Origin of the sequence: Streptomyces viridochromogenes DSM 40736 (genome assembly GCF_000158955.1) — a bacterium.
Lineage (GTDB): Bacteria > Actinomycetota > Actinomycetes > Streptomycetales > Streptomycetaceae > Streptomyces > Streptomyces venetus.
In genome coordinates this window covers 4184309-4297851 of sequence record NZ_GG657757.1, presented here as the reverse complement: position 1 = coordinate 4297851, position 113543 = coordinate 4184309, and the positions used below count along the sequence as shown (strand labels likewise).

Annotated in this window: 97 protein-coding genes, 12 tRNA genes, 1 other RNA gene and 3 pseudogenes; 60 read left to right on the top strand and 53 right to left on the bottom strand. The window is 70.9% G+C overall.

Annotated features, from left to right (window positions below):
• Positions 1-161: 161 nt before the first annotated feature.
• The 7 genes from SSQG_RS18870 to SSQG_RS18840 all read left to right on the top strand — a co-directional run bounded on the left by SSQG_RS18870 (position 162) and on the right by SSQG_RS18840 (position 6676).
• Positions 162-488, top strand: coding sequence for a hypothetical protein (locus SSQG_RS18870; RefSeq protein ID WP_003991399.1), 327 nt, complete (start codon positions 162-164; stop codon positions 486-488).
• 167 nt (positions 489-655) lie between these two features.
• The gene (locus tag SSQG_RS18865) at positions 656-1630 is read left to right on the top strand and encodes a bifunctional MaoC family dehydratase N-terminal/OB-fold nucleic acid binding domain-containing protein (protein WP_003991398.1); all 975 of its coding nucleotides are present in this window, start codon (positions 656-658) and stop codon (positions 1628-1630) included.
• Positions 1627-2022: a MaoC/PaaZ C-terminal domain-containing protein gene (locus SSQG_RS18860; RefSeq protein WP_003991397.1), complete on the top strand. Its 396-nt coding sequence runs from the start codon at positions 1627-1629 to the stop codon at positions 2020-2022. Before SSQG_RS18865 ends, SSQG_RS18860 begins: the two co-directional genes overlap by 4 nt.
• Positions 2019-3191 (top strand): lipid-transfer protein, encoded by a 1173-nt coding sequence (locus SSQG_RS18855; protein ID WP_003991396.1) that lies wholly within the window; start codon positions 2019-2021, stop codon positions 3189-3191. Before SSQG_RS18860 ends, SSQG_RS18855 begins: the two co-directional genes overlap by 4 nt.
• 133 nt (positions 3192-3324) lie before the next feature.
• Positions 3325-3885 carry a SigE family RNA polymerase sigma factor gene (locus SSQG_RS18850; protein ID WP_003991395.1) on the top strand — a complete coding sequence of 187 codons (561 nt, stop codon included), beginning with the start codon at positions 3325-3327 and terminating at the stop codon, positions 3883-3885.
• A gap of 159 nt (positions 3886-4044) precedes the next feature.
• Positions 4045-5691: a long-chain fatty acid--CoA ligase gene (locus tag SSQG_RS18845; RefSeq protein WP_039935188.1), complete on the top strand. Its 1647-nt coding sequence runs from the start codon at positions 4045-4047 to the stop codon at positions 5689-5691.
• Positions 5692-5788: 97 nt separating this feature from the next.
• Positions 5789-6676: a hypothetical protein gene (locus tag SSQG_RS18840; RefSeq protein WP_003991393.1), complete on the top strand. Its 888-nt coding sequence runs from the start codon at positions 5789-5791 to the stop codon at positions 6674-6676.
• A gap of 31 nt (positions 6677-6707) precedes the next feature.
• Here SSQG_RS18840 and SSQG_RS18835 read toward each other — a convergent pair whose 3' ends face one another.
• Positions 6708-7907 (bottom strand): MFS transporter, encoded by a 1200-nt coding sequence (locus tag SSQG_RS18835; protein WP_003991392.1) that lies wholly within the window; start codon positions 7905-7907, stop codon positions 6708-6710.
• A gap of 129 nt (positions 7908-8036) precedes the next feature.
• Between SSQG_RS18835 and SSQG_RS18830 the strand changes: the two genes are divergently transcribed.
• Positions 8037-8615 carry a TetR family transcriptional regulator gene (locus SSQG_RS18830; protein ID WP_003991391.1) on the top strand — a complete coding sequence of 193 codons (579 nt, stop codon included), beginning with the start codon at positions 8037-8039 and terminating at the stop codon, positions 8613-8615.
• Positions 8616-8705: 90 nt separating this feature from the next.
• Here SSQG_RS18830 and SSQG_RS18825 read toward each other — a convergent pair.
• Both SSQG_RS18825 and SSQG_RS18820 read right to left on the bottom strand, forming a co-directional pair.
• A pseudogene (locus SSQG_RS18825) lies at positions 8706-13704 on the bottom strand (PAS domain-containing protein).
• A gap of 300 nt (positions 13705-14004) precedes the next feature.
• On the bottom strand, positions 14005-14472 hold the full coding sequence (locus SSQG_RS18820) for an SSI family serine proteinase inhibitor (protein WP_003991389.1): 468 nt from the start codon (positions 14470-14472) through the stop codon (positions 14005-14007).
• A 329-nt stretch (positions 14473-14801) separates the two neighbouring features.
• Here SSQG_RS18820 and SSQG_RS18815 point away from each other — a divergent pair.
• Both SSQG_RS18815 and SSQG_RS18810 read left to right on the top strand, forming a co-directional pair.
• A tRNA-Ser gene (locus SSQG_RS18815) sits at positions 14802-14892 on the top strand.
• A 175-nt stretch (positions 14893-15067) separates the two neighbouring features.
• Positions 15068-15140: transfer RNA gene (locus SSQG_RS18810), tRNA-Arg, on the top strand.
• Between the two features lie 50 nt (positions 15141-15190).
• Here SSQG_RS18810 and SSQG_RS18805 read toward each other — a convergent pair.
• Both SSQG_RS18805 and SSQG_RS18800 read right to left on the bottom strand, forming a co-directional pair.
• The gene (locus SSQG_RS18805; RefSeq protein WP_039933093.1) at positions 15191-16138 is read right to left on the bottom strand and encodes an MIP/aquaporin family protein; all 948 of its coding nucleotides are present in this window, start codon (positions 16136-16138) and stop codon (positions 15191-15193) included.
• Between the two features lie 495 nt (positions 16139-16633).
• On the bottom strand, positions 16634-17110 hold the full coding sequence (locus SSQG_RS18800) for a MarR family winged helix-turn-helix transcriptional regulator (protein ID WP_039933092.1): 477 nt from the start codon (positions 17108-17110) through the stop codon (positions 16634-16636).
• 101 nt (positions 17111-17211) lie between these two features.
• On the opposite strand from SSQG_RS18800, the gene SSQG_RS18795 reads away from it, so the two are divergent.
• The 8 genes from SSQG_RS18795 (at position 17212) to SSQG_RS18760 (ending at position 27249) form a co-directional block, all read left to right on the top strand.
• On the top strand, positions 17212-17649 hold the full coding sequence (locus SSQG_RS18795; RefSeq protein ID WP_039935186.1) for an HGxxPAAW family protein: 438 nt from the start codon (positions 17212-17214) through the stop codon (positions 17647-17649).
• A 79-nt stretch (positions 17650-17728) separates the two neighbouring features.
• Positions 17729-18601, top strand: coding sequence for a DUF2797 domain-containing protein (locus tag SSQG_RS18790; RefSeq protein ID WP_003991385.1), 873 nt, complete (start codon positions 17729-17731; stop codon positions 18599-18601).
• Between the two features lie 104 nt (positions 18602-18705).
• On the top strand, positions 18706-19446 hold the full coding sequence (locus SSQG_RS18785; RefSeq protein WP_039933088.1) for a response regulator transcription factor: 741 nt from the start codon (positions 18706-18708) through the stop codon (positions 19444-19446).
• Positions 19443-21047: a sensor histidine kinase gene (locus SSQG_RS18780; RefSeq protein WP_003991383.1), complete on the top strand. Its 1605-nt coding sequence runs from the start codon at positions 19443-19445 to the stop codon at positions 21045-21047. Before SSQG_RS18785 ends, SSQG_RS18780 begins: the two co-directional genes overlap by 4 nt.
• A gap of 14 nt (positions 21048-21061) precedes the next feature.
• Positions 21062-22441 (top strand): bifunctional glycosyltransferase family 2/GtrA family protein, encoded by a 1380-nt coding sequence (locus tag SSQG_RS18775; RefSeq protein ID WP_039933083.1) that lies wholly within the window; start codon positions 21062-21064, stop codon positions 22439-22441.
• Positions 22438-24714: an ArnT family glycosyltransferase gene (locus SSQG_RS18770; protein WP_003991381.1), complete on the top strand. Its 2277-nt coding sequence runs from the start codon at positions 22438-22440 to the stop codon at positions 24712-24714. Before SSQG_RS18775 ends, SSQG_RS18770 begins: the two co-directional genes overlap by 4 nt.
• Positions 24715-24843: 129 nt before the next feature.
• A complete protein-coding gene (locus tag SSQG_RS18765; RefSeq protein WP_039933081.1) occupies positions 24844-26340 on the top strand; it encodes an MFS transporter in 1497 nt (498 codons plus the stop codon).
• Between the two features lie 150 nt (positions 26341-26490).
• Positions 26491-27249, top strand: coding sequence for a TetR/AcrR family transcriptional regulator (locus SSQG_RS18760; protein WP_003991379.1), 759 nt, complete (start codon positions 26491-26493; stop codon positions 27247-27249).
• Between the two features lie 24 nt (positions 27250-27273).
• On the opposite strand, the gene SSQG_RS18755 is transcribed toward SSQG_RS18760, so the two are convergent.
• Positions 27274-27744, bottom strand: coding sequence for a PPOX class F420-dependent oxidoreductase (locus tag SSQG_RS18755; RefSeq protein WP_003991378.1), 471 nt, complete (start codon positions 27742-27744; stop codon positions 27274-27276).
• 9 nt (positions 27745-27753) lie between these two features.
• Complete coding sequence (locus tag SSQG_RS18750) at positions 27754-28107, bottom strand: STAS domain-containing protein (RefSeq protein ID WP_039933079.1); 354 nt, start codon at positions 28105-28107, stop codon at positions 27754-27756.
• Between the two features lie 213 nt (positions 28108-28320).
• Here SSQG_RS18750 and SSQG_RS18745 point away from each other — a divergent pair, with 213 nt between their 5' ends.
• Both SSQG_RS18745 and SSQG_RS18740 read left to right on the top strand, forming a co-directional pair.
• Complete coding sequence (locus tag SSQG_RS18745; RefSeq protein ID WP_003991376.1) at positions 28321-29043, top strand: ANTAR domain-containing protein; 723 nt, start codon at positions 28321-28323, stop codon at positions 29041-29043.
• A 59-nt stretch (positions 29044-29102) separates the two neighbouring features.
• Complete coding sequence (locus SSQG_RS18740; RefSeq protein ID WP_039933074.1) at positions 29103-29804, top strand: GAF and ANTAR domain-containing protein; 702 nt, start codon at positions 29103-29105, stop codon at positions 29802-29804.
• Here the strand turns inward: SSQG_RS18740 and SSQG_RS18735 are convergent.
• The 3 genes from SSQG_RS18735 to SSQG_RS18725 form a co-directional block, all read right to left on the bottom strand.
• Positions 29787-30608, bottom strand: a complete 822-nt coding sequence (locus tag SSQG_RS18735; protein WP_003991374.1) for a YceI family protein — start codon at positions 30606-30608, stop codon at positions 29787-29789. The two genes, SSQG_RS18740 and SSQG_RS18735, sit on opposite strands and share 18 nt — an antisense overlap.
• A gap of 88 nt (positions 30609-30696) precedes the next feature.
• On the bottom strand, positions 30697-33246 hold the full coding sequence (locus tag SSQG_RS18730; protein WP_086025104.1) for an MFS transporter: 2550 nt from the start codon (positions 33244-33246) through the stop codon (positions 30697-30699).
• A gap of 13 nt (positions 33247-33259) precedes the next feature.
• Complete coding sequence (locus tag SSQG_RS18725) at positions 33260-33748, bottom strand: MarR family winged helix-turn-helix transcriptional regulator (RefSeq protein WP_003991372.1); 489 nt, start codon at positions 33746-33748, stop codon at positions 33260-33262.
• Between the two features lie 215 nt (positions 33749-33963).
• Between SSQG_RS18725 and SSQG_RS18720 the strand changes: the two genes are divergently transcribed.
• Complete coding sequence (locus SSQG_RS18720) at positions 33964-34161, top strand: hypothetical protein (RefSeq protein WP_003991371.1); 198 nt, start codon at positions 33964-33966, stop codon at positions 34159-34161.
• Positions 34162-34480: 319 nt separating this feature from the next.
• Here SSQG_RS18720 and SSQG_RS18715 read toward each other — a convergent pair whose 3' ends face one another.
• The 8 genes from SSQG_RS18715 to SSQG_RS40365 form a co-directional block, all read right to left on the bottom strand.
• Positions 34481-35386, bottom strand: a complete 906-nt coding sequence (locus tag SSQG_RS18715; protein ID WP_003991370.1) for an RNA polymerase sigma factor SigF — start codon at positions 35384-35386, stop codon at positions 34481-34483.
• A gap of 267 nt (positions 35387-35653) precedes the next feature.
• Complete coding sequence (locus SSQG_RS18710) at positions 35654-36586, bottom strand: RNA polymerase sigma factor SigF (protein ID WP_052310304.1); 933 nt, start codon at positions 36584-36586, stop codon at positions 35654-35656.
• A gap of 144 nt (positions 36587-36730) precedes the next feature.
• Positions 36731-37024, bottom strand: a complete 294-nt coding sequence (locus tag SSQG_RS18705; RefSeq protein ID WP_003991368.1) for a Dabb family protein — start codon at positions 37022-37024, stop codon at positions 36731-36733.
• The gene (locus SSQG_RS40370; protein WP_039933072.1) at positions 37024-37200 is read right to left on the bottom strand and encodes a hypothetical protein; all 177 of its coding nucleotides are present in this window, start codon (positions 37198-37200) and stop codon (positions 37024-37026) included. The genes SSQG_RS18705 and SSQG_RS40370 overlap by 1 nt, the downstream gene beginning before the upstream one ends.
• A gap of 116 nt (positions 37201-37316) precedes the next feature.
• Positions 37317-37401 (bottom strand) — tRNA-Ser (locus tag SSQG_RS18695).
• Positions 37402-37446: 45 nt separating this feature from the next.
• Positions 37447-37878 carry a tRNA adenosine(34) deaminase TadA gene (tadA, locus tag SSQG_RS18690; RefSeq protein ID WP_003991366.1) on the bottom strand — a complete coding sequence of 144 codons (432 nt, stop codon included), beginning with the start codon at positions 37876-37878 and terminating at the stop codon, positions 37447-37449.
• Between the two features lie 56 nt (positions 37879-37934).
• Positions 37935-38474: a hypothetical protein gene (locus SSQG_RS18685; RefSeq protein ID WP_003991365.1), complete on the bottom strand. Its 540-nt coding sequence runs from the start codon at positions 38472-38474 to the stop codon at positions 37935-37937.
• A gap of 287 nt (positions 38475-38761) precedes the next feature.
• Positions 38762-38959 (bottom strand): hypothetical protein, encoded by a 198-nt coding sequence (locus tag SSQG_RS40365; RefSeq protein WP_052310462.1) that lies wholly within the window; start codon positions 38957-38959, stop codon positions 38762-38764.
• A gap of 253 nt (positions 38960-39212) precedes the next feature.
• Here SSQG_RS40365 and upp point away from each other — a divergent pair, with 253 nt between their 5' ends.
• Positions 39213-39848, top strand: coding sequence for a uracil phosphoribosyltransferase (upp, locus tag SSQG_RS18675; protein WP_039933070.1), 636 nt, complete (start codon positions 39213-39215; stop codon positions 39846-39848).
• Positions 39849-39890: 42 nt separating this feature from the next.
• Here upp and SSQG_RS18670 read toward each other — a convergent pair whose 3' ends face one another.
• The gene (locus SSQG_RS18670; RefSeq protein WP_003991362.1) at positions 39891-40514 is read right to left on the bottom strand and encodes a LytR C-terminal domain-containing protein; all 624 of its coding nucleotides are present in this window, start codon (positions 40512-40514) and stop codon (positions 39891-39893) included.
• Positions 40515-40635: 121 nt separating this feature from the next.
• Entirely contained in the window at positions 40636-40932 is a 297-nt protein-coding gene (locus SSQG_RS18665; protein ID WP_003991361.1) for a type II toxin-antitoxin system VapB family antitoxin, read from the bottom strand.
• 105 nt (positions 40933-41037) lie between these two features.
• Between SSQG_RS18665 and SSQG_RS18660 the strand changes: the two genes are divergently transcribed.
• Positions 41038-42648 carry a helicase HerA-like domain-containing protein gene (locus SSQG_RS18660; protein WP_003991360.1) on the top strand — a complete coding sequence of 537 codons (1611 nt, stop codon included), beginning with the start codon at positions 41038-41040 and terminating at the stop codon, positions 42646-42648.
• 53 nt (positions 42649-42701) lie between these two features.
• Here the strand turns inward: SSQG_RS18660 and SSQG_RS43475 are convergent, their stop codons facing one another.
• From SSQG_RS43475 to SSQG_RS18650, 3 genes are all read right to left on the bottom strand, one after another.
• Positions 42702-42833 (bottom strand): hypothetical protein, encoded by a 132-nt coding sequence (locus SSQG_RS43475; RefSeq protein WP_276327081.1) that lies wholly within the window; start codon positions 42831-42833, stop codon positions 42702-42704.
• Positions 42834-42888: 55 nt separating this feature from the next.
• Positions 42889-43227: a hypothetical protein gene (locus SSQG_RS18655; protein WP_003991359.1), complete on the bottom strand. Its 339-nt coding sequence runs from the start codon at positions 43225-43227 to the stop codon at positions 42889-42891.
• 408 nt (positions 43228-43635) lie between these two features.
• Positions 43636-44229 (bottom strand): HhH-GPD-type base excision DNA repair protein, encoded by a 594-nt coding sequence (locus tag SSQG_RS18650; protein WP_003991358.1) that lies wholly within the window; start codon positions 44227-44229, stop codon positions 43636-43638.
• Between the two features lie 208 nt (positions 44230-44437).
• Between SSQG_RS18650 and SSQG_RS18645 the strand changes: the two genes are divergently transcribed.
• Both SSQG_RS18645 and SSQG_RS18640 read left to right on the top strand, forming a co-directional pair.
• On the top strand, positions 44438-44917 hold the full coding sequence (locus tag SSQG_RS18645) for a cupin domain-containing protein (protein WP_003991357.1): 480 nt from the start codon (positions 44438-44440) through the stop codon (positions 44915-44917).
• A 220-nt stretch (positions 44918-45137) separates the two neighbouring features.
• A complete protein-coding gene (locus SSQG_RS18640; protein WP_039933068.1) occupies positions 45138-47039 on the top strand; it encodes a copper resistance protein CopC in 1902 nt (633 codons plus the stop codon).
• On the opposite strand, the gene SSQG_RS18635 is transcribed toward SSQG_RS18640, so the two are convergent.
• Entirely contained in the window at positions 46939-47922 is a 984-nt protein-coding gene (locus tag SSQG_RS18635) for a DUF72 domain-containing protein (protein ID WP_003991355.1), read from the bottom strand. The genes SSQG_RS18640 and SSQG_RS18635 overlap by 101 nt on opposite strands.
• A gap of 173 nt (positions 47923-48095) precedes the next feature.
• Between SSQG_RS18635 and SSQG_RS18630 the strand changes: the two genes are divergently transcribed.
• The 4 genes from SSQG_RS18630 to SSQG_RS18615 all read left to right on the top strand — a co-directional run bounded on the left by SSQG_RS18630 (position 48096) and on the right by SSQG_RS18615 (position 55467).
• The gene (locus SSQG_RS18630) at positions 48096-50738 is read left to right on the top strand and encodes a SpoIIE family protein phosphatase (protein WP_003991354.1); all 2643 of its coding nucleotides are present in this window, start codon (positions 48096-48098) and stop codon (positions 50736-50738) included.
• A gap of 15 nt (positions 50739-50753) precedes the next feature.
• Positions 50754-51221: an MSMEG_6728 family protein gene (locus tag SSQG_RS18625; protein WP_003991353.1), complete on the top strand. Its 468-nt coding sequence runs from the start codon at positions 50754-50756 to the stop codon at positions 51219-51221.
• Positions 51222-51598: 377 nt separating this feature from the next.
• A complete protein-coding gene (locus SSQG_RS18620; protein WP_003991352.1) occupies positions 51599-53839 on the top strand; it encodes a hypothetical protein in 2241 nt (746 codons plus the stop codon).
• A gap of 5 nt (positions 53840-53844) precedes the next feature.
• On the top strand, positions 53845-55467 hold the full coding sequence (locus tag SSQG_RS18615) for an ABC transporter substrate-binding protein (protein WP_052310303.1): 1623 nt from the start codon (positions 53845-53847) through the stop codon (positions 55465-55467).
• On the opposite strand, the gene SSQG_RS18610 is transcribed toward SSQG_RS18615, so the two are convergent.
• Together SSQG_RS18610 and SSQG_RS18605 are read right to left on the bottom strand one after the other, a co-directional pair.
• A complete protein-coding gene (locus SSQG_RS18610) occupies positions 55456-55716 on the bottom strand; it encodes a hypothetical protein (protein WP_003991350.1) in 261 nt (86 codons plus the stop codon). The two genes, SSQG_RS18615 and SSQG_RS18610, sit on opposite strands and share 12 nt — an antisense overlap.
• Before the next feature lie 347 nt (positions 55717-56063).
• Positions 56064-56285, bottom strand: coding sequence for a hypothetical protein (locus SSQG_RS18605; protein ID WP_003991349.1), 222 nt, complete (start codon positions 56283-56285; stop codon positions 56064-56066).
• Positions 56286-56602: 317 nt separating this feature from the next.
• Between SSQG_RS18605 and SSQG_RS18600 the strand changes: the two genes are divergently transcribed.
• Positions 56603-57568 (top strand): hypothetical protein, encoded by a 966-nt coding sequence (locus SSQG_RS18600; RefSeq protein ID WP_003991348.1) that lies wholly within the window; start codon positions 56603-56605, stop codon positions 57566-57568.
• Between the two features lie 324 nt (positions 57569-57892).
• On the opposite strand, the gene SSQG_RS18595 is transcribed toward SSQG_RS18600, so the two are convergent.
• Entirely contained in the window at positions 57893-58300 is a 408-nt protein-coding gene (locus SSQG_RS18595; protein ID WP_003991346.1) for a hypothetical protein, read from the bottom strand.
• 547 nt (positions 58301-58847) lie between these two features.
• Here SSQG_RS18595 and SSQG_RS18590 point away from each other — a divergent pair.
• Positions 58848-59933 carry an FUSC family protein gene (locus tag SSQG_RS18590; RefSeq protein WP_052310460.1) on the top strand — a complete coding sequence of 362 codons (1086 nt, stop codon included), beginning with the start codon at positions 58848-58850 and terminating at the stop codon, positions 59931-59933.
• Between the two features lie 531 nt (positions 59934-60464).
• On the opposite strand, the gene SSQG_RS44025 is transcribed toward SSQG_RS18590, so the two are convergent.
• Positions 60465-60773: an Imm53 family immunity protein gene (locus SSQG_RS44025; protein WP_003991343.1), complete on the bottom strand. Its 309-nt coding sequence runs from the start codon at positions 60771-60773 to the stop codon at positions 60465-60467.
• Positions 60774-61241: 468 nt separating this feature from the next.
• Between SSQG_RS44025 and SSQG_RS18585 the strand changes: the two genes are divergently transcribed.
• Entirely contained in the window at positions 61242-61688 is a 447-nt protein-coding gene (locus SSQG_RS18585) for a hypothetical protein (RefSeq protein WP_244299168.1), read from the top strand.
• 25 nt (positions 61689-61713) lie between these two features.
• Positions 61714-64440: an HD domain-containing protein gene (locus SSQG_RS39280; RefSeq protein WP_003991341.1), complete on the top strand. Its 2727-nt coding sequence runs from the start codon at positions 61714-61716 to the stop codon at positions 64438-64440.
• Positions 64441-64848: 408 nt separating this feature from the next.
• On the opposite strand, the gene SSQG_RS18580 is transcribed toward SSQG_RS39280, so the two are convergent.
• Positions 64849-66096, bottom strand: coding sequence for a helix-turn-helix domain-containing protein (locus tag SSQG_RS18580; RefSeq protein ID WP_003991340.1), 1248 nt, complete (start codon positions 66094-66096; stop codon positions 64849-64851).
• Between the two features lie 243 nt (positions 66097-66339).
• On the opposite strand from SSQG_RS18580, the gene SSQG_RS18575 reads away from it, so the two are divergent.
• Both SSQG_RS18575 and SSQG_RS18570 read left to right on the top strand, forming a co-directional pair.
• Positions 66340-66765 carry a hypothetical protein gene (locus SSQG_RS18575; protein WP_003991339.1) on the top strand — a complete coding sequence of 142 codons (426 nt, stop codon included), beginning with the start codon at positions 66340-66342 and terminating at the stop codon, positions 66763-66765.
• Complete coding sequence (locus tag SSQG_RS18570; RefSeq protein WP_003991338.1) at positions 66762-67280, top strand: DUF6415 family natural product biosynthesis protein; 519 nt, start codon at positions 66762-66764, stop codon at positions 67278-67280. Before SSQG_RS18575 ends, SSQG_RS18570 begins: the two co-directional genes overlap by 4 nt.
• Before the next feature lie 118 nt (positions 67281-67398).
• Here SSQG_RS18570 and SSQG_RS18565 read toward each other — a convergent pair.
• Positions 67399-67486 (bottom strand) — tRNA-Ser (locus SSQG_RS18565).
• A gap of 73 nt (positions 67487-67559) precedes the next feature.
• Between SSQG_RS18565 and ffs the strand changes: the two genes are divergently transcribed.
• From ffs to SSQG_RS18535, 6 genes and pseudogenes are all read left to right on the top strand, one after another.
• Positions 67560-67654, top strand: an RNA gene (gene ffs, locus SSQG_RS38530) — signal recognition particle sRNA small type.
• 73 nt (positions 67655-67727) lie between these two features.
• Positions 67728-70161 (top strand): annotated as a pseudogene (locus tag SSQG_RS18560) (DNA polymerase III subunit gamma and tau).
• A gap of 122 nt (positions 70162-70283) precedes the next feature.
• Positions 70284-71534, top strand: coding sequence for a phosphoribosylamine--glycine ligase (gene purD / locus SSQG_RS18550; protein WP_003991335.1), 1251 nt, complete (start codon positions 70284-70286; stop codon positions 71532-71534).
• 390 nt (positions 71535-71924) lie between these two features.
• Positions 71925-73790, top strand: a complete 1866-nt coding sequence (locus SSQG_RS18545; RefSeq protein ID WP_208865716.1) for a hypothetical protein — start codon at positions 71925-71927, stop codon at positions 73788-73790.
• Positions 73791-74107: 317 nt separating this feature from the next.
• Complete coding sequence (locus SSQG_RS18540; RefSeq protein ID WP_003991333.1) at positions 74108-75586, top strand: N,N-dimethylformamidase beta subunit family domain-containing protein; 1479 nt, start codon at positions 74108-74110, stop codon at positions 75584-75586.
• Positions 75587-75684: 98 nt separating this feature from the next.
• Positions 75685-76584: a phosphoribosylaminoimidazolesuccinocarboxamide synthase gene (locus tag SSQG_RS18535; RefSeq protein WP_003991332.1), complete on the top strand. Its 900-nt coding sequence runs from the start codon at positions 75685-75687 to the stop codon at positions 76582-76584.
• Between the two features lie 42 nt (positions 76585-76626).
• Here SSQG_RS18535 and SSQG_RS18530 read toward each other — a convergent pair.
• The 8 genes from SSQG_RS18530 to SSQG_RS18495 form a co-directional block, all read right to left on the bottom strand.
• Positions 76627-76702 (bottom strand) — tRNA-Gly (locus tag SSQG_RS18530).
• Between the two features lie 22 nt (positions 76703-76724).
• The gene (locus tag SSQG_RS18525; protein WP_039933062.1) at positions 76725-77345 is read right to left on the bottom strand and encodes a response regulator transcription factor; all 621 of its coding nucleotides are present in this window, start codon (positions 77343-77345) and stop codon (positions 76725-76727) included.
• Positions 77342-78625, bottom strand: a complete 1284-nt coding sequence (locus tag SSQG_RS18520) for a sensor histidine kinase (RefSeq protein ID WP_003991330.1) — start codon at positions 78623-78625, stop codon at positions 77342-77344. Before SSQG_RS18520 ends, SSQG_RS18525 begins: the two co-directional genes overlap by 4 nt.
• 24 nt (positions 78626-78649) lie before the next feature.
• Positions 78650-79453 (bottom strand): ABC transporter permease, encoded by an 804-nt coding sequence (locus SSQG_RS18515; protein WP_003991329.1) that lies wholly within the window; start codon positions 79451-79453, stop codon positions 78650-78652.
• Positions 79450-80421: an ABC transporter ATP-binding protein gene (locus SSQG_RS18510; protein ID WP_003991328.1), complete on the bottom strand. Its 972-nt coding sequence runs from the start codon at positions 80419-80421 to the stop codon at positions 79450-79452. The genes SSQG_RS18515 and SSQG_RS18510 overlap by 4 nt, the downstream gene beginning before the upstream one ends.
• 182 nt (positions 80422-80603) lie before the next feature.
• A tRNA-Gly gene (locus SSQG_RS18505) sits at positions 80604-80676 on the bottom strand.
• A gap of 82 nt (positions 80677-80758) precedes the next feature.
• Positions 80759-80830, bottom strand: a tRNA-Gly gene (locus tag SSQG_RS18500).
• A gap of 134 nt (positions 80831-80964) precedes the next feature.
• Positions 80965-81282, bottom strand: a complete 318-nt coding sequence (locus tag SSQG_RS18495; RefSeq protein WP_003991327.1) for a histone-like nucleoid-structuring protein Lsr2 — start codon at positions 81280-81282, stop codon at positions 80965-80967.
• A 268-nt stretch (positions 81283-81550) separates the two neighbouring features.
• Here SSQG_RS18495 and purS point away from each other — a divergent pair, with 268 nt between their 5' ends.
• The 7 genes from purS (at position 81551) to purM (ending at position 89220) form a co-directional block, all read left to right on the top strand.
• Positions 81551-81814 carry a phosphoribosylformylglycinamidine synthase subunit PurS gene (gene purS / locus SSQG_RS18490; RefSeq protein ID WP_003991326.1) on the top strand — a complete coding sequence of 88 codons (264 nt, stop codon included), beginning with the start codon at positions 81551-81553 and terminating at the stop codon, positions 81812-81814.
• Positions 81811-82515 carry a phosphoribosylformylglycinamidine synthase subunit PurQ gene (purQ, locus tag SSQG_RS18485; protein WP_003991325.1) on the top strand — a complete coding sequence of 235 codons (705 nt, stop codon included), beginning with the start codon at positions 81811-81813 and terminating at the stop codon, positions 82513-82515. The genes purS and purQ overlap by 4 nt, the downstream gene beginning before the upstream one ends.
• Positions 82512-84770, top strand: a complete 2259-nt coding sequence (gene purL / locus SSQG_RS18480) for a phosphoribosylformylglycinamidine synthase subunit PurL (protein ID WP_003991324.1) — start codon at positions 82512-82514, stop codon at positions 84768-84770. Before purQ ends, purL begins: the two co-directional genes overlap by 4 nt.
• A 125-nt stretch (positions 84771-84895) precedes the next feature.
• Entirely contained in the window at positions 84896-85693 is a 798-nt protein-coding gene (locus tag SSQG_RS18475; protein WP_003991323.1) for a maleylpyruvate isomerase family mycothiol-dependent enzyme, read from the top strand.
• 37 nt (positions 85694-85730) lie between these two features.
• Entirely contained in the window at positions 85731-86504 is a 774-nt protein-coding gene (locus SSQG_RS18470; RefSeq protein WP_039933059.1) for an META domain-containing protein, read from the top strand.
• 62 nt (positions 86505-86566) lie between these two features.
• A complete protein-coding gene (gene purF, locus SSQG_RS18465; RefSeq protein ID WP_039933057.1) occupies positions 86567-88096 on the top strand; it encodes an amidophosphoribosyltransferase in 1530 nt (509 codons plus the stop codon).
• A gap of 44 nt (positions 88097-88140) precedes the next feature.
• On the top strand, positions 88141-89220 hold the full coding sequence (gene purM, locus SSQG_RS18460; protein ID WP_003991320.1) for a phosphoribosylformylglycinamidine cyclo-ligase: 1080 nt from the start codon (positions 88141-88143) through the stop codon (positions 89218-89220).
• 90 nt (positions 89221-89310) lie between these two features.
• On the opposite strand, the gene SSQG_RS18455 is transcribed toward purM, so the two are convergent.
• Both SSQG_RS18455 and SSQG_RS18450 read right to left on the bottom strand, forming a co-directional pair.
• On the bottom strand, positions 89311-89562 hold the full coding sequence (locus SSQG_RS18455) for a DUF3073 domain-containing protein (RefSeq protein WP_003991319.1): 252 nt from the start codon (positions 89560-89562) through the stop codon (positions 89311-89313).
• Positions 89563-89871: 309 nt separating this feature from the next.
• The gene (locus tag SSQG_RS18450) at positions 89872-90978 is read right to left on the bottom strand and encodes a Leu/Phe/Val dehydrogenase (protein ID WP_003991318.1); all 1107 of its coding nucleotides are present in this window, start codon (positions 90976-90978) and stop codon (positions 89872-89874) included.
• A gap of 251 nt (positions 90979-91229) precedes the next feature.
• Here SSQG_RS18450 and SSQG_RS18445 point away from each other — a divergent pair, with 251 nt between their 5' ends.
• Both SSQG_RS18445 and bldC read left to right on the top strand, forming a co-directional pair.
• Positions 91230-92075, top strand: a complete 846-nt coding sequence (locus SSQG_RS18445; protein ID WP_003991317.1) for a hypothetical protein — start codon at positions 91230-91232, stop codon at positions 92073-92075.
• A gap of 596 nt (positions 92076-92671) precedes the next feature.
• Positions 92672-92878: a developmental transcriptional regulator BldC gene (gene bldC, locus SSQG_RS18440; RefSeq protein WP_003949541.1), complete on the top strand. Its 207-nt coding sequence runs from the start codon at positions 92672-92674 to the stop codon at positions 92876-92878.
• A gap of 467 nt (positions 92879-93345) precedes the next feature.
• Here bldC and SSQG_RS18435 read toward each other — a convergent pair whose 3' ends face one another.
• The 7 genes from SSQG_RS18435 to SSQG_RS18405 form a co-directional block, all read right to left on the bottom strand.
• Entirely contained in the window at positions 93346-93537 is a 192-nt protein-coding gene (locus SSQG_RS18435; RefSeq protein WP_003991316.1) for a DUF6274 family protein, read from the bottom strand.
• A 214-nt stretch (positions 93538-93751) separates the two neighbouring features.
• A tRNA-Asp gene (locus SSQG_RS18430) sits at positions 93752-93826 on the bottom strand.
• A gap of 93 nt (positions 93827-93919) precedes the next feature.
• Positions 93920-97900: an ATP-dependent RNA helicase HrpA gene (gene hrpA, locus SSQG_RS18425; protein ID WP_003991315.1), complete on the bottom strand. Its 3981-nt coding sequence runs from the start codon at positions 97898-97900 to the stop codon at positions 93920-93922.
• 236 nt (positions 97901-98136) lie between these two features.
• Positions 98137-98210: transfer RNA gene (locus SSQG_RS18420), tRNA-Phe, on the bottom strand.
• Positions 98211-98234: 24 nt separating this feature from the next.
• Positions 98235-98309 (bottom strand) — tRNA-Asp (locus SSQG_RS18415).
• A 35-nt stretch (positions 98310-98344) separates the two neighbouring features.
• Positions 98345-98417 (bottom strand) — tRNA-Glu (locus tag SSQG_RS18410).
• Between the two features lie 80 nt (positions 98418-98497).
• Complete coding sequence (locus tag SSQG_RS18405) at positions 98498-100102, bottom strand: metallophosphoesterase family protein (protein WP_003991314.1); 1605 nt, start codon at positions 100100-100102, stop codon at positions 98498-98500.
• Positions 100103-100185: 83 nt separating this feature from the next.
• Here SSQG_RS18405 and SSQG_RS18400 point away from each other — a divergent pair, with 83 nt between their 5' ends.
• The 4 genes and pseudogenes from SSQG_RS18400 to SSQG_RS18385 all read left to right on the top strand — a co-directional run bounded on the left by SSQG_RS18400 (position 100186) and on the right by SSQG_RS18385 (position 103591).
• Positions 100186-100536, top strand: coding sequence for a metallopeptidase family protein (locus tag SSQG_RS18400; RefSeq protein WP_039933053.1), 351 nt, complete (start codon positions 100186-100188; stop codon positions 100534-100536).
• Between the two features lie 87 nt (positions 100537-100623).
• Positions 100624-101163 (top strand): hypothetical protein, encoded by a 540-nt coding sequence (locus SSQG_RS18395; protein WP_003991312.1) that lies wholly within the window; start codon positions 100624-100626, stop codon positions 101161-101163.
• A 379-nt stretch (positions 101164-101542) separates the two neighbouring features.
• A pseudogene (locus tag SSQG_RS18390) lies at positions 101543-103401 on the top strand (DEAD/DEAH box helicase).
• Positions 103402-103518: 117 nt separating this feature from the next.
• Positions 103519-103591: transfer RNA gene (locus SSQG_RS18385), tRNA-Lys, on the top strand.
• Between the two features lie 102 nt (positions 103592-103693).
• Here the strand turns inward: SSQG_RS18385 and SSQG_RS44020 are convergent.
• The 3 genes from SSQG_RS44020 to SSQG_RS18370 form a co-directional block, all read right to left on the bottom strand.
• Positions 103694-104185: a hypothetical protein gene (locus SSQG_RS44020; RefSeq protein ID WP_052310301.1), complete on the bottom strand. Its 492-nt coding sequence runs from the start codon at positions 104183-104185 to the stop codon at positions 103694-103696.
• A 291-nt stretch (positions 104186-104476) separates the two neighbouring features.
• Positions 104477-105334, bottom strand: coding sequence for an RNA polymerase sigma factor SigF (locus SSQG_RS18375; RefSeq protein ID WP_003991309.1), 858 nt, complete (start codon positions 105332-105334; stop codon positions 104477-104479).
• 295 nt (positions 105335-105629) lie between these two features.
• Positions 105630-106124: a MarR family transcriptional regulator gene (locus SSQG_RS18370; protein ID WP_003991308.1), complete on the bottom strand. Its 495-nt coding sequence runs from the start codon at positions 106122-106124 to the stop codon at positions 105630-105632.
• A 193-nt stretch (positions 106125-106317) separates the two neighbouring features.
• On the opposite strand from SSQG_RS18370, the gene SSQG_RS18365 reads away from it, so the two are divergent.
• The 5 genes from SSQG_RS18365 (at position 106318) to SSQG_RS18345 (ending at position 110492) form a co-directional block, all read left to right on the top strand.
• The gene (locus tag SSQG_RS18365) at positions 106318-107523 is read left to right on the top strand and encodes a PP2C family protein-serine/threonine phosphatase (protein ID WP_208865656.1); all 1206 of its coding nucleotides are present in this window, start codon (positions 106318-106320) and stop codon (positions 107521-107523) included.
• Positions 107524-107636: 113 nt separating this feature from the next.
• Positions 107637-108536, top strand: a complete 900-nt coding sequence (locus tag SSQG_RS18360) for an STAS domain-containing protein (RefSeq protein ID WP_003991306.1) — start codon at positions 107637-107639, stop codon at positions 108534-108536.
• Between the two features lie 41 nt (positions 108537-108577).
• Positions 108578-108976: an STAS domain-containing protein gene (locus SSQG_RS18355; protein WP_039935175.1), complete on the top strand. Its 399-nt coding sequence runs from the start codon at positions 108578-108580 to the stop codon at positions 108974-108976.
• Positions 108976-109419 carry an anti-sigma regulatory factor gene (locus tag SSQG_RS18350; RefSeq protein ID WP_003991304.1) on the top strand — a complete coding sequence of 148 codons (444 nt, stop codon included), beginning with the start codon at positions 108976-108978 and terminating at the stop codon, positions 109417-109419. Before SSQG_RS18355 ends, SSQG_RS18350 begins: the two co-directional genes overlap by 1 nt.
• Positions 109419-110492 (top strand): ATP-binding SpoIIE family protein phosphatase, encoded by a 1074-nt coding sequence (locus SSQG_RS18345; RefSeq protein WP_003991303.1) that lies wholly within the window; start codon positions 109419-109421, stop codon positions 110490-110492. The genes SSQG_RS18350 and SSQG_RS18345 overlap by 1 nt, the downstream gene beginning before the upstream one ends.
• Positions 110493-110942: 450 nt before the next feature.
• Here SSQG_RS18345 and SSQG_RS18335 read toward each other — a convergent pair whose 3' ends face one another.
• The 3 genes from SSQG_RS18335 to SSQG_RS18325 all read right to left on the bottom strand — a co-directional run bounded on the left by SSQG_RS18335 (position 110943) and on the right by SSQG_RS18325 (position 112864).
• A complete protein-coding gene (locus SSQG_RS18335; RefSeq protein ID WP_208865655.1) occupies positions 110943-111470 on the bottom strand; it encodes a MarR family winged helix-turn-helix transcriptional regulator in 528 nt (175 codons plus the stop codon).
• Between the two features lie 100 nt (positions 111471-111570).
• On the bottom strand, positions 111571-112212 hold the full coding sequence (locus SSQG_RS18330; protein WP_039933047.1) for a GTP cyclohydrolase II: 642 nt from the start codon (positions 112210-112212) through the stop codon (positions 111571-111573).
• Positions 112213-112348: 136 nt separating this feature from the next.
• A complete protein-coding gene (locus SSQG_RS18325; protein WP_003991300.1) occupies positions 112349-112864 on the bottom strand; it encodes a MarR family winged helix-turn-helix transcriptional regulator in 516 nt (171 codons plus the stop codon).
• Between the two features lie 112 nt (positions 112865-112976).
• On the opposite strand from SSQG_RS18325, the gene SSQG_RS18320 reads away from it, so the two are divergent.
• On the top strand, positions 112977-113543 hold a 567-nt coding region (locus SSQG_RS18320), incomplete at its 3' end, for a RibD family protein (RefSeq protein WP_003991299.1).

Here is a 113543-nt window from a genome sequence, read left to right as displayed (position 1 = left end):
TCATCACGCTTGCGTGCGAATAGCGGCTTCCGGTGTGGTTCGCCGCCGGTCCGCCGGGCAACTCTGGACTCGCGACGTCGAGCAACGGACCAGGGCGGCCGGCCAACCTCCCTGGTGGCAGCAGTACTTGATCTTGATCTGCAGTCCTGGAGGGACAACACATGGCAAGCATCCGTACCGCCCGCGTCATCGCGGCCGTCTCCGCCCTTCCGCTCGCAGCCGCCCTCTTCACCGGTGTCGCGACGGCGGACAACGGCGCCATCGCGGACAACGGATCGATCGCGTCCGTCACGGAGGCCGAGTCGGGTGTCCTCGGCAGCGGCGTCGGCGGCGACAACTTCGGCACCGTGGCCACCACCAACCAGCAGGCGGTCGGCGAGGGCGCCTCGAACCAGAGCAACACCGCCCAGGTCAACGGCTCGGAGTTCGCGGCCGTCTACCAGGGCAACGACAACACCGCCGTCAACTTCACCCCGCTGTGGTGGTGAGCTGAGCGGGCCGGTGCACCGGCATCGGCCCGCCGTGCGTGGGGGTGTGCTTCGTGGGGTGACAAGCGTCTGAGCGGCGGTACTCCGGTACCGCCGCACAGGCGTTTTCGCGTCCCCGGGCCACGACGTCTTGACGGACCAGCCGATCTGACGGACAGTCAGAAACCGTGAGTGGTGAGCCGGAGGTCCACGAGGAGTTCGAGGCGCGGCTGAAGACCTACGAGGGCCGGCCCGCCGCCGAGACCGGGGTCGGCCGGGACCCCGTCAACGAGCCGATGATCAGGCACTGGTGCGAGGCCATGGGCGACACCAACCCGGCGTACACCGGACCGGACGCCATCGCTCCGCCCACGATGCTCCAGGCGTGGACGATGGCAGGCCTCACCGGCCGCCCGGAACGCGCCGCGGCCTACGACGAACTGCTGCGCCTGCTCGACGAGTCGGGCCACCACGCCGTCGTCGCCACCGACTGCGAACAGGAGTACCTCCGCCCCCTGCGCCCCGGGGACGCGATCACCTTCGACTCGGTCATCGAGTCGGTGTCGGAGCGGAAGACGACGAAGCTGGGGACGGGATACTTCGTCACCACCCGCACCGACGTCAGGGCGGGCGGCGAACTCGCCGGCACCCACCGCTTCCGCATCCTCAAATACGCGCCCGCACGCCGGCCCCGCCCGGCGCCCGCACGCCGGCCGGGGCAGCCGGGGGAACGCCGGCCCCGCCCGGTCGTCAACCGCGACAACGCCGGCTTCTGGGAGGGCGTGACCCGCCACGAGCTGCTGATCCAGCGCTGCACCGACTGCCACACCCTGCGTTTCCCCTGGCTGCCGGGCTGCAACAGCTGCGGCTCCGCGCAGTGGGACACCGTGGCGGCGAGCGGCGAGGGCACGGTCTGCTCGTACGTCGTCATGCACTACCCGCCCTTCCCCGCCTTCGATCCGCCCTACGCCGTCGGGCTGATCGAGCTCGCGGAGGGCGTGCGGATCGTCAGCAACGTGGTCGGCGTGCCGTACGACAAGGTCCGGATCGGCATGCCCGTGCGGCTGGAGTTCCGGCGGTACGACGAGGAGCTGGTGCTGCCGGTGTTCCGGCGGTACGACGAGGAGCTGGTGCTGCCGGTGTTCGAGGGGGTGCCGGAATGAACGTCGGTGACCGCCTCCCGCCCCTGGAGATCCCCGTCACGCGCACCCTGATCGTCGCCGGGGCGATCGCCTCCCGCGACTACCAGGACGTCCACCACGACCCGGAGCACGCCCGGCACAAGGGCTCCCCCGACATCTTCATGAACATCCTGACCACCAACGGCCTGGTCGGCCGGTACATCACGGACCACTTCGGCCCGCGGGCGGTGCTGCGCCGGGTGGCCATCCGGCTCGGCGCCCCCAACCACCCCGGCGACACGCTGGTACTGACCGGCACGGTCGAGGCGGTCGACGGCGACACGGCGACGGTCCGGGTCGTCGGCGCGAACGGCATCGGCAAGCACGTCACCGGGACGGTGACGGTCACCGTGCCCGCAGGAGGCCCGGTATGAGTCTGCGCCGGCGCGACACCCTCGGCGGCCGGGCGGCCATCGCCGGCATCGGGGCCACCGAGTTCTCCAAGGACTCGGGCCGCAGCGAACTGCGCCTGGCCGTCGAGGCGGTGCGCGCGGCCCTGGACGACGCGGGACTCACCCCCGCCGACGTGGACGGCATGGTCACGTTCACCATGGACACCAGCCCCGAGATCACCGTGGCCCAGGCGGCCGGCATCGGCGAGCTCTCCTTCTTCTCCCGGATCCACTACGGCGGCGGCGCGGCCTGCGCCACCGTCCAGCAGGCGGCCCTGGCGGTCGCCGCGGGCGTCGCGGACGTCGTCGTCTGCTACCGGGCCTTCAACGAGCGCTCGGGCCGCCGCTTCGGCTCAGGGGTGCGGCACCGGGAGCCGTCGGCGGAGGGCGTGGCACTCGGCTGGCCGCTGCCGTTCGGCCTGCTCACCCCGGCCTCGTGGGTGGCGATGGCGGCCCAGCGGTACCTCCACACCTACGGGCTGACGCCGGAGGCCTTCGGGCACGTGGCCGTCGTCGACCGCGGGTACGCGGCGACCAACCCGGCGGCGTACTTCCACGGCAGGCCCATCACCCTGGCCGACCACGCCGCGTCCCGCTGGATCGTTGAGCCGCTGCGGCTGCTGGACTGCTGCCAGGAGACGGACGGCGGCCAGGCGCTCGTCGTCACCTCCGCCGAGCGGGCCCGCGACCTGCCCCACCCGCCCGCCGTGATCGCGGCGGCCGCCCAGGGCGCGGGCCGCGCGCAGGAGCAGATGACCAGCTTCTACCGGGACGACCTGGCCGGCCTGCCCGAGAGCGCGGTCGTGGCCCGGCAGCTGTGGCGGACGTCGGGGCTCGCGCCGGCCGACATCGACGTGGGGATCCTCTACGACCACTTCACCCCGTTCGTGCTGATGCAGCTGGAGGAGTTCGGCTTCTGCGGCCCCGGCGAGGCGGCGGACTTCGTGGCCGAGGGGCGCCTGCCGCTCAACACGCACGGCGGACAGCTGGGGGAGGCGTACCTGCACGGGATGAACGGGGTGGCGGAGGCCGTCCGGCAGATCAGGGGCACGGCGGTGAACCGGATACCGGGGGCGCGACGGGTCCTGGTGACGGCGGGGACCGGCGTACCGACGTCGGGTCTCGTACTGACGGCCGACCCTCAAGGGTGAACCCGCAGTACCCCGGGCCCGCCGCTCCACCTACAGGAGGTGCGGTAAGCCCTACCCCTACAACCTGAGGGGGACCCCGCTTCGGGACCTGCGGCCGATCCGCAGGTGGGGGCGCCGCTCATAGCGTTGAGCCATGACCACACTCGTCTGCACCAGCGCGTCGAGGGCCGCTGCACCAGCGGCGCAGACCCTTCCTTACCCGTCGTTCTCGTCGTACGTCAAGGCCCGTCAGCCGGTGCTGCTGCGTACAGCGCGCTCGCTCACCGGCAACCAGAGCGACGCCGAGGACCTGTTGCAGACCGCACTCACCAAGACGTACGTCGCCTGGGAGCGCATCGAGGACCACCGCGCCCTCGACGGCTATGTGCGCCGGGCGCTGCTGAACACGCGGACCTCGCAGTGGCGCAAGCGCAAGGTCGACGAGTTCGCCTGCGACGAGCTGCCCGAGCCGGAGCCGGTGGTCGGCGCCGACGACCCGGCCGAGCAGCAGGCGCTGCGCGACGCGATGTGGCGGGCGATCATGCGGCTGCCCGCCCGGCAGCGGGCGATGGTGGTCCTCAGGTACTACGAGGACCTCAGCGAGGTCCAGACGGCCGAGGTGCTCGGCGTCTCGGTGGGCACTGTGAAGTCGGCCGTCTCCCGCGCGCTGGGCAAGCTCCGCGAGGACGCTGAGCTGGGACTTGTCCGCACGTGAGCGGATGTGTCGGCTGCCGGTGAGCGATCGCGTCGCCCGACGTGCACTGATCGATCACCCGGTCCTAGTGACATACCGCGCGGTATGTGCGCAGAATCAGCGCAACCCTTACCACCGCGTAGGCAATGTCGCCCCCGGGAGGACGCCGTGCTGAGCACGATGCAGGACGTACCGCTGCTGATCTCGAGGATCCTGACCCACGGGTCCACGATCCACGGGACATCGCAGGTGACCACCTGGACCGGTGAGGACGAACCGCACCGCCGCTCCTTCGCCGAGATCGGCGCCCGCGCGGCCCAGCTGGCACACGCCCTGCGCGAGGACTTCGGGGTCGTAGACGACGACCGGGTCGCCACCCTGATGTGGAACAACGCGGAGCACACGGAGGCCTACTTCGCGATCCCGTCCATGGGCGCGGTCCTGCACACCCTGAACCTCCGCCTCCCACCCGAGCAGCTGGCCTGGATCGTCAACCACGCGGCCGACCGGGTGATCATCGTCAACGGTTCGCTGCTCCCCCTGCTCGCCCCGCTGCTCCCGCACCTGAAGACGGTCGAGCACGTGGTCGTGAGCGGCCCCGGAGACCGCTCCCTGCTCGCGGACGCCACCGCCCAGGTGCACGAGTACGAGGACCTGATCGCCGGGAAGCCGACGTCGTACGACTGGCCGCAGCTGGACGAACGCCGGGCCGCCGCCATGTGCTACACCTCCGGCACCACCGGCGACCCCAAGGGCGTGGTCTACAGCCACCGCTCCATCTACCTGCACTCCATGCAGGTCAACATGGCCCAGTCGATGGGCCTGACCGACCAGGACACCTCGCTGGTCGTCGTCCCCCAGTTCCACGTGAACGCCTGGGGCCTGCCGCACGCGACCTTCATGACCGGTGTGAACCTGCTGATGCCGGACCGGTTCCTCCAGCCGGCGCCCCTCGCCGCGATGATCGAGGGCGAGAAGCCGACCCACGCGGCGGCCGTCCCCACCATCTGGCAGGGCCTGCTCGCGGAGCTGACCGCGCACCCCCGGGACGTCTCGTCCCTCACCCAGGTGACCATCGGCGGCTCGGCCTGTCCGCCCTCCCTCATGGATGCCTTCGACAAGCTGGGCATGCGGGTCTGCCACGCCTGGGGCATGACGGAGACCTCCCCGCTCGGCACGATCGCCCGCCCGCCGGCCCACGTGGTCGGCACGGAGGAGGAGTTCGCCTACCGCCTCACCCAGGGCCGCTTCCCGGCCGGCGTCGAGGCCCGCCTGACCGGACCCGGCGGGGAGCGCCTCCCCTGGGACGGCGAGTCGGCCGGCGAGCTGGAGGTGCGCGGCACGTGGATCGCCGGGGCCTACTACAACGGCCCGGACGGTGAGCCCCTGCGCCCCGCCGACAAGTTCAGCGAGGACGGCTGGCTCAAGACCGGTGACGTCGGCACCATCTCCCCCGACGGCTACCTCACCCTCACCGACCGGGCCAAGGACGTCATCAAGTCCGGCGGCGAGTGGATCTCGTCGGTGGAGCTGGAGAACGCGCTGATGTCCCACCCCGACATCGCCGAGGCGGCCGTCGTCGCCGTCCCCGACGAGAAGTGGGGCGAGCGCCCCCTGGCCACGGTCGTCCTCAAGGAGGGCGCCACCGCCACCTTCGAGTCCCTGCGCGCCTTCCTCGCCGACGAGGGCAAGATCGCCAGGTGGCAGCTCCCGGAGCGCTGGACGATCATCGAGACGGTCCCGAAGACGAGCGTCGGCAAGTTCGACAAAAAGGTGCTGCGCAGGCAGTACGCGGAGGGGGAGCTGGACGTGACGTCCCTGGGCTGATCCGGCGGGGCCGGCGTTCGGACGACTCACCTGCCTCGACCCGTCGCGTCTGGTTGGATTGAGGGACCGGGCGCCGGGCCGGGGACGGGGGACGGTCATGCAGTTGGGTGCGGCTCTTGCCGTGGTGACGGCGGCCGAAGGTGTGCTGTCCGAGTTCCAGCAGAACCTCGTCGTCGCCGTCGTGGGCGTGATCCTCGGCATCCTGGGAACCGTCGCCATCGAGCGCATGAAGCTCCGCCGCGAACCGACCAAGCGGCTCTCCTGGGACGCCGAGGTCCACAACGCCATGGTGTCCACGGACGACACGCTTCGCCGCCTGCTCCGGCTGAGCTACAACGACTACCCCATCGAGGGCCTGAGTTCGGTCGAGTTCCGGGTCGAGAACAGCGGCAACCGGGTCGTCAAGAACGAGCGACTGCGCTTCTGCTTCCCGCGCGGCGCACAGGTCATCGAAGCGGTGCCGACCTCGCAGCCCGAGCGTGAGATGGGGGTGTCCAGGCGCCGGGATCTCGAGCAGGACGCGAGCGAAGCCGTTTTCGTCATCGGCCATCTCGAGCGGGGCCGGTCGGTGACGCTGCGGCTCTCCGTCGCCGCCCGGGACATCACCGGCTGGGAGGTCGTGGATCACAACGAGGAGGGGGACGTCGACTTCCATGAACGCACGGCCGCCCGCAGGAAGGAAGACCGGGAACACGTCCCCACCTTCTTCGCGCTGGCGTTCCTGACGTTCACCGTCCCGCCCCTGGCCGCCCTGCTCGGCTATGTCGGGCAGCTGGCCGCCGTGGTGCTCGGCGTCGCCCTCCTGATCAGCGTCGCCCCGCACATCGCCCCTGTGGGCCGCACCCTGCGGGACTTCCTCACCAGGCCGGAGCCGCCCCAGGCCGGCATCCACATCGGGTCGGTCGACTCGTCCACGTTCGCGATCGGCGAGCGCAGCTCGGCTTCCTCCGAAGTGCCGCGCCAGCTGCCTCCCCAGCCGTCCTGACGCCCGAGCGGCCCCTCCGGTGGCCTGGCCTTCACCGGCGCACGGCGGTCAGCCCCCACCCCAGCACCAGCCACACCCCGGCCACCGCGCACACCCCGCCCCAGCCGTAGTGGCTGTAGGCGAACCCGGCGAGGGCCGAGGCGGTTGCGCCGCCCGCGAAGCCCGCCACCACGTAGGCGGTGTTGGCGGTGGCCGGGGCGGACGTGGCCGTCAGGGCCAGGGTCTGGTTGGCGACGTGGGACGCGACGAGCGCCGCGTGGATCGCGATCGCGGCGGCGAACAGCGCGCCCAGCACGTGCCCGCCCAGCCAGAACAGCGGCACGGACACGGCGGCGAGCAGATACGCGGACCGCACGACCCGTGCCGCGCCGAACCGGTCCACGAGCCCGCCGGCCAGCGGCGCCACCGCGCTCGCCGTCAGCCCGAAGAGCCCGAACAGCCCGGCGGTCGCGGTGGAAAGGCCGTACTCCGGGCCGGTCAGCAGCAGCGCGAGCGAGGTCCACAGCGCGCTCCAGGCGCCGAACATCCCGGCCTGCCGCACGCAGGCCCGCCACAGGTCGGGCGAGTGCCGCAGCACCGAGGGCAGGGCGACGAGGCCCGCGAAGAGCGGGCCTTCCCGCCGCCGCTGCGACGGCAGGACGAGGGCGGTCGCGAGTCCGAGCACGAGGGTGAGCACGGCCGCGCCCCCGAACACCCACCGCCAGCCGAAGGCCTGACCGGCCAGACCGCCCAGCACCCGGGCCGCGACGATGCCGGTGAACAGTCCCGCGATGACGGCCGCGACATGCCGGGCCCGCCGCTCGGCGGGGGCGCGTTCGGCGACCAGCGGGACGAGCAGCTGGGGGATCACGGTCGCGGCCGAGGCGACGAAGACGGCGACCGCGAGGGTGGCGGCGCCGGGGGCGGCCGCACTGGCGGCCAGTCCGATCGTGGTGACGAGCGTGAGTCCGGTGACCAGCCGGCGCCGGTTCGCGCTGTCGCCGAGCGGGGCGAAGAAGAGCAGGCCGACCGCGTAGCCGAGCTGGGCGACCGAGGCGATCCAGGCGAGGGCCGAGGGGGCCGAGCCGAAGTCGCGGGCCATGAGCGAGAGCAGCGGTGCGGCGAGGTAGATGTTGGCGGCGGTGACCGCGCTGCACACCGCGAGCAGGGTGAGGAAGAGGCCGGGGGCGGGCGTACGGGTCTGCCGCACGGGGGTCGCGGCCCGGGCGGCGGTGGTGGTCGCTGACGGCATGGGAGGGGACTCCTTGGAGTCGGCTCTAACAACTAACTGGTTGGTTGGCTGGCGGGGGAACAGTCTGGGCCGCCCCGCCATTCCCTGTCAACCAAACAGTTGGTTACCCGGCGCGCTACCCTCTCCCCCATGGCACCAAGGGACCCCGAGGCCACCAAGGCACGGATTTTCGAGGCGGCGGTCGCCGAGTTCGCCCGGCACGGGATCGCCGGGGCCCGCATCGACCGCATCGCCGCCGAGGCGAAGGCCAACAAGCAGCTGATCTACGCCTACTTCGGCAACAAGGCGGAGCTGTTCGCGATCGTCCTCGAGAAGAAGATGCTCCACCTCGCCGAGGCCGTCCCCATCGACCCGGACGACATCGAGGCCTGGATCGACCGCCTGATGGACTACCACGCCGCCCACCCGGAGCTGCTGCGCCTGCTCTTCTGGGAGGGCCTGGAGTACGGCAGCTCCGAACTGCCCCACGAGTCCGACCGCCAGGAGCACTACGCCCGCAAGGTCGCCGCCCTCCAGGACGGCCAGGACCGCGGCGTCGTCACCGACGCCATCCCGGCGGCCGACCTGCTGTTCCTGCTGACCGCCCTGGCCAACTGGACCACCGTCGTCCCGCAGATGCGGCGCATCCTGGTCGGCACCGGCGAGCCCGACCGGGACCGCCTGCGCGCCTCGGTCAAGGAGGCGGCGCGCAGGCTGACGGCACGCTAGTGCCGCGGCAGGCAACGTTTGCCCGTCAAGGGCCGGGCGTCGCGACGGGGCGAACGTTGCCTGTCGAGGCACTAGGGCCGGCCGGTCGCGTCAGTTGGTCCCGATCCGGCTGAGCAGTTCGACGATCCGGGTCTGCACCTCGGCGCTGGTGGAGCGCTCCGCGAGGAAGAGCACCGTCTCCCCGGAGGCCAGCCGCGGCAGGTCGGCCTGGTCGACGGCGGCGGTGTAGACGACGAGCGGGGTGCGGTTCAGCTGCCCGTTCGCCCGCAGCCAGTCCACGATCCCGGCCTGCCTCCGGTGCACCTGCGTCAGGTCCATCACGACGAGGTTCGGCCGGAAGTCGCTCGCCAGCGTCACCGCGTCGGTGTCGCTCGCGGCCCGCGCGACCTGCATCCCACGCCGCTCCAGCGTCGCCGTCAGCGCCAGCGCGATCTCCGCGTGCTCCTCGATCAGCAGCACCCGCGGCGGGTGCTGCTCGGTGTCGCGCGGCGCCAGCGCCTTCAGCAGGACGGCGGGGTCGGCACCGTAGGCCGCGTCCCGCGAGGCCTGCCCGAGCCCGGCCGTGACCAGCACGGGCACCTCGGCGGCGACGGCGGCCTGCCGCAGCGACTGCAGGGCCGTACGCGTGATCGGTCCGGTCAGCGGGTCCACGAACAGCGCGGCGGGGAAGGCCGCGATCTGCGCGTCGACCTCCTCGCGCGAGTTCACGATCACCGGCCGGTAGCCGCGGGTCGCTCAGCGCCTGCTGCGTGCTGACGTCCGGCGCCGGCCACACCAGCAGCCGCCGCGGGTTGTCCAGCGGCTCCGGCGGCAACTCGTCGTCCATCGGCTGCGGTCGGGGCGGATCGGCCACCTCGACGGCACCGCCGGGCCCGTCCAGCGGCTCGGGCCCCTCGGCCGCGTTCACGTCCGGCGCGCCTATGGCGTACGACCGTCCGTTGCCCTCGGTCATCTGCGCCAGCCGCGACTGGCCGGCCAGGGACGGCTGGCCGGGGACCGTTGCGGGAGTGGGCGTGGGGCCGGGCGCGGGGGCCGGGGCACCCTGCGGCGGCGTCGGCTCGGCCGCCGGATGCTGCCGTGCGGCCTGCTCCGGGCGGGCGGCCTGCTGCGGGCCGGGTGCCTGCGGCGGGCGGGGCGCCTGGCCCTGGCGGGAGGGCTGTTCGGGCGGTGAGGGCTGTTCCGTACGCGCGGCCGGGTCGGGCGGCGTGCCGAGCTTGCGGCGCCGGCCCGAACCGCCTGACTGGTGCGGGGGAGGCGTCGCCGGGCCCTGGGGTCCGGCGGAGGGGTGCGCGCCGGGCAGGCCCGACGGCTGCTGGACCTGGGCCGCCTGCCGGTTGAACGGCACGCCCTGTCCCAGCGTCCGGACGCTGATCGCCCGCCCCTGCGTCGAGTTCGGATCGACGGGCGCGGTGGCCTCCGCGGGCAACGGCTGCGCCGCCCGCTGGGCCGGCGCCATGCCCTCAGGCGGCAGCGGGGTGCCCGGAGCCGGGGTGCTCGACTGCGGGGCGGCCTGGGCCGCTGTGCCGTTCGCGGGGGGCTGGTGGTGCCCGGTGCCGTGGGGAGGCACCGACTGCGCCACACCGTTGGGCGGCAGGGCGACACCGACCCCCGTGCTGTCGTCGGCGGCGGGCCAGGGCTGGGGCCGGGGGGCGGGAGTGCCCTGGGCCGGGGTCATGTGTGCCGGGGCGCCCGGAGCCGGTGTTCCCTGGGCCGAGATTCCGGGCGCCGGGGTGTCCTGCCCGGGGGCTGCCTCGGCGGGCAGCGGCAGGCCGGTGGAGGGGTGCTGCGGCTGGGGCTGCGCGGCCTGGGGCTGCGGCTGCTGGGCCGGGGACGCGGGCGCGGGCGCGGGCGCGGGCGTGGGCTGCACGGCCTGACCGGGTACGAAGGCCTGCACGCTGTCCCCCGAGACCACCCGGGGCGGGGCATGGACACGCCCGGTGCGGGGTACGGCGACGCCTTGCGGAGGCACGGCGGCACCCTGGGGCGGGACAGCGGTGCCCTGCGGAGGCACGGCGGCACCCTGGGGCGGGACAGCGGTGCCCTGCGGGGGTACGGCGGCACCTTGCGGGGGTACGGCGGCAGCCTGGGGCGGGACAGCGGTGCCCTGCGGGGGTACGGCGGCACCTTGCGGAGGTACGGCGGCGGCAGCCCGCGGCTGGGGGACGTTCCCCTGCGGGGCGATCTGCTGGGGAGGTACGGCGTTGCCCTGCGCCGGAATGGCCACGCCCTGCGGCGGCACGGCGATGCCGGGCGCGCCCTGGCCCGGTCCGGCCTGGCCCACGGGGACCTGACCAGCGGCCTCGTGCTGCCCGGGCGCCATGGGCCCGGGCCCCGTGGGGACGGCACCGGAAGGCGCGCCCGGCACGGGAACCTGATGTCCGGGCACCTGCGCCGCGGCCTCTTCGGCAGGCTGAGGCGCCGCCACGGCCCGCCGCCGACGTCCCGTGGGAGCACTGGTGGGGTGAGGCTGCGGTGGGGTGTGGTCGGCGGACTGGTCGTGCGGAACGGCGTCGTGCCGCCCCTCCTCGACCGCCGCCGTACCGGGGGAAGCCGAACCGGGAACGGCTACGGCCCCCTGCCCCGGTAGGCCCTGCCCGCCAGGCACGCTCTGTCCGCCAGGCACGCTCTGTCCGGCCTGAGGGTTCTGCCCGGCCCCGGGGGCCTGAGCGGCCCGGGGTGTCTGATCGGCCTCGGCCGGCGGCAGGGCGAACACCGGACGCGGTCCCGCCGCCCCCTGCGCCGCCGCCCGCTCCTGAGCGGCGGCCAGCGCCCGCCGCCGACGCCCCGTCGGCTGCGGAGCCTCACCGGCACCGGAACCGGAACCGGCACCGGCCTCGCCGGACGGCGCGGGCAGCGCCGGCGGCAGTGCGTGCTGCGCGGCGGGCTCGGGCCGGGCCAGCCCCGCGGCGCCCACGGGCACGCCCTGCGGCGGCACCGTCCCGCCCAGCCCCGTACCCGAGGCGGCGGTACCCGCCGCGTGCTCGGCGGCCGTCATGACGGCCCCTTCGGCGACACCTTGGACGGCACCCCCGACGGGCAGGGCCGCAGGCGCGCCGGCGTCCTCGGCCGCACGCCCGCGCCGCCGCCCGGTACCGCCCGACACGGCCGCGCCCTCACCAGAGGCCTGCGCGGGCAGGGCGGCCGGCGCCCCGGCGGCCCGTCGCCTGCGCCGCCCGGTGGGCACGGCCCCCTCGGCACCAGGCTCACCGGCACCAGGCTCACCGGCACCGGACTCACCGGTACCGGCCCCGTCCGCGGCCTCACCCGCGACGTCACCGTCGAGGAAGGCGTCGGTGGTGGCCCGCCGGGCCCGCCGGCGCCCCCCACCGGAGGTCTGCCCGGCAGCCTGCCCGGAGGCCTGCTCACCGGAGGCGGCGTCAGCACCCTCGCCGACCGCCGGAACAGCGGCATCCGCGGCGACGGCCCCGGCCCCACCGCCGATCGGCACCTCGAGGACGTACGCGTTGCCGCTCATCCCCGGCACTTCGTGCGTCTGCAGCACACCGCCGTGCGCCCGGACGATCCCGCGCACGATGGGCTCGTGCACGGTGTCGCCGCCGGCGTACGGCCCGCGCACCTCGATGCGTACGACCTCGCCGCGCTGCGCCGCCGCCACCACGACGGTGTTGTCCAGGTAACCGCCCGCCGACACGGGCGTGTTGCCGGTCGCGTCGACCCCCGCCACGTCGGCGACCAGATGCGCGAGGGCGGTGGCGAGCAGCCGGGCGTCGACCTCGGCCTCGATGGGCGGCGCGTGCACGGCGAACTGCACCCGCCCGGGCCCGATGAGCTCGACGGCCCCGTCGACCCCGGCGGCGACGACGGCGTCCAGCATCACCTTGGTACGGGAGACGCTCTCCCCGCCGGTGTCGAGCCGCTGGTACCCGAGGACGTTGTCGATGAGCGTCGTGATGCGGGAGTAGCCGGCGGACAGGTGGTGCAGCACCTGGTTGGCCTCGGGCCACAGCTGCCCGGCGTCGTCCGCGGCCAGCGCGGCCAGCTCACGGCGCAGCTCCTCCAGCGGCCCGCGCAGCGACCGTCCGAGCAGGGTCAGCAACTGCTCGTGCCGGGCGGCGAGCGCCTCGTAGCGGTCCTTCTCGCGCTCCCCGAGGGCGGCGTACCGGTCCTCGTTCGCGCCGAGTTCCTCGGCGTGCCGCTCGCGCAGCTCCTCCAGTTCGGTGACGTGCTGCTGGCGCAGTGCGGTGAGCTCGGAGGCGTGTTCCTCGGCGACCCGCTCCAGCTCCTCCTCGTGGCGCTTGTCCGCCGCCTCCTTCTCCTCGACGACGGCGTCGTACGGCCGCCGGTCGGTGAAGGTCATCACGGCGCCGACGAGCTGCTCGCCGTCGCGCACGGGCGCGGTCGTCAGATCGACCGGCACCTTGCCGCCGTCCTTGGCGTACAGCACCTGCCCGCGCACCCGGTGCTTGCGCCCGGAGCGCAGGGTGTCGGCGAGCGGCGACTCCTCGTACGGGAACGGCGAGCCGTCGGCACGCGAGTGCAGCACGAGGTCGTGCAGTTCCCGCCCGCCGAGATCGCTGGCCCGGAAACCCAGGATCTGAGCGGCGGCCGGGTTGACGAGCACGATCCGTCCGTCGGTGTCGGTCCCGACGACACCCTCGGACGCGGCCCGCAGGATCATCTCGGTCTGCCGCTGCGACCGCGCCAGCTCCGCCTCGGTGTCGACGGTCCCGGACAGGTCGCGTACGACGAGCATGAGCAGCTCGTCGCCGGTGTAGCCGTAACCGTCGTAGGCCTGCTGCCCGTTCTCGAGATTCGCACTGGTGACCTCGACGGGGAACTCGGTCCCGTCCGTCCTGCGCGCGATCATCCGGGTCGGCTTGGTCCGGGCGTGCGGGTCGAGGTGCTCCGGCCGCCGCATGGAGCCCGGGATGAGCTTCGAGTCGAACTGCGGCAGCAGGTCGAGCAGTCCGCGCCCCACCAGAGCGGTGCCCGGAGTCTCGAACGCCTCGAGGGCGATGGTGTTGGCGTTGACGACCGTCCCGTTCGCATTGACCAGCACCAACGCGTCGGGAAGGGCGTCCAGTATGGCTGCGAGGCGAGCAGCGCCTCGGGATGGCCTGCTGCTCACGAGACGCTTCCTCCCTGTTACCGCACCTTGCCGACCGCTCGGGCCATCTTGCCAACCGGCCCGCGGCGTGTCACGCGAGGGAGTCTAAGGGCTGCGGTTGCGCTCGCGACGCCGGATGCGGGCGAGGTCGCACGAGCAAGTGACCCCGAACTGAGGACCGAGTAACCGCCGAACGCCCGCCCTCCTGCAAGGACGTCGCGGGACCTTCGCGGGACCTTTACGAGGGCAGGGTTTCTGTACCTTTTTGCCCGGGTGGCCGGATGGTGGCCGCCGGTGGCCGGATAGAACTCAGTGACGGACTCAGTGACGTTTCCCGGACCCCACGGCCGGCAGCAGGGGTACGAGCCGGTCCCAGCGGGAGATCTGGCAGCCGTCACGACGGTCGTACCGGGCGTCCACAGGGCGCCCGTCCCAGGTCCCGGTGATGTGCGCGGTGGCCGGTCCGCCGTACTGCATGGTGCAGAAACCGCCTTCCGGCGCGGGCGCGAAGACCTCCGTCCCCCACCGTGTGTCGCGCTCCACGGCGGCGCAGGCGCCCTGCGGGTCGGGGTGGTTGCCGCCCTCGGGCCCGCAGTACAGCTCGAACGTCCCGTCGGCCCCGCCGCCGGCGTTCCGCACGGTCACGGTGAGGTGGTTGCGCTCCTCGCCCGGGGCGAGGCCCACGCGCTGCCCCTGCCGCAGGCTCGCGTCGAGCCCGGCAGTGGACCGCCCGGCGTCGGCCCGCCCGGAACCGGACTGCCCTGCCTGGGCGTACGCGACCGGGGACACCGCGGTGAGTGAACCGAGGGCGGCGACGGAGGCGGCGGCCCCGACGACGAGACGCCGCAGACCGGGACGAGGGGCGATCCGGGGTGCGGTCCGGGGCGCACCCCGGCGAATGGTGATCAGCATGCCCTGACTAACGCCGGGCGGCCCACTACGTTGCGCGCCGGTACCCGGGCGCCGTACGACTGCCGCGCACGCCCCGCCACCGGCCGCACAAGGCCTTTGCCCTGCGACCTTCCCGCCTAGTACCGTGGGGGTCGATTGGTGACAGCACGCTCGACTGTGTCATCATCGGCAGGCACCGACTCGCGCTCGCGCGGGGTATGTGCACTGGAGGCGTCGCCTAGTCCGGTCTATGGCGCCGCACTGCTAATGCGGTTTGGGTCTTAAAGCCCATCGAGGGTTCAAATCCCTCCGCCTCCGCACCCGATCACGAAGCCCCGGTCATCCGACCGGGGCTTCGCTGTCGTTGCACCTGTTTCCGCAGGCCACAAGGGGTGCGGGGAACGGATTTCACATGGCGGCGGCAGTCATGTAATGTTCTTCCTGTCGCCGCGAGCGAGCCGGAAGGCCCGGGAGCGGCGATAAAACAGAACAAGCACTCGTAGCTTAACGGATAGAGCATCTGACTACGGATCAGAAGGTTGCAGGTTCGAATCCTGCCGAGTGCACACAGAGCAGAGGCCCCGGAGAGATCCGGGGCCTCTGGAGTTTCCGGGATCTACAGATCCTCCTCGTCGGTGGTCGGGCGCGTTCGGCCGGGCTCCGGGGCCTCGTGCAGCTGCGCGCGGACGTGGAGAGTGTCGCCGATGAACAGGTCGTACACCAGCACACCGATCACACCGCCGATGAGCGGCCCGACGATCGGGATCCACCAGTAGCCGCTGAACGCCCCTGACAAGCTGCCTGGGAAGGCCAGACTCTCCCATCCCTCCATCCAGGTGAACAGGCGCGGACCGAAGTCACGGGCCGGGTTGATGGCATACCCCGCGTTCGCCCCGTAGGACATGCCGATGGCCGCCACGACGAACCCGATGATGAGCGGGCCGAGGTTCGCCTTCACGGCCGTGTTGCGCAGGTCGATGATCGCCACCACCAGCAGGACGAGGAAGAATGTGCCGACCATCTGGTCGATCAGCGGGCCCCAGATGCCGCCGTGGAAGTACGGCGCCGGGAAGGTGGCGAAGATCGAGAACGAGGCGAGGGTTTTCCCGTTCGTCTTCGGGCCTTTCGACGCGTCGTCGAAGGCGTTGATGGCGTCGTGGTACACCCAGTAGACCAGAGCCGCCCCGGCCAGGGCGCCGGCGACCTGGGCCACCCAATAGGGGAGCACCTTGACCCAGGGGAATTTACGGCGCACGGCGAAGGCCAGGGTCACCGCGGGGTTGATGTGGGCTCCGCTCACACCGCCGGCCACATAGATGCCGGCCATCACGGCAAAGGCCCATCCAAAGGTGATCAGCAGCCAGTCTCCGGCAGCGAGGAAGATGACGGTGGGCCCCTCGGTACGACCCGACCCGGGCAGCGCTGCCACTGCCATGGCCACCACGCCGCAACCGAAGGAAATGAGGACGAAGGTCCCCAGGAATTCCGCAATGCATTCGCCCAGCAAGCCTCCGCGGCGCCTGAGCCGTGAGGGCTTCAGAAGGGGCTGGATCTCGACGGCCATGTGATCCTCCCAGACACTCGTGTGGCCGCGTCCGAGCGCGGCTGCCCGTGCCTTGATGCAGCGGGGAAAACGAGACGCCTGGGGTTCCGCTTTCCTGCCGCGCTGTCGAGCGTCATTCCGTGTCGCTACCGTAAGTCCGCTCTGCGGCTACCGCGAGTCGACACCGGTGTGGCCAGGGCGGGGCCCTGTCGGAGCGGGCGAATCCCCGGCCTGATCATGGAGGACGCTGCTCAGGCGGCGCCCACGCACGTCGCGTGGCCATGGGGGGCGTCACGACCTTCACTCCCCGGGCGCCGACCCCACGGCTATGCCGTCGCCCCGGCACCCACCGCGGGGATGAAGGCCATGGTGTCGGCGCCCGGCGCGGCCGGAAATGCGGGCTCGGCCTCGAATGCGGAAGGTATTGGTGAAATGGTCAATGACCCCGGCATGTAGTTGCTTGCATTGTGTACGGCAAGGGCCTTTTCTTTCTGGTACGGGACGCGGGGGCTAGGTTCAGCCGGTTCCGCAGTGTTCCTCCAGATAGTTCGCCGCCAGGGTGCTCGCCCGGGTGAACCAGTCGGTCAGGACCGCGATCTCGGCGGGGGAGTAGTCCGCGAAGAGTTCGGTGAGACGGGCGTAGTACGGCTCGTAGACCTCTCGGACGCGGGCGACCGCGTCCGGCTGGGCGGCTACGCGGACGCGTCGGCGGTCGGCCGGGTCGGGGCGGCGGGTGATGTAGCCGGCGCGCTCCAGGCGGTTGAGGATGCCGGTGACCGCGCCCGTCGTGACGTGGACGCGGGCCGCCAGGTCGCCGGCCGTGGGCAGGTTCTCCCCGGCCTCGATGACGTAGGCGAAGCAGGTGAGGTCGGTCACACTCAGGCCCACCTGCTGGGCGATCTCGTGCTGTCCGACCAGGTGAGTGGCGATGAGGTGATCCATCGCCGCCAGTGCCTGCTCCGGCGTGGCGGCCGGGCGCGGCTTGTCTTGCATTCCCAGATCCCTTAGTTCGTGAGACGTTTGGGTTTGTAACTTCTTAGTGGGTGAGGGGTTCGGGGCGCGTGTCCATGAGCCCTGGCGTGAGGGGGCAGCACATGAGCGCACATCAGTATGACCACGGGCACACGGTCGCCGGCTGGGTCGGATTCGGGATCGCGAGCGTCGGGGCAGGTCTGGTGGGGGCGGGGGTGTGCTTCGTCTCGGGTCTGCTGATCGCCGGTGGGTTTGCGGTCGCTGTGGTCGCTCTGCTCGTCACCTGGGCGCTGCACCTCGCCGGCTGGGGGAAGGGCCCGGGGACCCGGCCCCGGGACGAATGGGGGTGGCGGGTGCGGGAGTCGGGGGCTTCGGCCGGGCATGCCGGGTGCCTCGGGTGCCGGCTCGCGGGGCGTGGGCGTACGGCGCCCTCGTCCCGTACGGCGGAGGTGGCCGCGGGCGGTTCCGCCGGCGGTTCCGTGGACGGTTCCGTGCGCGGAGAGGTGAGCGTGGGCGGGGAGTCCGAGGCCGCCACCGCGGGGGCCGAATCCGGGCGTTGACGGCGTTGGCGGCGATGACGGCGTTGGCGTCGCCCCACCGGGACGCCGTTGTCAGTGGTGCCCTCTACTCTCGGCAGAGATGGCACGCACATGGAAGTGCACGGGGCTGCGGTGGTCGGCGGACGGTCCGGTGCTGGTGTGGGAGGGCGGTCGGCGCAGCGCGCTGACCTGGGGGAAACGGGTGGCCTTCGAGGTCCCGGAAGGGGGTGGGCGGACATGCGTGGGGGCTCGGGGGCATGCGTGTCCGGTCGGGGCGGCCGTGCCGGGGCGCAGTACGGGGGCGCGGTGCGAGGAGTGCGCGCGGCTGGACCGGGCGCGCTCGGTGGCCGCCGACACGATCGCGGACGACCCACGGCCGTACCACGTGTATCTGGCGTGGTTCGGGCCCGGGATGACCAAGGTCGGCATCACGGCGCAGGAACGGGGATCGGCCCGGCTGCTCGAGCAGGGTGCCGTCTGCTTCACCTGGCTCGGCGTCGGGCCGCTGATGGCCGCGCGGCGCACCGAGGAGCTGTTGCGGGCCGCGCTGCGGGTGCCCGACCGGATTCCCTACGCCGAGAAGCGGGCCGTGCGGGCCGCGTTGCCGGAGGCGGCCGCTGACCGGGCCGGGGAGGTCGCCGAGCTGCATGCCCGGGCGGTGGCGCTCGGCGGCTGGCCGGAGTCGCTCGTGCGGGAGCCCCTGCGCGTCGTCGATCATGCCGAGGTGTTCGGGCTTGCCGGGTTGCCCGTCGCGGTCGGGGAGGTGAGCGAGCTCGCCGCCGGTGGGTCCGTCAGCGGGGAGCTGGTGGCTGCCGCCGGGCCGGATCTGCACCTGGCGACCGGGGGTGGGGTCGTCGTGCTGGACACGCGGCTGCTGACGGGGTGGGGGCTGGTGCCCGCCGCGGGTGGTGAACTGACCGTTCCTGTAAGGGAGTTCAGGGAGGTCCCAGGCGTGCAGGACGGGTTGTTCTGAGCGCGGGCGTTCCCAGGCGTTCCCTGGGAAGCGCCTGTGTGTTTCTCAGGCAATTCACAGGTTGTCGAAAGGGCGCTCTCAGAGGTCCTCGACATCGTGTTCGCATGACCACGACCTCGCCCCAGGGGCGCACCGAACTGCTGAGGCCGGACGGGAGCCCCGTCCGCGTGCTTGTGGTGGACGACGAACTGTCGATCACCGAACTGCTGTCCATGGCCCTGCGCTACGAGGGATGGCAGATCCGGAGCGCGGGAGACGGCCAGGGCGCCATCCAGAGCGCGCGCGACTTCCGGCCCGACGCCGTCGTGCTCGACATGATGCTGCCCGACATGGACGGGCTGGCGGTGCTCGGGCGGCTGCGCCGCGAACTGCCGGACGTGCCGGTGCTCTTCCTCACCGCCAAGGACGCGGTCGAGGACCGGATCGCCGGGCTCACCGCCGGTGGGGACGACTACGTCACCAAGCCGTTCAGCCTCGAAGAGGTCGTCGCACGGCTGCGCGGGCTGATACGCCGGTCCGGCGCCGCCGACCGGCGCTCCGAATCCATGCTCGTCGTCGGCGACCTCACCCTCGACGAGGACAGCCACGAGGTGACGCGGGCCGGGGACAACATCCACCTGACCGCGACCGAGTTCGAGCTGCTGCGGTTCCTGATGCGCAACCCGCGGCGTGTGCTCAGCAAGGCGCAGATCCTCGACCGTGTGTGGTCGTACGACTTCGGCGGCCAGGCCAACGTCGTCGAGCTGTACATCTCCTACCTGCGGCGGAAGATCGACGCCGGGCGCGAGCCGATGATCCACACCCGGCGCGGTGCCGGTTATCTGATCAAGCCCGCGGTGTCATGAGCGGACGACGACGGCCGCGTACGCAGCAGAGAGCGGGCAAGCAGGCGCGAGCGGGCAGGCCCCGCACTCTGCGGACGCGGCTCGTCGTCGCGTCCGTGGTGCTGATCGCCGTGGTGTGCGCGGTGATCGGAACCGTGACGACGCTCGCGCTCAGGTCGCATCTGTACGAGCAGTTGAATGAGCAGGTCGACGACACCGGCAAGCGTCTGTCCGGGCCCATGAAACCCCGTGGCGAGAACGACGTCGACGTGACGGACAGGATCACGGGCTACCTCAGTGGCCCGGCGCAGCCGGAGACCATCGCCGCCGAGCTCGGCGCCGACGGGACGATCACCCGGGCGGCCTTCGCCAAGCAGGCGTCCAACGTGAACGGCCCCTTCCAGAAGAACATCCCCGTCGACCTCACCGACGAGCAGAAGGCCGCCCTCGCCGAGGTGCCGACCACGGGCATGCACACCGTCGACATCCCCGGACTCGGCGAGTACCGGGTGCAGTACGTCAACGGGAAGGACGGCGGCCGCTACTACGTCGCCCTGCCCACCGAGTCCGCCAACAACACCATCAACACCCTCATCCTCGTCGAGGTGAGCGTCACCGGCGCCGGACTGGTCGCCGCCGCCATCGCCGGATCCGTCCTCATCGGCGTCGCCACCCGCCCCCTCCGCCGGGTAGCCGCCACCGCCACCCGCGTCTCCGAACTCCCCCTGCACACCGGCGAGGTCAATCTCAGCGAGCGCGTCCCCGACTCCGAGACCGACCCGCACACCGAGGTCGGGCAGGTCGGTGCCGCGCTCAATCGGATGCTCGACCACATCCACGGCGCCCTGCACGCACGGCAGCAGAGCGAGACGCGGGTCAGGCAGTTCGTCGCCGACGCCAGTCACGAGCTCAGGACCCCGCTGGCCTCCATCCGCGGGTACGCCGAGCTGACCCGACGCGGCAGAGAGAAAGTAGGGCCCGACACCCGGCACGCCCTCGGGCGGATCGAGTCCGAGGCGGGCCGCATGACCCTGCTGGTCGAGGATCTGCTGCTGCTCGCCCGGCTGGACGCCGGACGGCCGCTGCAGTTCGAGCAGACCGACCTCGTGCCGCTCGTCGTCGACACCATCAGCGACGCCCGAGCCGCCGGCCAGGACCACAACTGGCGCCTCGACCTGCCCGACGAGCCCGCGCTCGTGTCGGCGGACGCGGCCCGGCTCCAGCAGGTCCTCGTCAACCTGCTCGGCAACGCGCGCAACCACACCCCGCCCGGCACGACCGTCACCGCACGCGTCCAGCGGCGCGGAACGTGGCTCTGCGTGGACGTCGAGGACAACGGGCAGGGCATTCCCGCCGAGTTGCTCCCGCACGTCTTCGAACGGTTCGCGCGCGGCGACTCCGCGCGGTCCCGCGCCACCGGCTCGACCGGACTCGGCCTCGCCATCGTGCAGGCCGTGGCGACCGCGCACGGCGGTGCCGTCACCGTCGACAGCGTGCCCGGACGGACCGTCTTCACGGTGCACCTGCCCGCGTCGCCGCCCCAGCCGCAGCCGGAGATGAGCTGGCAGCAGCACTCACAGGCATGCCACAGCGTCACCACATGGGTGCGACAGGGCGCCTGACGACAGTCGGTTCCATGCGAACCGACTCTTCTCCCGGCACCCTGCCGGCGCGGGAGCACCTCCCGGCCGCACCAGCCGGTACGCCTGTCCTGGACGTAGTGATCCCCGTCTACAACGAGGAGAAGGACCTCCAGCCGTGCGTCCGCAGACTCCACGAGCACCTCGTGAGGACGTTCCCCTACGCGTTCCGCATCACGATCGCGGACAACGCCTCCACGGACGCCACCCCGCAGGTGGCGGCGTGGCTGGCGGCGGAACTCCCCGAGGTCACCACCTTTCGGCTGGAGCAGAAGGGCCGTGGCCGGGCCCTGCGGGCCGTCTGGTCGGCCTCGGACGCCCCGGTCCTCGCTTACATGGACGTGGACCTGTCCACCGACCTCAACGCCCTGCTCCCGCTGGTGGCGCCGCTGATCTCCGGCCACTCGGACCTCGCGATCGGCTCCCGGCTCGCCCGCAGCTCGCGCGTGGTGCGCGGCCCCAAGCGGGAGTTCATCAGCCGCGCCTACAACCTCATCCTGCGCGGCTCGCTCCAGGCCCGCTTCTCGGACGCCCAGTGCGGATTCAAGGCGATCCGCCGTGACGTGGCGCAGGTGCTGCTGCCGCTGATCGAGGACACCGGCTGGTTCTTCGACACCGAGATGCTGGTGCTCGCCGAGCGCGCGGGGCTCCGTATCCACGAGGTGCCGGTCGACTGGGTCGACGACCCCGACTCGACCGTGCACATCGTGAAGACCGCGACCGACGACCTCAAGGGCGTGTGGCGGGTGGGCAGGGCCCTGGCCACGGGTTCGCTGCCGCTGGACCGGCTCACCCGGCCGTTCGGCGACGACCCGCGCGACCGCGAGATCAAGGACGTGCCGAGGGGCCTGGCCCGGCAGTTGGTCGGCTTCTGTGTCGTCGGCGGTCTGTCCACCCTCTTCTACCTGCTCCTCTACAGCGGCTTCCGGGTCTTCACCGGCTCCCAGGTCGCCAACGCCCTCGCCCTGCTGGTCTCGGCCGTCGCCAACACGGCCGCGAACCGGCGGCTCACCTTCGGGGTGCGCGGGAGCGGCGGGGCGGTGCGTCACCAGGCGCAGGGCCTGGTCGTCTTCGGTATCGGGCTCGCCCTGACCAGCGGTTCGCTCGCCGCCCTCGGCGCGGCCACGACCGAGCCCGCGCACTCCACCGAACTGGCCGTTCTCATCGCCGCCAACCTCGCGGCCACCGTGCTGCGCTTCCTGCTCTTCCGGGCGTGGGTGTTCCCCGACCGGCGCGAGGACGACTCGCCGGTGCTCGCCTCGTACGACACCACCCGGTTCCGCGCCGGTGAAGCCGCGGACGGCTCCTGGCGGGACGTGACCGTGCAGCTGCTGCCGGTGCGCCCGCACGACACCGATTCGAGGGACCTCCGATGACCGTCCACTACGACCGGCAGACCTACGACACCTCCGACAGAGCGTCGAGTCCCGAGACCTGGACCCGTCGTCCCCCGGCACCCCCGCCCTCCCTCGACGCGGGCGACCCCAAGCGGCCCCTCCCGCGGCGGCTGTGGCGCGGCCGGCCCGAGGACCCCCGCTGGGCCCGCCCGGCCTTCCTCGGCCTGCTGCTCGCCACCCTCGTCCTCTACCTCTACAACCTGAGCGCCTCCGGCTACGCCAACTCCTTCTACTCGGCGGCCGTCCAGGCCGGCAGCCAGTCCTGGAAGGCGTTCTTCTTCGGCTCGCTGGACGCGGCGAACGCCATCACCGTCGACAAGCCCCCGGCCGCCCTGTGGCCGATGGCCCTGTCGGTGCGGCTCTTCGGCCTCAGCTCGTGGGCGATCCTGGCCCCCGAGGTCCTCATGGGCGTCGGCACGGTGGCCGTCGTCTACGCCGCCGTACGCCGCCGGTTCAGCCCCGCGGCCGGACTGATCGCGGGCGCGGTGCTCGCGCTCACCCCCGTCGCGGCGCTGATGTTCCGCTTCAACAACCCGGACGCGATGCTGGCGCTGCTGATGGCCGTCGCCTGCTCCCTCGTCATCCGGGGGCTGGAGGACGGCCGGACGAAGTGGCTGGTGTGGGCCGGCGCCGCGATCGGCTTCGCCTTCCTCGCCAAGACCCTCCAGGCGTTCCTGATCCTGCCGCCGCTGGCACTCGTGTACGCGGTGTGCGCGCCGGTCCCGGTGAAGAGGCGGATCGGCCAACTCGCCGCCGGACTGGCCGCGATCGTCGTCTCCGGCGGCTGGTGGGTGGCGATCGTCGAGCTGTGGCCCGCGTCCTCTCGCCCGTACATCGGCGGCTCGCAGAACAACAGCTTCCTGGAGCTGACCTTCGGCTACAACGGCCTGGGCCGTCTCAACGGCGACGAGACCGGCAGCGTCGGAGGCGGTGGTGGCGGTGGTGGCGGCAACGGCGGCGGTGCCTGGGGCGAGACCGGCTGGGACCGGCTGTTCGGCTCCAGCATCGGCGGCCAGATCTCCTGGCTGATCCCGGCCGCGCTGATCCTGCTCGTCGCCGGTCTGGTCGCCACGCTCCCCCACGCTCGGCTTCGCTCGAGCGGGGGGACCCCCATGGCCCGGCGCACGTCGGTGACCCGCGGTGCGTTCCTCGTCTGGGGCGGCGCGCTGATCACGACCATGCTGGTCTTCAGCTACATGCAGGGCATCTTCCACGAGTACTACACGGTCGCCCTCGCCCCCTACGTCGCGCCGCTGGTCGGCATGGGCTCGGTGCTGCTCTGGGAGAAGCGCGACAAGGCATGGGCGTCGCTGACCCTGGCGTCGGCGATGACCGCCACCGCGGCCTGGGGCTACGTCCTGCTCAACCGTTCCTCCGACTACCTGCCCTGGCTGAAGTGGCTGGTCCTGGTCGGCGGCCTGACGGCGGCCCTCGGACTGATCTTCGCCGGCCGGCTGGGACGCCGACTGGCTCTGGGCGCGGCCGGGCTGGGCCTCGCCGCCGCGCTGGCCGGTCCGGCGGCGTACACCCTCACCACGGTGAACGAGGGCCACAGCGGCTCCATCGTCACCGCGGGTCCCGCGGTGGCCGGCGGTCGCGGCGGACCGGGTGGCGGTGGCGGTCCCGGTGGCGGCTTCCCCGGCGGTGGCGGGTTCCCCGGCGGCGGCCAGAACCAGCGGAACGGTAACGGCAACGGCCAGGGACAGAACCAGAACCAGAACCAGAACCAGAACCAGAACCAGCAGGGCAACGGCTTCCCCGGTGGCGGGTTTCCGGGCGGCGGCCAGAACCAGCAGGGCCAGCAGGGCCAGCAGGGCCGGAACCAGCAGAACGGCGACGGAGGCCGTGCGGGCGGCGTGGGCGGCGGTGGCGGCATGGGTGGTCTGCTCAACGGCGCCAGTGTCAGCTCCGAGGCCAAGAAGCTGCTGGAGACCGACGCCGACCGGTACACCTGGGCCGCGGCGGCCATCGGTGCCCAGAACGCGGCGAGTTACCAGCTGTCGACCGGCGACCCGGTGATGGCCGTCGGAGGCTTCAACGGCACGGACCCGTCCCCCACGCCGGCCCAGTTCAAGCAGTACGTGACCGACGGGAAGATCCACTACTTCATCGCGTCCGGCTCGGGCGGTGGCATGGGCGGCAGCAGCGACGGCACGTCCTCCCAGATCACCTCCTGGGTCGAGGCCAACTTCAAGAAGGTCACGGTCGGTTCGGCCACCTTCTACGACCTCACGCAGAAGACGAGCAGCTGACAGTCGCACGAAGCGGGGAAGGGCGGTGACCGAAGCGGGGAAGGGCGGTGGCCGAGAGCCGCCGCCCTTCGTCCTGTCCCGGGAAAACTCGGTTGTACAGCGTATGGGGATCATTCTACGGTGTACAGCATGACGACGTCCCCACAGGAAACGGCTCTGCCCGAGACAGCCCCCGGCGGTCATCCCCAACGCTGGCTGATCCTCGGTGTCATCTGTCTCGCGCAGCTCACCGTGCTGCTCGACAACACGATCCTCAACGTGGCGATCCCCTCGCTCACCCGCGAGATGGACGCGACGACCGCCGACGTCCAGTGGATGATGAACGCCTACTCACTGGTGCAGTCCGGCCTGCTCCTCACGGCGGGCAACGCCGCCGACCGCTACGGCCGCAAGCTGATGCTGATGTCGGGCCTGGCCGTCTTCGGCGTGGGCTCACTGGCGGCCGGCCTCTCCCAGAGCCCGGCCCAGCTGATCGCGGCCCGTGCGGGCATGGGCGTCGGCGGTGCCCTGCTGATGACCACGACCCTCGCGGTCGTCGTGCAGATCTTCGACGACAAGGAGCGCGTGAAGGCCATCGCGCTCTGGTCCACGGTCAGTTCGCTCGGGTTCGCGGCCGGGCCGCTCATCGGCGGCGTGATGCTGAACCACTTCTGGTGGGGCGCGATCTTCCTGATCAACCTGCCGGTCGCCCTGCTCGGCCTGATCGCGGTCGCCGCGCTCGTACCCGAGTCCAAGCACAAGGCCGGTGACCGGCCCGACCTGGTCGGCGCGGTGCTGTCGACCATAGGCATGACGGCCGTGGTGTACGCGATCATCACCGGCCCCGAGCACGGCTGGACCTCCGCGCAGGTGCTGGTCTCGGCCCTGGTCGGCCTGGCCGTCCTCGGTCTGTTCGTGACGTGGGAGCTGCGCACCGAGCACCCGATGCTCGACATGCACTTCTTCCGCAACCAGAAGTTCGTCGGTGCGGTCGCGGGCGCGATCCTCGTGGCGTTCGGCATGACGGGCTCGCTGTTCCTGCTCACCCAGCACCTGCAGTTCGTGCTCGGCTACGAGCCGCTGGACGCCGGGCTGCGGACGGCACCGCTGGCGCTGACCGTCGTCGTGCTCAACTTCACCGGGCTCGGGGCGAAGCTGGTGCTCAAGGTCGGCACGCCCGGGGCCATCGCCTTCGGCATGACCCTGGTGTCGGCCGGGCTCGCGGCCATCGCGCTGCTCGGCGGGCACGGGTACGAGGGGATGCTGCTCGGCCTGGTCGTGATGGGTGCGGGGGTGGCGCTGTCCATGCCGGCCATGGCCAACGCGATCATGGGGGCGATTCCGCCGGAGAAGGCGGGTGTGGGAGCGGGGATCAACGGGACGCTCGCGGAGTTCGGGAACGGGCTGGGTGTCGCCGTCCTGGGGGCTGTGCTCAACTCCCGTTTCGCGTCTCTGGTGGCTGTTTCGGCGGCGTCGTTGCCGGCGGCGCTGGCGGGGGCGGACTCGGCTGCGGAGAAGGCGCGGATCGCCGACGCGTTCGCCTCCGGGTTGGAGACCAGTCAGTTGGTGGGGGCGGTTGCCGTACTGGCTGGTGGACTGGTCGCGGCCGCGTTGCTGCGGAGGGCTGAGCGGGCAGAATCCGCCTAGGAGCTCGGGGTGTGCGGTCGTGGTGTGTGTGCGGGCCGGTCGTGGCTGGTCGCGCCCACGCGGCGGAGCCGCACGTCGGCACAGTCCCGCGCCCCCGAGCAAAGAATGGCGCCTGGCATGATCGGCGTTGAATGTTGAGGAAGGTGCGCCATGGGGAAAGCGGCTGAGCGTCCGCCGCGGACCAGTGTCTGGCTGGAAGGCAAGGCGCACCGGCGTCGGGGCGGGGGGCAGCCGTCGGGGCTGGACCGGGAGCGGATCACCGAGGTGACGGTCCGGTTGCTGGACGCCGAGGGGCTGCCGAAGTTCTCGATGCGACGGCTGGCCGGTGAGCTGAACGTCACCGCGATGTCCGTCTACTGGTACGTCGACACCAAGGACGACCTTCTCGAGCTCGCCCTGGACGCGGTCATGGGCGAGATGGTCCTGCCCGACCCGGAGGCCGCCGACGCGGACTGGCGCGACCAGGTGCGGGCGCTCGCCCGGGAGTACCGGGCCCTGCTGGTGCGGCACCCCTGGGTGTCCGCGCTGGTCGGCACCTTCCTCAACATCGGCCCCAACAACCTGGCGTTCTCGCGGGTCGTGCAGCGCGTCATGCGCAGGACGGGGCTGCCCGCGAAGCGGCTCACGAGTGGGATCTCGGCCGTCTTCCAGTTCGTCTACGGCTACGGCACGCTCGAGGGCCATCTCTCCACCCGGGCCGCGGCCACCGGCATGACCATGGACGAGTACTTCCAGGACGCCGTCAGCACGGTGACCGAGGCCCCGCAGGCCGCCGACGTCATGCGGGAGTCGCGGGCGCTCATGGAGGCGCGCGGCGGGGAGACGGTGGAGGAGATGCTGGAGCGGGACTTCGAGTTCGCGGTGGAACTGCTGATCGCCGGCATCGAGACGATGGTCGCCCGGGAGTGAGCCAGGCGCCGGGCACGCCGCCGGCTACTCCCCTTCGACCAGCCGCGCCGGGAACCCGCCCGTCGCCACCGGGCCCCACCGCTCCGGCGTGATCCGGATGATCGACTTGCCCTGCTTGGCCATGGCCGCGCGGTACTCGTCCCAGTCGGGGTGTTCCCCGGCGATGTTCCGGTAGTACTCCACGAGCGGTTCGACGGAGTCGGGGGCGTCGACGACCTCGGCCGTGCCGTCGATCTGGACCCAGGGGCCGTTCCAGTCGTCGCTGAGCACGATCAGGCTCACCCGGGGGTCCCGCTTGGCGTTGCGGGTCTTGGCGCGCTCCGGGTAGGTGGAGACCACGATCCGGCCGGAGTCGTCGACGCCGCAGGTCAGGGGGGAGCCCTGGGGGTCGCCGTCGGCGCGTCGGGTCAGCAGGATCGCGTGGTGGCGGGGGCGCACGAAGTCGAGCAACTCGTCGAGGGAGACGCGGGTGTTCGTCGCGATGTTCGGTGCCATGGCGCCAGCCTACGACGCGAGGGCCTCCGCGAGATCGTCGTACACGGGGACGTCGCGGCGCAGCCCGGTCAGCTCCAGGACGCGGCTCGCGACCCCTTCTGTCCGGGCCACCAGGCGCACCTGAGCCCCGGGGCGCAGCCGGTGGCGTATGTCGTTGACGAGGCGGACGCCCTGGGAGTCCATGAAGGAAGTCGCGGTCAGGTCGAGGACGAGCACCTCCAGCCGGTCACCGCGGGCCCGGGCCTCGGAGAGCACAAGCGGAAGCAGTTCCGCCGCGTTGCAGAAGTCGATCTCCGCGGGCATGGTGAGGTGGACGCGACCCGGCAGGCCCCGCGGTTCGGTGGGATTCGGGAGGAAGGTCACAGCACTCACCTGGCAGACGTTCGTCCGGATTCCGGTAAGGCCGCTTCCTGACCCGCGGCCATTCCATCACGCCGGGGGCGTGGGCGGAAGCGCCTGGCGCGCCCGTCGGCCGGACGTCACTTCGAGGCAACCGAGCAGTTAGAGTGCTGTCCGTCCTGTGCTCGCAGTCGGGAATGTGCTGCGGAGCTCTCCTGCGCACGGCCATGGCCGTGCATGCCGAAGAGGTTCGTGGTGGCTGCGTCCGAGTTTCCTGATTTGCCCCGTTTTCCGGTCGGTTTTGAGCTGGCCGAAGCGCTGACGGTGGCGTCTCAGCAGCTCCACGAGGCACCCACGCCGCACGGCACGTTGCGTACGGCGGCCCGGCTGGCCGTCCACATCCTGCCGGGGGCCGAACACGCCGGCGTCTCCGAGATCGACCGTGGCAACAAGATCCGCACCCTCGCCTGGACCGACGAGGTGGTGCGCGCCGCCGAGGCCCGGCACGGCGGCCGCGAACAGCACGGACACTGGGAACAGCTGTGGCACAGCCCGGTGGCGCGGATAACGGACAGCGAGGCCGACGGCGGCTGGGACGTGCTGGCGGCCCTGGGGCTGCGCTCGGCGCTGTCGCTGCGGCTGCGCACCGACCGCCGCCGGCTGACCGTGCTCACGGCCTACGCGCGCAAACCGGGCGCCTTCGACGAGGCCGCTACGCGCATCGGCCGGCTGTTCACCGCGCACGTCAGCATCGCCCTGGACTCCGTGAGCGTGCGTGAGCAGCTCACCGAGGCCATGCACACCCGGGACCTGATCGGCCAGGCCACCGGCATCCTCATGGAGCGTCAGGGCATCGACGCGGCCGCCGCCTTCGAGAGCCTGGTGCGGGCCTCCCAGCGGGAGAACGTCAAGCTGCGCGACATCGCCCGCCGGATCGTCGACACCCACAACACCTCCTGAGGCGGGCCGGGTCACGTCAGGGGGGCGTGTTCGGGGAGCGACGGGATACCCGTACGGTCATGAGTTCCGAGACGTCCGACACGCTGGACCAGGCGATGGTGCGCAGCAGTGGTCTCGACACCCTGCTGCGCGATCTGACCGACCGTGCGGTGCAGGAGGTGCCCGGGGCCGCCGCGTGCAGCATCACGGTGAGCCGGGCGGGCCGGCTGCTCACCCTGGCCGGCAGCGACGGCCTGCCGAGCGGCCTGGACCAGCGGCAGTACGAGAACGACTCGGGCCCCTGCGTCGACGCCGCCGAGACGGGTGAGGAGCAGTACGCCCCGAACCTGGCGGAGGAGTCCCGCTGGCCCTCGTACACGTCGTACGCGCTGTCCACGGGCGTCCGGTGCGTGCTGGCGGTGCCGCTGGCCGTCGAGGACGCGGCGGGCGCGGCGATCAACTTCTACGGCGTCCGGGCCGACGCACTGGGCACGGGCCGGGACACGGCCCGTACCTTCGCCGCACGAGCGGGTGACGCGATCGACGTGGCCCTGCACATCGAGCGCCGACGCCAGTCGGCGGCGGACGTGCGCACCGCGCTGCTCTCCCGCAGCGTCATCGACCAGGCGATCGGCATCCTCATGGCCCGGGAACGGATCGACGCGAACCTCGCACTGGAGCGGCTGCGCCGCGCCTCACAGAACCGCAACGTCAAGCTCCGTGACCTGTGCGGCCAGTTGGTGGCGAGGATCTCCGCCCCGGACTCAGACCGCCGGAAGTGACTCGCCCTGCACGGCCTGGATGTCCAGCTCCACCTTGAGGGTCGTGCCGATGGCGGCGATGCCGGCCTGGAGGACCTGGTTGTAGTTCATCGCGAAGTCCTCGCGGTGCAGTTCGGTCGTGGCGCGGAACGCCGCTCGGGTGCCGCCCCACGGGTCCGGGCCGGTGCCGAGGTAGGCCAGGTCCAGGTCGACCGGCCGTACGACGCCGTGCATGCCCAGCTCGCCGTGGACCGTCCACCGGTCGGACCCGGTCGCCGTCAGCCCGGTCGACCGGTAGGTGATCTCGGGGAACCGCTCGACATCGAGGAAGTCCGGTGACTTCAGGTGCCCGTCCCGCATGCCGTTGCCCGTGTCGACGGACGCGGCCCTGATCACCGCCTCCACGCGAGACTTGGTGACGTCGTCCGGGGCGATCTCGAACGAGCCGGAGAACTCGGTGAACCGCCCGTGCACGCTGGAGATGCCCAGGTGCTGTGCCACCGCGGCCACGCTGGAGTGCACCGGGTCGACGGTCCAGGGGCCCGGCGGCGGCAGCTCGGTGCCGCCCTGCCGGGCCAGCGTCACCGTGCCGACCTCGGCCCGGCCGCTCGCCGTGACGATCACGCTGGACGCCGCGGGCGCGTACCCGACGGCCGTGACGATGACGGTGTACGCCCCCGGCTCCAACGACGTCGTGTCCCGTACGGCGCCCTCGGCGTCGGCCTCGGCACGCAGCACCTGCGCGCCCCTCATGTCCGCCACCGTGACAACCGCGTGCGACACGGCCCAACCGTCCCGGGTACGGATCCTCGCGGTCAGTCCCATCTCAGCTACTCCTCGATAAGAAACCGGCCCGCGACAGGGGGCGCACCTCCGCTCAGAGCGCGCCCACCTGCCACGGGCCGGGGTCGGACTACTCGCCGGGGTGGGCGAGCTCGATGTCGTGCGCGTCGGTGCCGGCGCCCGTCACCGTCAGGGCGGTGGCCACCGGCGGGTAGCCCGTGGCGATGACCGTGTACTCGCCGCCGTCCAGGTCGGTGAAGGCGTACGCCCCGTCCGTGCCGGTCGTGGCCGAGCCGACGACGTTGCCGGCCTGGTCGACCAGCGTCACCCGGGCGTCGGCCAGCGGGCCGTGCGGGGCGCGGACGACGCCCTGGACGCTGGCGCCCGAGTCCAGGTCGATCTCGACCCGGGTGACCCCGGTGCCGCCCACCTCGACGGGCAGGGCGCGCGGCCGGTATCCGGCGGCGTTCACCGCGACGGTCACGGCGCCCGGCACCAGCTCGGCGAAGGAGAACTCGCCTTGCTCACCGGTGGCCCCGGTGGCCAGCAGGTCCCCGCGCACATCGGTCACGATGACCATCGCGTCCTTGACCGGCTGCCCGCTCCCGGCGGCCCGCACCAGGCCCGTGAGCCCGCTGGTGCCGCTGAGCAGGATGTCGTAGGCGACCGGCTCGTCGTTCACCACGACCGTGGACGCCTGCGGCTGGAAGCCGTCGGCCGAGGCGATCAGGACGTACGACCCGGCGCCCGGCGCGTCGAGGGTGTAGGACCCGTCGGCCTGGGCCACGGACCGGCCCAACTGCCGTCCGGCCAGGGAGATCAGGGTGACGGCGGCCTGCGGCACGGGTGCGGACTCGGCGCCGCGCACGAAGCCGCGGACCGGCACACCGCCCCCACCGGACGCGGGCTGCTCGGCCCGGGCCACGGTCGCGACGGCGGCGAGCCGCTGCGTCCCCTCGGGCCCGGTCTCGCCCGCGGCCTCGGTCTCCGACACGGCCCAGCTCGGCACGGCCTTCTCGCCGGCGGGAGTCTCGGCGGGAACCTCCACGGGGGCGTCCGCGGCCGGGGCGTCCTTCTCCGCCGCCTGGGCCAGCCCGCCCTTCGTCTTCAACGGGACCTCCTTGATGAACAGCGACACGAGCAGGGCGAGCAGCGCCAGCGGAGCCGAGTAGAGGAACACGTCCGCGACACCGTGGCCGTAGGCGCTCTCCACGACGGTGCGGATCGGCGCGGGCATCGCGTCGAGGTCGGGGATGCCGCCCCCGCCGGTGCCGGCGTGGCCCATGGCCGCGCCCTTCGCCCCGAGGCCGGCGAGGCCGTCCTTGACGTAGTCGGTGATCTTGTTGCCCAGGACCGCGCCCAGCGCCGAGACGCCGACGGCACCGCCCAGGGACCTGAAGAAGGTCACCGTGGAGCTGGCGGCACCCAGGTCGCCCGGCTCCACCTGGTTCTGCGTGCAGAGCACCAGGTTCTGCATCATCATGCCGATGCCGAGACCCATCAGCGCCATGAAGATCGCTATGTGCCAGTACTCGGTGTCGTACCGGATCGTGCCGAGCAGCCCGAGGCCGGCCGTCACCAGCACACCGCCGCCGAGCAGCCATCCCTTCCAGCGCCCCGTCCGGGTGATGACCTGGCCGGAGAGGGTGGAGGAGACGAACAGACCCGCGATCATCGGGATCGTCATGACACCGGACATCGTCGGCGACTTGTCCCGCGCCAGCTGGAAGTACTGGCTGAAGAAGACGGTGCCGGAGAACATCGCGACGCCGACGAACAGGGAGGCCACGGAGGCCAGCGTGATGGTGCGGTTGCGGAACAGCCGCAGCGGGATGATCGGCTCGCTGGCCTTCGCCTCGACGAGGACGAACAGCGCCAGCAGCGCGATAGAGCCGCCGACCATCGCGTAGGTCTGCCAGGAGACCCAGTCGTACTTGTCACCGGCGAAGGTGACCCAGATCAGCAGCAGGCAGACGGCCGCGGTGATGAAGAAGGCGCCGGCCCAGTCGACCTTGACCTTCCGCTTCACCACGGGCAGGTGGAGGGTCTTCTGCAGCACGATCAGGGCGATCACGGCGAAGGGCACGCCGACGTAGAAGCACCAGCGCCAGCCGAGCCAGTCGGTGTCGGTGATGACACCGCCGACCAGCGGACCGCCGACCATGGCCGTGGCGAAGACGGCGCCGAGGTAGCCGTTGTAACGGCCGCGCTCACGCGGCGAGATCATCGCCGCCATGATGATCTGGGCCAGCGCGGACAGGCCGCCCATGCCGATGCCCTGGACCGCGCGGAAGGTGATGAGCATGCCGGGGTTCTGCGACATGCCGGCCGCCGCCGAGCCCAGCACGAAGATGACCAGCGCGAGCTGGATCAGCAGCTTCTTGGAGAACAGGTCGGCGAGCTTGCCCCACAGCGGCGTGGACGCGGTCATCGTCAGCAGGGACGCGGTCACGACCCAGGTGTAGGCGCTCTGGCCGCCGCCGAGGTCGCCGATGATCCGGGGCAGGGCGTTGGAGACGATCGTCGACGACAGGATCGCGACGAACATGCCGAGCAGGAGGCCGGTGAGGGCCTCCATGATCTGCCGGTGCGTCATCGGAGCGCCGCCGCCGGAGGGGCCGTGGGAGCCTCCTCCGTGCTTGGCATGAGCCCGCACACCGGCTGGTGTGGTCGTTGCCATGGGCTTCCTTTTCTTACGTGCTTGCGGGTGTACGGGTGGTCTGTTCGACAGCGGGTGGTGCCGCCCGGGCCGCGGGCCGGCAGTCGAAGCTCTCCCGCAGCCGTGCCATCAGCTGCGTGAGCCGGCGGACGTCCTCGTCGGACCAGTCGCTCAGGCGCTCTTCGAGCACCTCGGTGGTCCGCCGGGACAGCTCGTCGAGCTGCGCGTGGCCCGCGGGGGTGAGGCGCAGGATGCGCGAGCGCTTGTCCGCGGGGTCGGGGGAGCGTTCGATCCAGCCGCGCGCCACGACGTGCGCGACATGGCGGCTGGTGACCGACATGTCCACCGCGAGCAGCTCGGCGAGCTTGCTCATGCGCATGTCGCCATGGCGGCCCAGCAGGGTCAGCACGGCCGCCGACCCGCCGGGGCATTCGGCCGGCATGATCCGGCCGAGTTCCCGCTTCACGGCGCCGAAGGCACTGAACTGGCGGACCAGCTCTTCGTACTGCGCCCTCTCGGCCATGACACCTCCCGCTTTCGTTGCTTAGGGCAACCATAGAAGCTGTTGGTTGCTGAAGGCAAATAAAAGAGGTGGGTGCAGCATAAAAACTTGGCAAAGGCAAGTATTGCGACAGTAAATGTGCAGGTGGCGAGCCCGGCAGTACGGGTCAGGCGGGACCAAACGGAACGCCAACCCCCACTTGGGGAGCCCCGGCGTTTTCGCTAGGGTCTCGGGCCATGGCTAACAACCAGGCCCCGCAGGGCAATCACGACCCCGCCGGCAGCACCCAGATGTTCCGCGCGTTCGTCGACGAGGAGCCGCGGGGGCGGCAGGCGGCGGCGACCGGCAGCAGCGGTCCGCGTGTCGGTCTCATCCTCGGCGTCGTCGTCGCCGTCGCGGTTGTCGCGGCGGTGGCGTGGCTGGCGCTGGCGTAACGCGCCAGGGCTGTGACAAGTACGGCGGGTTTTCCGGAACCCGGCGTTGGTGCTGGGGGCAGGTGGGTGCGCAGCCCGGCGTAGCGGGGTGCCGCTGCGCCTACCCTCCCCCAAGCTCTCGGCTCCGCTCGAGCAGGGGGGACCCCCATCGCCCCAGCGGCACGATTGCCCGCAGCGAGGGCAGCTGGGCCGCGCGTGTGATGCCAGTCAGCCGGTAGGTGACCTGGTCGCGCCGTTCCGAGGACGGACACCCCCCGGCGCGGCCCCGACCCACACGCACGCTCGCGCCTGACGGCCAGGCGCGAGCGGCGGTGCGTGCTCAGTCCGAGATGAGGCCTTCCCGCAGCTGCGCCAGCGTCCGCGTCAGGAGACGGGAGACGTGCATCTGGGAGATGCCCACCTCCTCGCCGATCTGCGACTGCGTCATGTTCGCGAAGAAGCGCAGCATGATGATCCGCCGCTCACGGGGCGGCAGCTTGGCCAGCAGCGGCTTCAGCGACTCCCGGTACTCGACGCCCTCCAGGGCGGTGTCCTCGTACCCCAGCCGGTCCGCCAGCGACCCCTCGCCACCGTCGTCCTCCGGCGCCGGAGAGTCCAGCGAGGACGCCGTGTACGCGTTCCCCACCGCCAGCCCGTCGACCACGTCCTCCTCGGACACCCCGAGCACGGAGGCGAGTTCGGTCACGGTCGGAGAGCGGTCCAGCTTCTGCGACAGCTCGTCACTGGCCTTGGTCAGCGCGAGCCGCAGCTCCTGGAGCCGGCGCGGCACCCGCACCGACCACGACGTGTCGCGGAAGAACCGCTTGATCTCACCGACCACGGTTGGCATCGCGAACGTCGGGAACTCGACGCCCCGTTCGCAGTCGAACCGGTCGATCGCCTTGATCAGCCCGATCGTGCCGACCTGGACGATGTCCTCCATCGGCTCGTTGCGGGACCGGAACCGCGCCGCCGCGTACCGCACCAGCGGCAGATTGAGCTCGATCAGCGTGTCCCGGACGTAGGCACGCTCGGGGCTGTCCTCATCCAGCGCGGCCAGCCGCAGGAACAGGGAGCGGGACAGGGTGCGGGTGTCGATGGCGCCCGCGGCCGGAAGCACCGGGGCGGGCTCGGTCGCGAGCTCGGCCGGAGCATCGTCGATGGGGCCGAGTGAGTCGAGAGCATGGGGAGCTGACTCGCTCTCCGCGAGCGTGAGCACCTTCGAGCTGCCCTGTTCTGCGGACATGCCACCCCCTTTGGGTCGCGGGACGGTCGCGGCGACGCCCCCTTCAGAGGAACGCAGCCTTCACCTGAATACCGGCGCCGAAGCCCCGGCAAACGCGCTTCCCGCAGAATGTCACATGTCGGCAACACGCTGTAGTGACATGTCGACATCTGAGACGCGAATCCGCCCTGCAAACAAGGGGTCTGACGCCGCGTCGGCCAAAAAAGGCCGCGAACGGCTCTGACCAGCGATTCCCCCACCCTGGTGACCTTTCGAGCAGGTGTCCGGTTAGGCGTCGATCCTGTTGGCAGACCGCAATCGCTGGAAGCTACGCGCGAGTAGCCGCGAGACATGCATCTGCGAGACACCGAGTTCCGCGCTGATCTGAGACTGCGTGAGATTGCTGTAGTACCGCAGCAGCAGGATCCGCTGCTCCCGTTCGGGCAGTTGTACGAGAAGATGCCGTACGAGATCCCGGTGCTCCACCCCGTCCAGCGCCGGATCCTCGTAGCCGAGCCGGTCCAGCAGCCCCGGCAGCCCGTCGCCCTCCTGCGCGGCCTCCAGCGAGGTCGCGTGGTACGACCGCCCGGCCTCGATGCAGGACAGCACCTCGTCCTCGGTGATCCGCAGCCGCTCGGCGATCTCCGCGGTCGTCGGGGTCCGCCCGAACGAGGTGGTCAGGTCCTCGGTCGCGCTGTTGACCTGCACCCACAGCTCGTGCAGCCGGCGCGGCACGTGGACCGTGCGGACGTTGTCGCGGAAGTACCGCTTGATCTCCCCGACGACCGTCGGCATCGCGAACGTCGGGAACTGCACGCCCCGGTCGGGGTCGAAGCGGTCGATGGCGTTGATGAGCCCGATCGTGCCGACCTGGACGACGTCCTCCATCGGCTCGTTGCGGGAGCGGAAACGGGCGGCCGCGTAGCGGACCAGCGGCAGGTTGGCCTCGATGAGCGCCCCGCGCACCCGGTCGTGCTCCGACGTGCCCGGCTGGAGCTCCTTGAGCTGCCCGAACAGCACCTGCGTGAGGGCACGGGTGTCGGCGCCCCGGCTCCGCCGGGGAGCCGCTTCCGAGGACTGTTCCTGAGGTGAGGACTGTTCCTTAGGCGAGGACGGTGCCTGAGGCGAGGACGGTGCCTGAGGTGCGGTACTGGCCAGCACGGTCAACTCCACCTCGTCATCCGACAACTCACCCGTCCACGCTCTACCAAAAGCGGTCATAGCATCACAAGAGATGTGCACTGTGTGCAAGCACCTCATAACTACGTGTTGAGGGGCAAGCGCAGAGCCCCCGTCGGAATGACGGGGGCTCGAAGCGCTTCGGGACTCAGGGGGTCGGAACGCGTCGGAACGCGCCGGAACGGGTCAGAACTCGTAGTCGGCGATCACCCAGGTGGCGAACTCCCGCCACAGCGCGACACCCGCCTGGTGGTCGGGGTGCTCCACGTACCGGCGCAGCGCCTCCGCGTCGTCGAAGGCCGAGTTGATGGCGAAGTCGTAGGCGATGGGGCGGTCGCTGACGTTCCAGCCGAGCTCCCAGAAGCGGAGCTCGGGGATCTTGCCGTCGAGCGAGCGGAAGGCCTCGACGCCGTTCACGACCCGGGGGTCGTCGCGCTCGACGCCCTCGTTGAGCTTGAAGAGGACCAGGTGGCGGATCATCACTTACCTCCGTTGGCGACCCACGTGGCGAAGTCGCCGAGGGCCTGGGCGGCGTCCGATACGCCCTGGAACCCTATCTGCACGTAGTCGGCGGCCTTGGCCGGATCCGTGACGATCACGTACAGCGCGAAGACCACGAGCACGTAGACGGCGACCTTCTTCGCGTTCACCGCCATCGCGGCCTCCCCTGTCACTGGTGTCTCAAACAGCGCACATGATCGCACGAAGGTCCGAGGACACGAAGGGGCAGATCGCACGAAGGGCCCCGTCCGGAGACGGGGCCCTTCCCAAGCGGTAGCGGAGGGATTTGAACCCTCGGTGACTTGCGCCACACTCGCTTTCGAGGCGAGCTCCTTCGGCCGCTCGGACACGCTACCGAGGGAGACCTTACAGCAAGGTGCCACGTGCTTTGAAATCGGTATTCAGCGGGCCCGGAAGAACTCGGTGAGCAGCTGGGCGCACTCCTCGGCGAGGACGCCCTCGATCACTTCGGGGCGGTGGTTGAGCCGCCGGTCGCGGACGAGGTCCCACAGGGAGCCGACCGCACCGGCCTTCTCGTCGCGGGCGCCGTAGACGAGCCGGTCGACGCGGGACTGCTGGATCGCGCCCGCGCACATGGTGCAGGGCTCCAGCGTCACGACGAGGGTGCAGCCGGCGAGTCGCCACGTGCCGAGTTCGGCGGCGGCCCGCCGGAGGGCGAGGAGTTCCGCGTGGGCCGTCGGATCGCCGCCGGCCTCGCGTTCGTTGTGCCCGGACGCGAGCACGGTCGTGCCGTCCGGGGCGAGTACGACGGCGCCGACGGGGACGTCCCCGCCCCGGACGGCCCCGGCGGCCTCGTCCAGGGCGAGCCGCATCGCGGGCCGCCAGGGGTCCCGTACGGGGTCCGGCGGTCCTGGGGTGGCGGGAGCGGTCAGCGGACGGTCTCCAGGGTCTCCGAGGCGCCGAGCAACTCGGCGATCTCGGTGACGGCGTCCGCCGACATCGAGCGCAGTTCCTTCTCGCTCACGCCGACGTCGTCGAGGATCTGGGCGTCGCCGACCGGGCCGTGCGGCACGAGCTCGGCGGAACCGGCGGCCCCGTCACCTGCGTCGGACTCGTCGTCCCCGTCGGGTTCACCGTCCTCGGTGCCGTCGAGGTCGAGGGCGTCCAGGTCGTCCCCGTCGTCCGGGTCGCGGCCGAGCAGCTCGTCGGTGAGCAGGATCTCGCCGTAGCTGCTGCGGGCAGCGGCGGCGGCGTCCGAGACGTAGATGCGAGGGTCTTCCTCGCCGTCCACGCGGACGACGCCGAACCAGGCGTCCTCCTGCTCGATGAGCACGAGCACCGTGTCCTCGTCGGGGGAGGCTTCACGGGCCAGGTCGGCCAGATCCGACAGGGTCTCCACATCGTCGAGCTCTGTGTCGCTCGCTTCCCACCCGTCTTCGGTGCGCGCGAGCAGTGCGGCGAAGTACACCGTGACTCTCCCACTGGTCATAGGCGTGCCGGTTGGGGGTTCCCCCGGCGGAGGTTGTGGGCGGGGAGTGCTGCTCCGAGCCCCGCCCACTCGGAATCGTGGCAGAAACAAGGCGTTCAGGGGACGTCTTCGGCTCCCTGTGTCCGGCAGTTCTGCTCGCACGCTCGTTGCCGCCACCAGCGGATCGTACGCGGCTTTCCCCTGCTCCACGCACGGTCAGCCCGACAACGTCCACGCGGTTCGTGATCTTCCCCGCGCGTTTCCTCACTCGTTTCCTACCAGCTTTCCTACCAGCGGAACGTGCGCATGCGCATGGCGTGCCGCAGCCGGGCCACCTTGACACGGCGCGGCTGGACGCGGTCGCGCAGCTCCCGGGCCTCGGCGAGGTCGCGCAGGAACCGGGCGCGGCGCCGGCGGCGCTCGGCGTCGGTCTCGCCGGTGTCGTCCGGCCCGGCCCGTCCCGCCCGTCCGGTGAGCCCGGTCAGCGAGGCCCGGATGCTCTCGTCGGGCCGGGCGGTCTCCCCGCTCCGGCCCCTGTTGTCGGACGTCGGGTCCGTCCCGGCTCGTGCGCGCGGCGTCGGATCGTCTCGGTAAGCCCGGTCGGGCATCAGTCTCACCACCCCAGTGCGTCCTTCTCGTTTTCCCCCGGTCGAGCGGTTGACGCAGGCGAACGGGTGGCGACCGAGCGGGGGGCTTGCCGTGCGGCCGGCGTCAACCGGCCCGGTTACTGTTGTGGACATGCGTCTCCACGTCGTCGACCACCCCCTGGTCGCCCACAAGCTCACCACGCTGCGCGACCAGCGCACCGACTCCGCGACCTTCCGTCGTCTCGCCGACGAGCTGGTCACCCTGCTCGCCTACGAGGCCACGCGCGACGTACGCACCGAACAGGTCGACATCCAGACGCCGGTGGCCGTGACCACGGGCGTCAAGCTGTCCCACCCGCGTCCGCTGGTGGTGCCGATCCTGCGGGCCGGCCTCGGCATGCTGGACGGCATGGTCCGGCTGCTGCCGACCGCCGAGGTGGGCTTCCTCGGCATGATCCGCAACGAGGAGACGCTCGAGGCGTCCACGTACGCCACGCGTATGCCGGAGGACCTGTCGGGCCGTCAGGTGTACGTGCTGGACCCGATGCTCGCCACCGGCGGCACGCTGGTCGCGGCGATCCAGGAGCTGATCCGGCGCGGCGCCGACGACGTGACCGCCGTGGTGCTGCTGGCCGCGCCGGAGGGCGTGGAGATCATGGAGCGCGAGCTGGCGGGCACGCCGGTGACGGTCGTGACCGCCTCGGTCGACGAGCGCCTGAACGAGCACGGCTACATCGTGCCGGGCCTCGGCGACGCGGGGGACCGGATGTACGGGGCGGCCGAGTAAGCCCCCTGGGGCCGTAAACCCCCTCGGGCCTGATGTCAGGCCCTAGCAGTTCTTCTTCGACGTGGGCGCCGGCTCGGGACTGGCCAGTTTGGTCAGGGCCCGGTCGGCGTCCGGCTGTTTCGCCAGCGTCTTGAAGGCGTCGCCGATGACGAGGTCGACGGCGTCGCCCTCGCGGGCCGCCTCGGTGCGGTGCGCGGCGCCGGGGAGCTGGGTGCCGAGGACGGGCAGTGAGGTGTCGAGGGCGGAGGCGGGGCCGAGCAGCATGCCGGCGCCCTTCACCTTCTTGTCGTACTCCTTGGGCGCGTTGCCCACGTCGCCGATCTTGAAGCCGCGCTTCTTCAGCTCGTCGGCGGTCTTCTTCGCCAGACCGCTGCGGGTGGTGGCGTTGAGGACGTTGACCGTGATCGTGCGCGGCTCGGGCAGGGGCTTCGCGCTGGGCGAGGGGCTCGGGCTCGCCTTGGTCGTGGGCGCGCAGTCCGTGGCGTCGGCGGCCGCCGACGCCTTCCTGCCGCCCCCGGTGAAGACGTCGATGAGCTGCAAGGTGCCCCAGCCGCCCACGCCGAGCACAGCCGCGGAGGCGACGACCAGGACGACGAGCCTGCCGTGCCGCCGGGGACTGCGCATCCGGGGGTACTTGTTGCCCGTGATGCGGTACTTGCCGCCCATGCCGGGGGGAGTCAGCATGCTCATGAGCGCAGCGTAGTGCGCCCGGGCGACGATGCCTACTAGATGATCATTCGACGTCGCCCAGCAGAACCCGAAAGGGCCAACCCGTCACCGGCGAGTGTCAGTCGAGCTCGAGCACGCGCGCGTGCAGCACCTGGCGCTGCTGCAGCGCGGCCCGCACCGCGCGGTGCAGGCCGTCCTCCAGGTACAGGTCGCCCTGCCACTTCACGACGTGCGCGAAGAGGTCGCCGTAGAACGTCGAGTCCTCGGCGAGCAGGGTCTCCAGGTCGAGCTGCTGCTTCGTCGTCACCAGCTGATCGAGGCGGACCGGGCGCGGCGCGACGTCCGCCCACTGCCGGGTGCTGTCCCGGCCGTGGTCGGGGTACGGCCGGCCGTTTCCGATGCGCTTGAAGATCACACGGAAAGCCTACCGGGCGGGACCTTCCGGGCGCAGCCGTGGCGACGGAGTGCGACGCTGAAAAAATACCCACAAGGCGGTACGAACCGGGAACAGAGGCGTGACATGCCTGACCGTGAGACCGCGTCGCCGCCCCCCGCACCCGAGGTGTCCGCCCGCGCGGCCGCTCTCCCCCAGGAGGTTCTGAGGATCGCCTCGGGCTACAGCTTCTCCGGCCCGGCCCTGCATCTGGGCGCCCTGCTGTGGGACGGGCGGTGCCTGCCGGACGCGCGGATCCGGGTGCCGCTGGCGATGCTCAACCGCCACGGACTGGTCGCGGGCGCCACGGGCAGCGGCAAGACCAAGACGCTTCAGTTGATCGCCGAGCAACTGTCCGCCCAGGGCGTGCCGGTCTTCCTCACCGACATCCGGGGCGACCTCTCCGGGATCGCCGCGCCGGGCCGCGCCGACGCCCGGGTCGAGGGCCGGGCGCGGGACGTCGACCAGCGCTGGACGGGAACCGGGTTCCCGGCCGAGTACTACGCCCTCGGCGGCATCGGCCGGGGCATCCCGATCCGGGCCACGGTGACCGGGTTCGGCCCGGTGCTGCTGGCCAAGGTGCTGCGGCTGAACCGGACCCAGGAGCAGTCCCTCGCCCTGATCTTCCACTACGCCGACAGCAAGGGCCTTGAGCTGGTCGACCTCAAGGACCTCAGGGCGGTGGTGACCTTCCTGACCTCGGACGAGGGCCGGCAGGAGCTGAAGACCATCGGCGGTCTGTCGGCCGCCACGGCCGGGGTGCTCCCGCGGTCCCTCACGGCCTTCGAGGCGCAGGGCGCGTCCGGTTTCTTCGGGGAGCCGGAGTTCGACACGGCCGAGTTGCTGCGGACGGGTGAGGACGGACGCGGCCTCGTCTCGGTCCTGGAGCTGAACGCCGTACAGGACCGGCCGCAGTTGTTCTCGACCTTCCTGATGTGGCTGCTCGCCGACCTCTTCCACGATCTGCCCGAGGTCGGCGACGTCGACAGGCCCCGGCTCGTCTTCTTCCTCGACGAGGCCCACCTGCTCTTCGACGACGCCTCCGAGGCGTTCCTGGAGTCGATCACGCAGACCGTGCGGCTGATTCGCCCGAAAGGGGTCGGCGTCTTCTTCGTGACGCGGACTCCGAAGGACGTACCCGCCGACGTCCTCGCCCAGCTCGGCAACCGCGTCCAGCACGCGCTGCGCGCCTTCACGCCCGACGACCAGAAGGCCCTGAACGCCACGGTGAGGACCTTCCCGAAGTCGCCCCACGACCTCGAGGAGGTGCTGACGAACCTGGGGACGGGCGAGGCGGTGGTGACGGTGCTCGGTGAGAAGGGCGCCCCGACGCCGGTCGCCGCGACCCGGCTGCGGGCGCCGGAGTCCCTGATGGGGCCGGTCGGGCAGGAGGCCCTGGAGCGGGCGGTGGCCGAGTCGCCGCTGTACGGGCGGTACGCGCGGGCCGCGGACCGGGAGTCGGCCTACGAACGGCCGGCGGGTGGCGGCCGGGGAGCGAAGGGGCCGGACGAGATGCGGGACGCCGCGCGGCGCGAGACGCGCGAGGAGCCTGCGGAGGAGCAGCCGTCGGAGGCCGAGCAGGTGCTCGGCAGCGGGGTCTTCACCTCCCTGGCCCGGTCGGTGGGGACGCAGATCGGGCACGAGATCACCCGGTCCCTGTTCGGGACCGCGCGGCGTTCGGGGCGGCGGAGGCGCTAGGGCCGGTCGTCCGGGCGCGCCCTGGGGCAGGCGCCTCCGTCCCCGTAGGTGGGTCAGTCGCGTTGCTGTTTCCTGGCGGGCTGCTGCTCGCGTGTGTCGCGTTCGGGGCGGGACGGCTTGGGGGCGCTGCGAACGGCCTCCGCGCGCAGGAGGGCGCGCAGGACCGCGTACGGGTCTTGAAGCATGGCGTGTCGTTCCTTCTGGTTCCGTGCGGGAGTGTTGGACCGGTGGCGGGTCCGGTCAGCAGCGCAGGACCTCGGAACGCGGGGGACGCAGGGCGTGCGGCGTGCCCGGCGGTACGGGCACGGCGCGCCGCGCGGTGTACGCGGGCCCGGGGGAGGTGAGTAGGGCGGGACGCAGGGGGACGGCGGTGCGGCGGACGACCCGGGCCGGTGGGCGCGGGGCGGTGTCGAGGACGTCGCACTCGACGGCCGTGCTCTCCCCGGACACGGCGGCCACCGCCCCCGTGTGCGCTTCGGCGTGCGCACCGGGCACGAGCAGGGCGAGCAGCAGGACGAGCACCCGCAGCCACGCGTTCGGGCGTGTGCCGCGGGGGACCGGCTGCGGTGCGGGGCTCACGGGAGGTCAATCCCCGTCGCGCGGGGGTCGTTCATCCCCCGTGCCGCGAGATCCGCCCGGTCGGCCCAGGGCGGCCCCGGGCGTGCGGGTCCGGGCAGCCGGGTCCGCCACCTCCGGACGGGTGTCGCCGGGGCGTGGACGGCGGCCAGCGGCCGGGCACTGTCCGCGGGACGGCCGGTCGCCGACGGCCCGGAGGCCGGGCAGGAGCGGTGGTTCGCGGCCGCTGACGACGAGGACGCGGAGCGGGGCCGTGGGAGGGGGCTCGCCCCGGCCCCGGGGGGAGCCGCTCGGTGGCTCGATCATGGTCCATGCTCGGACCGGGCCGGAGGGGCCCGCCACCCGGGGTGGGCCGCGTGGCTGACACCGGTGCGCCGGTGTCCGGTGTCCTATGCGCCTGGCGGAGGCCTGTTACCTGCCGGCGGCCTTCGCGGCCTTGGCCGCCGCCTTCATCTCCTGCTTGTGCGCCCGTACCTTGGCCAGCGACTCGGGGCCGGTGATGTCGGCGACCGAGCGGAAGGACCTCGGCTCGCCGTAGGAGCCCGCGGCCTCCCGCCATCCGGTGGGCTGGACGCCCAGCTGCTTGCCGAGCAGAGCGAGGAAGATCTGTGCCTTCTGCTTGCCGAAGCCCGGCAGCTCCGCCAGTCGCTTCAGCAGCTCCTTGCCGGTGCCGACGTCCTTCCAGACGGCCTCGGCGTCACCGTCGTAGTGCTCGACGAGGTACTGGCACAGCTGCTGGATCCGCTTGGCCATGGAGCCCGGGTAGCGGTGCACCGCGGGCTTCTGGGAGAGCAGCGCCGCGAAGGCCTCGGGTTCGTGCAGGGCGATCTCCTGCGCGTCCAGGTCGTCCGCGCCGAGCCGCTGGGCGATCGTCGCCGGACCCTTGAACGCCCACTCCATCGGGACTTGCTGGTCCAGCAGCATCCCGACCAGCGCGGCGAGCGGACTGCGGCCGAGCAGCGCGTCGGCCTCGGGGTCCTGGGCGAGGTAAAGAGTGACGTCCATGCCCCGATCATCCCCCGGGGCGGGCCCGGCCGCGTCCGGAGCCCGGCCCCCTCAGGTGGCCCGCCAGTACCCCTGCGCGAACCACAGGCGGACCCACAGGGTGGGATGGACGCCGGTCGCCGCGAGCAGGCCGCCGTCGGTGAAGCGTGCACCTGCCCGAGAAGAAGGCCCAGCTCGCCTTCCTGGACCGGGAGATACTCTTCCCCGGGTGACGCCCGACGACCTCATCGCGCACTACGGCCTGGAGCCCATCCCCCGCGAGGGCGGCCTGTTCCGCCAGACCTGGGCGGGCCCCGAACGCCCCGACGGCAGGCCGGAGGGCACGGCGATCGTCGCCCTCCTCACGGCGGACGACTTCTCCGCCCTCCACCGCCTGCCCACGGACGAGATCTGGCACTTCTACCTGGGCGATCCGCTGGAGCTCCTCCTGCTCGCCCCGGACGGCAGCACCCGGACGGTCGTACTGGGCCCGGACGTCCTCGGCGGCCAGCACATCCAGTTCACCGTCCCGGCGGGCACCTGGATGGGCGGCCGCGTACGCGGAGGAGGGCAGTGGACCTTGTTCGGCTGCACGATGGCACCCGGCTTCACGTTCCAGGGCTACGAACACGGAGACGCAAGGGACCTGACGGCCCGCTACCCGGCAGAGGCAGACAAGATCCATGGGCTGTGCCGACCCGTCTTTTGAGGGGCGCGGGGCTCTATCGATGTGCGGCTCCGCCGCGCGGGCGCGATCAACCCCCACGCACCCGCACTCGCCGCACAACACACCCCGTCCTCCGGTGAGCGCTACACCGATCTCGCCCGTACATAACCCGGAGCCGTACAGCCCGACCCCGGAGACCCACGTGGACCAACGGCGGAACAAGGAGCGCAATGTCGGACGAAACCGGCGACTTCAAGTCCTGGTGCTGCTCGGCACCCTGCTGGTCCTGCTCCTCGGCGGAGCGACCCCCGCCTCGGCCCACGCCGCCCTCCGCAGCACCGACCCCGACGACGGATCAGTCGTCCAGCGGGCTCCCGGCCGCGTCACCCTGACCTTCACGGAGTCCGTCGGCCTGCTCGACGACTCCTTCCGCGTCTTCGGCCCGGACCAGCGCCGCGTCCACACCGGCGCGGCGCGGCACGCGGACGGCCGCTCCGACACGGCCCGGGTCGGCCTGCCCGGGAAGCTCGCGCAGGGCACGTACACGGTGGCCTGGCGGGTGGTGTCCGCCGACAGCCACCCGATCTCCGGCGCGTTCAGCTTCTCCGTCGGCAAACGGTCCGCGACCAGCGCGCAGATCGACACCGGCCCCGCCGAGGACCCGCTGACCGACGGCCTCCACGACGCCGCCCGCTACCTCGCCTACCTCGCCGCCGCGCTGCTCGTCGGCACGGTGGCGTTCGCGCTGCTGTGCCGGCCGGCGGACACCTCCCCGCTGCGCAGGCCGCTGGTGGCGGCCTGGTGGACGCTGCTGGGCTCGACGGTCGTCCTGCTCCTGCTGCGTGCCCCGTACGAGACGGGCGCGGGCCCCGCAGCGGCGTTCGACGTCTCGGCCGTCGAGCGCACCCTGAGCAGCCGCCCGGGCCTCGCCCTGCTCGCCAGGCTGGCCGTCCTGCTCCTGACCGCCGCGTTCCTGCTCCGGCTGGCCAAGCGCGAAGAGCCCCGGCAGCCGACCCCGGCCGTGCTCGCGGCCGGCACGGCCCTGGCCGTCGCGCTCGCACTGACCTGGGCGGCGGCCGAGCACGCCTCCGCCGGGATCCAGGTGCCGGTGGCGATGACGTCGTCGGTGCTGCACCTGGTGGCGACCGGGGTCTGGCTCGGTGGTCTGGTGGCGCTGCTCCTGACCATCCGCAGGGCGTCCGGCGACGCCCTGCGGGAGGTCGTGCCCCGCTTCTCCCGGATCGCCTTCGTCTCGGTGACCGTCCTGGCGGTGACCGGCCTCTACCAGTCCTGGCGCGGCCTCGGCTCCCTCGACGCGCTGACCGGCACGTCGTACGGGCGGCTGCTGCTGGCCAAGCTGGTCGCGGTGACCGTGCTGGTGCTGGCGGCCGGCTACTCGCGGCGCTGGACGGCCCGCCTCGCGCTACCGGCGGCCGTCACCCGGACGGCAGCCGCGACCGTACGGGAACGGGTGCCGCAGCCGGTCGGCGCACCGGCGCCCGGGGAGGACAGGGAGCCGGAGGAACAGGTGGAGTCGAAGGAGTCGGTGGAGTCGGTGGAGCCTTCGGAGTCGGCAGAGCCTTCGGAGTCGGCGGAGTCGGCGAAACCGGGTGATCGGGACGGGGCGCCGGAGGCGGTTTCCGCGGGTACCGGCGGGGACGCCGAACGTCGCGGTCTGCGCCGCTCCGTCCTCGTCGAAGTCGCCGTCGCCGCCGTGGTGTTGCTGATCACCACCCTGCTCACCAGCACGCTGCCCGGCCGTGCGCAGGCCGAGGCGGCCCAGCAGGCCCCGGCGGGCGCGCTGCCGCCCACGACCCTCATCTCGGTGCCCTTCGACACGGGAGGAACCACCGGAACCACGCTGTCCGGACGCGGCAAAGTGGAGGTCACCCTGGACCCGGCCCGCGTCGGCGAGAACGGTGTCCAGGCCGTGGTCTTCGGCGGCGACACGGGCCTGGTCGTGGTCCCCGAGGTCCGCATCACCTTCACCCTCCCGTCCCGGAAGGTCGGCCCGATCGACGCCGAACTCACCGACGTGGGCGGCTACTGGAGCACCAACTCCGTCAATCTGCCCCTCGCCGGGACCTGGACGATGAAGACGACCGTGCGGGTGTCGGACGTCGACCAGGTGACGGTGTCGAAGCAGGTGCGGATCGTGCCCTAGGCACCCTCGGGACCGCCGTCGGCCGGGCGCCGTCGCTGTCGCCGTCGAGGAGCCGCGTCATGTGCTCGGCGGCGCGTACGGCCGCGTCGCCGCAGCAGTTGTTGAACAGCACGTGCACCCGTTCGGCCCGCTCGGCCAGCCGCCGCACCCGGGGGAGCCACTCGGCGAGCTCGTCCTCGCCGTACTCCCAGCGGAACCGGTCCTCCTTGCTCCCGGTTCCCCACGCGGCGCTGCGCCCGTGGAACCGTACGACGGACAGCCGGGGCGAGGTGACGGGCGTGACCGGCGGGACGGAGGAGGGCAGCGTCTGCGTCATGTCCACGGCGACCGCGGCCATGCCGTACCGGGCGAGCAGCGCACACGTCGCTTCGGCCCGGTCCGCCTCCCACCACGAGGGGTGCCGGAACTCCACGGCGACGGGCCAGCCGTCCGTCCGCTCGGCACACTGCCGCAGAAACGACTCCGCCCGCTCCCCGGGCCGGAACCACGGCGGGAACTGGAACAGCACGCTCCCGAGCCGCCCGGCCCGCCGCAGCGGCTCGATCCCCGCGCGGAACCGGGCCCACACCTCGTCCAGCACCGCCGGGTCCCGGTGGTCGGCCGGCAGCCCGCCCGGCATCGCCGCCTCCCTGGTGGGGTGCCCGGTGAGCAGCGAGAACGCCTTCACGTCGAACACGAACCCGTCCGGTGTCCGCTCGGCCCACAGCAGGCTGTTCCGCTCGCCCGGCAGCGCGTAGTAGGACGCGTCGACCTCGACGACCGGGAACCGCTCGGCGTAGTGCCGTAACCGTCCCTCGGCGTCCCGCCGCCCCACCGGATACCAGCCGCTGCCGACCAGCGCCCGGTCGGTCCACGAACACGTGCCCACCAGGATCTCGCCCATGGGGGACCGGTTACCCGGGCCGGGCCCCGGCAGGCTCACCCCCCCCGGGCCGACGGCGACACGCGCCGCCCCCGCCCGCTGGAGTTGACACTTCACTCAATCGGGGTAATCAGGGAGATAGCGCACCTCTTCCGGTCATGGCTGAAACCTCCGCGAGAGCGAGATGACCGATCATGGAGCAGCCCGTCACCGTCGGCCGGGTCACCCGGTCGGGCGGAGAGGGACCCGAAGCCCCGCAAGCCCTCACCGATCTGGTCGGTGAAGCCCTCACGGCCCGCGTCGCCCTCGACGAACAGGGCAGGGTGACCGGCTGGAACGCGGGCGCCGAGCGTCTGCTCGGGTACGCGGCCGGGGAGGTGACCGGCCGCCGTGCCGGGGACCTGCTGGCCGAGCCGATCCCGGTGCGGGGCGGTCTGCCCACCCTCGCCGGGCTGCCCCGGTGGAGCGGCGACATCGCGCTCAGGCACCGCGACGGCCGGAAGCTGACCGTCCGGGTCCTCGCCCACCACCGGCCGCCCGGCACCGACGCCCCCGCATGGCTCCTGCTCTCCGCCCTGACCCGCCGACAGCCCCGCCCCGAGGTCGACGCATCACTCGTGAGCTGGAGTTTCGCCCAGTCCCCGTGCTGTGCCCTGGCGATCTACGACACCCGGCTCCGGCTGGTGCGGGCCAACACGGACATGGAACGGGCCGCGGCGCTCACCGAGGCGGAGATGCTGGGCCTGCGGGTCTCCGAGATCGTCGACCACGAGGCCGGCGAGCGGGCGGAACGCAGCATGGCCCGGGTACTGCGCACCGGCGAGCCCCAGTTCGAGGAGAACTTCGTGCTCGCCCCCGGGGAGACCCGCGAACACGCCTGGTCGGTCTACACGTCCGCGCTGCGGGACGCCGAGGGCACGATCCAGGGCATCTGCCTGTCCGCGCACGACATGACGGAACAGTTCTGGGCCCGCAGACGGCTCCAGCTGATCGGCGAGGCCGGCCGCCGCATCGGCAGCACGCTCGACGTGACACGCACGGCCCAGGAGCTCACTGACGTGACCGTCCCGGCCCTGGCCGACTTCGTCAGCGTCGATCTGCTGGCCGAGCTGGACGATGTGCACGAACCACCCGTGCACGCCCTTCCCGCGGACGGGCCGCTGATGCTGCGGCGGGTCGCCATGCGATCCGTGACCCCGGGCACGCCGGAGGCCGCCGTCGAGGCCGGCCAGGTGGCGTCCTACCCGGAGGGCTCGACGCCCTTCGAGAGCCTGCGCGCCGGACGGGCCACCCTCCACGAGACGACCGACCCGGCGTTCGCCGCCTGGCTCGCGCGCGACCCGGCGCGCGCCGCCCGGGTCCGGGCGTTCGGCATCCACTCGGTGATGACCGTGCCGCTTGCCGCCCGCGGCACCACCCTGGGCGTCGTTTTCTTCCTCAGGTACGCCACCGCCGAGGCCTTCCGCCACGACGACCTGGTCCTGGCGGGCGAACTGGCGGCCCGGGCCGCGGTCAGCATCGACAACGCCCGCCGCTACACCCGGGAACGCGCCACGGCGGTCACGCTCCAGCGCAGCCTGCTGCCACAGCGACTGCCCCGGCAGGCGGCGGTGGAGGTCGCGTCGCGCTACCTCCCGGCGGGCGGACACGCGGGGGTCGGCGGGGACTGGTTCGACGTCATTCCCCTCTCCGGGGCGCGGGTGGCCCTGGTCGTCGGTGACGTCGTCGGCCACGGTCTGCACGCCTCCGCGACCATGGGCCGGCTGCGGACGGCCGTACGCACCCTCGCCGACATCGACCTGCCCTGCGACGAACTCCTCACCCACCTGGACGACCTGGTCGCCCGGCTGAACCTGGAGGAGGAGGGCGAGGAGGGGACCGGGCCCTCGGAGGTCAGGCAGGCCGGTGAAGTCGGCACAGTCGAGGAACGCGCGGCGGCCGCCGGTCATCTGGACCCCACCGGTCACATGAACCCCACCGGTCACATGAACCCCAGTGGTCCCATGAACCCCAGCGGTCGCACCGACCCCGCCGGACCGGCGGAAACCTCCGGGGACGTGGGCGCGACCTGCCTGTACGCCGTCTACGACCCCGTGTCGCGCCGCTGTTGCTTCTCCGGAGCCGGGCATCCCGTGCCGGCCCTCGTGAGTCCTGACGGGGGCGTCGAACTCGTCGGCCTGCCTGCCGCGACGCCCCTCGGTGTGGGCGGCCTGCCGTACGAGGCCACCGAGGTGGACATCCCCGAGGGCAGCCTCCTCGCGCTCTACACCAACGGCCTGGTCGAGACCCGGGACCGGGACCTCGACACCGGGGTGCACCGGCTGCGGGAGGCCCTCGTCCGCCCGGCGCCCTCGCTGGACGCCCTGTGCGACACGGTGCTGGCCGACCTGCTGCCGCAGCGCCCGGCCGACGACGTGGCCCTGCTCATCGCCCGCACCCGGGCGCTCGACGCGAGCCAGTTCGCCACCTGGTCGGTGCCGGCCGACCCGTCGGCGGTCGCCCAGACCCGCAAGGACGTGGTGGCGCAGATGGAGAGGTGGGGGCTGTCCGACGCGGTCTTCGTCACCGAACTGGTCGTCAGTGAACTCGTCACCAACGCGATCCGCCACGCCGAGCCGCCGATCCAGCTCCGCCTGATCCGCGACACCGCCCTGATCTGCGAGGTCTCCGACGGCGGCAACACCGCACCCCACCTGCGGCGCGCACGCACCTACGACGAGGGCGGCCGCGGCCTGCTCCTCGTGGCCCAGCTGACGGACCGCTGGGGCACCCGCCAGAGCGCCACGGGCAAGACCATCTGGGCGGAACAGGCCCTCCCCACGGGCGCGGCCCGCTGACCCGGGGACGACGGCGTGCAGACGTTCCTCCCCTACCCCGGCTTCCGGGAGTCGGCCCTGGTCCTGGACCGCCGTCGGCTCGGCAAACAACGGGTCGAGGCCCTTCAGGTCCTGCGCGGCCTGGTCGTGCCGGGCTACGGGTGGCGAAGGCACCCGGCCGTACGGATGTGGGCCGGGTACGAGGAGGCCCTGGTCCGCTACGGCCTGGAGATCTGCCGCGTCTGGCGCGAGCTGGGCCACCAGGACAGCTGCGCGGCCACGCTGGTCGCCGACCTCGCGACGGCCCGCCCGCACGCGCCGGTCCGGGACCAGCCGGTACTGGCGGCCGAGGGCGAGCTGCCGCCCTGGCTGGGCGACGACTCCTTCCACCGCAGCCACCGCTCGGCCCTGGTCCGCAAGGATCCGACGACCTACACGCGGCACTTCCCGGAGGTTCCGGGCGACCTCCCCTACGTCTGGCCCGCCTCGGACCGGCAGGTGTAGCCGGGGTCGGCCCGAGGCGGGCCGACAGGTGTAGCCGGGGTCGGCCCGCCTCGGACCGGCAGGGTCGCCGGGCTCGGCTGGGACCGGAGCGGGCAGGCGTAGCCGGGGCCGGTCGGGACCGGAGCGGGCAGGGGTCGCCGGGGTCGGCTGGGATCGGAGCGGGCAGGGGGCGCCGGGGTCAGCTGGGACCGGAGCGGCCGGGATCGGCCGGGACCGGAGCGGGCGGTCGTCGCCGGGATCGGCCCGGGAATTTTTCGCAACTTCCTTCCATGTAGCCCCCGTTGTCCGACCGGATGATTCCGTGTTCCACTGGATCTTTTCTGGCACATCGGTCACGGTCACCCGCCCCGGGCGGGCAGGCACACCATGGGGGGTCCGTGTGTGAAGAACTGGGGTTCGAGAGACTCCTCGACGAGGACGGCTTCTTCGCCCGTCTGCTCGGCCGGGCACCGTCGGGTGCCGGCCGGGAGCCGCTGTACGGTCCCGACCTACCCGTCGTGCTGCTCACCGGCGGCCCGGGCATGGGCAAGGGACGGCTGCTGCGGGCCGTGCGGGACCGTTTCGCCGCCAAGGTGCCGTTGATCCACCTGGACTGCGCCTCCCCGGTGTTCGCCGATCGCGCGGACCCGGAGCCCGGCGCCCGCTCGGCCGCGACCGAGGCCCTGGTCGAGGTGGCGCGGCGGCTGTGCACCTGGCAGGGCACGGGCGGCTCGTTCGCCTTTCCGCGTTTCTTCGCGGGCGTGGCCATGATCGCCACCGGCGTCGCGGAGGGCACGCCCGAGGCGGTGGCGACGGAGGCCGAACGGTACGAGGGCCTCGCCCAGAGGCAGCGCCTGCGCGGTCTGGGCACCGGCGACTTCTGGCGCGGCGTGCTGCGCGGCACCATCCGCAATCTGCTGACCACCCTGTCCGGGCAGGCCTTCGACCCGTACTCGGCGGCCGTGAGCAACGCCCTCCTGGACGCCCTCTTCGAGCGTCTGGCGCCCCGGGGCAGGGCGGAACTGGAACGGATCTACGGCGCGTACCCGGGCGCGGCCGGCCAGCCCCGGATCGGCCTGCGTATCCTCGCCGCCGACTTCCGGGCCGGCGGCGAGGCCCGGGAGGTGGCGGAGAGCTTTCTCTTCCGGGCCCTGCGCGAGGACCTCGAGGCGGCGTACGCCTCGGCCTCCGGCTGGCTGCGCCGGGTCGGCCGCCCCGGCCTGCTGCTGGACCACGCCGAGTCGCCCCTGGGCGAGCAGGTGCTGCGCGCCGTGCTCACCGACCGCCGGGCCGGGCAGCGCGACCGCGTGGTGATCGTCGGCACGGCACGCCGGCGCGACGGCGGTGCCTTCCTGCACGGTGGTCTGCCGTCCCAGGAGGTGACACCACCGGCGGAGTACCGCCCCGCCGACGGCGCCCCGCCCGCCTGGTCCCGCCGTACCGACGCGGGCGCGGACCGGGCCCCGCTGGCCGACGGCGTGCTGCTGCTGCGGATGCCGTTGCTCACGGGCGACCAGCTCCGCCGGGAGACGGTGCGAAGACAGCGGCGCGCCGAGCCGGAGGGCGGCACGAACCGCCGCCGTATCGACGCCGCCGTGGCCCGGCTGAGCGGCGGCCGGCCCCACACGGTGATCCGGCTGGCCGCGGCCGCGGCCGAGTTCCGCATGCCGGCCGACGCCAATGACCGGGACATCCTCGACGCCCGCTTACGGCTGCCGGGACTCCCCGGCGACGGCGCCCCCGAACACCCGGTCGCGGACGTGCTCCTGCGGGAACTGATCCTGGACCAGTTACCGGTACGTCTCCCGACCGAGCACCACGCCCACTGGCTCGACCTCCTCACCCACCTGTCGGTGGCCCACGACACGGAGTGCGCGGACGTCCTGCTGCGTCATCACCAGTCGGGCCACGTCCACCACCTGACCGCCCATCACGTCTCCCAGCTCCTCATCGACACCGGCTGGCCCACCTGCGAACGCCACTTCATAGGCGACTTCGGCCTCCGCCAGCTGCTGGTGCACCGGCTGTACGGACTACGCCCCGGCGGCGCCGCCTGGTACGCCGACCACCACCTGCTGCGCGACCACTACGCGCGGCGGGCGGCGGGGGAGGGAGGCGTTCAGCGCGACGGGGGCCCGGACCACGGGGTCTCGGACAACGGGGTCTCGGGCAACAGAGGCCCGGACGAGGGGGCCTTCCGATCCCTCACCGCACACCGGATGAACCATCACCTGGTCTCGGGCGGCGCGGACGACGTCGTCAGCCACCTCGCCGCGACCCTGCCCGGGCGCCCGCGCGAGTGGTGCGCCGACCTCCTGGAGATCGCCCAGGCGCCCTACCCGGGCGGGGCGGACGCCCGGCGGGACCGCGCCCAGGGCCTGGTCACCGTTGACGGCCCGCCTCTGCGCCGCACGGTCGACCAGCTGCTGCACGCCGTATGGCTGTGCGAGGAACGCACCCGTCCTACCGGCAAGGAGACGGCCCGCACGCTGGCCAAGCTGCTGGACCTCCTCTCGATCATGGACTTCGAGGGCGCGGGTCGGCTCAGCAGGACGGCGACGGACTGGAGCGGCCTCGCGGAGAACGAACAGCCCCTGTTGCGCTGCACCTGCACCGAGCAGCTCCGGCGAAGGAGATAACGGGCATGCCCAGATGGCGGAAGATCCTCTTCTCACTGCTGGCCGCGGTGGCGATCGTCGCGGGCGTGGCGCTCACCACCTCCCTCATCCGCAAGCCGGACACCTGCGCCGACGGTGTGGAGCGGATCGAGGGCGAGTGCGTCGGCGTCAACGGCGAGGGCTACGACTTCGGCACGAAGGAGATAGCCGACGTGGCCCGGGCCATCGCACGCGAGAACGAACGGATCGCGAAGCAGCCGCATGTGACGGTGGCGATGATGCTGCCGCTGCAGTCGGACCGGGAGGCGCTGCGCCGGCAGATGCGCAGCGACCTCCAGGGCGCGTACCTGGGGCAGCGGCAGGCCAACGAGGGCGAGGGCGAACCGCCCAAGATCCGTCTGGTGCTGGCCAACCCCGGGCAGGACTACGGCCGTCAGGACAAGGTCGTCGACCAGTTGCTGCGCATGGCCGCCTCGTCCGAGGACCGGCTGCGCGCGGTCACCGGCTTCAATCTGAGCCTCGCGGCCACGGAAGCGGCGGTCCGACGCCTGACGGAGAACAAGATCCCGGTACTGGCCGCCCGCATCAGCGGCGACCGGATCGCGAACGAGGACCGGCCGGACGGCATGGCCAAGCTCCGCTTCCCCGGCCTGGCCCGCATCCTCCCCACGAACTACGACGCGGCTCAGGCCCTGGCCAACTTCAACGGTGAACGGGGTCGGCGGAACCTCAGGACGGTCCTGGTCTACGACAAACGCCCCGACGGCTACAACGAGTCACTGGCGAAGGCGTTCAGCAGGATCGAGGAGAAGGGCCCGGCCGGTCCGGCGGCGATGTCGTTCGAGTCCCCGTCGATCGACGAGGCGGGTTCGACCGGCAACCAGTTCACCCAGACGGCCAACAACATCTGCGACTCCGAGGCCGACACGGTCTACTTCGCAGGCCGCACTCTCCACCTGCGCATCTTCGCCCTGAAGCTGGCCCAGGTCGGCTGCAAGGACCGCCACTACACCATCGTCAGCGGCTCCGACGCCGCCTCCCTGCGCCAGGACATGACGGACAAGGACTGGGCCCGGCTCCGCGGCGCCGACGGCAGGCCGAAGGTGACGGTGCAGTACGCGGCCCCCGCCCACCCCGACGCCTGGACGACGGAACTGAAGGCCTGGACGAAGCGCTGGACGGCGGCTCACCACAGGAAACCGGCCGAACGGGACCTCCCCCAGTACCTCACGGAACCGAAGGCGGCCCTGGACACCCTCAGGAAGCTGATCGACGCGACGACGAACGAGGGCACGAAACTGGGCTCCGTCCCCGCCCTGGACGACTCCCGCACGATGCTGGTCCACGACGGCCTCCTCACCATCGGCAAGGCCCTCCACCAAGCACAGAAGAGCGACCCCGAAACGGTCCCCAGCCGCGAGGACGTGGGCCGTCAGTGGTCCCTCCTCCAGTCCCGCCACCGCGTCCAGGCCACCAGCGGCCTGATCTGCCTCACCACAGGCGGCAACGCCTACGACAAACCGGCCGCGATCGTCGAACTCGACCCGGGCCGTCAGGGTCCCGGCACCCTCAAGTTCGTGGGCCTGGGCTGGCCTACGGGCAAGCCGCAGCCGAAGAACTGCGTGATCCCGAGCACCTCACTGCCGTGAATGCCGGTGCGACCGTCGGCGCACGGTGACGACACAGGCGAGCATGCCGAGCCCCCAGGCGATCAGGAGCGCGCCCCACAGCGGCATGGTCACCAGCGGAATGAACAGGCGGATCTGCACATGCGCGCGGTTCTCGAAGATGAAGATCAGAGCGACCGCGGTGATCAGGACGAACGGTGCGGCGCGGCGGACGCCGGGGCGGGAAAGGAACGGCGTGCGCGCCCTGTGGTGCGGGGTGGTCTGTGCCATGGGGCGTGTCTCCCTCAAGGTTGCCCCCGCACCCAGCGTCCTCTCTCACCAGGTGGCGCGCCACCCGCGCCGTGCGCGGGCGGCCGCTAGGCAGCCTTGGACCGAGCGGCACGTGTGCCGCGGTCGGGCACCTGCGCGTCCTCGGACGCGTCCCCGGACCGGAAGATCTCGTCCTGTCCGAAGTCCGGGGCCTGGAAGGGGTTGGTCGCCGGAGGCGGCGACGCTGCGCTGGAACGGCGCGGTTGCCCTTCCAGGGCGGAGAACAGCGAAGTCGGTTCGATGAGAGGTCTGCCTTTCGTTACAGGTCCCCGATGGGACCTGGCGTGCCCTGAGCAGGCACGACGGTCCTACAACTTGGTCATCTTGGCGTACGGGCTCAAGATCCGCATCTGCGCCGAGCCGAAATCCACGAGCGCCGCGATCCCGTCCTCGATACCGATCACCCGGCCGAGGCCGTAGACGTCGTGGGTGACCTGATCGCCCATGGCGAAGTGCTTGGGGGCAGGTGCCACGGGGGCCTTGAAGGGGCTGGTGGGCAGATGGCGCTTAGGTGCCGCAGACTTTGTCATGGCTCAGTATGCGCCTCCCCGCCCCCGTCCCGCTGTGGCCGCCGGCACAGATCGGGCCGATAGTCACCACGACACACCCCCGACCTGGGAAGACACCAGATTCGAACTCGTTCGTCCCGACTGAGACCAGGGCGCCGGGTCACACCTTCCTCTACTACGGCAGTTGCGACGGAAGCGGGGTGCGCCGCCATTCCCCAGATCCCGACCCGCCTCGCCGCCCTGTGGGACGACTGCCGATCCACGGCGGGCCAACAGTGACCTGATCCCCATAATGGAAAAAATGGTCGAAATGCACGCAAAAACTCGGAGGCGTGGCGATGCGCGACAACGCCGAGAACGACGAGGGCTTGGCCGAGGAGTACGACGACGCACTCGACGCCGGAGACGGTGACGAGTACGCCGATGCCGAGGCTTACGACGAGGAGGACGCGGCCGGTGCGAGCCCTGACGTCTTCCTCGATGTCCCGGTCCTGAAGGTCGACGAGATCGACCTGGACGTCGAGGACCTGCGGGCGCGTGTCTCGCTGCAGGCCGAGGTGTTGGACCTGCTCAGACTGAATGTGGGCGCCGACGTCACCCTCGGCAAGGTGCACCTGGGCATCTCGGGCGTCGAGGCCCAGGCCCAGCTCAAGGTGCGTCTCCACCACGTCGCCGAAATCATCGACCGAGTGCTCACCACGCTCGACCGCAACCCGGAGATCCTGCACGAGCTGGCCCGCGGAGTCGGGTCCGCCGTGCAGGACGTCGGCGGCGGAGCCCGTCAGGCCGTGGGGGAGGTGGGTGCCGGTGCCGGAAGGGCCGTCCAGGACGTCGGCCAGGGCGCGGGGACCGCCGTCCGGGACGTCGGTCAGGGCGCCGGGTCCGCGGTACAGGATGTGGGTCAGGGCGCCGGGTCCGCGGTACAGGATGTGGGGCAGGGTGCCGGAGGCGCTGTCCAGGGCGTGGGCCGGGGCGTCGGCTCCGTGGCGCAGGACGTCGGGCAGGGAGCCGGGAGGGCCGTCCAGGACGTGAGCGGTGGTGCCGGACGCGCGGTGGAGGACGTCGGCCGCGAAACGAGCCGAACCGTCGAAAGCGCCGACGAGGCGGTGCGCGGCACCGCCGGAACCGTGGCCGAACAGGCCGCGGGTGAGACGAAAGCGGTAGCCGGCACGGAAGGGGCCGAGCCGGCCAAACGGCGTCCGGCACGCAGCGCCCGCACGCGCCGGGTACGCGGAGAGGACGGCAAGCTGCCACCAAGGTCCGGTCGCCGTCAGGCGGCCAGGGAGCCCGAGGAACCGCCCTGAACGCGAGGCGCGAGGGCCGGGAGCCCGGTGGTGGGGGACATCTCGTTCCGGTCGACGGTCCACGCCGAACGGCTCCGCTTCACGCAGGAACCCCAGACAGCCGTCCGCTTCCCCGGCACCGGAAACCGAGAGTCGACGAGCCACAGCGACCGCACCCACCTACCGGCCCCGGTCACCCCCGGCCAGGACTACCGGGACATCACCGTCACCTACCACCTCGCGACCCGCCTCACCGTGGGCTCCGGGGAGCCCACGCGAAGCGGACCACGCGGTCGGCGAGGGAGCGGACCCCTGCGTAGGGGGCGTCGGCGGTAGCGGCGCCGACTACGTGACGATGAGCAGAACGATCCACATGACGGCGGAGAGCGTCGGAAGCGCATAGGCGATCAGCGGCATCGCGCTGGGACCAGCGATGCGACTGGCTGTATAGGTCTCCGCGTAGTCCGCCAGACGCTCGGCAGTACGTCTTTGGATGGCCCGGTTGTAGCGGTGATAGCGGTGTCCCACGTATGCCCAGACGGTAGTGAGAGCGAGCCCGAAGCCGGCCAGGACACGTGCTGCCGCGTGCGCGGTGCCCGATGTGGCGGTGCTGCTGTAGGCCACAGCCAGCAGTGTTTGCGCGACGAGGAACAGGTTGCCGCGCTGAAAGAGCATGGTGTCGGTGTGGAGGTGGTGCTCCCACAGGCGGGCGTCTGCGTCGCGCCGCTGGTCGTCGTTCTCTGGCGTCGCCATGCGGCAGGTCTGCCCGCGGCTTCAGGGGAATAGTCGACTCCGGCAAGGCGCACAGAAGTCCACAAGGCCGAGAGGCCGACTGAGACGAAAACCGGGACAGACCATGTCGAAGGGCCCCCACCGCAAGCGGTGGGGGCCCTTCGACATCGTGCCCGGTGAGGCACTGGCGGGGGCACCTGGGTTCATGGGCGGCCGTTTGCCTGAGCGGCTAGGTGTATTGATCACGAGCGTTGTTGACGCCTGCACCCCTTCGCCGGTTGCGGTCATCCCTTCCGAGCCGAATCGGAGTCCGTATGCGGCTCAGCCGACGACCGTCAGCCACGACGGCGAGTGCGCCCACCGATTACGCACGCGTGTGCCTCGCTGCACCCCCACCGGCCTCGGCCTCACTGTCGGCCTGCTGCGGGTGGCTGTTCGCTACCTGGGCGAAATGGAGGGATTCGTTACTAAAATGCGCATACCTGTTGACTCGCGTGTGCTTTGAGAGAGAGCTGACGTGACCACCGAGAGCAGACCCGCAGGACAGCCCGTGCACCGGGGAAAGGTCATGACCTGGCTGTCGAAGGTGTTCCAGCTCAACCCCGAGGGGCTGAACTGGCCACGAGCGGTGGCGTTCCTCGACGCCGCGCTGGTGCCGATGTTCGTCTTCTGGGCGATCGGGCACGAGGTATACCTGCTCAGCGCATTGTTCGGCCTCCTGTTCGCGGCGCTGGCCGACCCCGGAGGCAGCTACGGACATCGTGCGCTCTACACCTCCGTCTTCGGGCTGGTCGGCGCCGGGGTGACCGCGCTGGCCTTCGGTATCGGCTCGGAAGCCTGGGGCTGGCTGGTACTCGCGGCTTTCGCTGTCACTCTGGCGGCCGGGCTGGCGGTCGCGTTCGGGGTGCGGCGGTTCGTCAACGCGCTGCTTCTCAACATCTGGTTCATCGTCGCCGTCGGATTCGAGTTCAACATCCACCAAGCGGGCCACGTCACCAGCTACGTCTGGGCTCAGGTGGTCTCCTGGACCGGAGGGGTGGCGCTGTGGATCACGGTGACCTTCCTCTGGTGGCTCATCCGGGGACGCACGGACCAGGACCAGCCCTTCGCGGAGCTCCCCGGGGACACTTCCCGAAGGAAGCTGACCCCTCCGCTGATCCTGTTCGCGGTGGTCCGGGCCGCGGTCATCGCCGGAACCGTCGCGCTGGCGTTCGGACTGGATCTCTCGTACGGCTCTTGGATCCCGATCGCGGCCATGATCGCGATGAAACCGAGTCTGGAACAGGCCGTGCTCGCCAGTGCACAGCGCCTCACCGGTGCGTTGATCGGCGCCGCCGTGGCCGCGCTGCTGCTGTGGGTGCCCGCGAGCGAACACGGGCTCAAGCTGTTCGCCGTGCGTCGCGGACTCGAAGTGGTGGCGCTCGTCCTGCTGATGCACGGCGCGGCGATCCGCTTCTGGAACTACGCGCTGTACTGCGCGGCCATCGCCGCCGGGGTGCTCATCCTCGTGGGCCTGCCGCAACCCTCCGACAATGCCGCCGAGGGCTACCGGGTGCTGTGGACGCTGTGCGGCGTAGGCATCGCGCTGATCGTCATGTTGCTGGCCGGGCTGCTCGCCAAACGCACCGCCAAGACACCGTCACAACAAGCTTGACGTTGTCACTCAGTCGGCCACGCCTCATGGCGGCGTCCGCCGGCCGCTGGCCTGGTGTGGGATCAGTGGGCCGCATGAACGCCGCGCATCTGGCAGTGTCGGCCCGCATGTCAGGGGGTGGGAGCCCGGGGGACCGGCCCGGATGCGCGCCCGCTACATGCATGTGACGGGGACCATGCTCCGCAAGGTCGCGCAGCAGGTCGGCGACGCGCTGTGGGAGCTCCCGGGAGCCAACTGAGACGAACAATGTCGAAGGGCCCCACCGCGAACGGTGGGGCCCTTCGACATCGTGCCCGGTGAGGCACTGGCGGAGGATACGAGATTCGAACTCGTGAGGGGTTGCCCCCAACACGCTTTCCAACTGTGTTGGTGGGGTGCGGGGCGGTGTGCAGGGGCGTTCACCTGCGTTCATGGGTGATCGGCCACCCCCGTGGCAGCGCCCCAGGTCTGATCTGAATGGCAGTGAACGACGGTGAATGAGACGGAAACTGAGGCGGCCAGACGCGGTCGCGATCACCCGTTGGCTAGGGCTCACCGCTCACCGTGGTAGCCCAGTCGCGGAACAGGCGCAGCACTTCCCCTAGGTTGAGCGGACCGCAGGACGCCTGGAAGACATCGTCCGAACACCGTCGCCATCACCCAGTCGGAATCGCTGCGCCGGATGTCCGTCCTCTCGTAGGGCTGACCAGACAGCGTCGTCTCCTCAAGACCGATTGCCACTGTCCAGCCTGGATTGTCGAGCGTTGCAATCCGAACGCCCCATTCGTGCTCCCAGTCACCGTCGCACTGGGCGCGGTACCACTGCTCCAGCCAACTGAGTTCTCCGCCTGTCTCTGCCATGAAGGCTGATCGTACGAGGTCATGCCCGGTGCGAACGCGGTGGAAGCCACTGGGCCCTCAGCTTGGGAAGCTGAGGTGATCTACGTGAGGTTGTCCGACTGACCTGGACAGGAGCACCGCCGGCGCCTGACCGTCGGGTCGATACCCGGTGTTCCCCGCACGATCTGGCACGGGTCTGGCACGTCTGCTTCCTACGGACGGCAGAGCCGGAGTCGCAAGGCCCCCCGGTTCGGGTCTGGAGTGCCTCTCGCCTGCGCTGCTCTCTTGTTGCTCTGACGGCGGTTCTTGCCAAGGAGATGAGCCGCGTCTAGGTCATCAACTGACCGGTTCCGTGGTAAGCGGCCCGCTTGGTGACAGGCTTCCTGGCACAAAGCGCCCACAAACCCGGCTTCGATGTCCTATGCTGCAGGTTCACGTGGGGGTGGGGCTATGACGGCGTCTAATGAGCCTGGGCCAGAATCAAGTGTTGTGGGAAATGAATTCGCGATAGAGCGATATCGCTATATCTTGCAGCAGATTCACGCGGTCAACGAGAACGCCTACCGCTTTCTCGCCATCTATCAGGCGCTTGCTACTTCTCTTGTCGGCGCGGCCCTTGCGCTCTTCGTCGGGTATCGCAAGTGGCAGGTAACCCCAAGCACTGCACGTGACGGGGTCATTGGGTTATTGATACTCGCTACAGTCGTGGCAGCTTTTACCGTACTGTTGATAGTTGTAGGCGCTTTAGCCTGGCTCGATTACAGAAACGAAGAATGCGATATCACGGATGAGATGGTCAGGCCAGGCTTCCGTAAGCGTCCAATCACCAGAAACCTGTTGCGTTGGTATGAAACATACATGGTGCTCTTTATTGCGGTCTCTGTGATCGTGATGTGGTTGATTGCGAGCACCTTAGTTCTGCCGAAAATGACCTGACTGCTTGCTAGGAGGTGCGCTCAGCATGGTGCTAGATGAATCGTCCCGACCTGAGCTATGGTGTAAGGCTTTCGGTCAGGAAGCCTTTACCGAGAACTGCACCGCTCGTGACAGGTTCAAGCAAAGCCTTCTTAACATGGAGGAACGGGCTGGCCAGCTCGCGAGTGAGATTGCCCGAGATCTGCCTGAATTCACTCAGCACGACATTACCCATGCATACGCTCTTTGGGAAATTGCTAATCATATTGCAGGCCCAGAAATTTGCCTAAATCCGGCTGAGGCGTATGTGCTCGGAGGGGCCATTCTTGTGCATGACCTCGCTATGAGCCATGCCGCGCACCAGCTGTCGGGGAAAAAACTGCGACAACGCAGAGAATGGCCTGACGCTCTAGCGAAGGAAGTGAGGGAGAAGTGGGGTCGCCCGCCTCATCCTTTGGAACTCGCATCTCCTCCCGAGGATCTCGCAGTTGAGGCCGACAAGCAATTACTCCGTGCGTTGCATGCAGAGATAGCAGAGGATCTCCCTCTGGCTTCCTGGGAAACGCTGGATGGCAGTACGGCCTACCTCATGGGTGATCTGGAACTAAGGCAGGCGTATGGGCGCATAATTGGTAGGGTTGCAGCCAGTCATCATTGGAGTACGGACGAAGTCACTAAGATCCTTTCTTCGCCAGTCGGAGCACCAGCCTTTGCGCCAATCGATTGGCGCGCCGATACGCTGGTGACGGCACTTTTGCTTCGTACAGCAGACGCTGCCCACCTGGACGCCACTCGCGTTCCTTCCATCCTTGCTGCGGTTCGGAATCTCTCCTCCTTTTCCAAGGAGCATTGGCTATTCCAGACTCGCGTTCAACGGCCTTACCTTAAGAACGGCAGACTAGTCTTCACCGCTCCTGATGGCTTTGCATCTGATGAGATGGGGGCGTGGTGGCTTGCCTATGAAACACTTTCAATGGTTGACGAAGAGTTGCGCAATACCGATAGTGTACTCTCCGATAATAGGCGCCCAACGTTTTCTGCGCGTGGAGTGGCTAACGTCGAGTCACCTAAAGCGTTCAGCGCGGTTACCCCATGCCGTGACTGGGAACCGGTCGAGGCTAAAGTCAAGGTAGGCGATGTCGCCGGTCTAGTTCGACGTCTCGGTGGAAACGAGCTCTACGGGGAGAATTGGATCGTAGGGCTTAGAGAAATCGCGACCAACGCTTGCGATGCCGTGAAGGCTCGGGAGTCTCTGGCCGCATATCGCGGCGGACGCCCCTTCATGGGGCGTGTGCATGTATGGCTTGAGAAGAAGGAAGAAAAAATCTGGTTGGCATGCAGCGATAATGGAATTGGGATGTCCCCTGCAATTCTCGGTGGCAAACTGCTGGACTTCGGTAACACGTCTTGGCTTAGCTCAGATGTTGTTCGTGAGAACCCTGGCTTGCTGGCCAGTAACTTTGAACCCGCGGGGCGGTTCGGTATTGGGTTCTTCTCCATCTTCATGATGGGAAAGGAAGTCCAGGTCACCTCTCGCTCCATCTCTGGGGGGCCATCGGACACTTGGGTCCTTGAGTTCAGTCATGGGGTGGAACACCGCCCAATTTTGCGGAAGGGGAGCCATGAGGAGGAACTAGACGAGCCCGGTACGACTATAAAGGTGCGGTTGGATGAAACTTTGTGCGAGGCCGTTTCAACTGCTGCAGAGGGTAGAGTTCTCTTGCGCACCCGCATTTCTAGGATGGCGTGGAGAGTAAACGAACGAGTCTCGCTCGTCACGCTTCTTCGGTACCTCATGCCAGCCTCTGAAATTGATATCTGGGCTAGCGATCATATTGGAGGAGAGGAAGCGCAGTGCGCGGTGTCGAAGCAGGACTGGATGACAATGGACGGCGCCAAGCTAATGCGCCGCATGTTTGCCCTGCCAGAGGATGGTCTTACTGATTTCCCTGAGTCAGCTAATCAAGATGACCCATGGGACGGGAAAGGTTTCGCCGAGGATATCGCTTTCGATGTCGGAGAGCGGCTTCAAGTAGTCCATGATGCTGAGGGTAAGCCTGTGGGGCGCATCGCTGTCATCAATCCAGAACTTATGGATGACGACCTGTCTTACCCGACTGCTTCAATTGTCACAGCTGGACCCGCCAGAACCGACACGGAGTTGCGACAGGTGGCTGGCCTCCTGATTGGTCGGCCCCATGGAGCTGCTAGAGAGTTCGCCGTTCCTATGGCTAGCTATTCATCTATGGGTGACTGGGTCGAATCACAGAAAGAACAAGTGACTCGTCTCGAGTTTGATGCTGCTGATGGTTGGCCGATTGCTATCGCAGAAATGGCTTGGAAGTTTGGCAGGGACGCTAGCGATCTGCGTTGCTGGCGGGTTAAGGATGGATGGATTGATTATCGTGCCCTTGTTCGATGGGTGGAAAAGAGGACTTCCTTTAGGGTCGCTGACCCGATCAACTTCCGAGTAGAGATTGGCGGGGAATCCTTCTTCGCAGACTTGGATGAGGATGTTCTAGTGTTTGACCTGTCGCGGAGTTTTTACATTTCGGGGAAGGGGGCTACCATGTATTGGCCGCAGGCCCCCGAAGTTTCGGATGATAGGCCGTTTGTTTCCGTCTTTGGTCGCGCGCTAGAAGAAGCGTGGGGAGTCCCGGCCGGAAGTTCTCATCAGTTCTTTAAGCGGTCCAGGATCGAGTACGTGGCGGCTGGTAGGTTTCAGGACAGGCCCATCGTGGCCACCACTTATCCGATCAGTCGCGCATCATAGGAAAGCCATTTTTCGAAACGATGACGCAAGGGGCACCTTCTCAGGTCGGTGTAGCGGCTTTGGGGTGGCGCTGCTTTGGCGCGAGTGATCATGGCCACGTAAGCTTCCGGCGCGTCGGGCAGTCTGTGGACCTGCCCGGTAAAGCACGACGTTGGGGCCATGATCTTCGATGCTCGCGCCAAAGTGGCTCCGTAAAGCCGCGGAGCCGACCGCCCCAGCCACGATGTCCCCCTTCTCTGGCATCAGGCGACTGAATGCTGTGCACGCGGCACGGGCGCCGGCCGGGCTGGAGCGGGACGGAGGCAGGAGCGCAGGCCCGGCCGGGGGCCGGGCCGCGCGCGGGGAGCGGAGCGGGCCGCACTTGAACCCGTAGTGAAAGTTGTAACTCACCCCGTGGTGTGAGGCTCCTCAGTCGTGTTCTCGTAGGGCGGCGACCAGTTGGTGTCCTTCCCTGGCTCGGTGCCGTAGGAGGACCGCCGCCGTGGTGTGGAGTTCGTTCCAGGAATGGGGGCGGCCGATGGCTGCCGCGTCGGGGACGGTCATCACGGCCACCGAGAGGGCTTGGGGTGCTTCACCGGCGGCGGCGAGGGCGTGTGCGAGGCAGGACTGGTACCAGGTTCTGTCGCGTCGGTACTCCTCCGGCAGGGCGTTCAGGCCGGTCGTGAGGTGGTCGATGGCTGTCTGCCAGTTCCGTAGGTGGAGCGCTGCCATGCCGCGTTGCAGGGTGAACCAGTTTTCTCCGTAGAAGTACATCCACGGGGGTTCGTCCTCCGGGTGTTCGGCGGCCGTGGAGATCAAGTGCTGCGCGTCGTCCAGGAGACGTTCGGCGTGGTCGGCGTCGCCGCCCAGGGCGTGGCCGCGGGCGGCCATCTGGGCGGCCATGCCCTGGACACCGAGGGATGCGCCGGGCGCTGACCAGCGGGCGGCTTCGGCGAGCCGTACGCAGCGGGTTCCGCGTCCGCCGGACCAGGCCATGTGCGCCTTCATGCTGAGCGTGGTCGCGGCCATGTTGGCGTCGCCTGCTTCCAGGGCCCATTCGTGGCTGCGGTCGTACCAGGCCAGCGCGGCCGCCGTTTGGCCTTGGTCCTGGGCCATCCAGGCGAGGAACTGGGTGTGTTCGGCGGCGAGGCGGACCACGCGGTCGGCGAGCGAGCCGCGGGCGCCTGCGTAGAGGTCTACGACGGTGTTGAGTTGTCGGCGCATCACTTCGACGAGTGGGCGGGAGCCGATCACGTCCTCCGCGCGCCGGTGTTCGGCGAGCAGGCGGTCCAGCCAATCCAGGGTGGGGGCGTCCACAGGGTGCGTTGTGTCGACGACGCTGGTGACGCGGGCCAGGAGGTCCTCGTCGGGGTCGGGAGCGGCCGGAGAGAGCGCGGGGACCGGTGCGGTCTTCGGTTGCTCCCCTGGATCGTGCAGGAACGGTGGGATGCCGAGGCCGGTCGCAATGCGCCCTCGTACTTCGAGGGAGGTCACTCGGCGCCGGCCGCGTTCGATGTCGGAGACATCGGGTTGCACCAGGCCGACGAGTTCACCGAGCTTCGTCTGGCTCAGGCCGGTGAGCTTCCTGTAGGTGCGGAATACCTGGCCCCAGTCTTCGTCGGTGACGGCTGAGGCGAGTACGGGATGGGACCAGAGGCCCGTGCGAAAGTCCCCCATAGTTCCAATATAGGGCGCTCCTATAGGGCTTGGGATGGGAGTAAGTGGCGCCTGGCGCAAGGGTCTTCCTGCAAGGACCCCGGCGACCGTGCGACCGGTCCCGGGGCGTGGCCGACGCTACTGAGGAGCGCCGACGTGAGAGAGATTAGGTTCCCGGGACCCGCCTGCCCACCCCCGGCGAGTCCGCCGGTCTGTGGGACGGTTGAGCGGTGGCTGGCATCCGCCCACCCGTCCCCCGACACCATGCTGGGGGAGTGGAGTAGCGCTGCCAAGCTCGCCGTGCTTCCGTTGGGGACGGCCTTCGAGGCGGTTCGCCTGCCCGAGCGGATCGTGCATCGGGCGGTGGCCAGCGTTGATCCGTACACGGTGAGCGATCGGCTGGCCCGGTGTCTTGCCGGCGCCCCGGTGATCCGTGATCCCGGCTTCCGCCGCTACTACGCCCTTGTCCCGCCCGGCACCTCACAGACATGGTGCGAACCGGCCGCCCAGTGCCTGGGCGAGGGCACCTATCTCGGTGTGCCGCGAGGTGACCACACCGAGTTCGATGAGTGGACGAAAGCGTCGTACTGGGCGGTGCCCATGGTCCGGCCGGGTCGGCTGTGCACGGCAGCCGACGTCCTGGCTTTGGCCATGACGGGGCGATGCCTCGAAAGCGAGGGCGAGGCATGACCACGGACGTGGCCCAGGGCTGGCCGCTGGACCTCCACACCATGCGGGCCTGTGCGGAACGTCTCCTCGCGCACGACGTCGTGAAGCCCTCCCCGGAGGAACTCGAGACGCTCACGCTTCAGCTGCGAGGACACGTCCTGGTGGCGCTTCCGGAGGTCGAAACGGCTGTGCTGGCCCTGCCCGAAGACGCGGTGCCGCGCGCGTGCGGCCTTTTTTGCATCGCTGAGGCCCGCTTGCGGCTCGGCGGCGAGCCCGGTCTCGGCCACCTTGCCCGAGTCGCTTACGCGCAACGCCTCGCCCGGTCCGTCCGTGTTCTTTGCGATCACTACGCGGACAACGACCACCAGTGCCCGAGCGGTCCCGAGCGAGCCGTGTATCTGCGGATGCTGCAGCACTACCCCGCATGTCCGGACTGCCGGACCGTAGGCGACGGCGGTGGCGGCCTCGTCGGCACTTGCACGGTCGGCGTCCGGCTCTACGAGGAGTACCGGCAGGCGCGGCGACGCCCGTCGTAGATCGGCCGGGACCGGCAGGGATCGCCACAGGTCGGCTGAGACGGAAACTGAGACGAACAACGTCGAAGGGCCCCACCGCAAGCGGTGGGGCCCTTCGACATCGTGCCCGGTGAGGCACTGGCGGAGGATACGAGATTCGAACTCGTGAGGGGTTGCCCCCAACACGCTTTCCAAGCGTGCGCCCTAGGCCTCTAGGCGAATCCTCCGTCGAAGACATTACATGACCGGAAGGAGTGCTCGCGAACTCGTTCCCCGCCCCTGACATCAGGTAGCCTTGGCGCAGCCCCTCACGCGGCGCTATCTGACTGAACTCCCCCAGGGCCGGAAGGCAGCAAGGGTAGGTTGGCTCTGGCGGGTGCGTGGGGGGCGTCTGCGTTCCCGGGACGCGGCCGGGCCGGGTACCTCGGGCGGGTTCCGTTGTCAGTGGGCGCCTATAACCTCGTAAGCGTGTCGTCTCTCGCTCTGTACCGCCGCTACCGCCCGGAGACCTTCGCCGAGGTCATCGGGCAGGAGCATGTCACCGACCCGTTGCAGCAGGCGCTGCGGAACAACCGGGTCAACCACGCGTACCTGTTCAGCGGGCCGCGTGGCTGTGGCAAGACGACCAGTGCGCGGATCCTGGCCCGGTGCCTGAACTGCGAGCAGGGGCCCACACCCACACCGTGCGGCGAGTGCCAGTCGTGTCAGGACCTCGCGCGCAACGGACCCGGTTCCATCGACGTCATCGAGATCGACGCCGCTTCACACGGTGGCGTGGACGACGCCCGTGACCTGCGCGAGAAGGCCTTCTTCGGACCCGCCCGAAGCCGGTACAAGATCTACATCATCGACGAGGCCCACATGGTCACGTCGGCCGGCTTCAACGCGCTGCTGAAGGTCGTCGAGGAGCCGCCGGAGCATCTCAAGTTCATCTTCGCGACCACCGAGCCCGAGAAGGTCATCGGGACGATCCGGTCGCGGACCCACCACTACCCGTTCCGGCTCGTCCCGCCCGGGACCCTGCGGGACTACCTCGCCGAGGTGTGCCAGAAGGAGAACAACCCAGTCGAGGACGGTGTGCTCCCGCTCGTCGTGCGGGCCGGCGGCGGGTCCGTGCGTGACTCCATGTCCGTCATGGACCAGCTGCTCGCCGGCGCCGCGGCGGACGGTGTGACATACGCCATGGCCACCGCCCTCCTCGGGTACACCGAGGCTTCCCTCCTCGACTCCGTCGTCGAGGCCTTCGCCACCGGAGACGGGGCTGCCGCCTTCGAGGTCGTCGACCGCGTCATCGAGGGCGGGAACGACCCCCGTCGGTTCGTCGCCGATCTGCTGGAGCGGCTGCGCGACCTGGTGATCCTCGCCGCAGTGCCGGACGCCGCGGAGAAGGGGCTGATCGACGCCCCCGCCGATGTCGTCGAGCGCATGCAGGCCCAGGCGGGCACCTTCGGTGCCGCCGAGCTGAGCCGGGCCGCCGACCTCGTCAACGAGGGGCTGACGGAGATGCGCGGCGCCCACTCGCCCCGTCTCCAGCTGGAGCTGATCTGCGCCCGCGTCCTGCTCCCCGCCGCCTACGGCGACGAGCGGTCCGTCATGGCGCGTCTGGATCGGATCGAGCGCGGTGTGAACTTCTCCGCCCAGGGTCCTGCTGGTGTGCCCTCCATGGGGTACGTGCCGGGGCCCGAGGGGCATGGTGCGGCGGCCGCCGCCGCTCCGGGAGGCGCGCCCGTTGCGCCGGGTGGTGGTCCGGCCGCGGCCCGGGCGGCCGTCCGTGCCCCCGCTGCGGCGGCGGGGCCGGGTGCGTCGCCGTCGGCGCCGGGCACACCTGCGGGACACGCCCCGGGAGCCTCGGATACGCCTAGCGCTCCCAGCGCTTCCGCCGACGCCCCGGGGGTCTCCGACCCCAGCACCAGCGGGGCCAACCAGCCCGCCCATCCCGCCCAGCCGTCTCAGCCGGCGTCCGCCCCCGCCGCCGCGTCCGCCCCGGCACCGGGCGCCTGGCCCACCGCGGCCTCCGCAGGCAGCGGCCGTCGCCCCGGTGGCTGGCCCACGGCCGCCCCGGGCGCACCCGGCGCGAGCGCTTCGGCCGCGAATGCACCGGCCCCCTCTGCCCCGAGCACCCCCGCACCCAGCACCCCACCGGCCGCCGCCCCGCCCCTCACCCTCGACCCCGGCCCCGGCGGCCCCCGCCCCCACCGGCGGTCTCGACCCCCGCCAGCTGTGGCCGAACATCCTGGAAGCCGTCAAGAACCGCCGTCGTTTCACCTGGATCCTGCTCAGCCAGAACGCCCAGGTCGCCGGCTTCGACGGCACGACCCTCCAGATCGGCTTCGTCAACGCGGGCGCGCGTGACAACTTCCTGAGCAGCGGCAGTGAGGACGTGCTGCGGCAGGCGCTGGGCGAGCAGTTCAACGTGCAGTGGAAGATCGAGGCGATCGTCGACCCCTCCGGCGGCTCCGCGCCCGCCCCGGCCCAGGGCGTCGGCCCCTCCGGTTTCGGCGGTGGCCAGGGTGGAGGAAACGGCGGTGGCTACGGCGGTGGCGGTGGCGGCTACACCGGCACCGGCACCGGCAGCGGGAGCGGCAGCGGGAGCGGCAGTGGGGGCGGCTACAACGCCGGCGGTGGCAGCGGCACCGGCGGCGGTACGGCGACCGCCCAGCGCCCGGCCCCGGCTCAGTCGACGGCCCCGTCGGCCCCCGCCCAGGAGTCGAGCAGACCCGCCCCCGCCCCGACCGCACCACCCGTTCCCCAGCCCTCCCCTCCGAAGCCACGGCACGTGTCCGTCGAGGACGACATCCCCGAGGACGACGACCCCGACCTCGACGAGTCGGCCCTCTCCGGCCAGGAGCTGATCGTTCGGGAACTGGGCGCGACGGTGGTCGAGGAATTCTCGAACGAGTAGCCCGGCGCGGGCGAGTGGCCCAGCTCGGCCCCACCCCCTTGGAGGAACCTCCAAGCCAACACCCCCACCTCCCTCGGAAGCCCGCACAAAGGAAACCCGGCGTCTCCCGTTAGGCTGACCCCGTGAAGGTCCTCGTCATCGGCACCGGCGCCCGCGAACACGCCCTGTGCCACTCCCTGTCCCACGACCCCGACGTCACCGCGCTGCACTGCGCCCCCGGCAACGCCGGCATCGCCGAAGTCGCCACGCTGCACCCGGTCGACGCCCTGGACGGCACGGCCGTCACCGCGCTGGCCACGAAGCTCGGCGTGGACCTCGTGGTCGTCGGCCCGGAGGCGCCGCTGGTCGCCGGTGTCGCCGACGCCGTGCGCGAGGCGGGCATCCCGGTCTTCGGCCCGTCCGGCCGGGCCGCGCAGCTCGAGGGCTCCAAGGCCTTCGCCAAGGACGTCATGGCGGCGGCCGAGGTGCCGACGGCACGGTCGTACGTCTGCACCACCCCGGAAGAGGCCGCCACGGCCCTCGACGCCTTCGGCGCCCCGTACGTCGTGAAGGACGACGGACTCGCCGCCGGCAAGGGCGTCGTCGTCACCGACGACCTCGAAGCCGCCAAGGCGCATGCCGCCGCCTGCGAGCGCGTGGTCATCGAGGAGTACCTGGACGGCCCCGAGGTCTCCCTGTTCGCCGTCACCGACGGCGAGACGGTCGTGCCGCTCCAGCCCGCCCAGGACTTCAAGCGCGCGCTGGACGGCGACGCGGGCCCGAACACCGGCGGCATGGGCGCGTACTCCCCGCTGCCCTGGGCCGACCCGAAGCTGGTCGACGAGGTCCTCCAGACGGTGCTGCAGCCGACCGTGGACGAGATGAGCCGCCGAGGCACGCCGTTCTCCGGTCTGCTCTACGCGGGACTCGCGCTCACCTCGCGCGGGGTCCGCGTGATCGAGTTCAACGCCCGGTTCGGAGACCCCGAGACCCAGGTGGTCCTGGCCCGGCTGAAGACGCCGCTCGCCGGTGTCCTGATGGCCGCCGCCACCGGCAACCTCGCCCACCTGGAGCCCCTGCGCTGGAGCGACGACGCGGCCGTGACGGTCGTCGTCGCCTCGCACAACTACCCGGGTCCTCCCCGCACCGGCGACCTGATCACCGGTCTCGACGAGGTCGCCGCCCAGGACGCCCCGCACGCGTACGTGCTGCACGCCGGGACCAAGCGGACCGGCGACGCGATCGTCAGCGCGGGCGGCCGCGTCCTGTCCGTCACGGCCACCGGTCAGGACCTCGCCGAGGCCCGTGACCGCGCCTACACCGCCCTCGGCCGCATCCGCCTCGACGGCTCCCAGCACCGCACGGACATCGCCGCGAAGGCGGCAGGCGCCTAACCGGCAGGCGCGCAACCGGCAGGCACCCGGCCGGCAGGCGCGTTACCGGCCATTCGCGCGGCAGTTCGCCCGTCGCCCGGAAGGGGTAAACGCCCCGGTTCGATGAACCTCACAGGCCCCGGATCCGTCTCAGGATGCGGGGCCTGAAGTTTTCGGTATGCGTGGGCCTGACCTTCGCTGTCCGTCATTCACCTCTCCCCAAAGCCATTCCATCGAGTGACCGATGTCCTATCCGGCTGACGGGGGGCGAGGCCCCAACTAGGGTGCCGCGCAAGCGTTCCGGCACTTGGCCCATCGGCATTGCGATGTCAGTGGCGGGTGCCACAGTGGGGGAGTGAGCAAGGCAAGGGTCAGGTCAACGGGGAGGGGGTGAGGTCGGTCGTGACCGGTATGGGTGTGGAGGTAGGCGCGCAGGTCGCGCGGGCGCGTGCGCTGATGGTGCTGCGCATCCGCAGCCGCGCGCTGGCCGTCGCCCTGCTGCCCGCCGCCGTGGCGGTGATCCTGCTCGTGGGCCCCGCCACCGGCCGTCTCGTCGGCCCCGGCTGGGACGCCGCCCGCTGGGTCGTGACGCCGCTCGCCGCGCTGGTGCTGCTCGCCGCCGCCGGTGTCGCCCTGGTCATCGCCCGGGCCCGTCCGGCCATGAGCCCGACGGTCACGATCGCCGAGGAAGCGGCTCCCGACCTGTACCGGATGGTGCGCGACCTCGCCGACCGCCTCGAGGTCCCCGCGCCCTCCGCGATAGCGCTCACCCCGGACTGCGACAGCTGGCTGGAGGACCGCACCCACCGGGCCCACGGGCCGCCCCCCGCCGAGCATCACGACGAGATAGCGGGCGCGGGGAGACACCCGCACCGCCGGCACCCCGTCGCGCCGGTCCTGGTCATCGGCTCCCCGTTCCTGTGGTGGATGCGGGTCGGCGAACTGCGCGCGGTCCTCGCCCCGGTCGTGGCCGGTACGGGCCCCTCGGCCCACCCGGACATAGCCGCCGCCCGGCGCTTCATCCGGGGGCTGGACGCCGCGGTCGCCGTGGCCTCGGCACCCCACCGCGGACCGGTGTCGCGGGGCGCGCTGGCCGGGGTCGGCTGGGCGGCCCGGTTGCTGCTGCGGGGCTGTCGCGTTCCTGCCGGCGAGATGGAGCGGGGGGTCGCGGCCGCGGCCGCGGAGCGTGCACAGGCTGTGGATTACGGACTGCGGATCGTCGCCCAGGAGCAGGTGGGCCTGGCGTACGCGGGCTGGGACCGGCTGCTGACCCGGGTCGCGCTGCCCGCCTGGCGGATGGGCCGCTGGCCCTCCCGGCTGGACGCGGGTGTCGTGGCGGCGCTCACGGAGCTGTCCCGGCGCGACCGCCTGGCCGAGGGGTTCGCGTCCCGGCTCGGGGAGCGGCCCGCCTGCGATCTGCTCGAGGAGCCGGGCACGATCGACGAGGCCGCCTCCCTGCTCGCCGCCCGCCTCTTCCACGGCGGCCCGGCCGGACCAGGACCCGACTGGTCGCCGGTGGGCTGGAGCGAGTATCCGGACGAGGTGGTGGACCGCAAGTGGCGCATCGACGCGGCCCGCCTCCACCGCGTCCTGGACGCGATGGGTGTACGCCCGGCCCCGGGGGGCGCGGCATCGGACACCGGCGGCCCGACCCTGTCCCGCGTCCTCGACCACCTGACGGACCGGACCGACCACCTGACGGACCGGACCGATCGCCTGACAGGCCGGATCGACGACCTCACGGACCAGACCAGTCACCTGACGGACCGGCCCGACCACACCCCCTTCCCCGCCAGATCCCCGGAGCCACCCCTCGACGACGAGGAAGACCTCTCCGGTCCCACCCCCCACAGCGCCGCCCTCGCCGCCGGACTCAGCGCCGAGCTGGCCCGCGAGGAGGCTGCCGCGACGACCGGCCGGTCCACAGCCTCCGCCTCTTGCGCCGTCTCACCGCCCACCGGCTCCCAGACCCACTCGGACCCCGCCCTCTGGGACGACCGGGACCTCCCCCTCTTCCCCCTCCAGCCCCCGCGTACGGCCCGCGAACTGCTCGCCGACCACCTCACCGCGATGGTCTGCTGTGCCGCGATGGACACCGCCGACGCGACGCCGGGCCTGGACTGGCTGGACGGCCCGACCCTCCTCCACAACGGCGAACGCACCGCCGATCTGACGCCCAAGGTGCTCACCCTGATCGAGGAGGGCGACCCCACCCCGTTGCGCGCCTGGCTCGCCGAACTGGGGATACGCCCGGAGAAGCCGGTCCGGCTCGCCTGACCGCCCCCGGCCGAGCCGCCCCGGCCCCCCACCCCAGGCCCCCACCCCAGCCCCCGGAGCTGCAGCTTCCGCTTCTGGCCAATTCGAAACGAACAGTAACGAAGTGCGCGCGTTATGTGATGTGCTTGGACCGTTCTCGTGCATGGCAAAGGCGTGCGACATACGACAAACACATAAGCGCGCCACTACCGCTCGGACCGCAAGACACCGCAGACACCGCAGACACCGCACACAGCACGTACAGCGCACACACCACACACGTACGCACACCACACGAGTACGCACCACCACGGGGGCGAAGGGGAGGGGAAGCAACCATGGGCTCGGAGCAGAGCACTCGCCGCTGGGAGTCGGGAGCGCTGGCGCACGCCGTGACAGATCCCTTCGGACAGGGCCCCGTCCCGTGGCTGCGCGGCCATGTGACGTACTTCGACGACACCGGCCAGGTCGTCCCCTGGTACGTGGACCAGGACCAGCCCCACGCGTCGAAGAAGGGCAGCCGCTCCGGCGGCCCCCGCGCGGCCGACGACGTCCACCGCCAGATCAAGGGCTTCACCTCGACCGGCGCGGTCGCCCCCGGCGAGGCCATCGACTTCCACATCACCGTCGACCCGCCGCAGGAGTTCGGCGTCGACATCTACCGCATCGGCCACTACGGCGGTGACGGCGCCGCGAAGATCACCACCAGCCCGCGGCTGTCCGGCATCGTGCAGCCCACGCCGCTCACCGCGGACCGCACGGTCTCCTGCCACCACTGGTGGCTGTCCTGGCGGCTCCAGATCCCGTCGTACTGGAACGTCGGCGCGTACGTCGCCGTCCTCACCACCGCCGACGGCTACCGGTCCCACGTCCCCTTCACGGTCCGCCACGACCAGCCGGCCGACCTGCTCCTCGTCCTGCCCGACATCACCTGGCAGGCGTACAACCTCTACCCGGAGGACGGCCGCACCGGCGCCAGCCTCTACCACGCCTGGGACGAGAAGGGCCGGCTGCTGGGCGAGGCCGACGCGGCGACCACGGTCTCCTTCGACCGCCCGTACGCGGGCGCGGGCTTCCCCCTGCACGTCGGCCACGCCTACGACTTCGTCCGCTGGGCCGAGCGCTACGGCTACGACATCGCCTACGCCACCGCCGGCGACCTGCACGCGGGCCGCGTCGACCCCACCCACTACCGCGGTCTGGTCTTCCCGGGTCACGACGAGTACTGGTCGGCCGCGATGCGCGACACCGTGGAGCTCGCACGCGACGCCGGCACCTCGCTCGTCTTCCTCTCCGCCAACTCCATGTACTGGCAGGTGGAACTGGGCCCTTCCCCCTCAGGCGTGCCCGACCGCCTGCTGACCTGCCGCAAACGCAAGGGCCCGGGCAAGCCGGTGCTGTGGCGGGAGATCGACCGGGCCGAGCAGCAGCTGATCGGCATCCAGTACGCGGGGCAGGTCCCCGAGCCGCACCCGCTGATCGTGCGCAACGCCGGCCACTGGCTGTGGGAGGCGACGGGAGCGGAGGAGGGGGACGAGATCGAGGGTCTGGTGGCGGGCGAGGCCGACCGCTACTTCCCGCGCACCCCGCTGCCCGAGCACGAGGAGCGCGTGCTGCTCGCCCACTCCCCGTACTCCGACAAGGATGGCGCCGTTCGCCACCAGGAGACGTCCCTGTACCGCGCGCCCTCCGGCGCCTGGGTCTTCGCATCCGGAACGTTCGCCTGGACGCCCGCCCTGGACCGCCCCGGCCACGTCGACGCCCGCATCCAGCGCGCCACCGCGAATCTGTTGGACCGCATCTGCAAACGCGACTGACTTCGACCGCCGCACGGTCCGCGACCGACCCCGCTGTCCGCGATCGCCCCCCGCATACGGGAGAATCGACCCATTGGACAGAACCACGGGGAGGAACCGTGTCCGGATTCGTAGAAAAGCCCGAGCCGCTCCAGGTTCCGGGCCTGGTGCACCTGCACACCGGCAAGGTGCGCGAGCTGTACCAGAACGAGGCGGGCGACCTCGTGATGGTCGCCAGCGACCGCATCTCCGCGTACGACTGGGTGCTGCCGACCGAGATCCCCGACAAGGGCCGGGTCCTCACGCAGCTCTCCCTGTGGTGGTTCGACCAGCTCGCCGACCTGGTCCCGAACCACGTCCTGAGCACCGAGCTGCCCGCCGGTGCCCCCGCCGACTGGGAGGGGCGCACGCTGGTCTGCAAGTCCCTCCAGATGGTCCCCGTGGAGTGCGTGGCGCGCGGCTACCTCACCGGTTCGGGCCTGGTCGAGTACGAGGAGACCCGGACGGTCTGCGGGCTCGCCCTCCCGGAGGGTCTGGTCGACGGCAGTGAACTGCCCGCCCCGATCTTCACCCCGGCCACCAAGGCCGCCGTCGGCGAGCACGACGAGAACGTCTCCTACGAGGAGGTCGCCCGCCAGGTCGGCGCGGACACCGCGGCCCGGCTGCGCCAGGCGACCCTCGCCGTCTACTCGCGGGGCCGGGACATCGCCCGGGAGCGGGGCATCATCCTCGCGGACACCAAGTTCGAGTTCGGCTTCGACGGCGACGACCTGGTCCTCGCGGACGAGGTCCTCACCGCGGACTCCTCCCGCTTCTGGCCGGCCGACCAGTGGCAGCCGGGCCGCGCGCAGCCGTCGTACGACAAGCAGTTCGTGCGGGACTGGCTGACCTCGGCGGAGTCCGGCTGGGACAGGAAGAGCGAGCAGCCGCCGCCCGCGCTGCCGCAGCAGGTCGTCGACGCCACCCGCGCCAAGTACGTGGAGGCGTACGAGCGCCTGACCGGCACCAGCTGGAGCTAGGACACGGAGAAGCCCCCCGGCCGGAGCCGGGGGGCTTCTCACTGGAGCGAACGACGAGGTTCGAACTCGCGACCTCAACCTTGGCAAGGTTGCGCTCTACCAACTGAGCTACGTTCGCATGCGCCGTGGCGCGAGAACCACTATACCCAACCTCGCTCCCGTGCGAGCCGCACCGCCGCATGCCGGTTCTCCGCCCCGAGCTTCGACACCGCCGACGACAGGTAGTTCCGCACGGTCCCCTGCGACAGCGCGGCCCGCTCCGCGATCTCCGCCACGGGCGCACCGTCGGCGGCCAGTTCCAGCACCTCGGCCTCCCGCACGGTCAGCGGTGAGTCCCCTGCGGCGATCGCGTCGGCGGCCAACTCCGGGTCGACGTACCGGTTGCCCGCGTGCACCGTGCGGATGATCTCCGCGAGCCGCTGCGCGCTCACGGTCTTCGGCACGAACCCCCGCACCCCGGCCTCCAGCGCCCGCTTCAGATGTCCGGGCCGCCCGTGACTGGTGACGATGAGCACCCTGCAGGCGGGCAGTTCGACGCGCAGGGATGTGGCGACCTTCACACCGTCGGCGCCGGGCATCTGGAGATCCAGTACGGCGACGTCGGGCTTGTGCGCCCGGGCCATCGCCATGGCCTCCGGCCCGGTGGCCGCCTCGGCGACGATCATGAGGTCGTCCTCCAGCGCCAGCAGCGCGGCGAGCGCCCCACGGATGAGGTGCTCGTCGTCGGCGAGCAGCAGCCGTACGGGCTCCACGGCCGTCATGGAGTGACCTCACTCACGGATCGCACGGCGGCGGCGGACGGGACAAGGCCGGAAGGGGCAGGCACCGACGGCAGGGGAATCTCCGCCGTCAGCCGGAAGGTCCCCTTTCCCGCAGGCCCCGCCTCCAACGTCCCGTCGATCTCCGCCAGCCGCTCCCGCAGCCCGGCGAGTCCCGAGCCGGAAGATCCGGACACCCCGGCCTCAGCCTCCGGGAGCACCCCGTCGTTCTCCACGGACAACACCACCCGCTCCTCCGACACCCGCAGCCGTATCCCGCACCGTCGCGGATCCCCGTGCCGCAGCACATTCGTGGCCGCCTCCCGGACGACCCACCCGAGGGCGGACTGCACCCCGGCCGGCAGCCCCGCCGGCACCCGCCCGGTGACCGTGCAGTCGATGCCGGCCGCGGTCAGCACACCCTGCGCCCCGGCCAGTTCCGCCCCGAGGTCGACCTCGCGATAGCCGCGGACGACCTCCCGTACCTCCCGCTGCGACTCGTGCGCGAGCCGCTGCACCTCGACCATCTGCGCCACGGCTTCCGGCCGCCCCCGCTGGGCGAGCTGCACGGCCAGTTCGCTCTTGAGCGCGATCACGGCGAGGTTGCGTCCCATGACGTCGTGCAGATCCCGCCCGAACCTGAGCCGCTCCTCGGCGACGGCGAGCCGGGCCCGGGTCTCGCGGGCCTCGTCGAGTTCGTAGACGGCGTTGAGCAACCACACGGAGAAGACGGCTACGAAGGCGATGAACGTGCCGCCGAGCAGCACGATCAACGCGGTGACGAGCGCCGCGAACGGGGAGGCACCGAATGCGAAGGCCACGGCCCAGGCGCCCGCCGCGAAACCGCCCGCGATCCCGAAAGCGCGCCGCCGGTTGCGGACGCCGAGCGCGATGATGCCCGGACCGAAGATCAGGACGACGCCGAAGACACCACCCGCGGCGGCGTCGACACCCTCACCGCCCGGTCCGTGCTCGGCGATGCCGAGCGCGGCGGCGGAGATCGCGGCGGTGACGGCCGCCAGGGTGCACAGCAGTCCCACGGGCTGGGGCCTGCGGCCACGCGTCCAGTCCAGCGCCCGGGACACGGTGGCGAAGCACATCACGGCGTGCACGCCCACCATCAGCAGGACCCAGCCGCCCAGCCGTGGCCCGAGGGGAGCGAAGGACGTGACCCCGGCGGAGAGGAACTCCATCACTCCGAAGAGGTGGAACGACCACCGCGTGTATGTCTCGACCTTCTCCGGCGTGGTCTTCCGCCGCCACCACCTGCCCGGCCCGCGCATCAGCCCGACCCTCCCCCTCCGGTCTCAGCGCCGCGGTTCCCAGCGGAACCGCCGCTGTACAGCAAACACGGCGATGGCGATCCAGGCCACCGCGGTGGCGACGGCGCCCAGTGCGTCGGAGGCGGACAGGTCTCCGGTCCAGCCGCCGCGCACCAGGCTGACGACGGGCGTCAGCGGCAGCAGTTCGCAGACGGAGGCCAGCTTGTCCGGCAGCAGCTCCAGCGGGAAGAACATGCCGGAGCCCATCATCGAGACGAGCATCAGGGGCATGGGCGTGGCCTGGGCGCTCTCGCCGGTCCGGGTGAAGGCCGCGGTGGCCGCGGCGAGGGCGGCGCACAGCACCAGCCCCAACAGCACGCCGGCGACGACCAGATGGGGCGCGGACGGCGCGGACATGTCCAGCAGCGTGGTGCAGGCCGCCGTCAGCAGCAGGCACTGCCCGAGCCCGGTGAGGACGGCGGGCAGCGCGGAGCCGGCCAGGATCTCGAAGTCCCGCAGCTCACCGGTGCGCAGCCGCTTGAGGACGAGTTCCTCGCGCCGGACGACGTAGCTGCCGACGAGCACCGAGTAGACGGCGAACAGCAGGGAGAAGCCGATCGAGGCGGGCAGCACCAAGGTGCCGGTGTTCAGCCCGGCTGCGGCGAGGTCCATGTCCTTGGCCGCCGCCCGCACGCTGACCGGCATCACCAGCGGCACGAACACGGCGGCGACCAGCGCGCCCTTGGTCCGTCCGAGGAGGGTCAGTTCGGCGCGCGCCAGAGCCGTCATCCGGCTCAGCGCAGTGGTCGCCGCCGATGCCGGGCGGGCCGTCGTGTGGGTGGCGCTCATGCCGCGTACTCCTTCACGTTGCTGCCGGTGTTCCGCTCGGCGGAGACCTCCTTGGCGATCCCGAGGAACGCCTCTTCCAGGGAGGCCGACCGCACGTCCAGGCGGCGCAGTTCGACCCGGGCCTGTGCGGCCCACATCAGCAGTCCGGTGGCCGTCCGCTGCAGTTCGTGGGTGCGCAGCCGGACGATCCGGCCGTCGGTGTCGTGCCCGCCCACGCCCAGCTCGTCGAGCGGCGGAAGGTCACCGACGAAGTAGCCCTCGGGGAGCTCGAAGGTGATCCGCGACGGCTGTGCGGCGGTCACCTCGGCCGGTGTGCCGGTGGCGGCGATCCGGCCCTCGTGCATGATCGCCAGCCGGTCGGCGAGGTGCTCAGCCTCCTCCAGGTAGTGCGTGGTCAGCAGCACCGTGGTACCGCCGTCGCGCAGCGCGCTCACCAACTCCCAGGTGTCCCGGCGGCCTTCGGCGTCCAGGCCGGTGGACGGTTCGTCCAGGAAGAGCACCTCGGGGTCGCCGAGCAGGGCGAGCGCCAGGTCCAGGCGGCGCTTCTGGCCGCCGGACAGCTGCTTCACCCGGACACGGGCCTTCGACTCCAGGCCGACCAGTGCCAGCACCTCCGCCGGAGGCCGGGCCCCGCTCACGCAGCCCGCCCACATCCGTGCGGTCTCCGCGACGGTCAGCTCGGACGGAAAGCCGCCTTCCTGGAGCATCACGCCGGTGCGGGGCCGTACGAGGGCCCGCTCGGTGTACGGGTCGTGCCCGAGGACCCGCACCCGGCCGTCCGCCGGTGCCGCGAGGCCCTCCAGCAGTTCGACGGTCGACGTCTTTCCCGCGCCGTTGGTGCCCAGCAGGGCGAAGATCTCTCCGCGTCGTACGGAAAAGTCGATTCCGCGTACCGCCTCGAACCCGCCCCCGTAGACACGTCGCAGGTCAGTGACCTCAATCACGTGTTCGTGTTCGTTCGTCTCCATGCCTTCAGCGTCCCGGCCCGCCGGGGCCGGTTGCAGTGCGCGCTGTCATCACTCGGCATGACAAATGTCAGACGGACACGCGAAGACATCCGAGGGACACCCGAAGACATCCGCGGGCACTCGGGGGGCACTCGGGGGACACGAAAAGACCCCGGTCCATCAGGACCGGGGTCTGATTCCCGAGCGGACGACGAGGTTCGAACTCGCGACCTCAACCTTGGCAAGGTTGCGCTCTACCAACTGAGCTACGTCCGCATTTTGCCCCCGACCAGCTTTCACTGGCCGGTGCGCGCACCAGCCTACCTGATCCACAAGAGTGGTCGGTACGGCGGTGCAGAGCGGGTGACAGGAATCGCACACTGCGCCTTCCCCCTGGAAGGGGGATGTTCTACTACTGAACTACACCCGCATGTCTCCGTGAGCTGGGCCTTTCGACCTCGCCCCTCGGCGTGCTCCAGACTCTAACTGATCAGCAGGGGTGCTGCGCAAGTCGGTTGCCGCGAGGGGCGGGTGACCGGCCGTGGGTCCGGGCTCTCCGGACCGTCACTGCGCGGCGGTGAACGCCTCGTAGACCCTCTTGGGGATGCGCCCGCGCGCGGGGACCTCCATCTTGTTGGCCTGGGCCCAGGCCCGTACGGCCGACGGGTCGGGGGCGACCTCCGTCTGCCGGTACGCCCGGCCCGAGCGGGACCGCTTGCGGCCGGCCTCCACGTAGGGCGCGAGCGCCTTCCGCAGTTCTCCGGCGTTGACTTCGCTCAGGTCGATCTCGTACGACTTGCCGTCCAGTCCGAAGGCGATCGTTTCCGTCGCTTCCGAGCCGTCGATGTCGTCAAAGAGAGTGACCACGACCTTCTGCGCCACGAATATCGGTCCCTTCATGCGGCACTTTGCCAATTAGTTTGTACAGTGCCCGGCAATGCATTGTGAAGCCCGACTAAATCCTTCCGCGTGTCCGAACGCAATAGGTTTCGGGTGTCGAGCCGGAATCTTTCCCGGAAATTCTCGTGTGTGCCCCCGTCGATGCCGGATCGTGATGACGGTCACGTAGATTCCTACAAGTCGACGCGCGTAGAAATTTTGTGCGGGTAGTCTGAAGGAACCTGCTCAGCACCACACACCGGGAGTGCCAGTGGCACGCGTCGTAGTCGACGTCATGCTCAAGCCGGAGATCCTCGACCCCCAGGGCCAGGCGGTGCAGCGCGCACTGCCGCGGCTGGGTTTCGACGGGATCTCGGACGTCCGCCAGGGAAAGCGTTTCGAACTGGAAGTTGACGGGCCGGTCGACGAGGCCGCCCTCGCCCGCATTCACGATCTTGCGGAGTCCTTCCTCGCGAACACCGTGATCGAGGACTTCACCGTCCGGGTCGAGGAAGTCGCGGAGGCCGCGAAGTGACCGCTCGTATTGGCGTCGTCACTTTCCCCGGCAGTCTGGACGACCGCGACACGCAGCGCGCGATCCGGGTCGCGGGCGCCGAGCCGGTCGCCCTGTGGCACAAGGACAAGGACCTCAAGCAGGTCGACGCGGTGGTGCTGTGCGGTGGTTTCTCCTACGGCGACTATCTGCGCGCCGGGGCCATCGCCCGCTTCTCGCCGGTGATGGAGCCCCTGCTGGAGCAGGCGAAGGCCGGTCTGCCGGTACTCGGCATCTGCAACGGCTTCCAGATCCTCACCGAGGCCCACCTGCTGCCGGGCACGATGCTCCGCAACGACCACCTGCACTTCATCTGCCGCGACCAGAAGCTGCGCGTGGAGAACGCCGAGACCTCCTGGACCACCGACTACGCGGCCGGCCAGGAGATCTCCATCCCGCTGAAGAACAACGACGGGCAGTACGTCGCCGACGCGTACACGCTCGACAAACTGGAGGCCGAGGGCCGGGTCGCCTTCCGGTACCTCGTCCACGGCGAAGCCGCTGACGGATACGGCAACCCCAACGGCTCCCAGCGGGACATCGCCGGCGTCAGCAACGAGGCCGGCAACGTGGTCGGCCTCATGCCGCACCCCGAGCACGCCGTCGAGCCGCTGATCGGTACCGGTCGTACCGACGGTCTGCCGTTCTTCACCTCGATCCTCAAGAAGCTGGTCAACGCATGAGCCGGACGCCTCTGGACACGGTCGAGCACGCGGCCGCGACCCCCGACGTCGAGCTGCCCTGGGCCGAACTGGGCCTGAAGAAGGACGAGTACGAGCGGGTCGTGGAGATCCTCGGCCGCCGGCCCACCGGGGCCGAGCTCGCCATGTACTCGGTGATGTGGTCGGAGCACTGCTCGTACAAGAGCAGCAAGGTCCACCTGCGCCAGTTCGGTGAGAAGGCCCCCGAGTCCGACGCGATGCTCGTCGGTATCGGCGAGAACGCCGGTGTCGTCGACGTCGGCCAGGGCTACGCGGTCACCTTCAAGGTCGAGTCGCACAACCACCCGTCGTACGTCGAGCCCTACCAGGGCGCGGCCACGGGTGTGGGCGGCATCGTCCGCGACATCATCGCCATGGGTGCGCGGCCCGTCGCCGTCGTCGACCCGCTCCGCTTCGGCGCGGCCGACCACCCCGACACCAAGCGCGTGCTGCCGGGTGTCGTCGCCGGTATCGGCGGCTACGGCAACTGCCTGGGTCTGCCCAACATCGGCGGCGAGGTCGTCTTCGACGCCTGCTACCAGGGCAACCCGCTGGTCAACGCCGGTGCCATCGGCGTCATGCGGCACGAGGACATCCACCTCGCGAAGGCGTCCGGCGCGGGCAACAAGGTCATCCTGTACGGGGCCCGGACCGGCGGCGACGGCATCGGCGGCGCCTCGATCCTGGCCTCCGAGACCTTCGACGACGCCAAGCCCTCGAAGCGCCCGGCCGTCCAGGTCGGCGACCCCTTCCAGGAGAAGCTCCTCATCGAGTGCACCCTGGAGGCCTTCCAGGAGAAGCTGGTCGTCGGCATCCAGGACCTCGGCGCCGCCGGTCTGTCCTGTGCCACCTCCGAGCTCGCCTCCAATGGCTCCGGCGGCATGCGCGTCACCCTGGACGACGTCCCCCTGCGCGACTCCACGCTCTCGCCCGAGGAGATCCTCATGAGCGAGTCGCAGGAGCGCATGTGCGCGGTCGTCGAGCCGGAGAAGGTCGACCGCTTCCTGGAGATCTGCGAGAAGTGGGACGTCATCGCCACCGTCATCGGTGAGGTGACCGACGGCGACCGCCTGGAGATCTACTGGCACGGCGGCAAGATCGTCGACGTCGACCCGCGCACGGTCGCCCACGAGGGCCCGGTCTACGAGCGCCCGTACGCCCGCCCGTCCTGGCAGGACACCCTCCAGGCGGACGACGCGAACAAGCTGCCCCGCCCGGTGACCTCCGAGGAGCTGAAGGACCAGGTCCTGAAGCTGGTCGGCTCCCCGAACCAGGCCTCCAAGTCCTGGATCACCTCGCAGTACGACCACTTCGTGCAGGGCAACACCGTCCTCGCCCAGCCCGAGGACTCCGGCATGATCCGGATCGACGAGGAGTCCGGCCTCGGCGTGGCCATCGCGACGGACGGCAACGGCCGGTACGCCAAGCTCGACCCCTACCACGGCGCCCAGTTGGCCCTGGCGGAGGCGTACCGCAACGTCGCCACGACCGGCGCCAAGCCCCTCGCCGTCTCCGACTGCCTGAACTTCGGCTCGCCCGAGGACCCCGCGGTGATGTGGCAGTTCGCGGAGGCCGTGCGCGGTCTGGCGGACGCCTGCCAGCAGCTCGGCACCCCGGTGACCGGCGGCAACGTCTCGCTCTACAACCAGACGGGCGAGGCGGCCATCCACCCGACCCCGGTGGTCGCAGTCCTCGGCGTGATCGACGACGTGGCCCGCCGCACGCCCGTCGCCTTCCAGGAGGAGGGCCAGCTGCTCTACCTCCTCGGCGACACGCGTGAGGAGTTCGGTGGTTCGGCCTGGTCCCAGGTCGTCCACGACCACCTGGGCGGACTGCCGCCGCAGGTGGACCTGGAGCGTGAGCGGCTGCTGGCCGAGATCCTGATCTCCGCCTCCCGCGACGGCATGATCGACTCCGCGCACGACCTGTCCGACGGCGGTCTGATCCAGGCCGTGGTCGAGTCGGCGCTGCTCGGCGGCAAGGGCGCCCGCCTGATCGTCCCGGACGGTCTGGACGCCTTCACCTTCCTCTTCTCCGAGTCGGCGGGCCGTGCGGTCGTGGCCGTGCCGCGCTCGGAGGAGGTCCGCTTCAACGACATGTGCGGGGCGCGGGGCCTCCCGGCCACCCGTATCGGTGTCGTGGACGGTGACGCCGTGGACGTCCAGGGCGAGTTCGCGCTCTCCCTGGCCGAGCTGCGCGAGACGCACGAGGCGACGATCCCGGCGCTGCTGGCGTAGCCACCGAGGCGGTTCGACGACGAGGCCCCGCACGGTGACGTGCGGGGCCTGTTGTCGGTGCGGGGCGTCCTCCACGAGGAGACCTTCGAGAAGCCCTCCGGAGCCGCCGTCCTAGGCTGACCCCCATGCCACCGGCCAAGAAGCGCACCCGTAGTTACGACCCCGCCAAGATCCGCGCGGCCGTGCTCGCCCAGTTCGGGAACGTACGGGCCGCCGTGGCGACCCTGACGCCCGAGCAGCTCGCCCTGCCCACCCGGCTCGGCGACTGGACGGTCCGGGATCTGGTGGCGCACCTCGGGATGACACTCCGGGCGGTCTCCCGCCTGGTCGGCCTGCCGGAGCCCGCCCAGCAGGACGGCACGCTGCTCGACTGGCCCTTCGCGATCGCCGCCGAGGCACCGGACATCGCCGCGTATGCGAAGGAACTGGCCGAACGTCACCCGGACCCGGATGCCTACCTCGCCGCCACCGAGGAGCGCTTCACCGCCGACCTCGACGCGCACCCCGGCACCAGGCTGCTCGCCACCAGCGCCGGCGCGCTCCCCCTCGCCGACTACGTCGTCACCCGGACCGTCGAACTCGTCGTCCACACCGACGACCTCAACGCCGCCGTCTCCGGCCTGGACATCCGCTACGACCGTCAGGCCCTGGCCGCGTGCACCCGGCTGCTCGCCGACGCGCTGGCCGCGAAGGCGCCCGGCGGCTCCACCGAGGTGCGGGTGCCGCCGTACGCGGTGGTGCAGTGCGTGGCGGGGCCGAGACACACCCGCGGCACCCCGCCCAACGTCGTCGAGACGGACCCGCTCACCTGGATCCGGCTGGCGACCGGGAGGGTGACCTGGCAGCAGGCGCTCCAGGACGCCGCGGTCAGCGCGAGCGGCGAGCGCGCGGACCTGTCGGCCTACCTGCCGCTGATGACATAAGGGGAACCGATCCCCCCGGGTGCCCCGTCGAAGTGGCATGGACAGGCAGAAGCAGCGCATCACCCTGACGGCCGCCGCCATGCTCGTCCCGCTCGTGGCGGCCTGCGGCAGTGAGAAGGCGGACGGCGGCAGCGCCTCGGTCGGTGCCGGGAAGCCGGTGACCGGCGTGCGGTGGAACGTGGACAGCGTCACCGCCGACGGCAGGACCCAGAAGGCCCCGACCGGCGCCCACATGACCATCGACAAGGGCCGGGCCGAGGGCAGTTTCGGCTGCAACAACTTCGGCGCCGAGGCCACCGTCGACGGCGACCGCGTCCGGCTCAGCAAGACCAGGGCCACGGAGATGGCCTGCGAGAACAAGCCCATGGAGTTCGAGGCGACCCTCGCGCGCACGCTCTCCGACCAGGAGTTCAGGGCCCGGGTGGCCGGTGACCGCCTCACCCTCACCACCGAACGCGGCGACACCGTCCGCCTGACCAAGGCCGGGGACACCCCGCTGAGCGGCACCAGGTGGACCGTCACGACCCCGCGCACCGACGGCCGCGCCCACCTCACCTTCGACGCGAAGAAGGGCACCGTCTCCGGCAGCCTCGGCTGCAACAAGGTGAACGCCCAGGCCACCGTGCGCGACGGGGACATCACCCTGGGCCCCCCGGCCACGACCCGAATGATGTGCGAAGACTCACTCATGGCCGACGAGAAGACCCTGCTGCGTCTTTTCGACGGGAAGCTGAAGTACGAAGTCGATCACCACACCCTCACGCTGACCAGCCAAAACGGCACGAGCGTGCGAGCCGTCGCCGAGCAGTGAGCCACGAAAAGTCCGGAATCCCCAATTCGGACCAGTGGTCGACCTCGCCTACACTCGGTGGCGTGCCACGTGGTGACGGACGACTCAACCACGACCTGCTCCCCGGTGAGAAGGGCCCCCAGGACGCTTGTGGCGTCTTCGGTGTCTGGGCTCCGGGCGAAGAGGTCGCCAAGCTCACGTACTTCGGGCTCTACGCCCTCCAGCATCGAGGCCAGGAATCCGCGGGAATCGCGGTCAGCAACGGCTCACAGATCCTCGTCTTCAAGGACATGGGCCTGGTCTCCCAGGTCTTCGACGAGACCTCCCTCGGTTCGCTCCAGGGTCACATCGCGGTCGGTCACGCCCGCTACTCGACCACCGGCGCGTCCGTATGGGAGAACGCCCAGCCGACGTTCCGTGCCACCGGGCACGGCTCCATCGCGCTCGGCCACAACGGCAACCTCGTCAACACCGCCCAGCTCGCCGAGATGGTCGCCGACCTGCCCAAGCAGGAGGGCGGCCGGACGCCGCGCGTGGCGGCCACCAACGACACCGACCTGCTGACCGCCCTCCTCGCGGCCCAGACCGACGAGGACGGCAAGCCGCTGACCATCGAAGAGGCCGCTCACACGGTCCTCCCGCAGGTCAAGGGCGCCTTCTCGCTGGTCTTCATGGACGAGCACACCCTGTACGCGGCCCGCGACCCGCAGGGCATCCGCCCGCTGGTCCTCGGCCGGCTGGAGCGCGGCTGGGTCGTCGCCTCCGAGTCCGCGGCCCTCGACATCTGCGGCGCCAGCTTCGTCCGGGAGATCGAGCCGGGCGAGTTCGTCGCCATCGACGAGAACGGTCTGCGCAGCTCCCGATTCGCGGACGCGAAGCCCAAGGGCTGTGTCTTCGAGTACGTGTACCTGGCCCGCCCGGACACCGACATCGCCGGCCGGAACGTCTACCTCTCCCGCGTGGAGATGGGCCGCCGCCTGGCGAAGGAGGCCCCGGCCGAGGCCGACCTGGTCATAGCGACCCCGGAATCGGGCACCCCGGCCGCCATCGGCTACGCGGAGGCCTCCGGCATCCCCTTCGGCGCCGGCCTGGTGAAGAACGCCTACGTCGGCCGTACGTTCATCCAGCCCTCGCAGACGATCCGCCAGCTGGGCATCCGCCTGAAGCTGAACCCGCTGAAGGAAGTCATCAAGGGCAAGCGCCTGGTCGTCGTCGACGACTCGATCGTGCGCGGCAACACCCAGCGGGCCCTGGTCCGCATGCTTCGCGAGGCGGGCGCCGCCGAGGTCCACATCCGGATCTCATCGCCGCCCGTGAAGTGGCCCTGCTTCTTCGGCATCGACTTCGCCACCCGCGCCGAGCTCATCGCCAACGGCATGACCGTCGACGAGATCGGCACCTCGATGGGCGCCGACTCCCTGGCGTACATCTCCATCGACGGCATGATCGAGGCGACCACCATCGCCAAGCCGAACCTCTGCCGCGCCTGCTTCGACGGCGAGTACCCGATGGACCTCCCGGACCCCGAGCTGCTCGGCAAGCAGCTCCTCGAGACCGAGCTGGCCGCCGGCCCGGCCGCCACGGCCGCCGCCGACGCGATCCGCCGCCCGTAGTCAGCCCGTATCACCTGCCGTACGACACGAAAGCTCTCACAGCCATGTCTGAGAACCCCAGTGCCGAGGGCGGCGCCAGCTACGCAGCCGCGGGCGTCGACATCGAAGCCGGCGACCGCGCCGTCGAGCTGATGAAGGAGTGGGTCAAGAAGGCCCAGCGCCCCGAGGTCCTCGGCGGCCTCGGCGGCTTCGCCGGACTCTTCGACGCCTCCGCCCTGAAGAACTACGAGCGGCCCCTGCTCGCCTCCGCCACGGACGGAGTCGGCACCAAGGTCGACATCGCCCGGCAGATGGGCGTCTACGACTCCATCGGCCACGACCTGGTCGCCATGGTCATGGACGACATCGTGGTGTGCGGCGCCGAGCCGCTGTTCATGACCGACTACATCTGCGTCGGCAAGGTCCACCCCGAGCGGGTCGCCGCCATCGTCAAGGGCATCGCGGAAGGCTGTGTGCTGGCCGGCTGCGCCCTGGTCGGCGGTGAGACGGCCGAGCACCCGGGCCTGCTGGGCGAGGACGACTTCGACGTCGCCGGCGCCGGTACGGGCGTCGTGGAGGCCGACCGGCTGCTCGGCGCGGATCGTATCCGGACGGGTGACGCGGTGATCGCCATGGCGTCCTCCGGTCTTCACTCGAACGGGTACTCCCTCGTCCGGCACGTCCTGCTGAACCAGGCCGGTCTCGCCCTGGACACCCACATCGACGAGCTCGGCCGCAGCCTCGGCGAGGAGCTGCTGGAGCCCACCAAGATCTACTCGCTGGACTGCCTGGCCCTGATGCGCACCACCGAGGTGCACGCCTTCAGCCACGTCACCGGCGGCGGGCTCGCGGCCAACCTGGCCCGGGTCATCCCCGACGAGCTGCACGCGATCGTCGACCGCTCCACCTGGACCCCGGGGCCGATCTTCGACCTCGTCGGGCGGACGGGCGACGTCGAGCGCCTGGAGCTGGAGAAGACCCTGAACATGGGCGTCGGCATGATCGCGATCGTGCCGCAGGAGTCCGTGGACGTGGCCCTGGCGACCCTGGCCGACCGCGGCGTGGACGCCTGGGTGGCCGGAGAGATCACGGACCGGGGCGAGCACACCACCGGTGCCGCCCTGATCGGTGACTACGCGAACTGAGGTGACTGAGCCCGCGGGGTCGTAACCCTGCGGGCAGCACAGAACCCGGTCGGTGACCGGAGTCACCGACCGGGTTGATGCAGTGCAGGGTCAAGCGCCGCGACGGTGTTGTGAGGACTGGTCGTCCTCGTCCTCGTCGTCGTCCTCATAGAGGTCGGCGTACCGTGCGTACAGGTCCTCGTCCTGATCATCGTCTTCGAACGGCTCGCCGTTAGGCGGCTGCGGATTCGAAGGCGATGCACCCAGCTCCTCGGCCAGGCGTGAGAGGTCAGTCCCACCGCTGTTGTACTTCAGCTGGCGGGCGACCTTCGTCTGCTTGGCCTTGGCCCGGCCGCGCCCCATGGCTCGACCCCCTCAACGACGGGGCTCGACGGCCCCAGAGTCTTGACACGCGTTCATGGTCCGGCACGGACTCTCCGCGGAGAGACCGGTCCGTAGGGCTTCCACGGTACCTGAGCCCGCGCCCATACGGTACGTCGCCCGCATGACGTGCCCGTGCCCAGGACCTTCGAGGCGCCCCGTCCTCGCTGGTCAACCGCGATTTTAACCACTTATCGGCGGTCGACCCGCCGGTAGAAGTGAGAGTTCTCTCTAACTGCCCACCGACGGGTACCGGCCAAACGTGCGCGGGCCCCGCGGATGCGATCCGTGTCAGCGCGCCCGGCGCGCCCTCGCGGCGTCGTGCATCCGCTGCTCGGCGATCCGGTCGGCCGCGGCGGCCGGCGGAATGCCGTCTTCCTTCGCACGTGCGAATATGGCCAGCGTGGTGTCGAAGATCTTCGCCGCCTTCGCCTTGCACCGCTCGAAGTCGAAGCCGTGCAGCTCGTCGGCGACCTGGATGACACCGCCGGCGTTCACCACGTAGTCGGGCGCGTAGAGGATCCCGCGGTCGGCGAGGTCCTTCTCGACGCCCGGGTGGGCGAGCTGGTTGTTGGCGGCGCCGCAGACCACCTTGGCGGTCAGCGCGGGCACCGTGTCGTCGTTCAGGGCGCCGCCGAGTGCGCACGGGGCGTAGATGTCGAGGCCCTCGGCGCGGATCAGGGTGGCCGTGTCGGCGACGGCCGTGACGCCCGTGGGGTGGGCCGCGAGGATCCGGCCCACGGCCTCCTCGCGCACGTCCGTGATGACGACCTCGGCGCCCTCCGCCCGCAGGTGCTCCACCAGGTGGTGGCCGACCTTGCCGACGCCGGCGATGCCGACCCGCTTGGCCCGCAGCGAGGGGTCGCCCCACAGGTGCTGGGCGGAGGCCCGCATGCCCTGGTAGACGCCGTAGGCGGTGAGGACGGAGGAGTCACCGGCGCCGCCGTTCTCGGGGGAGCGCCCGGTGGTCCAGCGGCACTCGCGGGCCACGACGTCCATGTCGGCGACGTACGTGCCGACGTCGCAGGCGGTGACGTACCGGCCGCCGAGCGAGGCCACGAACCGGCCGTAGGCGAGGAGCAGCTCCTCGCTCTTGACCGTGTCCGGGTCGCCGATGATCACGGCCTTGCCGCCACCGTGGTCGAGACCGGCCATGGCGTTCTTGTACGACATCCCGCGTGCGAGGTTCAGCGCGTCGGCGACGGCCTCCGCCTCGTTCGCGTACGGGTAGAAGCGCGTACCGCCGAGCGCGGGGCCCAGCGCGGTGGAGTGGAGGGCGATGACGGCCTTGAGGCCGCTCGCGCGGTCCTGGCAGAGCACGACTTGCTCATGACCCCCCTGGTCCGAGTGGAACAGGGTGTGCAGTACATCAGCAGGCGCGCCGGTTACGTCGGTCACTGTGGTGACTCCTGAGTAGGTGCGGCGGGTGAGACGAGCTCCCGTGGGGGTCCCCCCGCGCTTTTGGCTGTGGGGGAGGGTGGCGGGAACTGTTGAGCATGAGATTAGGGCCTGGCCGCCCCGCCGGCCGCACAGTGCTCAGGATCACCTCCTTCCGGAGTACACCCGTGCGACGATTTGCATAGATTTCCCGCGCGTTTGTGAGTGGGTTCCGCAGGTTTTCCCGTCGGAGCGCGGGGGAGGGAGCAGGCGTGCCCAAGGTGTCCTCGGTGATCGTCCCCTACGCGACCTACCTGCGCGTGTACGAACCGCTGGCCGCCTTCCCCGAGCCGGAGCGCAGCCAGTGGGACCGTTACGCCCGCCGTCCGGACCGTCCCTCGTACCAGGACGAACTCCGCAGCGCCCTCGCCGCCTTGGCACCCACCCCGCCGGTCCCGGTGCCGGTGCACGAGAGCGAGGACGCCTTCGTGCTCGAGGTCGACGGTGTCGTCTGCGTCTGCCCCTGGCGCACCCGGCTGCGCGGCTGGCTGGCCCTGGACGAGCTCTCCGAGGAGCTCCCGCCGCCGGTCATGGACGCGGTTCTGCCGCCCGTCCTGCGCAACCAGGCCGCCCAGGACTACGAGCGCTGGCTGGCGATCAACCCGGACGCCCGGCCGTGGATCCGTACGGCGACCTGGCAGGTGCCGATCAACTGGTTCGTGCTCGTCTCCGACGAGGAGCGTGAGTACGACAAGGGCGACAGCGCGGACAGCCCGCCGGTGCTGCGCTACCGCACGCCCATGGTCCAGGCCCGGCGGCGCGTGGCCCGGGGCCTGCGGGCCCTGAAGGAGGCCATGGACGAGGGGCCGCTGATCGACGGCCTGGTGGACGTCGGGCGCTGGCTGGAGGAGTTCCACCCGCGCTCGCTCGTGGAGCTGGACTACGGCGGCCTCGTGCACGCCCTGCCGGCCGGGGCGCTGGAGGAGGACCATTCGGCGGCGGACGTGGCCGAGGGCATCGCCGCGCTGCGCAGGGGCGACGGGACGGCGGCGGGGGCGGCGTACGCCCGGCTCGTGGAGCGGTGGCGTTCCGTACGGGATCTTCGCTCGGCGAACTGACCTCTGACCTTCGGCTCCTACGGAACGCTCCCGGTCGGTCACGAACTGACGTTTGACGTACCGCCCGTTTTGGGGTTTCGTCCTCGCACCGATGTTCCTGAAGAGCGCTCTCTGTTCGCTGAGGCCTCGTCAACATCGGACGTAGGTCCCGATCCGGGCGTACCTCTCAAGTAGGCCAAGCGTGACGGACTACACGTACGCGGCCCTTGCGCCCCTTGCCCCCCCTCATGCCAAAATAGGACAAGGAGTCCGGGGGGCTCCTTCCGTCCCGTTGCGTAGCAGTGTGGGCGGAATCTCAGCATTGCACGCTTTGGGGGGACTGGTGCCTCCTGATCGCCCTGTGACTGATCGTCACAGCGGCGTGACTGTCCGCTATGGCATGGTCCATCGGCTTCCGTCGCTGATGAACACCTGGGAGGGCAATTCCATCGGTTTGGCCGACGCGGCTGGACAGATGGTGTAGTTGTAGTGCCGAGGACAAGCCGTTCGTCCTATAACCGACTCGACTCGCGTCCGCCATTTCGGGCAACGCGGGTCAAGGTGCAGAATTTAGAGGAAAGAACCGAGAAGGTTCGGTTCTCCCGAGGAGGCCGCTCATGACCGCTCGCACCCCTGATGCCGAGCCGCTGCTGACCCCGGCTGAGGTCGCCACCATGTTCCGCGTCGACCCCAAGACGGTCACGCGGTGGGCGAAGGCCGGCAAGCTCACGTCGATCCGCACGCTCGGCGGGCATCGCCGCTACCGCGAGGCAGAGGTCCGCGCTCTGCTCGCGGGCATTCCGCAGCAGCGCAGCGAAGCCTGAACAACTGAATAACCGGGCAAACCGGCTGGTTCCCCCAACTGGCCGAGGTGTCCGGCACCACAGCTCCAAGCGACGCGGGTCCTGCCCCAACAGGCCCCACGCCCACGCAAGTCAGAGCTACTCAGACACATAACAGGGTGCGTCGTCGGTCGCGCTGGACTCCGCCGGGTCCAGCGCGATCTTTTTTGTGCGCCGACCGTGTGCCTGCCGGGTCGTGCTGTGAGCGGCCTTGTCGGAGTCTGGGGGAGGGTGTCGGATCCCCTATGGGCGGCACCGCAGGTGAGGGTGCAATTGCACATATAAAATTGACCCGTTGTAGGCGGGGAGTAAGTACCGCACTTTCCAAAACTCATGCAGTGACACCCGTCACATACCAAGCGGCTTGTTAGCGCCGACGGCGGTGCGGTAGAGGAGCTTCCGGTCTCCAGCGACCCACGTGTGGACGGGTGTTGGGGCCGGGTCTCCCGTCACGCCCGCGCCGGGCTCTCGTCCTCGATGACCTCCTCGGAGGCCTGCGCGGCGCGAGGTGTGGATTCCAGCGTCAGGCGCAGCAGGTGGTGGCAGATCGGGCAGTGACGGGTGAGGTGCCGGTACGACGACGCGGCCGCCAGGTGGGCGCGCAGCAGGGCCCGCGTCTCGTGCCTAGCCGATGCCGCCATACGCCACCTCCAGGGGCCACACGGGGAGCGGTCCTGGTTTCTGGGTACCGAGCGAATGAGAGCCCGTCAAGACGGCGCGAGGGCCCAGGGAGGGACGCACAGAGCGCCGGGCGGGGGGTGGCCTCCACCTTGACGGGGTGGCGAGGGCGCGTGGTTGAGGGCATGCAGAAGGGCCCGCGTCCCTCGCGGGATGCGGGCCCTTCTGTCTTCACTGCGGTCCTGACGGGATTTGAACCCGCGGCCTCCACCTTGACAGGGTGGCGAGCACTCCAAACTGCTCCACAGGACCAGGTTTCGCGGCGCCATTCGTGCGTTGCGCTGCGAGAAGAGACTGTACAGGAGGGTGGGCGCCTGGTCGAACTCACCCTGGGTGCTCGTGCCGTTACGGCGCCACCGCGTCGATCGCCTTCACGATCCGCTTGTCGGAGACGGGGTACGCCGTGCCGAGCGCGTGGGCGAAGTAGCTGACCCGGAGCTCCTCGATCATCCAGCGGATGTCGAGGACGGCCGAGGGGACCGGCCGGCCCTGCGGCATCTGCTCCAGGAGCCAGGCGTACTCGTCCTGCATCTCCTGGACCTTCTGCATCCGCGTCGTGTCCCGCTGGACGTTCGTCGGCATCTGCTGCAGACGGCGGTCGGCCGCGACCAGGTAGCGCATGAGGTCCGGCAGCCGGCGCAGACCCGCCTCCGTCACGAAGCCCGGCTTCACCAGGGCGTCCAGCTGCCCCCGCACGTCCTGGAGGTTCGGCAGCAGCGCGGGGCTGCGTACGGTCTTCAGACGGCGCTCACAGGCCTGCCAGGCGGCCAGCACCTGCTGCACCTGCCCCACCGTACGGACGGTCGTGTCGACGATCTCGGCGCGCACCTTGTCGTACAGCTTCCGGTACGACTCCTCGTCCCACGCCGGCCCGCCGAAGTCCGCGATCAGCTTGTCGGCCGCCGCCATCGCGCAGTCGTCGAACAGCGCCTGGATGGAGCCGTGCGGATTCGAGGACAGCGCCAGCTTCTGCGCGTTCGTCAGCTTCTCGGAGGCGAACTTCGCCGGGTTCACCGGGATGTTGCGCAGGATCAGGCGGCGGGTGCCCTTCCACATGGCCTGCGCCTGTTCCGCCTCCGTGTCGAAGAGGCGTACGGAGACCGTGTCGCCGTCGTCGACCAGCGCCGGATACGCCTTCACCGGCTGCCCGGCCCGCCGGGTCTCGAAGACACGGGTGAGCGTGCCGATCGTCCAGTCGGTGAGGCCCTTGCGCTCCAGCGACTCGCCGCCCCGGCGTTCCGCGGTGGCCGCGGCCGCCTGGGAGAGGGCCTTGCGGGCCTTGGGCCGCAGCTGCAGCTTCAGCGCCTCCAGGTCCTTGTCCTCCGCCAGCTTCCGCCGCCGCTCGTCGACGATCCGGAAGGTGACCCGCAGATGGTCGGGGACCTTGGCCCAGTCGAAGTCGTCCGCCTCGAAGGGCACGCCGACCATGCGCCGCAGCTCGCGGGTCATGGTCGTGGTCAGGGGCTCTTGATGGGGGTCCCCCCGGTCGAGCGAAGCCGAGACCGGGGGAGGTGCCGCCTTGTCCAGGAACGCCTTCGCGTAGTTCGGGGCCGGGACGTAGTTCCGGCGGATCGGCTTCGGCAGGGACCGGATCAGCTCCGTCACCAGCTCTTCGCGCAGGCCCGGGATCTGCCAGTCGAAGCCCTCATCCGTGACCTGGTTGAGGACCTGGAGCGGGATGTGCACGGTCACGCCGTCGGCGTCCGCGCCCGGCTCGAACTGGTACGTGACTCGGAACTTGAGGTTCCCCTGGCGCCAGGAGTCCGGATAGTCGGCCTTGGTGACCTCGCCCGCCTTCTCGTTGATGAGCATCTCGCGCTCGAAGTCGAGGAAGTCGGGCTGCTCGTGCCGCTTGCGCTTCCACCAGGAGTCGAAGTGGGCTCCGGAGACGACGTGTTCGGGGATCCGCTGGTCGTAGAAGTCGAACAGCGTCTCGTCGTCGACCAGGATGTCCCGGCGCCGGGCCCGGTGCTCCAGCTCCTCGACCTCGGTGAGGAGCCTGCGGTTGTCCGAGAAGAACTTGTGGTGGGTGCGCCAGTCCCCCTCGACGAGCGCGTTCCGGATGAACAGCTCGCGGCTGACCTCCGGGTCGATCCGCCCGTAGTTGACCTTCCGCTGCGCCACGATCGGCACGCCGTACAGCGTGACCTTCTCGTACGCCATCACCGCGGCCTGGTCCTTCTCCCAGTGCGGTTCGCTGTAGGTGCGCTTGACGAGGTGCTGGGCGAGGGGTTCGACCCAGTCGGGCTCGATCTTGGCGTTGACGCGGGCCCAGAGGCGGGAGGTCTCGACGAGTTCGGCGGACATCACGAAGCGCGGGGGCTTCTTGAAGAGGGCCGAGCCGGGGAAGACCGCGAACTTGGCGTTCCGGGCGCCCAGGTACTCGTTCTTCGAGCCGTCCTTCACGTCCTTCATGCCGATGTGGGAGAGCAGGCCGGCGAGGAGGGAGACGTGGATGCGGTCGGCCGGGGCGTCGTCCTCGTTGAGGTGGATGCCCATCTGCTTCGCGACCGTGCGCAACTGGGAGTAGATGTCCTGCCATTCGCGGATGCGAAGGAAGTTGAGGTACTCCTGCTTGCACATCCGGCGGAAGGAGGACGAACCCCGTTCCTTCTGCTGCTCGCGGAGGTAGCGCCAGAGGTTCAGGAAGGCCAGGAAGTCGCTGGTCTCGTCCTTGAACCGGGCGTGCTGCTGGTCCGCCTGGGTCTGCTTGTCGGCGGGGCGTTCCCGCGGGTCCTGGATGGACAGCGCCGCCGCTATGACCATGACCTCGCGGACACAGCCGTTCCTGTCCGCCTCCAGGACCATCCGGGCCAGCCGGGGGTCGACGGGCAGCTGGGCGAGCTTGCGGCCGGTGTCCGTCAGCCGCTTGCGCGGGTCCTTCTGCGCCGGGTCGAGGGCGTTCAGCTCCTGCAGCAGCTGGACACCGTCGCGGATGTTGCGGTGGTCCGGCGGGTCGATGAAGGGGAACTTCTCGATGTCGCCGAGGCCGGCCGCGGTCATCTGGAGAATGACGGAGGCCAGGTTCGTCCGGAGGATCTCCGCGTCCGTGAACTCCGGGCGGGCGTTGAAGTCGTCCTCGCTGTAGAGGCGGATACAGATGCCGTCGGACGTACGGCCGCAGCGGCCCTTGCGCTGGTTGGCGCTGGCCTGCGAGACCGGCTCGATGGGCAGCCGCTGGACCTTGGTGCGGTGGCTGTAGCGGGAGATGCGCGCGAAGCCCGGGTCGATGACGTACTTGATGCCCGGGACCGTCAGGGACGTCTCGGCGACGTTCGTGGCCAGAACGATCCTGCGGCCGGTGTGCGGCTGGAAGACGCGGTGCTGCTCGGCGTGGGAGAGCCGGGCGTAGAGGGGCAGGATCTCCGTGAAGCGGTAGTTCTTCTTCGTGAGGGCGTCGGCCGTGTCGCGGATCTCGCGCTCGCCGGAGAGGAAGACCAGGATGTCGCCCTTGCCCTCTTTCTGGAGCTCTTCCACGGCGTCGGTGATCGCGGTGATCTGGTCGCGGTCGGCGTCGTCGGAGTCCTCTTCGAGGAGCGGCCGGTAGCGGACCTCCACGGGGTAGGTCCGGCCGCTGACCTCGACGATCGGGGCGTCGCCGAAGTGCCGCGAGAAGCGCTCGGGGTCGATGGTGGCCGAGGTGATGACGACCTTGAGATCGGGGCGCTTCGGCAGCAGCTGGGCGAGGTAGCCCAGCAGGAAGTCGATGTTGAGGGACCGCTCGTGGGCCTCGTCGATGATGATCGTGTCGTAGGCGCGCAGCTCGCGGTCGGTCTGGATCTCGGCGAGCAGGATGCCGTCCGTCATGAGCTTGACGAAGGTGGCGTCCGGGTCGACCTGGTCGGTGAAACGCACCTTCCAGCCGACGGCCTCGCCCAGCGGCGTGTCCAGCTCCTCCGCCACGCGTTCGGCGACGGTACGGGCGGCGATCCGTCTCGGCTGCGTGTGCCCGATCATGCCGCGCACGCCCCGCCCCAGCTCCATGCAGATCTTGGGGATCTGGGTCGTCTTGCCGGAGCCGGTCTCGCCGGCCACGATCACGACCTGGTGGTCGCGGATGGCGTCGGCGATCGCGTCCTTCTTCTGGCTGACCGGCAGCTGCTCGGGGTACGTGATCGCGGGCACCCGGGCTTGCCGCCCGGCCATCCGCTCCTCGCCCTTGGCGACCTCCGCCTCGATCTCGGCGAGCACGGCGGCCCGGGCCTCCGGCTTGCGGATCTTGCGCGCACCTTCGAGCCTGCGCCCGAGCCGGTGCGCGTCGCGCAGGGACAGCTCGGTCAGGCGGGAGGCGAGGGCGCCGAGTGCGGGGGCGGATTGCGTAGACATACGCGATCCAGGATCTCATCCCCGGGAAATCCGTGGCGAACGCTTTTGTCTCGGCGGTGCGCGGGGCGGGCGGCGGGGGTCATGACGCGTGGCGACGCTGCTCGGCAGCGAACTGGCCCGCAGCGCGAACCGTGGTTCCCGTTCACGGCGGAGCGGCGGGGACGAGTAGTCGACCGACACGAAAACGGCCCCACCGATGATTCTCGGTGGGGCCGCATGCCCTGCTAGGGCGGCGGTGGCTGGGGCCGGGGTCGAACCGGCGACCTTCCGCTTTTCAGGCGGACGCTCGTACCAACTGAGCTACCCAGCCACGAGGTTTCACGTGAAACCTCAGCGGTCCTGACGGGATTTGAACCCGCGGCCTCCACCTTGACAGGGTGGCGAGCACTCCAAACTGCTCCACAGGACCAAGCTTCGTACGACAGTGTCGCACAGGGTGATGCGTGCCCCCAACGGGATTCGAACCCGTGCTACCGCCTTGAAAGGGCGGCGTCCTAGGCCGCTAGACGATGAGGGCTATCGGCCCGCCTGCGCGCTTCTCAGCGCGTCGGGGACGTGAGAAGCATATGGGATGGCGGGACCTATCGCCAAAACGGTTTAGGGGGAGGGCGACGCGGTGCCCGTCGTCGGGGTGCTCGGGGACGCAGCGCTGGGGGACGGGGTGCGCGGGGAGGGGGACGCGCCCGGCTGGTTCTCCTCGGGCAGGTGGCGGCTGACCTCCGCTGTCGTGAGGCCGAGGCCGCCCAGTTCGATCTCGTCCCAGGCCTGGAGGTGCCGGGTGTCCCGGTCGAAGTAGAGGATCGACGCCTCGATGGGGTCCGGATGCTTGCCCTCGATGGCGCGCAGGCCGCTGCCGCCGGTGGAGCCCTCGATGCGCAGGCGGGTGCCGTACTTCAGGACTTCCGTCTCGTCGTGGTGGATGTGCCCGGCCAGGACCAGGGGGACCTCACCGTCGACCTCGCGGGCGGCCGACGGCTCGTGGGCGACGGCGACGTCCACCGGGGTGCCGGCGGTGCTCTGGTCGCGCAGGGCCGTGGCCAGGCGGGCGCCCGCGAATTCCTGGGACCGGCGGGCTCCGGCGCTCTTGGAGCGGTCGGGGGTGAACTGCGGGTCGCCCATGCCCGCGAAACGCAGGCCCTTGATCGTCTTCGCCCGGCCGTTGTCCAGGACGTGGACGTTCTTCAGGCCCTCCATGTAGTCCTGGGTGATCGTCGAGTCGTGGTTGCCGCGCACCCAGACGTAGGGGGCCCCGAGGTCCTCGATGGGGTCCAGGAAGCCGTTCTCGGCGGCCGTGCCGTGGTCCATCGTGTCGCCGGAGTCGACGATCACGTCCACCTTGTACTGCTCCACGAGCGAGGCGATGATCTTCCAGCTCGCCGGGTTGAGGTGGATGTCGGAGACGTGCAGGACCCGGATGGTGGACGGGTCGGGCGCGTAGGCGGGCAGCGTCGAGGTGGCGTCGTAGAGCTTGGTCACGTTGGTGACCAGGCGGGCCAACTCCTTCTGGTACACGTCGAATTCCGTGACGATGCTGCGGGCGTTGCCGACCAGGGAGGGGGCCGAGGTGAGCAGGCCGGAGAACTTGGGTTCCAGGACGGAGTCGGGGCGCCAGGTGGCGTACGCCGTGCCGCCCGAGGCGGCGAGGAGCGTGAGGGCGAGGCCTCCGGCGGCCAGGGCGCGGCGGGGGCGGCGGTAGACCGCGAGACCGAGGGCGGTGGCACCGCCGACGACGGCGACGCCGGAGCGTACGGCCAGGTCGAGGGTGCCGCGGCCGACGTCCTCGGTGACCTCGTCCTGCAGTCCGGAGAGGCGTTCCGGGTGGTCGACGAGGGCCTGGGAGCGCTCCGGGTCGAGCTGGTCGACGTTCACGTCCAGCCGGACGGGGGCGACGTGGCTGTCCAGCTGGAGCGCGCCCAGCGGCGAGATATTGATCTTGGTGCCGCCGGTGAAGGAGGGGCGCAGGGTCATGGTGGTGTTCATGGGGCCGACCGGGACCCGGACATCGCCCACCACCAGCAGGCCCAGCCAGGCGCCGAGCAGGACGACGGCCACGAGCCCGGCCGCGCGGGCCCACGGGTGCGGCTGCGGCACGAGCGCGATCGTGGCCGGGGCCTGTCGGGAGCGGTACCGGCGGGCGAGGGCGCGCGGGGCCTTGCGGATCGGGTTCAGGACACTCAGGACAGCGGCGGGGACGCGGGCCATTGGTCCCGTATGCCCATGTGCCCGGCCGGATATGCGACGTCGGATGGCTCTCGTACGGGCGGGCCGTGGCCGACAATGGGCCTGTGCTGGAGATGACGCGCGAGGAGTTCGAGGAGCTGGTCGCCGAGGCGCTCGACCGGATCCCGCCCGAGCTGACCCGACTGATGGACAACGTCGCGGTGTTCGTCGAGGACGAGCCGCCGACGGAGGACCCCGAGCTGCTCGGGCTGTACGAGGGGACTCCGCTGACCGACCGGGGTGAGTGGTACGCCGGTGTGCTGCCGGACCGGATCACCATCTACCGGAATCCGACCCTGAGGATGTGCGAGTCGCGGGAGGACGTCGTCGCCGAGACGGAAGTCACCGTGGTGCACGAGATCGCACACCACTTCGGCATTGACGACGCGCGCCTTCACGCCCTGGGTTACGGCTGACCCTGATGTGAACGCGGGCGGCGTGTCCTCTTGCGGGCGGCGGGAGTTGGAGGTGTTGACTCCATCACCCCTTTCGGAGGTGGCCCCGTGCGCCCCTTGTACGTACCCGTCCGCCTGGCCGCCACCTTCGTGGCCGTCGCCGCCGCCGCCGGCTGCATGAGCGTCGGCGACGACGGTGCGGGCGGGAGGGCCAAGCCGTCGCACTCCGCCGGGCAGCGCGGCGGGGAGGCGCCCGACGGCGGGTCGGGGGTGTCGGGCGGCGGCACCGGGATCGGTGTCGCCTCGGCCGGTGGCGAGCGCGGGCACGGCAAGGGCCGGAAGGGTGCGAAGGGCAAGGACGGCAAGCGGGGGGAGTCGGCGTCCCCCGAGGCGTCGCCGACCGCCGCGGCGAGCGCGTCCGCGCAGGGGCGTGAGCCGGGGAAGCCGGGCAAGCCGGACCGGCCCGTGCCGAAGCCGCCGGCTCCGCCCACTCCCACCCGGACGGACGATCCGGAACCGACGCCGACGCCGCCGGAGCCGACGACGTCCCCGGAGCCCACGCCGGAGCCGTCGTCGTCGGCGCACGAGCCACCGGAGCCGCAGCTGGAGCAGCGGGAACCGGCGCCGGAGGCCGGGGCGCCGGCGTAGTGTCCGTCCCGGGCCGCGCGGTGGTGCGGCACGGCCGGGCAGCCCCGTTGTGGCCCGGCGGTGTTGCGGCGGTCACACGAGCGGACCGTTGTTCGTGCCGCGGGAACATTTCCGGGCGATGGCCGGTTGTCAGCACACGGGACGTGCCTCGGCGCGCTCCCACTGTCGCCCGCACCATTCGGTTTGCCTTGACGGGGCCGGACTGCGTATGGTGGCAGATCGTTTGATCCCATCTTGCCCGGCGCCACCGCAGAGCGCGCCGTGTGGCGCGTACTCTCCCTTGCCGTGGTGGACCGCATTGAGGCGGTCGTATTGCGAATCGCGAATCACGGAGTTGACGGGCGCGTGCCGACGAGACTCCGGAAGGTTTCGCATTCGCATGTCCATCGCCAGTACTGATCACGTCGTCGTGCCCGAGAACGAGGCAGTCGAAGACACCCCCAGCGTCACTTTCGCCGACCTCGGCCTGCCCGAAGGCGTCGTGCGCAAGCTCGCGCAGAACGGCGTGACCACCCCCTTCCCGATCCAGGCCGCGACCATTCCGGACGCCCTGGCCGGAAAGGACATCCTCGGCCGTGGCCGCACCGGCTCCGGCAAGACCCTGTCGTTCGGTCTGCCGACCCTGGCGCGTCTCGCCGGCGGCCGCACCGAGAAGCACAAGCCCCGCGCGGTCATCCTCACCCCGACCCGTGAACTCGCGATGCAGGTCGCGGACGCCCTCCAGCCGTACGGCGACGTCGTCGGCCTGAAGATGAAGGTCGTCTGCGGCGGTACGTCGATGGGCAACCAGATCTACGCCCTGGAGCGCGGCGTCGACATCCTCGTCGCCACCCCGGGCCGGCTGCGCGACATCATCAACCGTGGCGCCTGCTCCCTGGAGAACGTCGAGGTCGCCGTCCTCGACGAGGCCGACCAGATGTCCGACCTGGGCTTCCTGCCCGAGGTCACCGAGCTGCTCGACCAGGTCCCGGCCGGCGGTCAGCGGATGCTGTTCTCGGCCACGATGGAGAACGAGATCTCCACGCTGGTCAAGCGCTACCTGAGCAACCCGGTCACGCACGAGGTCGACAGCGCCCAGGGCAACGTCACGACCATGTCGCACCACATCCTCATCGTGAAGCCCAAGGACAAGGCGCCGGTCACCGCCGCGATCGCCTCCCGCAAGGGCCGCACGATCATCTTCGTCCGCACCCAGCTGGGCGCCGACCGCATCGCCGAGCAGCTGTGCGACTCCGGTGTGAAGGCCGACGCGCTGCACGGCGGTATGACGCAGGGCGCGCGCACCCGCGTGCTGGAGGACTTCAAGAAGGGCTACGTCAACGCGCTCGTCGCGACCGACGTCGCCGCCCGCGGCATCCACGTCGACGGCATCGACCTGGTCCTGAACGTGGACCCGGCCGGCGACCACAAGGACTACCTGCACCGCGCGGGCCGTACGGCGCGTGCCGGCCGCACGGGCACGGTCGTCTCCCTCTCGCTCCCGCACCAGCGGCGGCAGATCTTCCGGCTGATGGAGGACGCGGGCGTCGACGCCACGCGCCACATCATCCAGAGCGCGGGTGCCTTCGACCCGGAGGTCGCCGAGATCACCGGCGCTCGGTCGATGACCGAGGTGCAGGCCGAGTCCGTGGGCAACGCCGCGCAGCAGGCCGAGCGTGAGGTCGCTCAGCTCACCAAGGAGCTGGAGCGGGCCCAGCGGCGTGCGAACGAGCTGCGCGAGGAGTCCGACCGGCTGCTCGCCCGGGTCGCCCGTGAGCGGGGCGAGGAGCCTGCCGCGGTGGTGGCCGGCGAGTCCGCCGAGGCTCCGGCGGGCGTCGAGGTGTCCGTGCCGGAGCAGCCGACCGCGAAGGACGTCGAGCGCGAGGACCGCGCCGAGGCTTCCGCGCCGTACGAGCGGCGGGAGCGGCGCGAGGACCGCGGTGGCTTCCGTCGTGACGACCGTGGTGGCCGTTCCTTCGACCGCGACCGTGACCGGGACCGTGACCGTGGTGGGCGTTCGTTCGAGCGTCGTGACGACCGTGGTGGCTTCAACCGGGACCGTGACCGGGACCGTGACCGTGGCGGTCGCTCCTTCGACCGTGACCGTGGCGGCTTCCGCCGGACCGCGACCGCCGGGACGACCGTCCGGGCTACCGCTCCGGCGGCCACGACCGTCCCTACGGCCGTCGTGACGACCACCGTGGCGGCGGTTCCTTCGGCCGCCGCGAGGACAAGCCGCGCTGGAAGCGCAACGGCTGACGCTCCGCGTCAGTGACCCGCACCGGGCCTGTTTCCCCCTTCGGCACGGCCGGGTCCCCGATACCCGATCGGAGACTCGGCCACCTCGGGCTATGCTCGTGGGGGCAACATCGCCTGGGGCCCTTAGCTCAATTGGCAGAGCAGTGGACTTTTAATCCATTGGTTGTGGGTTCGAGTCCCACAGGGCCTACCTGAGGCAGCGCCCGAGTCGACTCCGGTCGGCTCGGGCGCTGCCGCGTTCTCCGGTTCTCACGTGCCGGTCGTCAGCCGCCGTGGAGCAACGGGAAGCCCTTCAGGAGCTGCTGGAGGTGCATGACCTGCCGGGGGATGAACTCGGCGATGGTGAGGCCGAGCCCGCTCTCGTCGCTGTCGACGTGCTGCGGATGCATGGCTCCCCTTTCAGGAGGGGGCGCGGCGTACGGAGTTGGCGGGGGCGCGGGTGGGCCACGACGACCTGCGCGACCTCGTCCCAGTGTGTGTACAGCTCGTGGGCGGCGGGGTCGAGGAGGACGTAGCGGGCGAAGTTGCGTTCCCGGTACGGCAGTCCGTCGCAGTCGGTGGTCAGGGCGCGGGCCAGGTGGGTGGCGGCCGGCACGTCCTGGCGGTGGTTGACGACGAAGGCCGGTGAGACGCCGCCCAGGATGTCCAGCATCTGGTGGACCTCGGGGCGTACGCGCGGCACGCGCTCCGGGCGGCGGGACCGGGCGAGGTCGAAGAGGTGGCCGCGTTCGTCGTCCTCCAGTCGCAGGGCACGGGCGACCGCGTCCAGCACCGCCTCGGACACGTTGGGGTGGCGGCCCTGTTCGAGGCGGGTGTAATAGTCCGTCTCACCCCGGCCAGGTGCGCGACCTCCTCGCGGCGCAGGCCCGGCACCCGGCGGACGCCGCCGCACGGGGCCACACCCGCCTCGCCCGGGCTCAGCCGGGCCCGGCGGCCGCGGAGGAAGTCTCCCGGTTCGGCGTTCCGCTCCGTTTCTCCAGCATTCGCCCGGACGGCGCCGGCCGTCCGGGCGAGGGTGGCCCAGGTGGACCCAGGCTCGGGCGGTCTCTCCGGTGGACCGCGCCGCCGCCCGGGCTCAGCCCGTCGCGAGCATCCCCGACCGGAGTCGCGCCACGGTCCGGGCGATCAGCCGGGACACGTGCATCTGGGAGATGCCGAGGCGCTTGCCGATCTCCGCCTGGGTGAGTTCCTCCACGAAGCGGAGGTGGAGGATGAGGCGCTGGCGTTCGTCGAGTTCGGCGATCAGGGGGGCCAGCGCGTGGAAGTCCTCGACGAGTTCCAGGCCCGGGTCCTCCTCGCCGATGAACTCGGAGAGCGTCGAGTCGCTGTCCTCGGAGTCGCCGCTGATCGTGGCGTCCAGGGACGAGGACAGGTAGCCGTTCGCCGCGACCTGGGCCTCGACGACCTCCTCCTCCGACAGGTTCATCAGCGCCGCCAGCTCCGCGACTCTCGGTGCGCGGCCGAGGCGGGAGGCCAGTTCCTCGGTGGCCTTGGCGAGTTCCGTACGCGCCTCCTGGAGGCGGCGCGGCACGTGCACGGCCCAGGACGTGTCGCGGAAGAACCGCTTGATCTCGCCGACGATGTACGGCACCGCGAAGCTGGTGAACTGGACCTCGCGGGAGACCTCGAAGCGGTCGATGGCCTTGATGAGGCCGATGACGCCGACCTGGACGACGTCCTCCATCGCCTGGCCGCTGCTGCGGAACCGGCGGGCCGCGAACCGCACCAGCGACATGTTCATCTCAATAAGCGTGTTGCGTGCGTACTGGTGTTCGGGCGTGCCCTCCTCCAGTACGGCGAGCCGGTCCAGGAACTGTCCGGTCAGCCCGCGCGCGTCCTGCGGGGCGAGCTTCTGCGGCTCCGCGATCTGCGGCAGGTCCTCGCCGGTGGCGGTGGAATCCGTCGTCGTGCCGATACGCGTGGTCGCCGTCACGGGCCCTCCCTCTGGTTCCGGCCCGCTCCCATCCCCCGACAGGCCACCTCCCGCCCCGCTACCCGCGCTTGCCGGGCTCATGCCCCGGGCACCCCGCGCAGAGACGTAGACCACAGTCGACGCAGGTCGGCGCGTTGTCGGGGTACTCGGACCAGGAATGCGGAGAGGAGGTCGAGGGATGCGAGGAGCGGACAGTTGTCGTTTGACAACCATAGTCGCACAGCAACAAAGTAGCCGTGGCGGACGGGCACGGGGAAGGATCCGGAATGTACAACCCGGTGCCACGACGGGCAGTTCAGGCAGTCCGGGTGTCGGACGCGGGGACGTCGTCGGAGTCGTGGTGTATCTGGGCCGCCGCCGCGTCGCAGAACGCCTCCAGCCCCTGGAGCAAGGCCACCCGCTTCGCCGCGGGCATCTGGTCGAGCACCGCGCGCAGCGCCTGCTCCCGGCGGATACGCAGGTCGGCCAGGAAGGCCCGGCCCCGGCTGCTGAGCTGCAGGCGCACCTCGCGCCGGTCCACCGCACTCACCACACGCTCGACGAACCCGGCCGCCTGCAACCGGTCGCAGAGCCGGCTGGTCGAGGGCGGCGTGGAGGCGAGGGAGTCGGCCAGGGTGCGCAGGTTGATGCCCTCGTGGTGTTCGAGGATGAGCAGCACACGCAGCTGGGACGCGGAGGCGGGTGCCGTCGAGGCCCGGCCCCAGAGGACCTCCAGCAACTCCGCAGCCGTGGAGGTCACACGAGCGACCTCTGCTGGCTCAGGGCGGGGTCGGAGGGAAGTCACAGTCACACTCTCGCAGGCACCGGGGTGGCCGTCAGCGTACTAGGCGTGCGGGCGGCGAGGGCCGAAGCCGGCGCGGGGGCGGCCGTCGCCCACCGCGCCCGCGGCCGCGCGCGCCCGCCCCGTACCGGATGACCTGCGCTCCAGGATCCGTACCCCTTCATTCGTAGACGACCGATCAGAGATAGGTGTTCTGACCGAAATGACCATTCTTGTGGACAGATTCGTGGCCGCCGAGCGCGCGTTGCGCACGGCGGCCCCCCACCAACTGCTGGACGCGGTCCGTCGTGTACTGACCGATCAGTACACGGCGGACTCCGTCGAGCTGTTCCTGGCCGACTACGGACTGACGGTGCTTCAGCCGGTGTCCGTGCTGCCGCACACCCTGCAGCCGGTGTCCGTGCACAACAGCCCGGCGGGGCGGGCCTTCGGCGCGCAGGAGCCGCACCTGGAACCCCTTTCGGACAGCCGCGTGCGCGCGCATCTGCCGGTCACCGTGCGCGGCGACCGGCTCGGCGTACTGACGGTGACCCTGCCCGGCGGTGCGCACCTCGACGACTGCCTGGGCGAACTGACCGAGATCGCCGAGGTGCTCGGGCACGAGGTGGTGGTGGCCGAGCGGGACACCGACCTGTACCTCCAGGCGCGCCGCAGGGACCGGCTGACCCTGGCCGCCGAGATGCAGTGGCAGTTGCTGCCCGGCCGCTCCTGCGCCCGCCCCGAGTACGAGCTGGGCGCGCAGCTGGAACCGGCGTACGCGATCTTCGGCGACAACTTCGACTGGTCCGCCACGGCCGACCGGCTCAGTCTCTACGTCACCAACGGCATGGGCGAGGGCATAGAGGCCTCCCTGCTGACGAACCTGGCGATCAGCGCCCTGCGCAACGCACGCCGGGCCGGCCTGCCCCTCGCCGACCAGGCGGCCCTGGCCGACCAGGCGGTGTACGCCCACTACCGGGGCCGCTGCTACCTGTCCATGCTCATGCTCGACTTCGAGCTCGCCACCGGGCGGGTCCGGGCCGTGGACGCCGGTTCCCCGCAACTGCTGCGGCTGCGCCGGGGCGTGGTGGAGCGGGTGTCCTTCGAGGCCCAGCTGCCGCTCGGCATGTTCGAGGAGACCGACTACGTCGTCCAGGAGTTCTGGGCCGAGCCCGGCGACCGGCTGGTCTTCGTCAGCGACGGGGTGTACGACGTGGCCTCGCCGGGCGGAGAGGCGTACGGGGACGCCGCGCTGGCCCGGGCGATCCAGTCGACCCGGCTGCTCCCGGCCGCCGAGGTGCCCCGGGCCATCCTGCGCGAACTGACCGGCCATCGCGGCGGATCCGTCGCGGACGACGACGCCCTGGTGGTGTGTCTGGACTGGCGTGGGAGGCAGGGGATGGGGGAAGGCGCAGGTCGTGAGAGTTGACGAGGACTTGTTTGGTGGTGTCGCCCGTCGGCACTAATGTTTGTCATACGGCAAGTAACGGCGGAGGCGCCGCGGCGCGACCTCGGTCCTGCCCGTGCAAGGGAGCGATACAAGTGACGGTGTCGGAAGAGAACGCGGACCAGGAGCCGGTCGCACAGCAGGTGAGCGCCTTCCTCGAACGGCGCCGGGAACAGATCGCCCAACGCTGGGCGGACGCGGCGCTGTTCCGCACGGTCTTCACCGTATCCCGCGACGAGGCGGTCGAGGCGGGCAGGGCCGTGGCGGCTGCGCTGGCCGCGGTGGCGGCCTCCGGGCGGCTGGAGGACATCCGGGCGTCCGGCTTCGAGGCGGTGCGCGACCAGTTGGGGCGGATGGCGGCCTCCCGCGCCCGCACGGGCCTCGACCCGGACGGCGTCGCCAGGGAGGTCGCCGCGCTGCGCGAGCCGGCGACGGAGGTGCTGCGCGCCGAGTTCCCGGACCCGCACTCCCCCGAGGCGCAGGAATGCGTGGTGGCGCTGACCGTGCTCCTCGGCACGCTGCGCCTGGTCGTGTTGGAGACCACGGTCAGCGCGGGCGAGGAGGTCATCGCACGACAGCGCGAGCAGCTGCACGAGGTGGCCACCCCGGTGATCAAGCTCTGGGAGAGCACGGTCGCCGTTCCGCTGATCGGCACGCTGGACAGCGCCCGCAGCCAGGTCGTCATGGAGAGCCTGCTGGACGCGATCGTCGCCGAGCGCGCCCGGTACGCCATCCTCGACATCACCGGCGTGCCCACGGTCGACTCGCTGGTCGCCCAGCACCTGATGAAGACGGTGGCGGCGGCGCGCCTGATGGGCGCCGAGTGCATCGTCTCCGGGATCCGGCCCGCGATCGCGCAGACCATAGTCCACCTGGGCATCGACCTCGGTACGGTGCTCACCCGCGCGAGCCTGGCGGACGCCCTGGCCTACGCGCTCAGCCGGCAGGGCGTCGCCATCGGGCCGGTCCCGGCGGCGGACGCGGGAGCGCGGTGACCGGGGCCGGGGGCAACGGGCCCGCCGGGTACGGACACCCGGTGGCCGGGGCCGCGGGCGGGCACGCCTTCACGGTCCCCGTCCTCAAGCTGGGCGACATCCTGCTGGTCACCCTCCAGGGGGAGTTGCACGACGGCATGGCCGAGCAGCTCCAGCAGGACATCACGGACCGGATCGCGCACACCCGGGTGACCGGTGTGGTCATCGACATCTCCGGCGTGGAGATCGTCGACTCCTTCCTGGGCCGGGTCCTCGCCGAGATCGCCGCGGGAGCCGAACTGCTGGCCGCCCGTACGGTGCTGGCCGGAATGCGCCCGGCGGTGGCCATCACCCTGGTCGAGCTGGGCCTCACCCTGCCCGGACTGCTGACCGCCCTGGATGTCGAACGCGCGATGGAGATGCTCACCGCCGGTGAGCGGCAGGGCGAGGGGAGTCCGTGATGCAGGCCTCGCGCCATGCCGCCCCGGCCAGCCTGCCGATCGGCTCGGACGCCGACCTGGCCTGGGTACGGCAGCAGGTCCGGCAGGCCGCCGCCGAGCTCGGCTTCGGGCTGGTGCAGCAGACCAAGCTCGTCACCGCCGCCAGCGAGCTGGCCCGCAACACCCTCGTCCACGGCGGAGGCGGCCATGTGATGATCACCCCGCTGGACACCGGGCAGTCACACGGGCTGCGGCTGGCCTTCGTCGACGCCGGGCCCGGGATCAGGGATCTGGACCAGGCGATGACCGACGGCTACACCAGCGGCGGCGGGCTCGGCCTCGGTATGAGCGGGGCGAAGCGGCTGGTCCATGAGTTCGACGTGGAGAGCCGGCCCGGCGAGGGGACCACCGTCACCGTGACCGCGTGGGCGACCGCCGTGCCGCCGTCCCGACCGGGGGTGTGATGAGCAGGGTCTGGGACGTGCCGGTGGACGACTCGACCCGGGTGCGGGACGTCCGGGTGGCGGCCGAGGAGGCCAGTGCGTGCGCCGGGCTCGGCACCCACCGCACGGCGACCGCGGCGCTCGTGGCGACGGAACTGGCGACCAACCTGATCCGGCACGCGGACGGCGGGCACATGCTCATCAACCTCGTCGAGCGCGCGCACAGTGGCGGCCCTCGCCAGTCGGTGCAGCTCGTCTCGCTCGACCACGGCCCCGGCATCCCGGACATCGCGGTGGCGATGCGTGACGGCTACACCACCGCGTCCTCCCTGGGCGCCGGCCTCGGCACGTGCCGGCGCATAGCGAACGACTTCGACCTGCACAGCGCACCCGGCCGGGGCACCGTGGCCGTGGCGCGCATCGACCACGAACCGCCCGCCGGCCGGACGGGGACTTCCCCGCGGGGCGGGCCGAGCGCGGGTGGCGTCAACGTCCCGCTGGGCCGGGCCGAGCACTCCGGCGACGCCTGGAGCCACGTGGGCGACGGCGACCGCCTCACCCTCCTGCTCGCCGACGGGCTCGGTCACGGGGCCAAGGCCGCGGAGGCGTCCGACGCCGCCGTGAAGGAGCTGCGCGGGGCGGCGGGCCTGCCGCCGGCCGAGATACTGCGGCACCTCGGCCGGGCCCTGCGCCCCACCCGGGGCGCGGCCGTCGCCGTGGCCCAACTCGACCTCGCGTCCGGGCGGTTGCACTTCGCCGGGATCGGCAACGTCGGTGCCCGCCTGCGCACCGGCGGTACATGGAAGCCACTGCTGTCCCAGCCCGGCATCGTGGGCGCCCAGGCCCCGGCGTCGGTGCCCGTGCAGCGGGTGCCGTGGCAGGACGACAGCCTCCTCGTCCTGCACAGCGACGGCCTGCCCGGCCGCTGGACGTCCCCCGAGGACACCGTGCTCCTCGGCTGCGACCCGGCGCTGATGGCAGCGGTGATCCTCAGGGACGCGGGCAGCGCGGCCCGTCCGGTGAGCGACGACACGTGCGTGGCGGTACTGGGCGGCGGGGGCCCCGCGGCGCGCCGCGCCGACTCGACGGGCTGACAAGCACCGGGGTTTCGAGGACCGACCGGGCGTGGGGCCGGTTCGCCGGTGAGTTGTTCCGCTGTCGTCGTCCGCCGTCTTGGGGCGGGGCCTTGTGGCGGGGCCGTCTCCCGGTCTCCGGTGGGGTTTCGGGATCGTCTGTCGGCTTGGTGGCGGGGCTTTCTGTCGGCGGCGACCTCCGGTTCGCCGGTGAGGCGTTCCGCGGTCGCCCTGGTGGACGTGGCCGCAGACCGCGGCAACATTGCCGCGGGCGCAGCGCTCGGTGGCCGGGGCGATGCCGGCGGCGTGCAGCTCGTCGTCCGCCGGTTCGAGGGCGGGTCTTCTGGCGGTCGCCCGGGCCCGCCGTGCCGTCCCCCGGCTCAGTGGCCGGGCTTTCTGCCGGCACCGTCTCCCGGCCCACTGGCCCGGATTCGTCATCGCGCCCGGCCCGGCGCACGCGCCCCGGCGCCGTCAGCCGGTTCCGTTCGTTCCGCCCGGGCGGGGCACGTTCGCGTCCTGGGCCGCGAGGAACCCCCGCAACCCCGTGCTCAACGCCGCCCGTTCCGCCGGTCGCATCGCTGCCAGGGCCGTGGTCAGGGCCTCGGCGCGGCGGCCCGCGACCTCGCCCAGGACATGCTGTCCGTGGGTGGTGAGCCGCAGCTGCACCTCACGGCGGGTGTCGGGGTGCGGGGCGCGCTCCAGGAGGCCGGCCGCCGCGAGGCGGTCGCAGAGGCGGCTGGCCGTCGGGAGGCCGATGTCCAGCCGGTCGGCCAGGGTCGTGAGGTTCAGGCCGGGCGCCGCCTCCAGTGTGCGCAGCGCGCGCAACTGGTGCAGGGACAGACGCAGGGACGCGTTCTGCGCGGCGACCGACCACAGGGCCGCCAGGCTGTCCACCGCATCGGCGATCTGTGACGCGACGGCCTCCGGGCCGTCGCCCGGTCTCCTCGCCCGGTGGTCACCGGGGCCGCCGAGTTCGGTCACGAAACGGTCACTTTCCATAAGCTCCGGGTACTGCTGAGGTCGCCCTCTTTCAAAGGCTGTACCCGATGAGCCGAAGGGCAAGCAGTTCCGTTCGCCGACCGGCAGCGGCCGGGAAGCGTCAGCCGGCGCTCAGCTCCGTCAGCGCGGCGAGCGGCAGCGTGTGCTGCGTCTGGAGGACCTTCGCGCGCAGGTAGCGGACGTTGTGCGCGGTGGTGAAGACACCCGTGGGGATCCGGTCGCGGACATCGACGCCCAGGGTGCGCAACTGGTCCGCTTTGTCGGGGTTGTTGGAGAGCAGGTCCAACTCGCCGATGCCCAGGGCCCGCAGCATCTGGGCCGCCGCCGTGTAGTCGCGGGCGTCCTCGGGCAGCCCCAGGGCCGCGTTCGCCTCGTACGTGTCGAGGCCCTGGTCCTGGAGGGCGTACGCGTCGAGCTTGTTGTAGAGGCCGATGCCCCGGCCCTCCTGGCGGAGGTAGAGGAGCACGCCGCCGCGGTCGGCTATGCGCTCGACGGCCTCGCGCAGCTGCGGACCGCAGTCGCAGCGGGCCGAGCCGAACACGTCCCCGGTCAGGCACTCGGAGTGCAGCCGCACCAGCGGAACCGGTCCGGGCTCGCCCAGGACGACGGCCACGTGCTCCTGGCCGTCGGCCAGACCGTGGAAGGTGACGAGCTCGGCGTCGGCCTCGTAACCGTCCTGGAAGCGCAGCGGGACCCGGACGCGGGAGCGCGGGGTGGCGACGACGGTGGGAGTGTCGGGCATGCGGGGCCTCCGGGTTCCGTTCCTGTTCGGCTGCACAGCCGTGCTGGACTGCTTCAGATTTGAAGCAGATCCACGATCGGAACCCTACTCGTGCTTTAAATTTGAAGCAACGACCGCCGGGTCCTTGTGACGTCCCTCACGAACAGGCCGTCGACGACCTCCGCCGCCACGGCACGTCGTCCGACGCCGGCCGCGCCCCGTCCTCCTGGAGCCCCTGCGCGATCGCCGAGGAGATCTCCTCCAACTGCCCCACCTGCTCCTCGCTGAGCCGGTCGAAGAGGAAGCTCCGCACGGTCTCGACATGCCCGGGCGCGGCGCGCTCCAGTACGGCGAACCCCTCGTCGGTCAGGGCCGCGATGCTCCCCCGCTTGTCGTACCGGCAGGCCTCACGCCGCAGCATGCCGTCCTTCTCCAGCCGCGTCACCGCGTACGTCAGCCGGCTGCGCGTGATCTTCAGCCGCTCGGCGAGGTCGGTCATGCGCAGCCGCCGTTCCGGGGACTCCGACAGGACGGACAGGATGGAGTAGTACAGGTGGGGCATGCCGGCGTCCTGCTGGAGCTGCCGGTCGATCGCGTCCTCCAGGAGCAGCGAGGCGGCGATGTACGCGCGCCAGGCGCGTTGCTCCTCGGGGGTGAGCCAGCGATTCGTCATGCCACCAGTGTAGGTTTGTTTCAAACTTGAACCAAGCCCGCAGTTTCGGTCCAGCCCGGTCCAGTCCAGCACAGCCCCGCCTCCGTGACCCGAGCCTCCGAGGAGCGCGTCGATGCCCCACCCGTACGTCCTGCTGTCCGCCGCCGTCTCCCTCGACGGCTACCTGGACGACACCGGCCCCGAACGCCTGCTCCTCTCCAGCCCGGCCGACTTCGACCGGGTCGACGAGGTCCGGGCCTCCGTCGACGCGATCCTGGTCGGCGCGGGGACCATCCGCGCCGACAACCCGCGGCTGCTGGTCAACTCACCCGGGCGGCGTGCCGCCCGCACGGCCGCCGGCCTGCCGGAATACCCCCTGAAGGTCACCGTCAGCGGCACCGGCGACCTCGACCCGGAGGCTCGGTTCTGGCACACCGGAGGCGAGAAGGTTCTCTACACCACCGACGAGGGCGCCGAACGCGCCCGTGCCCGAGGCCTCGCCACGGACGTCGTCCCGCTCGGCGCCGGCCTCGACTGGCGGAGCCTCCTCACCCACCTGCACGACGTACGCGGAGTGCGTCGGCTCATGGTCGAGGGCGGCGGCCTGATCCACACCCAGCTGCTCACCCAGGGCCTCGCCGACGAACTCCAGCTGGTCCTCGCCCCGCTCTTCGTGGGCGACCCCGCCGCCCCCCGCCTC

What these genes read in the sequence shown, in the direction of transcription:
- SSQG_RS18470 (WP_039933059.1), top strand. Translation starts at nt 85,731, where the DNA reads ATGGACAGGCAGAAGCAGCGCATCACCCTGACGGCCGCCGCCATGCTC.
- SSQG_RS40370 (WP_039933072.1), bottom strand. Translation starts at nt 37,200, where the DNA reads ATGGCGGTGAACGCGAAGAAGGTCGCCGTCTACGTGCTCGTGGTCTTC.
- bldC (WP_003949541.1), top strand. Translation starts at nt 92,672, where the DNA reads ATGACCGCTCGCACCCCTGATGCCGAGCCGCTGCTGACCCCGGCTGAG.
- SSQG_RS18725 (WP_003991372.1), bottom strand. Translation starts at nt 33,748, where the DNA reads ATGGCCGAGAGGGCGCAGTACGAAGAGCTGGTCCGCCAGTTCAGTGCC.
- SSQG_RS18860 (WP_003991397.1), top strand. Translation starts at nt 1,627, where the DNA reads ATGAACGTCGGTGACCGCCTCCCGCCCCTGGAGATCCCCGTCACGCGC.
- SSQG_RS18800 (WP_039933092.1), bottom strand. Translation starts at nt 17,110, where the DNA reads ATGCAAGACAAGCCGCGCCCGGCCGCCACGCCGGAGCAGGCACTGGCG.
- SSQG_RS18730 (WP_086025104.1), bottom strand. Translation starts at nt 33,246, where the DNA reads ATGGCAACGACCACACCAGCCGGTGTGCGGGCTCATGCCAAGCACGGA.
- SSQG_RS18435 (WP_003991316.1), bottom strand. Translation starts at nt 93,537, where the DNA reads ATGGCGGCATCGGCTAGGCACGAGACGCGGGCCCTGCTGCGCGCCCAC.
- SSQG_RS18840 (WP_003991393.1), top strand. Translation starts at nt 5,789, where the DNA reads ATGCAGTTGGGTGCGGCTCTTGCCGTGGTGACGGCGGCCGAAGGTGTG.
- SSQG_RS18590 (WP_052310460.1), top strand. Translation starts at nt 58,848, where the DNA reads ATGACCTGGCTGTCGAAGGTGTTCCAGCTCAACCCCGAGGGGCTGAAC.
- SSQG_RS18475 (WP_003991323.1), top strand. Translation starts at nt 84,896, where the DNA reads ATGCCACCGGCCAAGAAGCGCACCCGTAGTTACGACCCCGCCAAGATC.
- SSQG_RS18345 (WP_003991303.1), top strand. Translation starts at nt 109,419, where the DNA reads ATGAGCAGGGTCTGGGACGTGCCGGTGGACGACTCGACCCGGGTGCGG.
- SSQG_RS18705 (WP_003991368.1), bottom strand. Translation starts at nt 37,024, where the DNA reads ATGATCCGCCACCTGGTCCTCTTCAAGCTCAACGAGGGCGTCGAGCGC.
- SSQG_RS18615 (WP_052310303.1), top strand. Translation starts at nt 53,845, where the DNA reads ATGCCCAGATGGCGGAAGATCCTCTTCTCACTGCTGGCCGCGGTGGCG.
- SSQG_RS18870 (WP_003991399.1), top strand. Translation starts at nt 162, where the DNA reads ATGGCAAGCATCCGTACCGCCCGCGTCATCGCGGCCGTCTCCGCCCTT.
- tadA (WP_003991366.1), bottom strand. Translation starts at nt 37,878, where the DNA reads ATGCGGCTCGCCCTGGACGAGGCCGCCGGGGCCGTCCGGGGCGGGGAC.
- SSQG_RS18365 (WP_208865656.1), top strand. Translation starts at nt 106,318, where the DNA reads ATGACCATTCTTGTGGACAGATTCGTGGCCGCCGAGCGCGCGTTGCGC.
- SSQG_RS18635 (WP_003991355.1), bottom strand. Translation starts at nt 47,922, where the DNA reads ATGGGCGAGATCCTGGTGGGCACGTGTTCGTGGACCGACCGGGCGCTG.
- SSQG_RS18785 (WP_039933088.1), top strand. Translation starts at nt 18,706, where the DNA reads ATGACCACGACCTCGCCCCAGGGGCGCACCGAACTGCTGAGGCCGGAC.
- SSQG_RS18350 (WP_003991304.1), top strand. Translation starts at nt 108,976, where the DNA reads ATGCAGGCCTCGCGCCATGCCGCCCCGGCCAGCCTGCCGATCGGCTCG.
- SSQG_RS18715 (WP_003991370.1), bottom strand. Translation starts at nt 35,386, where the DNA reads ATGTCCGCAGAACAGGGCAGCTCGAAGGTGCTCACGCTCGCGGAGAGC.
- SSQG_RS39280 (WP_003991341.1), top strand. Translation starts at nt 61,714, where the DNA reads ATGGTGCTAGATGAATCGTCCCGACCTGAGCTATGGTGTAAGGCTTTC.
- SSQG_RS18745 (WP_003991376.1), top strand. Translation starts at nt 28,321, where the DNA reads ATGCCGAAGAGGTTCGTGGTGGCTGCGTCCGAGTTTCCTGATTTGCCC.
- SSQG_RS18670 (WP_003991362.1), bottom strand. Translation starts at nt 40,514, where the DNA reads ATGGGCGGCAAGTACCGCATCACGGGCAACAAGTACCCCCGGATGCGC.
- SSQG_RS18735 (WP_003991374.1), bottom strand. Translation starts at nt 30,608, where the DNA reads ATGGGACTGACCGCGAGGATCCGTACCCGGGACGGTTGGGCCGTGTCG.
- SSQG_RS18775 (WP_039933083.1), top strand. Translation starts at nt 21,062, where the DNA reads ATGCGAACCGACTCTTCTCCCGGCACCCTGCCGGCGCGGGAGCACCTC.
- SSQG_RS18660 (WP_003991360.1), top strand. Translation starts at nt 41,038, where the DNA reads ATGCCTGACCGTGAGACCGCGTCGCCGCCCCCCGCACCCGAGGTGTCC.
- SSQG_RS18835 (WP_003991392.1), bottom strand. Translation starts at nt 7,907, where the DNA reads ATGCCGTCAGCGACCACCACCGCCGCCCGGGCCGCGACCCCCGTGCGG.
- SSQG_RS18630 (WP_003991354.1), top strand. Translation starts at nt 48,096, where the DNA reads ATGGAGCAGCCCGTCACCGTCGGCCGGGTCACCCGGTCGGGCGGAGAG.
- SSQG_RS18515 (WP_003991329.1), bottom strand. Translation starts at nt 79,453, where the DNA reads ATGAGCGCCACCCACACGACGGCCCGCCCGGCATCGGCGGCGACCACT.
- SSQG_RS18455 (WP_003991319.1), bottom strand. Translation starts at nt 89,562, where the DNA reads ATGGGGCGCGGCCGGGCCAAGGCCAAGCAGACGAAGGTCGCCCGCCAG.
- SSQG_RS18325 (WP_003991300.1), bottom strand. Translation starts at nt 112,864, where the DNA reads ATGACGAATCGCTGGCTCACCCCCGAGGAGCAACGCGCCTGGCGCGCG.
- SSQG_RS18740 (WP_039933074.1), top strand. Translation starts at nt 29,103, where the DNA reads ATGAGTTCCGAGACGTCCGACACGCTGGACCAGGCGATGGTGCGCAGC.
- SSQG_RS18545 (WP_208865716.1), top strand. Translation starts at nt 71,925, where the DNA reads ATGGGTGTGGAGGTAGGCGCGCAGGTCGCGCGGGCGCGTGCGCTGATG.
- SSQG_RS18580 (WP_003991340.1), bottom strand. Translation starts at nt 66,096, where the DNA reads ATGGGGGACTTTCGCACGGGCCTCTGGTCCCATCCCGTACTCGCCTCA.
- SSQG_RS18845 (WP_039935188.1), top strand. Translation starts at nt 4,045, where the DNA reads ATGCAGGACGTACCGCTGCTGATCTCGAGGATCCTGACCCACGGGTCC.
- SSQG_RS18760 (WP_003991379.1), top strand. Translation starts at nt 26,491, where the DNA reads ATGGGGAAAGCGGCTGAGCGTCCGCCGCGGACCAGTGTCTGGCTGGAA.
- purL (WP_003991324.1), top strand. Translation starts at nt 82,512, where the DNA reads ATGAGCCGGACGCCTCTGGACACGGTCGAGCACGCGGCCGCGACCCCC.
- SSQG_RS44025 (WP_003991343.1), bottom strand. Translation starts at nt 60,773, where the DNA reads ATGGCAGAGACAGGCGGAGAACTCAGTTGGCTGGAGCAGTGGTACCGC.
- SSQG_RS18570 (WP_003991338.1), top strand. Translation starts at nt 66,762, where the DNA reads ATGACCACGGACGTGGCCCAGGGCTGGCCGCTGGACCTCCACACCATG.
- SSQG_RS18795 (WP_039935186.1), top strand. Translation starts at nt 17,212, where the DNA reads ATGAGCGCACATCAGTATGACCACGGGCACACGGTCGCCGGCTGGGTC.
- SSQG_RS18755 (WP_003991378.1), bottom strand. Translation starts at nt 27,744, where the DNA reads ATGGCACCGAACATCGCGACGAACACCCGCGTCTCCCTCGACGAGTTG.
- SSQG_RS18780 (WP_003991383.1), top strand. Translation starts at nt 19,443, where the DNA reads ATGAGCGGACGACGACGGCCGCGTACGCAGCAGAGAGCGGGCAAGCAG.
- SSQG_RS43475 (WP_276327081.1), bottom strand. Translation starts at nt 42,833, where the DNA reads ATGCTTCAAGACCCGTACGCGGTCCTGCGCGCCCTCCTGCGCGCGGAG.
- SSQG_RS18710 (WP_052310304.1), bottom strand. Translation starts at nt 36,586, where the DNA reads ATGACCGCTTTTGGTAGAGCGTGGACGGGTGAGTTGTCGGATGACGAG.
- SSQG_RS18770 (WP_003991381.1), top strand. Translation starts at nt 22,438, where the DNA reads ATGACCGTCCACTACGACCGGCAGACCTACGACACCTCCGACAGAGCG.
- SSQG_RS18720 (WP_003991371.1), top strand. Translation starts at nt 33,964, where the DNA reads ATGGCTAACAACCAGGCCCCGCAGGGCAATCACGACCCCGCCGGCAGC.
- SSQG_RS18855 (WP_003991396.1), top strand. Translation starts at nt 2,019, where the DNA reads ATGAGTCTGCGCCGGCGCGACACCCTCGGCGGCCGGGCGGCCATCGCC.
- SSQG_RS18540 (WP_003991333.1), top strand. Translation starts at nt 74,108, where the DNA reads ATGGGCTCGGAGCAGAGCACTCGCCGCTGGGAGTCGGGAGCGCTGGCG.
- SSQG_RS18405 (WP_003991314.1), bottom strand. Translation starts at nt 100,102, where the DNA reads ATGGCCCGCGTCCCCGCCGCTGTCCTGAGTGTCCTGAACCCGATCCGC.
- SSQG_RS18595 (WP_003991346.1), bottom strand. Translation starts at nt 58,300, where the DNA reads ATGGCGACGCCAGAGAACGACGACCAGCGGCGCGACGCAGACGCCCGC.
- SSQG_RS18765 (WP_039933081.1), top strand. Translation starts at nt 24,844, where the DNA reads ATGACGACGTCCCCACAGGAAACGGCTCTGCCCGAGACAGCCCCCGGC.
- SSQG_RS18790 (WP_003991385.1), top strand. Translation starts at nt 17,729, where the DNA reads ATGGCACGCACATGGAAGTGCACGGGGCTGCGGTGGTCGGCGGACGGT.
- SSQG_RS18805 (WP_039933093.1), bottom strand. Translation starts at nt 16,138, where the DNA reads ATGGCCGTCGAGATCCAGCCCCTTCTGAAGCCCTCACGGCTCAGGCGC.
- SSQG_RS18830 (WP_003991391.1), top strand. Translation starts at nt 8,037, where the DNA reads ATGGCACCAAGGGACCCCGAGGCCACCAAGGCACGGATTTTCGAGGCG.
- SSQG_RS18610 (WP_003991350.1), bottom strand. Translation starts at nt 55,716, where the DNA reads ATGGCACAGACCACCCCGCACCACAGGGCGCGCACGCCGTTCCTTTCC.
- SSQG_RS18850 (WP_003991395.1), top strand. Translation starts at nt 3,325, where the DNA reads ATGACCACACTCGTCTGCACCAGCGCGTCGAGGGCCGCTGCACCAGCG.
- SSQG_RS18575 (WP_003991339.1), top strand. Translation starts at nt 66,340, where the DNA reads ATGCTGGGGGAGTGGAGTAGCGCTGCCAAGCTCGCCGTGCTTCCGTTG.
- SSQG_RS18335 (WP_208865655.1), bottom strand. Translation starts at nt 111,470, where the DNA reads ATGGAAAGTGACCGTTTCGTGACCGAACTCGGCGGCCCCGGTGACCAC.
- SSQG_RS18605 (WP_003991349.1), bottom strand. Translation starts at nt 56,285, where the DNA reads ATGACAAAGTCTGCGGCACCTAAGCGCCATCTGCCCACCAGCCCCTTC.
- upp (WP_039933070.1), top strand. Translation starts at nt 39,213, where the DNA reads ATGCGTCTCCACGTCGTCGACCACCCCCTGGTCGCCCACAAGCTCACC.
- hrpA (WP_003991315.1), bottom strand. Translation starts at nt 97,900, where the DNA reads ATGTCTACGCAATCCGCCCCCGCACTCGGCGCCCTCGCCTCCCGCCTG.
- purM (WP_003991320.1), top strand. Translation starts at nt 88,141, where the DNA reads ATGTCTGAGAACCCCAGTGCCGAGGGCGGCGCCAGCTACGCAGCCGCG.
- SSQG_RS18330 (WP_039933047.1), bottom strand. Translation starts at nt 112,212, where the DNA reads ATGCCCGACACTCCCACCGTCGTCGCCACCCCGCGCTCCCGCGTCCGG.
- SSQG_RS18650 (WP_003991358.1), bottom strand. Translation starts at nt 44,229, where the DNA reads ATGGACGTCACTCTTTACCTCGCCCAGGACCCCGAGGCCGACGCGCTG.
- SSQG_RS18520 (WP_003991330.1), bottom strand. Translation starts at nt 78,625, where the DNA reads ATGCGCGGGCCGGGCAGGTGGTGGCGGCGGAAGACCACGCCGGAGAAG.
- SSQG_RS18510 (WP_003991328.1), bottom strand. Translation starts at nt 80,421, where the DNA reads ATGGAGACGAACGAACACGAACACGTGATTGAGGTCACTGACCTGCGA.
- SSQG_RS18525 (WP_039933062.1), bottom strand. Translation starts at nt 77,345, where the DNA reads ATGACGGCCGTGGAGCCCGTACGGCTGCTGCTCGCCGACGACGAGCAC.
- SSQG_RS18600 (WP_003991348.1), top strand. Translation starts at nt 56,603, where the DNA reads ATGCGCGACAACGCCGAGAACGACGAGGGCTTGGCCGAGGAGTACGAC.